Raw genomic sequence first — 115,343 nt, 5'->3', positions numbered from 1 at the left:
AAGAACAAGCAGTAGAAACTCTGCTGGCTAAAGCCAAAGTAACTGAAAAACCAACTACCTTCAGTGAACTGATGAATCAGACCACTGCTGCGTAATGTTTTTTAGCGCATCAAGCTGGATGTAATATATCGCCAAAAAATTGGCGTTGCAGGTAGGTTGCAATTGAACAAATACCGATGAGCTAAAGCAGTAAAGTGATTCGGGTGAGTGTCGGTAGCTGGCACTCTGCAACTCCTGATACGAAGGGTATATCCGGTTTTTTGATTGATTAAGCCCGTAGCCTTTGGCTACGGGCTTTTCTTTTTGTAACAATAATCACTCAATAGTATGATTAATCTGGCATGTTTCGCCCTAATCTGCGCTATATTTGAAAAGTGAAATGCAATACTTAACAGATGAACAATCAATAGAGCGTCAGGATTACAGCAAAGATAATGAGCGTCCGCTTGGTTAAAAAAAAGTGCTCAGGGGCTTGAAAAAGACGATTAATCCCCCAATTAACCTAACAGACGTTCATATAAGATGTTGATGAAACACTGGCTGATTACCACCGTCGAATGTGTCTGGGTAACCAGACGGCTTGCACGCGACCTTGATGCATGAACATAGTCATCATTACTTATCTCAAGTAGAATCGGTTATGAATGGCGCCAAAGTAAATTCTATTAGGAGACGGTAATGTCATACAGTGGCGAACGAGATCAATTTGCACCTAACATGGCTCTGGTGCCAATGGTAGTTGAGCAGACTTCACGTGGGGAGCGTTCTTACGATATCTTCTCCCGTCTGTTAAAAGAGCGCATTATTTTCCTGACCGGTCAGGTTGAAGACCATATGGCCAACCTGATTACGGCACAGATGCTGTTTCTGGAAGCAGAAAATCCAGAAAAAGACATCTTTTTGTATATCAACTCACCAGGCGGGGTGATCACTGCTGGGATGTCAATTTATGACACCATGCAATTCATTAAACCTGATGTCAGCACTATCTGTATGGGCCAGGCATGTTCAATGGGTGCGTTCCTGTTGACTGCGGGTGCTAAGGGTAAACGTTTCTGCTTGCCGAATTCACGGGTAATGATTCACCAACCGTTGGGCGGTTTCCAGGGGCAGGCGACAGATATTGAAATTCATGCCAGAGAGATTTTAAAAGTGAAATCGCGCATGAATGAACTGATGGCACTTCACACGGGAAAATCTCTTGAAGAAATAGAGAGAGACACTGAACGTGACCGTTTCTTGTCGGCTGAAGAGGCTGTAGGATACGGATTAGTTGATTCCGTGTTCACCCGTCGTGACTAACGACTTATTTCTGTGAGCCGATATACTATAGTGTATGTAAATAGAACAAATCGTGTAATCGAACAGTTGTATTGCACATTGTTCACTAACTACCCGATATATCGGCTGTCCGCTGAAGGTTAGCGTGGCGTCCAGCAATAGCGAGAATAGTCTCCCTGCCACCATAGTTTCGGGTGTGGCAGATACTGAAGAAGAGGTTTACTGATGACAGATAAGCGCAAAGACGGTTCTGGAAAGCTGCTGTATTGCTCTTTCTGCGGCAAAAGCCAGCATGAAGTGCGTAAGCTAATTGCCGGGCCGTCAGTGTATATCTGCGATGAATGTGTCGATTTGTGTAACGACATTATTCGCGAAGAGATCAAAGAAGTTGCCCCGCATCGGGAGCGCAGTTCGCTGCCTACGCCGCACGAAATCCGCCATCACCTGGATGATTATGTCATCGGTCAGGAACCGGCGAAAAAAGTGTTGGCAGTTGCGGTATACAACCACTATAAGCGTTTGCGCAATGGTGATACCAGTAATGGCATCGAACTGGGCAAAAGTAATATTCTACTGATTGGCCCAACCGGTAGTGGTAAAACACTGTTGGCAGAGACATTGGCTCGTTTCCTGGATGTGCCGTTTACCATGGCAGATGCGACCACGCTAACTGAAGCAGGTTACGTGGGCGAAGATGTTGAAAACATCATTCAGAAGTTATTGCAGAAATGTGATTACGACGTGCAGAAAGCGCAACGTGGTATCGTCTATATCGATGAAATTGATAAAATTTCACGTAAGTCTGATAACCCGTCTATCACGCGTGACGTCTCGGGTGAAGGTGTGCAGCAGGCCCTGTTGAAATTGATTGAAGGGACGATTGCTGCCGTACCACCACAAGGTGGCCGTAAGCATCCGCAGCAGGAGTTTTTGCAGGTTGATACCTCTAAAATTCTGTTTATCTGTGGTGGTGCTTTCGCCGGCCTGGACAAAGTTATCGGGCAGCGCATTAACACCGGAACGGGTATCGGTTTCGGGGCTACGGTAAAAGGCAAGTCAGAAAAAGCAACCGAAGGCGAGTTGTTGAGTCAGGCTGAGCCAGAAGATTTAATTAAATTCGGCTTGATCCCTGAATTTATTGGCCGTTTACCGGTAGTTGCAACACTGAGTGAATTGAGTGAAGACGCGCTGATTCAGATCCTGAAAGAACCGAAAAACGCACTGACCAAACAGTATCAGGCGTTGTTCAATCTCGAAGGTGTGGAGCTTGAGTTCCGCGATGAGGCGTTGACTGCAATCGCCAAGAAAGCGATGGCGCGTAAAACAGGTGCTCGTGGCCTGCGTTCTATCGTAGAGGGCGCATTGCTAGATACCATGTACGATTTACCGTCAATGGACAGTGTGGAGAAAGTGGTGGTAGATGAGTCAGTTATTGCTGGCCAATCTGCGCCGATGCTGATTTATGGCCAACCGGAAGCCCAAGCTTCTGGCGAATAATTAGCCAAATAATCCAGATGGTTAGTATGACAATGGGGGATTTTATCCCCCATTTCTTTTTCCTCGCATTGTAATCGTTGAATGTAAGACATTCGTCCCCATATACTCAATTACCTATTTAGTGAAACTCGTGATGACTCGTGTTTCACGAGATTCCCAGTAATCTGGCGGAAGCTAAACTAAGAGAGAGCTCTATGAACCCTGAGCGTTCCGAACGCATAGAAATCCCCGTATTGCCTCTGCGCGATGTGGTGGTTTATCCGCATATGGTGATCCCACTGTTTGTTGGCCGGGAAAAGTCGATTCGGTGCCTGGAAGCGGCAATGGACCATGATAAAAAAATCATGCTGGTTGCGCAGAAAGAAGCTTCGACTGATGAGCCTGGTATCAACGATCTGTTTTCAGTAGGCACTGTAGCCTCGATTTTACAAATGCTGAAGTTACCTGATGGCACGGTCAAAGTGCTGGTTGAAGGGCTACAGCGTGCGCGTATTACCACGCTTTCCGACAGCGGTGAGCATTTTGCTGCTCAGGCAGAATATCTTGAATCGCCAGTGATGGACGATCGTGAACAAGAAGTATTGGTTCGCACGGCGATTAATCAGTTTGAAGGCTATATCAAACTGAATAAAAAGATCCCACCAGAAGTGCTGGCTTCACTGCACAGCATTGATGATGCAGCACGTCTTGCGGATACTATCGCGGCACATATGCCGTTGAAGTTAAATGATAAACAGGCTGTTCTGGAGATGTTCGATGTCACCGAACGTCTGGAGTACCTGATGGCGATGATGGAATCAGAAATCGATCTGTTACAGGTTGAAAAACGGATTCGTAATCGCGTCAAAAAACAGATGGAAAAGAGCCAGCGCGAGTACTATCTGAACGAGCAAATGAAGGCCATTCAGAAAGAACTGGGCGAGATGGACGATACGCCTGATGAGCACGAAGCGCTGAAGCGTAAAATCGAAGCGGCCAAAATGCCGAAAGATGCACGTGAAAAAACCGAAGCTGAGCTGCAAAAACTGAAAATGATGTCACCGATGTCTGCGGAAGCAACCGTAGTACGTGGTTATATTGATTGGATGTTGCAGGTGCCTTGGAACAGCCGCAGTAAAGTTAAAAAAGACTTGGTAAAAGCGCAGGAAGTTCTGGATACCGATCACTACGGTTTGGAACGAGTTAAAGATCGTATTTTAGAATACCTCGCAGTACAGAGCCGTGTTAGCAAGATTAAAGGGCCAATCCTGTGCCTGGTAGGGCCTCCTGGGGTGGGGAAAACCTCTCTGGGGCAATCTATTGCTCGTGCTACTGGCCGCCAGTATGTCCGTATGGCGCTGGGAGGGGTGCGTGATGAAGCGGAAATCCGTGGTCATCGCCGCACCTATATCGGCTCTATGCCGGGTAAATTGATCCAGAAGATGGCGAAAGTTGGGGTGAAGAACCCACTCTTCCTGTTGGATGAGATTGATAAGATGGCGTCCGATATGCGCGGTGATCCTGCGTCAGCACTGCTGGAGGTTTTGGACCCAGAACAAAACGTTGCATTCAACGATCACTATCTGGAAGTGGATTATGATCTGTCGGATGTCATGTTCGTTGCCACCTCCAACTCCATGAATATTCCAGCGCCGTTGCTGGATCGTATGGAAGTTATTCGCCTGTCCGGTTATACCGAAGATGAGAAACTCAATATTGCCAAGCAGCATCTGTTGCCGAAACAGTTTGAGCGCAACGCCATTAAGAAAGGCGAACTGACCATCGATGACAGTGCCATTATGAGCATTATCCGTTATTACACCCGTGAAGCTGGGGTGCGTAGTCTGGAGCGTGAAATCTCCAAACTGTGCCGTAAAGCAGTAAAAAATCTGCTGATGGATAAAACGGTTAAGCACATTGAAATCAACGGTGACAACCTGAAAGACTTCTTAGGTGTGCAGAAGGTCGATTATGGCCGAGCTGATACTGAGAATCGCGTAGGCCAAGTGACTGGGCTGGCATGGACGGAAGTGGGTGGTGACTTACTGACTATTGAGACTGCATGCGTTCCGGGCAAAGGCAAGCTGACTTACACCGGCTCGCTGGGTGAAGTGATGCAAGAATCAATTCAGGCGGCACTGACAGTGGTACGTGCGCGCGCAGATAAATTAGGTATTAACCCTGATTTCTACGAAAAACGCGATATCCATGTGCATGTGCCTGAAGGTGCGACGCCGAAAGATGGCCCGAGTGCAGGTATTGCTATGTGTACCGCGCTGGTTTCTTGTCTGACCGGTAACCCAGTGCGCGCGGATGTGGCGATGACCGGTGAAATCACCTTGCGTGGTTTAGTATTGCCAATCGGCGGTTTGAAAGAGAAATTGCTGGCAGCTCACCGTGGCGGGATCAAAATTGTGCTGATTCCCGAGGATAACAAACGTGATTTGGAAGAGATCCCAGACAATGTTATCGCTGATCTGGAGATTCATCCGGTTAAACTAATTGATGATGTTTTAGCCATCGCGTTGCAAAATCCAGCCTTCGGGGCACAGCCGGTAGCGTCAAAATAGTGACGGATCGCAAGAAGTATTGATAAAACTGATGCTGGTAAGTGAAATGCTACTTGCCAGCTATTTTTTGTGCCGCTAAGTTAGTTCGTCTGTCCGACAAAAGTTTATGCCTTTGGGCTGCTTGCCAAGGTTGGATAGGATTGATATAACAGCTGCGCTGTCGTGTTGTCCGTAGGGATTTTCGGCGCGACGATAGAATTCTAAAGGGGATGAAAGAGTGAATAAGTCACAACTGATCGACAAAATTGCCGCAGGTGCAGATATTTCCAAAGCGGCCGCTGGGCGCGCGTTAGATGCAATTATTGCTTCTGTTACTGAATCTTTGAAAGAAGGGGATGATGTAGCTCTGGTTGGTTTTGGTACTTTTGCAGTACGTGAGCGTTCTGCACGTACTGGCCGCAACCCTCAGACAGGCAAAGAAATCAGTATTCCTGCTGCTAAAGTACCAGGCTTCCGTGCCGGTAAAGGCTTGAAAGACGCAGTAAACTGATTGCCGCGTCAATTCTCATCTGCGCGTATACCCAAAGGAAATGAAGTAGCAGCCAGGTTGTAAGCGAACGAATACCGATGAGTCTGCTCAGGTCAGCGATTCGGGTTAGTGAAAGTAGCGGGCACCTGTGCAACTTCAAGTACCAAGGGTATATATTGTTTGTGTTAAACAATAACCTGACGCAGTTGAGCTGGTAAGGTAAGATACAAGGCGCATCGTTAATGATGCGCTTTTTTTTCGCTTAGGCAGTTGAACTGGCTGAGCGTTAAACGGGTGTAAAATGTTAGTCTGACGAGAGAATATCAGCGACCCGTTTAGAGCAAAAATAGGCAGTAACAAATAGAGTAAGCAGTTTAACGCGCAGCAGCACGAAGGGCTGTCGCAAGGAATGCTGGGTTTATTTAGACCTGCGCAACAGTTTTAATCCATATTACAGCGGAGTATTGTCACATTATGATGGACAATTTACGCGCGGCTGCTAATAACGTCGTGCTCAAAATCATTCTGGCCTTGATCATGTTGTCCTTTATCCTGACCGGGGTTGGCAGCTATCTGATTGGCGGTTCCAACGACTTCGCAGCCAAAGTTAATGGCCAAGAGATTAGTCGTGCTCAGTTAGAACAAGCTGTACAGAGTGAGCGTGGCCGCTTGCAGCAGCAATTAGGTGAACAATTCTCCGCACTGGCCGCCAATGAAGGCTACATGCTGCAATTACGCCAGCAGGTATTGGGGCAGTTGGTCAACAACATGTTGCTTGACCAGTACGCCAAAAAACTGGGCCTGACTGCTAGCGACGAACAAGTTAAAGATGCCATCCGCCAGGCACCTTATTTCCAGACCGATAATAAGTTCGATAACAACAAATATCTCGAACTGGTTAATCGGATGGGCTACACCCCTGATCAATTCGCGCAATTACAGCGTCAGCAGCTCATTAATCAACAATTGCTGCAAGCGTTTGGTGATACTGGCTTTGTTCTGCCTATCGAAGCACAGGCGATGTCAGAGCTGATTTTGCAGCAACGTGAAGTTCGTCTGGCGACAGTTGATCTCAAAGCCCTTCAGGCACAGCAGAAAGTCACTGATGAAGAGCTGCAAGCCTACTACGACCAGAACAAGAATAGCTTCATTGCACCGGAACAGATGAAAGTCAGTTTCATTACGATGGATGCTGCCGCGATGCAGGACAAAATCACGCTCACCGAGGAAGATATCGCGGCGTATTATGAACTGCATAAAAGCAGCTATACCCAGCCGGAACAACGCAACTACAGTGTGATTCAGTTTAAAACTGAAGCTGAAGCCAAAGCGGCGTTAGAGGAGCTGAAAAAAGGTGCTGATTTTGCTGCGATGGCAAAAGAGAAATCTACCGATATCATTTCCCGCAAAAATGGGGGTGAACTGGGGTGGTTGGAACCAGAAACTACGGCTGATGAACTGAAACAAGCGAATTTGACCGAGAAGGGCCAACTGTCTGATGTGGTTAAATCTTCGGTGGGTTATCTGGTTGTTCGCTTAAATGACATCAAACCTGCCCTGGTTAAACCTTTGTCAGAAGTGCATGATGCACTGGCAAAACAAGTTAAGCAGGAAAAAGCTGTTGACGCTTACTACGCGTTACAGCAAAAGGTCAGTGAAGCCGCTACCAGTGATAACGAATCTCTAGCCTCAGCGGAAGAAGCAGCAGGTGCTAAAGCTAAGCAAACTGGCTGGTTTACTCGCGACGCAGTACCTGCTGAGGTTAACTTCAAACCGGTTGTACAGGCAATCTTTGACGGTGGCCTGGTCGGTGAAAATGGTGCGCCAGGTAGTAATTCAGATGTAATCACTGTTGACGGCGACCGTGCTTTTGTTATCCGCATTGATGCTCATAAACCTGAAGGTATTCAACCATTTGATCAAGTACGCGATCAGGTTGCTGAGTTGGTGAAACGTCAGAAAGCAGAACAATTGGCACGTGTTGATGGTGAGAAACTCCTGACTGCACTGAAACAAGGTAAAGGCGAAGAGGCGATGAAAGCTGCTGGTATCAGCTTTGGCGAGAAGAAAACCTTGTCACGTGCACCAGACGATGATCAATTAGTGCAGACTATTTTTGCCTTGCCTCATCCGCAAAAAGATCAGTCGGTTTATGGCTTATCCCAGGATCGTCAAGACAACATCGTACTGATCGAACTGCTATCAGTAACGCCGGGTAAATTGCCGGAAGGCGAGATGAAGACCTTTAGCGCTAAAATGCTAGAAGGGTCAAGCGGTGTGACTTTTGATGCATTGATGGCAAATCTGCACAAACAGGCAACCATTAAGATGGGGCCAGCGGAGCAACAGCAGCCGCAATAAAACCATAATTGCCATGAGTCTCGCATACATCTGCAACTCGATGTAATAAAGAAAGGTCGCTTTGGCGACCTTTCGCATATCTGAAATCTACCCTTTGTGATGAATCGGAGGTTGCGGCAAGGTAGTCATGCTGTCAAACACAAGGAGGATACAGCATGAAATTCATAGGAAAATTATTTGTTATAACCGCATTGTTCGCAGGTCTGAATATCCAGCAGGTAGTTTTTGCCGCTCCCGTCAGCCCTACGAGTACGACTCAGAATAAAGACCTCAATTCGCAAAGCCATACTCCAATAAATAGCCAGCTAAAAGCAGGCTCTTCGCCTGCCAAAGTGGCGGATAAGACCAATGCAACGGCAACAACCACAGCTGGCAGCTCAACGGATAGTGCATATAGCCAAATCAATATTAATAGTGCTAATGCGGAACAGTTGGCCCAGTTCCTGAGCGGAATTGGCAGGAAGAAGGCAGAGGCTATCGTTAATTATCGCGAGCAGTTCGGCCCTTTTACTGATATTGAGCAGTTACTCGAAGTTCCAGGTATCGGCCCCTCGTTTTTAGAGAGAAACAATACCAAGCTTAAAATGTAACTTTAGTTGGTGATGGGGATGTGCTGTGGTCAGACAGATATCAGTGACTATTTTCACCACAAATAATCCCCATCTTTTCATAATGTAAGTCGCAGTAGCAGAGGGAAACTGTGATTTCGCTCTAGATTATATCGTAAGCATGCGATGAAGTGATTTCCCTCTGCTAATCTTGCTGTGAGGTCGTACCAGTTGTGCGGGTGTTCTCTTGCCAACTCTATTTTACTGCCGAAGGTACGTAATTTTTATTCACTGTCTGGAGAAGCTCGCTGTCATGCATATTCATATTAAAGTCCGGGGTTTTCATATTGATGTTTTCCAACATGTTAATAATGCCCGCTACTTAGAGTTTCTCGAAGAAGCGCGTTGGGAATGGCTTGATGGGGAGCCAGCAGCGCAATGGATGGCTGAAAACCAAATCGCTTTTATCGTGGTTAATATCAATATCAACTACCGTCGGCCTGCAGTATTGGGGGATCTGCTACGAATCGATAGCCAGTTATTAAAGCTAAACGGTAAAAGTGGTGTGATGAAACAGACTGTCACGCTAGAGCCTGAATCTATTCCGGTGGCAGATGCAGAACTAACGTTTGTCTGTATCGATCTGCGTAGTCAGAGAGCATTGCCCATTGAGGGAGAACTAAGGGAAAAACTGGACGAGTTTGTCAATCGAGGTATTACAGGATAACTCGGCTTTGTTGCCGGGGAGGGATATTTTCCCTGAATATCTGGTTAAATGTGCAATGGCCGCGATATACCTCGCTCTGATGAGCGAGGTCACGATTAGAACAAGGCAATGGGTCGATTACAGTGGCTATCTGAGTGAACAATAATCAAGCTAGCCCGGTTTTTTGTTTCAAGCTCAATAATACTTTTGGCTTATTAGCAAGATAGAACGCCAGCCCTTTGGCTCGTAAATGGCAGGCAGCACATTGGCCGCAACCATCGCCTTGAATCCCATTGTAGCAAGTAAGTGTCTCGTGGCGGACCAGCTCGAGTTGCTGATAATAATCAGCTAGTGCCCAGGTTTCTGCTTTATCCAGCCACATTAAAGGGGTAATGAAAGCGATATCTCGGCCAATACCCAAATCGATTGCATGGTTGAGTGCCTTCACGAACTCATCCCGGCAATCAGGGTAGCCGGAGAAGTCAGTCTCACAAACCCCGGTGATAACCGTCGGAGCTTGCACTTGATAAGCATAAATTGCGGCTAAGGTCAGGAATAGAATATTGCGACCAGGGACAAACGTACTGGGAACCGTATCGGCATCCTCTTCATCAAAAGAGGGGATAGGGATACTGTCTCGGGTCAGACTGCTCACCGCTAACTCATTGAGCATGCCAACATCTAGCACTTTGTGTGCTTTAGCACCAAGCTGCGTGGCAAGCGCGCGAGCAACATCAATTTCTGCGCGGTGGCGCTGTCCGTAATCGAATGTAATGCAGTGGACTTCATCATATTGCTGTAATGCTTGAATTAAACAGGTAGTGGAATCTTGCCCACCACTAAATACAACGACAGCGCGTTTCATACTGTGACCTCGTACGGCTGTGAGCCTCGAAAGAGCCAACCCACAGCAAAATAAAGAATTGGCGGTATGTTACTCAGTTCACGGACGAAAGGGTAGCAACCTGCATTTGGCAATCAGGTAGTCGCCGGTGGGAGCCATGCCTGATTGAAATCAAACCAACCATATGCGGTTAGGGTAACACCGTTAATCCGTGGCGGAGCATTGACCTGATACTGATAATTGAATAGTGGGAGAATCAGCCCTGCCAGCATCAGACCATTATAATATTCACGCAATTGGCGGAAACGCTCAGCCGCAAGTTCAGTTTGCTGAATCTGTATCAGTGTTTGTTGCTGTAGTTCTAATTGAGCAGGGGAGAGTATACCGCGCCACAGCGGATCAAGTTGGAGCCAGCTTTCCATCGCCGCTTCAGGAGATTCACCAACTAAGTGGTCCGCTAATAATAAGTCTGCCTCTTCAATTTGATGAGTATCTTTCCACTGCTTATCACGACTGGCGCGGATTTCTAATGTGCAACCATGGGTTGCCAATACCGCTTTTAGTTGTTCGGCAACACTCTCAAGTTCCATTGGAGGTTGATAGGTCAGTATCAGATGGGCAGGCAATGGCGGGTTTTCATCGGCGCTAAACCGGGGGATAGGCCAGCCGGGTAGCATTTCATGACTAGGCGTTATCACACCACGCCGAATGGATAACTCTTCTAAGATGCCGGAAGTTTGCACTAGCATCAGCAATTTGGCTATTTGCTGGGGAGTAATATTATTGAGGTGCCGATTGATGGCCAGATAGCAAAATCCAAGGCTCATACTGCGCTGAACAGGGCGGGCTAAAGGGAAATCCTCCTCCTGTCCAATGGTTATACGTACCGGGTGTTGGCAACTCCCATCCGCTGACTGTACGACAAGGCTTGGAGTTATCCAGTATTCAATGAATTCCAGATAAGGATGTTGCAAATGGTAAAATTCGTGCTGCTCCAACCGGACCAGATGTGGGTTAAAGGTCGCTAACTTAAATGGGCCAGCCCCCAGAAGTGAGGCGTCGGGATGAAACAGTTTACACGGTAAATCTGCCAGCCGATGTGCCAGCCAGTAATCAGGATGCAGCAGCGTAAATTTCAGGCATAAAGCATGGGGCAGGGTAATCGTTGCAATATTGGCAAAACTCGGTTGGCTGCGTGGATTTGCCCGCAGCAGTGCCAGCGTTTGCAACAACTGCTCGCTGCGGATATGTTCCCCATTATGCCAACGTAATTGACTGCGTAAGAAGAATTGCCAGGTTAAACCATCATCGCTGACTTGCCAGTGATGGGCCAGATCCGGTTTTGGCAGTGGGTCTCCGGTGTTAAATCGGGTCAGGCCAGCATGTAAAGTATAAATCAGATGCTGCTCTGCCCGGCCACTGACGGTCATTGGATTTAACGGTTCAAGCTCCCGATAATAAGGGATTCGCAGTATTGGGCTATCGGCTTGCCATTGTCCCCCCATGTGAGGGTTTAGTAACGCTTGAAGGCGTTCAGGTTCCAGTTGGGCGAGTGCGAGAGCAGCTTGATGGTCACCTTGCTCAAGGAACAATTGCAGGTAGGTTGCGCGCAGCGCATCTGGTTTTTTCAGGCATTGTAGTTGCGCGCGTTTGCCGCGGCCAACTTGTGAATGCCAACTGAGCCAGTCATTCGCTTGTAGTTGTTGAATCAGAGTGCGGGCATGTCGCTCACTGCAAAATAGTAGGCCTGCCAGTTCACTGACGGTGGTAGCCGCCGGTTGATCGCCGAACTTTTGGTACAAGCGCTGATATTGGGTTAGTCGGTGAATAATGCGCATAATTAAGATGTTATCCCATTAAGGCTATTTTAGCTCTTGGACGAACTCATCAAATGCCTTTATTTTTAAATGACTTAGGGATCTGCACGGTTCATTCTCATGTGGCGATGAGTTACAACGTGATCTGGCACTCTCAGTGCTGTGCGTGTTCAAACTGATAGTATCCATTACGCCTATTCGGGCTGCTTATAAATCAGGAATAGTTTAATTTAATTGTTCACTATTAGTTCCGTAAATAGTACGTCATAATTTTATTCATACCACCAGTTTTGCTGTTATCGAGGTTTTAAATGTACCGTTTAGCCGCTTTTGATATGGATGGAACCTTACTGATGCGCGACCATAAAATTGGCGGCGCTACATTGAATGCGTTACACCAGTTGGTGGACAACGGGATGATCCTAACCTTTGCTACCGGTCGACATTATATTGATATGAAAGGGATTTTATCTCACTCAGGCATAAATGGTTATTTGATCACTGGCAATGGGACCCGAGTCTGTGATGTAGAGGGTGAAGCATTATACGGTATGGATTTGCCCGCAGAACTGGTGGAGTTTGTGTTACGAACTCCGTGGCAGACCCGTGCCAGCATCCATATTTTCCGTGATGATGGTTGGTTTACTGATTGTAATGACCCTGCGCTGCTGACTGCACATAAAACCAGTGGCTTCCAGTTTCAGCTCACGGCACTGAGCGCATTGCCTCTAACTGGTAATCATAAGATTTGCTTTATTGCCTCACATCAGGAATTGACCGAGCTTAAAACCCAGCTTGAGCAGCAGATGGGCGGCGAAGCCGATTTTTGTTTTTCAGCGGTTGATTGCCTTGAAGTGTTGCCTCGTGGATGCAACAAAGGGGCGGCTTTAGAGCGATTAAGCCATCATCTCAATTTAACACTGGCCGATTGTATGGCCTTTGGTGATGCGATGAATGATAAAGAGATGCTATCGCGGGTAGGTCTTGGCTTAGTGATGGGAAACGCATTACCGCAATTGAAGCAAGAGTTACCTCAGTTACAGGTTATTGGGCGCTGTGAACAACAAGGCGTCGCTAACTATTTGCAACATTGGCTAAGTTCACCACACCTCACCTATTCCCCCGAATTCTGAGGTTTATCTCCTTGGTACTTAGAGTTGTAGCAGTGTTAACGGGCTTACTCACCCGAATCACTGATGGTGTCAGCTCAGCGGATCACTCGCTTGCTGCCTAACTGCACCTTTTGATGACTTGAGGATAGCTATTAGCCAGCCGGATAATCATCCGGTTTTTTTCTGCCAAAATTCGGTTTTCCTCGGTCATCCAAGAGGGGAAAACCGAATTTTATCGGTTAATTACAGGTTATTTAATTCATTACTAAATGGGGTCAGATCACCAATGTTATTACTGACCCATTCGGTATTGTAATAGGTATCCAGATAGCGTTCGCCACTGTCGCAGAGCAACGTCACAATAGCGCCGGTTTTGCCTCGCTCACGCATCTGTTTGGCTAATTGTAATGCGCCCCAGACGTTAGTGCCGGTGGATGCCCCCACTTTGCGTCCCAAAATACCTTCCAACCAATGAATGGTTGCAACACTGGCAGCATCGGGTACGCGCAACATACTGTCGATCACTTCTGGAATAAACGAAGGCTCAGCCCGTGGGCGGCCGATCCCTTCAATACGGCTGCCGCAACTACCGGTAACCGTGCGGTCGCGGTTACAGAAACAGTCATAAAATACTGAATTCTCTGGGTCGACTACCATCAATTGGGTGTCATGCCCTTGGTAGCGGATATAGCGGCCTAGGGTCGCCGATGTGCCGCCAGTGCCAGCACTCATGACGATATAGTCAGGTACCGGGAAAGGTTCACGCGCCATTTGGCGGAAGATGCTATCGGCAATGTTGTTATTGCCACGCCAGTCGGTAGCGCGCTCTGCATAAGTGAACTGATCCATATAGTGACCATTCAGGTCACGAGCCAGTTGTTCAGATGCTGCATAAATTTGCCCAGCGCTTTCAACAAAATGACAGCGACCACCATAGAAGGTGATCTGCTCGACTTTGCGCCGCGCAGTGCAACTTGGCATAACTGCAATAAAGGGCAGGCCAATCAGCCGGGCAAAGTAGGCTTCAGACACTGCCGTGCTTCCTGAGGAAGCCTCGATTATCGTTGTTCCTTCTGTAATCCAGCCATTACATAAGCCATAAAGAAACAGTGAACGAGCTAAACGGTGCTTTAGGCTACCGGTTGGATGGGTGCTCTCATCTTTTAAATAGAGATAAATACCGGGAAAAGCCGGCAGGTTTAGGCGGATCAGGTGAGTATCAGCGGAGCGTTGGAAGTCAGCTTCTATTTCACTGATAGCATTTTTTACCCAAGTGTTGGTCATTTCATGGCCTGCGATGTAGGTAGTAAACTAATGATGACTAGATTAACGGTTATTAAAGAAAAAAACGTTGCCATTTTTCCTTCTTTATCGCCAAATGGTAGAAATTTATTCTATGGTTACTCGTTATGTTAGATAAAACTGACCGTAAACTCCTCTGTATGTTGCAAGAAGATTGCACTCAATCACTGCAAGTACTGGCCGAAGCCGTCAATCTTACCTCCACACCCTGCTGGAAACGGTTAAAACGCCTTGAGGATGAAGGATTTATCCGTGGGCGCGTGGCACTGCTGGACAGCGAAAAATTGGGGTTGGGGCTTACGGCATTTGTGCTGATTAAAACTCAGCAGCATAATAGTGGCTGGTATCAGGAATTTGTTGAATTTACTAAGCAAATGCCAGAGGTGTTGGCGTTCTATCGTATGGCCGGAGAATATGACTATCTGATGCAGGTCGAAGTTGCCGATATGAAAAGTTACGACAATTTTTACAAACGCATGGTTAATGGTGTTCCGGGGCTGATTGATGTGACATCAAGTTTTGCGATGGAAAAAATCAAATATACAACTATGTTGCCTGTTCCTGAGTGAATATTTGGATTAAAAGCCCTTTTACCGATGCTATGCTACCCCCTTCATCGCGCGTAGCGAGAAAATACCGATGTATTCGGTGTCAGACCAGGAATAAAACTGAGTGAGATTGTTTGCACAACTAGGCTGGTATTTTCGCCGTGAATGGCGCCGCTATGTAGGCGCGGTGTTGTTGTTAATTATTATCGCTATCCTACAACTGTTGCCGCCTAAACTGGTCGGAGTAATTGTGGATGGTATCAGCACAAAACAGATGTCTACCAATATGTTACTGGTATGGATTGGTGTGATGCTGATAACCGCTATTGTGGTCTACCTACTGCGTTATGTCTGGCGTGTTTTATTATTTGGTGCCTCTTATCAATTGGCTGTGGAGTTGCGGTCAAACTTTTATCGCCAACTTAGCCGCCAGGCCCCTGGTTTCTATTTACGTCACCGTACCGGCGATTTAATGGCTCGTGCGACGAATGATGTTGATCGCGTGGTCTTTGCTGCCGGTGAGGGGGTGCTGACGCTGGTGGATTCGTTGGTGATGGGATGCGCGGTGCTGATTGTAATGAGCACCCAAATTAGCTGGCAATTAACACTGTTATCATTGTTACCTATGCCGGTAATGGCGGTGGTGATCAAATATTACGGTGACCAACTGCATCAACGTTTCAAATCGGCCCAAGGGGCATTTTCTACGCTGAATAACCAGGCGCAAGAAAGCCTGACCAGTATTCGCATGATTAAAGCTTTTGGCCTGGAAGATCATCAATCACAGCAGTTTGCTCAGGTCGCGGCAGAAGCCGGTGCCAAGAATATGTATGTCGCACGTATCGATGCCCGTTTTGATCCAACTATCTATATCGCCATCGGGATCGCGAATTTATTGGCGATTGGCGGCGGCAGTTGGATGGTGGTTAATCACAGTATTACTTTGGGTCAACTTACCAGTTTCATCATGTATCTGGGGCTGATGATCTGGCCCATGCTTGCCTTGGCGTGGATGTTCAATATCGTTGAACGAGGCAGTGCCGCCTATAGCCGTATTCGCAGTTTGCTGGAAGAAGCGCCGGTGGTTAAAGATGGTGATATTGAGCTGAGCGATGGGCGTGGCACACTCGCGGTGAATATTCGCCATTTCTATTACCCAGGTAGTGAACAGCCTGCGTTACATGATGTGGCGCTGAAATTAGCACCGGGGCAGATGTTGGGGCTATGCGGGCCTACAGGGTCGGGTAAGAGTACCTTACTGGCATTGATTCAGCGGCAGTTTGATGTGGATGATGGTGCTATTTGTTATCAAGGGCATGCGCTGTCTGATATTAGGTTGCATGACTGGCGTGGCCGTTTATCTGTGGTCAGCCAAACGCCATTCCTCTTTTCTGATACGGTTGCTGGCAACATTGCATTGGGTAAACCTGATGCCACGCAGGCTCAAATTGAGCGGGCCGCTCGTTTAGCCAGTGTGCATGAAGATATTTTACGCCTTCCTCAGGGTTATGACACTGAAGTGGGTGAGCGCGGTGTGATGCTATCTGGCGGGCAGAAACAGCGGATTTCCATCGCCCGCGCACTGTTGCTGGATACTGAGATCCTGATTCTCGATGATGCGCTATCCGCAGTTGATGGTCAGACCGAATATGAAATCCTAAAAAATCTGCGTGAATGGGGTGAGCATCGTACCGTGATTATCAGTGCGCACCGTCTTTCAGCGTTGACCGAAGCCAGCGAAATTTTAGTGATGCAACATGGTGGCGTGATGCAGCGCGGGACACATAACGTATTAGTCAGTCAATCCGGCTGGTATCGGGAGATGTACCGTTATCAACAACTGGAGGCAGCATTAGATGATGGTGAGTCGGAGGCCAAAACCGATGAGTAAAGTTCAGCAACTTTGGCCGACACTTAAGCGCCTGCTCTCCTATGGCTCCCCTTATCGTAAACCGTTAGGGTTGGCGGTATTGATGTTATGGATTGCGGCTGCCGCCGAGGTCAGCGGCCCGCTTTTGATAAGTTATTTTATTGACCATGTGGTCGCAAAAGGCACTTTGCCCCTCGGTTTAGTCAGTGGGTTGGCATTGGCTTATCTGTTGCTGCAACTGTTGGCAGCAGCATTGCATTATTTTCAGGCATTGCTTTTTAACCGTGCTGCCGTAGGTGTGGTTCAGCGCCTACGTATTGAAGTGATGGATGCCGCTTTGCGTCAACCTCTCAGTGCGTTTGATACCCAGCCGGTCGGGCAATTGATTTCCCGTGTCACAAATGACACCGAAGTCATTAAAGATTTATATGTGATGGTGGTCTCCACCGTATTAAAAAGCGCGGCATTAATTGGCGCGATGCTGGTGGCGATGTTCAGTCTGGATTGGCGTATGGCGCTAATTTCTATCTGTATCTTTCCAGCAGTGCTGGTAGTGATGGCCATTTATCAACATTACAGCACACCCGTAGTGCGGCGAGTCCGGGCTTATTTGGCTGATATTAACGACGGTTTTAATGAAATTATTAACGGCATGGGCGTGATTCAGCAGTTTCGCCAGCAAGCTCGTTTTGGCGAACGTATGGAGTCTGCCAGCCGTGCGCACTATATGGCACGCATGCAAACTTTACGCTTGGAAGGGTTTTTATTGCGCCCGCTGCTGAGCCTGTTTTCTGCCTTGGTACTGTGTGGTTTGTTACTGTTGTTCGGTTTCAGTCCTGATGGCTCAGTGGGGGTGGGTGTGCTGTATGCTTTCATTAACTATCTGGGCCGCTTAAATGAACCCTTAATTGAACTCACATCACAGCAGTCAGTCATGCAGCAAGCTGTGGTGGCTGGGGAACGTATTTTTGATCTGATGGACCGCGCCCAGCAAGGATACGGTACTGATGATCGCCCACTGACCAGTGGCCGTATCCAGGTGGATAATGTCAGCTTTGCTTATCGTAGCGATAAAATGGTACTGCAAAATATCTCCCTTGATGTACCTTCGCACGGGTTTGTTGCTCTGGTCGGGCATACCGGCAGCGGAAAAAGTACGTTGGCTAACCTGTTGATGGGCTACTACCCGGTGCAACATGGTGAGATTCTGCTAGATGCTCGTCCTTTATCCGCGTTATCCCATCAGACCTTGCGCCAAGGGGTGGCCATGGTGCAACAGGATCCAGTGGTGTTGGCTGATTCCTTTTTTGCCAATGTGACTTTAGGCCGTGATATCTCTGAACAGCAAGTGTGGGAAGCTCTGGAAACGGTGCAACTGGCCCCTTTAGTCCATGCGCTACCCGATGGATTGCACAGTCTGCTTGGTGAGCAGGGGAATACCTTGTCAGTTGGGCAAAAACAGTTGCTGGCGATGGCGCGAGTATTGGTACAGGCTCCGCAAATCCTGATTTTAGATGAGGCGACTGCCAATATTGACTCTGGTACTGAGCAGGCCATTCAGCGGGCATTGCAGCTAATCCGAAAAAATACCACGCTGGTAGTGATTGCTCACCGCCTTTCAACCATTGTTGATGCTGATACCATCTTGGTGTTGCACCGTGGTGTGGCAGTGGAGCAGGGTAAGCATCAAGAGCTGCTGGCCGCCCATGGGCGTTATTATCAAATGTATCAATTGCAATTGGTTAGCGAAGATTTAGCCGCCATTGATCAGGTAGAAACGGCGGTAAGTTAATTAATAAGTTGTGGGGCTAAGCGGCCCCGCACTATTTTCTGTGTTTTCCTAAGTCAAATCGTTAATGCATATCCCCGTTAATGCCCATTTTGCAGCTTTCGTGCACCATAATCTTGCAATGCAATAGGTCGTCGATGCTGTCGTGCACTTCTGTGACGCGCTTCGCACTATTTTGGTGCGCGAAAATTATTCAACACGATGAATTCAGCCGCTACACGGCTGACTCATGTATCTCAACCGCCCTAGCTTCGCCATTTCCGCATTAAATTATATCTATCATTACTTATGGCATAGCCTTTGCTTTACTTCATTTGTGGCAGACATGAATTCGACTTAATTCGAGAAGGGGCAAATATGAAGCTGGTTACCGTGGTTATCAAACCATTTAAGCTGGAGGATGTGCGTGAAGCCTTATCCTCTGTGGGTATTCAGGGGCTGACCGTAACCGAAGTAAAAGGATTTGGTCGCCAGAAGGGACACGCAGAGCTCTATCGGGGAGCTGAATACAGTGTCAATTTCTTACCTAAAGTGAAAATTGATATCGCAATTGCTGATGATCAATTGGATGAAGTGATTGACGTGATCAGTAAGGCGGCCTATACCGGCAAAATTGGTGATGGCAAAATTTTCGTTGCTGAATTGCAACGTGTTATTCGCATCCGTACCGGCGAAACCGACGAAGCAGCACTGTAATTTGCAGGCTCAAATTTAGTGAATAGGGATGGGTTGATGATGAAAAAACTTTTATCCATGTTGGGCCTGAGTTCGGTAGCGATGCTGCCTTCTTTGGCAATGGCCGCAGCACCGGCTGTAGCTGACAAAGCTGATAATGCTTTTATGATGATTTGCACCGCGCTGGTGCTGTTTATGACTGTGCCCGGTATTGCCCTGTTCTACGGCGGTCTGCTGCGTTCCAAGAACGTATTATCGATGATGACTCAGGTCATGGTGAGCTTTGCTCTGATCTGTGTGCTGTGGGTGCTCTATGGCTATAGTCTGGCTTTCGGCACCGGCAATGCATTCTTTGGTAGTTTCGATATGGCGATGCTAAAAGGTATTGGTTTGACCAGCCTGAGTGGCACTTTCTATCAATATATCCATGTGGTGTTCCAGGCTTCATTTGCCTGTATCACGGTCGCACTGGTGGTGGGATCATTCGCCGAACGTATTCGTTTCTCTGCGGTATTAATTTTTGCAGCACTGTGGTTCACCTTCTCATATTTGCCGATGGCACATATGGTATGGGGTGGTGGTTTCCTGGCAATGGATGGCGCATTGGACTTTGCCGGTGGTACTGTTGTGCATATCAACGCCGCGATTGCTGGTTTGGTGGGCGCTTACTTACTGGGTAAACGTGCTGGTTTTGGTAAAGAAGCGTTCAAACCTCATAACTTACCTATGGTGTTTACTGGTACTGCGATTCTGTATATCGGCTGGTTTGGCTTCAATGCCGGTTCAGCCAGTGCCGCGAATGAAATTGCTGCACTTGCCTTCTTGAATACGGTAGTTGCAACAGCGGGTGCTATCTTGTCTTGGGTCTTTGCTGAGTGGATTTTACGCGGCAAACCGTCGCTGCTGGGGGCATGTTCCGGTTGTATCGCAGGTTTGGTTGCGATTACGCCAGCGGCAGGTACAGTCGGGGTTGGCGGTGCATTGATTATCGGTCTGGTCGGGGGTGTTGCCGGTCTGTGGGGTGTGGTTCTGCTGAAAAAATGGCTGCGGGTAGATGATACCTGCGACGTATTCGGTGTCCACGGCGTGTGTGGGATTGTCGGTTGTATCCTGACCGGTGTCTTCACCTCGGCTTCACTGGGCGGTACAGGTTACGCCGCTGGCGTCACTATGGGCCATCAGGTAGGTGTGCAACTGTTCAGCGTCGGTGTGTGTTTGGTCTGGTCTGGTGTTGTTGCCTTCGTTGCCTTTAAAATTGCTGACCTGTTGGTTGGCCTGCGGGTACCAGAAGAACAAGAACGCGAAGGTCTGGATGTTAACAGCCACGGCGAAAATGCATACAACCAATAAGCTAGAAGTAGCAGTAAAATAAATAATAATGATGATAGCAGCAGGGGCGATATGATATCGCCCCTGTTCTATTTTTGGCAAAGGCTATCGAGGTATCATCGATGCAAACGAATGACACCTTCCTGCACGGTAGAAGCCACTAATATCCCTTCCCGGCTGTAAATCTGGCCACGGACAAAGCCCCGCGCGCCGGAAGCAGAAGTGCTTTCTACTGCATACAGCAGCCAATCGTCCAGGCGAAATGGCCGATGGAACCACATAGAATGATCTATCGTGGCAATCTGCACTCCTGGCTCCAGGAAACCAATCCCATGTGGCTGCAAGGCCGTTGGCAGGAAATTAAAATCAGAGGCATAACCCAGTAAATACTGATGAACCCTCAGGTCATCTGGCATGGCACCGTTGGCGCGGAACCAGACATAGCGATTCGGTTCTTCTACCGAGCCTTGCAATGGGTTGTGGAATTTCACCGGGCGCATTTCAATTGGCTGATGGCCGATAAACTTTTCCCGTACTTTTTCGGGGATCATATGTGCGAACTGGCGGGCAATGTCTGTTTCTGACATCAACCCTTCCGGTGGGGGAACGTCCGGCATGGTATTTTGGTGTTCGAACCCCTCTTCTTGACTCTGGAACGATGCCGTCATATAGAAGATGGGTTTACCATTCTGAATCGCACTGACCCGGCGGGCGCTGAAGCTGTTGCCATCACGTAGTGTTTCGACGTCATAGATAATGGGCTTGCTGCTGTCCCCTGGGCGCAGAAAATAGCTGTGGAAAGAATGTACTGCCCGCTCTGCCGGTACGGTTTGTTTTGCTGCATAGATAGCCTGACCCACTACCTGACCACCAAATACCTGGCGCAAGCCCAGATCTTCACTTTGGCCACGAAAGATACCTTCTTCAATTTTCTCAAGGAAGAGCAGATCGAGTAGTTTTTCTAATGCTTGACTCATGTTGTGGCCCCTGATGGTTGAGTTTATACACAGTGTGCTGAATCCGTTGGGCGCTCGTCAATATATTGCTGTGAAAGGCCTGTTCAACTGAGGAATATCGGATAAGGAATAGTCTGATAAATGCCTCAATGGGGTAAGCGTCGGCGGGAAGTAGAATATTGTGCTATAATTGGCTTGCTAGGTGGTTGAAGCCACTTATTAAACGCCGGCTGTTGTGTAGATAGCTTGCATCTTAATAATAAGAAGGAGTGCGACCTATGAAACCTTGGCAATCAATGAAATTCTGGCAGATAGCGGGTGGGGCAGCATTAGTGGTAAGTTTGGCTGGGTGTGCTCATCGAGGGGCTGATGTTCCGGTTCCCGCGCCGGCAGGTGTAACCACTGCTGCCGCACCTATTGTACAGCCTGCTGTACAGGGGACAGTGAACATCCGCGAGCGCATTGCATTACCACCTGATGCCGTAGTTACGGTTACGCTGTCGGATGCCTCATTGGCTGATGCACCATCACGGGTTATCGCCCAGAAAGCAATTCGTACTGAGGGCAAACAGGCTCCGTTTAGTTTTGCTTTGCCGTTTAACCCAGCCGACATCCAGCCAAATGCACGTATTATTGTAAGTGCAGCGATCACTCGCAATGGTCAGTTATTGTTTATCACCGATACCATTCAAGAAGTGATCAACCGTGGCGCGGGTACCCAGGCTAATCTGTTATTGGTCCCTGCAACCTCTGTTGCTATAGAAACAACCCCAGGGGGACCGGCAACAATACAGGGCGCGCCTACCATAACAGGCAGTGCGACCATCCAGTAATGTTTAACCCGCCATGAACCGGTTTTTCAGAAGCGCCAATTAATTTGGCAATAGCGCCACAGGATAGCCACTATTCTGTGGCGTTTTTATTAGCGGTATTGCCAGCGATAGCGGCGTAAATCAATTCGACCCGAAGTATCGATATCAATGCCTTCAGCCAGTAATGCCTTTTTTTGTCTAAGATAATCATCACCAATTAATGATATTTCGCCATGACGATTAATCACCCGATACCAGGGTAAGGCAGAGCCTTCCGGCAAGCGTTTGAGAACTCCACCGACTTGGCGTGCAGCTCTGGGGGAGCCAATCAGCCGCGCGATATCGCCATAAGTAGTCACCTGTCCATAGGGGATAGCGGCCACCACTTGGAAGACCCGCTGGCGGAAACTGTCGACAAACGGTAGGTCACCCGATTCTGTGGGCAAATCTGATATTGCAGATTCCCACTGATTTTGGCTCTCTGTTTTTGATGATGTCACAGCATTCTCTTTTTTATCTGCATGGGCGGATAGTGCGACGTTATAGAAATAAATAGAGCGATATAAATAGAACGAGATAAATAAATAACATCATCAATGCTTTTGGTGCCAGCAGAAAAGAGATTTAACCCAAACCTGAGGGGAAGTGGGCAAGAAACCACCGGTTAGTGCGGGTTGTCTTGCTATTTGGTGGGTCATGGTCGATAATGCCCACCGCTCCAGAGTACAAGGAGCCGTTAACGTCAATGGAGGTCCTGTTGGTTCTCCCGCAACACTAACTTGTGAACTCGGTCAGATCCGGAAGGAAGCAGCCGTAGCAGGCGAGGTGTGTGCCGGGATGTAGCTGGCAGGGCCTCCACCATTTCTGATAAGTGCATGATATCCATCATATTAAACACTTGTTTCGTGCATTGAAACGGCAGTGATACAACTTTTGTGTATCACCTAGGGCGCTAATCAATGTCACATCTTATACTTTCCCGTCATGGAATCTGGTACTACCATAGAGTCTACCTGACACCTAGAAAACGTCGTGAAATTCGAATCAGCTTTATCACAATGATATTATGCCGGTGCATAGTGTTTTTGGTGCTTCCGTATCGATAATCTGAATCCTATTCAACCCTTTTTACTTTGAAACTAGCTTGTTTTTTATTATCTGTCCGTCTTTCATGATGATAGTCAGGTTTTTTTCAGGATCTGCCAGCAGTCCGATATCAGCGAGTGGATCGCCGTTAACCAGCAATAAATCAGCTAAGGCTCCGACTTCGACAACACCAAGTTTTCCTGGATATGGATTGCGTCGATCTGATAGTGCTAACAATTTTGCATTATCAGATGTTGCCATTCTGAGCACTTCGGCGGGCGTATACCACCGTGTCATTGTAGAAAGCTGTGAGCCTTGTCGGGCTGCCAAATTTCCATCAAATAAAACATCTGTTCCGAACGCAACTTTCACCCCGTATTTTTTAGCTAAGCGATAAGCGTTATCAGTCCCGGCAAAAATCTGCGCTGCTCTGGCTTGTCCCGCGGGATCGGGCAGTTGATTTGCATTCTCGTCCGCCAAAAAAGGCTGCAGACTCCACCATGTACCTGTATCTGCCATTAATTTTGCAGTTGCATCATCTGCCAATTGACCATGCTCAATTACTTTTGCTCCAGCTTTGATAGCATTGCTAATGGCTTCAGGGGTATAAGCATGGACTGTCACATAAGTACCCCAATTAGCCGCGGCCTCGACTGCGGCGTGAATTTCATCGACGCTAAGTTGAACTGTATCTAATGGGCCATAGGGAGAAGATACGCCACCGCCTCCTGTCAACTTGATTTGGCTAGCTCCTTGCAACAATTGCTCTCTGGTGCGCTTTCGAATTTCATCGGCTGAATCAGCTATCGCAGACATGCCAATTCGTTCTGGGTAACTTAATTGATCAGGGGTAGCCGGTATTTCTGAAAGCATCCGAAAATCACCATGACCACCCGTTTGTGAAATCATTGCTCCTGATGGCCAGATGCGTGGCCCTTTGATTACGCCATTATCAATTGCGAGTTTTAAGCCAAACGCGGGTCCACCCAAATCTCGAACGCTGGTAAAACCGCGTAGAAGTGTTGACTCTGCTTCAGCACCGGCCAGCAATGTGATAAAACTTAACGGAGCGGTTGAAGCTAATGCCATGGAAGGACGAGCCATAAAAGTATGCCAGTGGGCATCGATAAGGCCCGGCATCAATGTTTGACCATTGCCAGCGATATGCACGGCATCAGTTGCTGGATTAATCGGTTGAGCAGAAATTTGAGTGATTTTATTGCCTTCAACAACCACATTCATTTTGGACGTTAAGGTTGTGCCGTCAAAGACCCGGACATCTTCGAAGATAGTCATTGGTAATTTATTTGGCGATTGAGCATAAGATAGTGAGGGTAGGAGGCTGACCATACAGGCAGCCACAAATGTTGTTTTGATTGTCTTTGACATCAGTATTTTCCTCTCGTATCTGAGAACAAGATAGCGTTGAATATTATATATATCTTATCATCTCTTTTATTTTGGCACTGTTGCAAATAGCTGCTTAGGGCAAACTGTTGATGATAGGAGGTTGGATCCATTTTTTGCCCGACTGCTGCCGTGATTATATCTGGCATGATCTCGCGGCGGTGCTTTATTTCCTTAGCGATGGATACCTATTTCTTCGTCAGCCAGGGAGACGTTGTGCTCCAAAAAATAATATCTGCGCCAAGATAATCGTCGGCAAATTGTACAAACTCATCCTTGCTAAATGGCTTACCCGTGTTGGGGTTCTTGTAGGTCAAGGTAGGCTCCTGCACTGCCATGGCAATGAGTGCTAGCCTCCACCATTTCTGATGTTATCTTCCTAGTGTGCTTACCTAAAGTGTCAACCCTTCTTGTTGAACCTCTTCTTTACGTTTTCTTATGCTATTGGTCAGATATTTTCAGCTAGACGTATTAATGAAGGGGGAAATAAGATTTTTCTCATTTATTTATTGGTTTAGGTGTCTATTTACATTTAAGATTTAGCAAAGGATTAATAATATTTTGAAATTATTAGCGCTAAGAGTGAATTTTAATAAATGAAGCGGACAAAGCACTTTGACTTAAATGCCCTTCCACTCTGCTGATAACTCACTGGATTTACCTAAATCTGATATGCAATAACGCGGGATTCAAGTTAACCTTCAATACCGTGGGCCTATCAAGACATTTATCTCAAATTAAAACACGAACGAATTGCCTGGTTCATTGAAGCCGATAACGACTATCGGCTCAACGTTGTGTGTCTTAACCAGCGTTAAGCAGACTATTTCACATGTTGCCAAACCGTAGGTGGGATTTTATCATAAAGCTTATTCATTGTGAGTTCAGCCAGGCGATGGTCTGCCGCTGAGTAAAATAATTCCAACTCATCATCGGAAAGCTCATACTTATTCTTTTCAATTACACGTTCCAATGTATCAATAGTCGTACATTTTCTTAAACGCATCAGGTAGTCAGTTTTTGTCATGGTGGTTTTTCTTCTCGATATACAAATTAATATAGGGAAACTATCCCTTAAGTTTTCATCAGGGTACAGATGTATTCTCCTGAGAAAAGTCTGAATAAACGCTCTTTGGTTTTTTGCCAGCGCCGCAATTCAGGATCATTGATTCCGTAACTACTAAACAAAGTATATGTATCGTCTAAATATTCTTCCACTAACTCTGAAAGGTCGCCGTCATCCGGGTATTTTATTTTAAAACTCATCACAAATGAAGCTATATGCTCGATCAAATCATTGAGTTGCAGATTTACGGCAGATGTTGGGTCATTTACCCACCCATGATGGCTGTCGCCAAGGGTAGCAATGCCTTCATCATACAAGTTTTCACATAGAAACTTCAACTGGGCAATGTCATGCCGTTTAGGCGAGTACTCATCCATATCATCCCCTCCGTAAAGTCTTAATTCGGTGTTGATAACACAATGTGAGTAGATAGATAATCATATAAATGTAGAAGCTTATCGTTAACGTAAATAAACTTGTCTTGATATGAATATAAATCATTTCTTCGCTCACCGCGCAACTTTATTACTTAATCTTACAATTCGTCAGCGGTTGAGGGCCTGTCATTGTTAATTATATCAAAAGTGATTCTTTCTGGATGTACAATAAATGTTACAGCACCGGTTAAGGTTTCTTCAGTATTGATATCCAAACAGGGGTTAAAGATATGCCATTGATAACAGTAAGTCATTGAATAGCAGTTATCTTCTACGTGAGAAATATCAAGAATTTCTAATGAACCCGCCGTGTACCTGGCATTTTCCGAATAATACATTAAGCCGGAAACCAAACTTCCTTCAATTTCACGGATATTATTGCTGATAACACTCTTGAGTAATGAAATCGCGTAACACCCTGAGGTGAAGTCCCCGGCTATTTCATTGTTCATTAATTGTACGCTCATGGTGGCAAGATTAATTCATTCCTGTATCGCTATTGTAACAAAAAATGCTTTGGCATTTGTTTTTCAGCAACTACGAGCATGATTTGAATCAAAAAAATCAAATTTAATGAGATTTTTTCAACTAATACTATCAGCTACATGTTGTGATGTTATTTGATGCACTTGCTTTCAATAACACGCTCTTCCTATAAAATAACGCAGTCTAAATAGGGTTCTTCATATTTAGGGTTATTACTCACGATTAATTTAACTACTCTCTATTAACCTAGAATGCTCAGCGGGTTTGGTCAAGAGCAGGGGGGGATATTACCTGTTTTCTATTGTGTAATTTATCGTTTTGCGAGCATTACCGAACAATGTTGAGGTTAGAATACCAAAACCCTGCCTGACCTCACCAGTGGAGTAACAGTAAAAATTGTTTAATTTACTGTTACTAAGCATGTTTGCGCTGTCTAGTTTGCCATTAGCGGCAAGTTTGCTTCCGTTTACTGAGGGCGGTGGGGCTAGCGTGCTAAAACTTGTTACTTTTAAAACTCGTCAATCATGATGTTTTCTTGAATTTAATAATTTTATGTGATGTTATAATGTATCACATGAAAACACATGCTCTGTTCTACTATGAATAAACACGCTTTCCTTACCTGGTTAAACCAGCCTTCCTACTGGACATTGTTCTCACTTTCGTCATTACAGCGCATCTCTGGCGTCGCCTTACTTTGCTTGCTGCTGTGGGGAGCTATTTATTGGGCGAATATATTGCCATGATAAAGTTGAGAAATATTGAGATTGGATATGATCGGCATGCACTTACCCCGCCAATTAATGGTGGTTTTGCTGCCGGGTCTCTCACGGCCATTATTGGGGCAAATGGAGCGGGTAAATCAACCCTACTTAAAACATTGGCAGATTTACAACCCGCAGTGATGGGGGAAATAACTTTTACCGGAGAAGATCGCCCTCAAATAGCCTATCTCCCACAGCAAGCTGAGTTAGATAAACAGTTCCCCATTGTCGTTCAGGATGTCGTGGCGATGGGATGCTGGCCCCAAAGTGGGCTACTAGGGGGCATTAATCATCAATCACGGCAACGAATCAAAAAGGCATTAGACACGGTCGGTATGCCGGAAATGGCGCGCCAACCCGTCGCTGAGCTTTCCGGCGGGCAGTTACAGCGGGTGCTGTTTGCCCGTCTTTTAGTGCAACAAGCACAACTGATATTACTGGATGAGCCTTTTACCGGTATTGATAGCCAGACCGTGCGGCTGTTACTCGATGTTATTCATCGGTTACACGATGAGGGGCGGACGATTATTGCTGTCTTACACGATATGTCGATGGTCGCTGAACATTTCCCCCGCGCCTTGTGGTTGACACCTCTTGGTAACTGTTGGGACTCATCTGAGCAGGTTCTGGCGCAATGGCATCACTGCCACAGCTCATCTTGCGCACTCTCTTCTCTGGCTCCTCAACCCGAACAGCAAAGGGTTATCAACTGATGACATTGTTCCATTTATTTGCTGATCCTTTTGTAGATTTTGGCTTTATGCGGCGGGCATTAGTCGCCTGTCTGGCTTTGTCACTCAGTTCAGCTCCTTTAGGGGTTTTCTTGTTATTACGGCGAATGAGCCTGGTGGGGGATGCTCTATCTCACGCGGTATTGCCGGGAGCGGCTATCGGTTACCTCATTTCAGGAATGTCACTGGTGGCAATGGGCGTGGGTGGGTTTATTGCCGGATTAGCGGTTGCTATGTTGTCCGGTTGGGTCAGCCGACGAACACTATTAAGAGAAGATGCCAGCTTTGCCGGTTTCTATCTGGGCTCGCTGGCATTGGGGGTCACGCTGGTCTCTCTACGTGGCTCGAGCATGGATCTGCTCCATGTGTTATTTGGTTCTATTTTGGCTGTTGATGTCAGTGCCATGACCATGGTCGGCGTTATCACGACGGTCTCGATGTTGGCTTTAGCGGCGATTTATCGCGCACTGGTGATTGAGTCATTCGACCCTGTCTTTCTACGGGTCAGTATGGGGCGCTGGCTGATGGTGGTCCACGCTCTGTTTTTATCGCTGGTGGTTATCAATCTGGTCGCCGGGTTTCAGATTCTTGGCACCCTGATGTCGGTAGGATTAATGATGTTGCCTGCTGCCAGTGCCCGTTTTTGGGCCAAAAATCTTCCTCATACATTAGGTATTGCCATGGCCATCGGCATGGTTGCCAGTTTTGTCGGCTTGTTGTGGTCTTATTACGCCTCGTTACCTGCCGGGCCGGCAATAGTCCTTAGCGCCAGCCTGATTTTCTTTGTATCTATTTTATTTGGAACGCGTGGTGGTGTTTTAGCAACCGCGCGCCGTTAAGAAGTACCGGTCGTTAAAGGAGAGTTAAATGAAGCGTTTACCTATTAGTTTGGCGGTAGCTGCCCTACTGTCTAGCCCATTGGCGATGGCAAAAACTGTTGAAGCTGTAGCCAGTTTTTCTATTTTAGGCGATATCGTCCAGCAGGTGGGGGGCGAGCATGTCAATGTGGTGACATTGGTCGGCCCGGATGGGGATCCCCATAGTTTTGAACCGATGCCGAAAAATAGTAAACAGTTATCTAACGCTGATGTAGTGTTTATCAGCGGGCTAGGGCTTGAAGGGTGGTTGGAGCGTTTGATCAGTGCTTCTGGCTATAAAGGGCAGGTCGTTGTCGCCTCAACCGGGATCGATACGCGTAAAATGGATGAAGAGGGAAAGAGGGTGACGGACCCCCACGCATGGAACAGCATGGCGAATGGTATCAAGTATGCCAACAACGTAATGAATGCATTGATTGTCGCCGATCCTGAGGATGCTGATTATTTCCGTAAACGTGGTGGAGAATACATTCAGCAATTGGAAAAACTGGATGCTTATGCGAAAGCTCAGTTTGCCACGATCCCGATAGATAAGCGTAAGGTCCTGACCAGCCATGATGCTTTCGGCTATTTTAGCCAAGAGTATGGGGTTAACTTCTTATCGCCCGTCGGATTCTCCACTGAGGCTGAAGCCAGTGCCAGCGATGTAGCCGCGCTAATTAAACAGATCAAACAAGAGAAAATAAAAACGTATTTTATTGAAAATCAGACTGATCCACGTTTAGTAAAACAGATTGCCGCAGCCAGTGGTGCTAAAGCTGGTGGTGAGCTTTACCCTGAAGCCTTATCCGCAACCGGTGGCCCGGCAGCAACCTATGCTGAAGCTTTTAAACACAATGTAGATACCATTGTGAACAGTATGAAGTAACTATAAACCAATAAACAAAGTGGCTAGTGCTCAGTCTTTGATTTTGGTCAGAGGCTGAGTACTTGACCTTGGTTGATAACTCTCTTCTTTAACATGAAAAAGCCCCGTTGGGCAGTAACGGGGCTTATCAATACCATCAACTGATGGGCTAAAAACCAAATCAAAATCAACGCTTCTTATGAGTCCCTCCCTGAACTGCTTTAAAACGTGGATTACTTTTACAAATAACGTATACCCGACCACGGCGACGAACGATTTTACAATCGGGATGACGGTTTTTAGCTGAACGTAATGAACTCAATACTTGCATGATTAACTCTCAGGATTAGCTGGTTTTTTTAGTCAAGAAGCGACCAAAACGTTGATTGAAGCGCGCAGTACTGCCTTCTTTGGAGAACTCTTTTTGTTTACCGGTGTAGTACGGATGTGAGGCTGAGGAGATATCCAGCGTGACATAAGGATAGGTCTGCCCATCGCGCTCAATGGTGCGTGCTGTGGCAATGGTGGAACCCACGGTGAAATAGGTATCTGCGCTGGTGTCGTGAAAAACCACTGTCCGGTAGTTAGGGTGGATGCCGGGTTTCATAAAAACTCCAATTGTTATGTTATACTATAACAATAATTATGCGCTATTCACTTTTGAGTTTCAAGTACAGAAAATAAAAAACCCGCAAACCTAAGTCTGCGGGTTTTCTTAATGATGTATTTCATCAATTGTGGTGACGTAAGGTTTACTTGGCCTTATGGTCAACCGCATGCGAGTGTTCTACATCTTCGTTTTTTCGACTAAAGCGACGGCGAACCACCACGAAGAAGACCGGAACAAAGAAGATAGCCAGTACAGTTGCGGTTACCATCCCGCCCATAACACCTGTACCTACCGCATTCTGTGCACCAGAACCTGCGCCACTACTGATAACCAGTGGCAGAACCCCTAGGATAAAGGCTAATGACGTCATCAGAATTGGTCGCAGACGCATACGTACTGCTTCCAAGGTTGATTCCACCAAACCTTTCCCTTCTTTGTCCATTAAGTCTTTAGCAAACTCAACAATCAAGATGGCGTTCTTGGCCGATAGTCCGATAGTGGTCAATAAGCCTACCTGGAAGTAAACGTCGTTATTGAGCCCACGCAGAGAGGCCGCCAGTAACGCGCCCACAACACCCAGCGGTACCACCAACATAACTGAGAATGGAATCGACCAGCTTTCATACAGCGCAGCCAGACATAAGAACACCACAATCAGTGAGATGGCATACAACGCGGGAGCCTGGTTACCTGACAGACGTTCTTGATAAGACATGCCGGTCCAGTCATAACCGATGCCGCTTGGCAATTTAGACGCCAGATCCTGCATCAGGTCCATTGCCTCACCGGTACTTTTACCCGGAGCTGCCTGACCCAGAATTTCCATGGATGGCAGACCGTTATAACGTTCAAGTCGAGGTGAGCCGTATTCCCATTTCGCGGTGGAGAAAGTATTAAACGATACCATCTGACCGGTGTTGTTACGGACATACCACTTATCGATATCACCCGGTAACATACGGAAAGGCGCATCAGCTTGTACATAAACTTTCTTCACACGACCACGGTCGATAAAGTCGTTTACGTAACTGCCGCCCATCGCTGAACCGAGCGTGGTATTGATATCGGAAATCGAAACACCAAGAGCCTGTGCTTTTTCCTGATCAACTTCCACTTTGAACTGAGGTGTATCTTCCAGTCCGTTCGGCCGCATACCGACCAGCATATCTGAGTGTTGCGCCGCCATACCGAGCAGTTGGTTACGCGCTTCAGTTAATTTCTGATGGCCGACGTTACCCTGATCAATTAACTGGAAGTCAAAGCCGGTAGCAGTACCCAACTCCACAATCGCTGGCAAGTTAAAGGCGAAGACCAAACCGTCTTTGATTTGCGAGAAGGCAGCAGATGCGCGGCCGACAATTGCTGGAACTTTGTTCTGTTCTCCCGGACGCTCATCCCAGTTTTTCAGACTGACGAATGCCAGACCCGTGTTCTGACCCTGACCACTGAAACCGAAGCCGTTAACGGTAAATACAGAGTTAACCACGTCTTTTTCTTTGTCGAGATAATAGTCAGTAACCTGATTTAGCACTTTCTGAGTACGTTCTTGCGTCGCACCCGCAGGCATTTGCACCATGGTCAGGAATACACCCTGATCTTCTTCTGGTAAGAATGATGTCGGCAAGCGTAGGAACAACACGCCCATACCAATCACTATCAGCAGATAGATCAGCAGATAACGGCCAGTGCTGCGCAAAATGTTGGCAACGCTGTCAGTGTAGTGATGGGTGCTTTTCTCGAACATGCGGTTAAACCAACCGAAGAAGCCGGTACTCGGCCCATGTTCACCTTTGGTTATAGGTTTCAGCATTGTCGCGCACAGTGCGGGTGTCAGAATCAATGCCACCAGAACCGAGAGCACCATGGCTGAAACAATGGTGATAGAGAACTGACGATAAATCGCCCCGGTTGCGCCGCCAAAGAAGGCCATCGGGATAAATACTGCCGACAGTACCATCGCGATCCCCACCAATGCGCCCTGGATTTGCTCCATAGACTTTTTGGTGGCTTCTTTCGGCGGTAGCCCTTCTTCCTGCATCACACGTTCGACGTTCTCTACCACCACGATGGCGTCATCTACCAATAGACCTATCGCCAACACCATCCCGAACATCGTTAGGGTGTTTATCGAATAGCCAAAGGCGGAGAGAATAGCGAAAGTACCCAGCAATACGACCGGTACTGCAATCGTTGGAATCAATGTTGCCCGGAAGTTCTGCAAGAACAGATACATTACCAGGAACACCAAAATGATAGCTTCAACCAGTGTTTTAACCACTTCGTTAATAGAGATTTTAACGAATGGGGTGGTGTCGTACGGATAAACCACTTTCAACCCATTCGGGAAGAAGGGTTGTAATTTTGCCAGTTCAGCTTTTACTGCAGCAGAGGTGTCCAGGGCGTTAGCACCGGTTGCCAGTTTAATACCGATACCTGCCGCAGGTTTACCATTATAACGGGCGATGATGTTATAGCTTTCAGCACCCAGTTGAACGATAGCCACATCTTTCAGGCGAACCTGCGAACCGTCAGTATTCACTTTCAGCAAGATCTGGCTGAATTCTTCTGCGTTGGTTAAACGGGTCTGCGCAATGATTGATGAGTTCAGCTCTTGACCAGGTACGGGTGGAGTCCCCCCTAACTGGCCTGCTGCGACCTGATTGTTCTGTACTTTAATGGCATTAATAACATCAACCGGTGTCAGTTTGAAATTATTCAGTTTATGCGGATCCATCCAGATACGCATTGCGTATTGGGAACCAAATAACTGAACGTCACCCACACCGGCGGTACGGCTAATTGGATCTTTAACGTTAGAACCCACATAGTCCGCGATATCTTCTTGTTTCATGGTGCCGTCTTCAGAAATAAAGCCGGCAACCATGAGGAAGCTACTACTGGACTTTTCAACGCTCACGCCCTGCTGCTGCACTTCTTGCGGCAGTAATGGCATCGCTAATTGCAGTTTGTTCTGGACCTGAACCTGAGCGATATCTGGGTCAGTGCCTGAGTTAAAGGTCAACGTCAACTGAACGTTACCGGAGGAATCACTGCTGGAAGACATATACAGCAGGTTATCGATACCGTTCATGTTCTGTTCGATAACCTGCGTAACTGTATTCTGAACAGTAGTCGCATCGGCGCCAGGATAGTTGGCGGAGATTGTAATTGCCGGTGGCGCAATGGTTGGATATTGCGCAACGGGTAATTTCATTATCGCAAGTGCACCAGCCAACATCAGAATGATGGCGAGAACCCAAGCGAAAATAGGGCGATCTATAAAGAACTTAGCCATGAATTACCGGCTCCTTTTAAGACTTCTTCGCTGTATCAGCCGGAGCTGCTTTTTGCGCCGGGTCAGTAACTTCCTGCACTTTTACCTGCACGCCCGGTCTGATTTTCTGCAAGCCGGAAACAATAAGACGATCACCTGCTTTCAATCCTTCAGTAACCAACCATTTATTACCAATGGCCTGATTAGCAACCAGCGTGCGCATTTCAACTTTGTCATCTGCGCCGACAACCATAGCAGTAGCTTCGCCACGTGGGTTACGCGTCACACCTTGTTGAGGCACCAACAGTGCATCAGGTCTGACACCTTCATCCAAACGGGCACGAACAAACATGCCAGGCAGCAGCGCCTCGTTCGGGTTAGGGAAGATGGCACGGATAGTAATTGAACCGGTCGTTTCATCGACGGTGACACCAGAGAATTCCAGAGTACCGGTTTCTGCGTATTCAGAGCCGTTTTCCAGTAACAAGCGAACCTTGGCCTTACCGTTTTCTTGCTTGAGCGTGCCATCAGCCAGCTCTTTTTTCAGGCGCAAGAATTCATCGCTTGATTGAGTCACATCGACATACATCGGATCAAGTTGCTGAACTGTGGTCATTGCCGTTGCCTGACCACTGGTCACCAATGCACCTTCAGTAACTGAAGATTTACCGGTACGCCCACTGATTGGCGACGTAACCTGAGTATATGCCAGGTTAATACGCGCTGTTTCTACCGCCGCTTTTGCTGCCAGAACACTCGCATTAGCTTGCATTGAGTCAGACATAGCCTGGTCATACTCTTGCTTACTGATGTAATTGGTACCCAGTAATGGTTTGTAGCGATTCACTGTCAGGCGGGCAATTTCAGCGGCAGCTTGTGCTTTCGCTAAATCACCTTTGGCGCTGTCATAAGCGGCCTGATATGTGGCTGGATCAATTTGATAAAGTGATGTTCCTGCGGTGACATCACTGCCTTCAACATAGTTACGTTTAAGAATGATCCCGCTAACTTGTGGGCGAACTTCTGCAACACGGAATGCGGACGTGCGGCCCGGTAGTTCGGTTGTGATATTCAGTGGTGCTGCTTTCAATGTCACAATACCAACTTCAGGTGCCTGTTGAGCATGGGCTTGCGCCGCATCTTTATCATTACATCCTATAAGTACTAAGCTGCCTGAAAGTACCAGAATTGCAGCCAGAGGCATTACCCCTCTGTTTTTGCTCATAGATAAACCTCAAGTGTCCGATTTTTAATTTAATTCAATGGATCACAAGCTTTAAAACCCATTGCTGCGTAAATTATATGTGCGTGCTATGGTACATACATTCGTGAATGTATGTAAATCGCACCCCCTCGAAAAAACAACGCTATGGCACGAAAAACCAAACAGCAAGCCGAAGAGACCCGGCAACAAATTCTTGATGCCGCAGTGCGGGAGTTTTCTGCGCATGGCGTTTCCGGCACTTCACTTACTGATATTGCCGCCGCCGCAGGCGTAACCCGAGGCGCAATTTATTGGCACTTCAAGAATAAGGTAGACCTGTTTAACGAAGTTTGGGAGTTATCAGAGTCTAAAATTGATCAGCTCGAATTAGAGTATCAGGCAAAATATCCCGATAATCCACTCCGCATCCTGCGTGAAATACTCATCTATGTTCTTGTTTCTACGCGTGAGGATTGCCGACGCCGTGCACTAATGGAGATTGTATTCCATAAATGTGAGTTTATCGGTGAGATGACCTCAGTCCATGACGCGCGTAAAGTTCTTGATTTAGCTAGTTATGAGCGAATTGAATCGGTTTTGCAAGACTGTATTGATGCAAATCAATTGCCCGTCAACCTTGATACTCGTCGAGCTGCGATTATCATGAAAGCTTATATTACAGGTTTGATGGAAAACTGGCTCTTTATGCCAGAAAGTTTTGATATAAAACAAGAGGCACCGGTATTAATTGATGCCTATCTGGAGATGCTAGGCCATAGTCTTTCGTTGCGAAAAGGGCTAAATAGCAAAGCATCGGATTAACTGGAGGTTTATATGAGTAGTTCACTGGTTGTGATTGCGAATGGGGCTGCCTATGGCCATGAGTCATTATTTAATGCTCTGCGTTTATCTATTGCGTTAAAAGAACAACAAGCCGATCTCGATTTACGCCTTTTTTTAATGTCTGATGCCGTCATTGCTGGCCTTAACGGGCAACAACCACGTGAAGGTTACAATTTACAGCAGATGCTAGAGATTCTTACAGCACAGAATGTTCCGGTTAAATTATGCAAAACTTGCGCCGATGCCCGTGGTGTGACTGGGTTAACGCTGGTTGATGGTGCAGAAATCGGTACTTTGGTTGAGTTGGCTCAATGGACGTTAGCCGCTGATAAAGTTCTCACATTCTAAGTAATAATGGGATTACTGCTCTTCCCCGAATCAACCGATATTGCTGGTTGTTACATCCTATTCAACAACAACTGCGTAACAGCCCGCATTATTACAGCTATTCACGTTCTGAAAGATTTTTCTTATTATTACTCGAGACTGAACGTGATAGGATTTCAGCCTCTCTGTTGAAATGAAGTTCAAATATGAGCAGCAGATCCCATAATCAATATTCTTTACCCTTATCCATGCCAGTCATGACGTCAGTGGGGGCATTTTTATTACGCCTTCAGACAATGCTTACCCTGCTTATAATTGCCTTTATATCTTTGCCATCGACTTTTGCATCTGGAATCAATATTGATGTGCCGACCCGCACTGAGGTATTAAGCCAACTGGATACACTATCAAAACAAAAAATATTGTCGCCAGCGGAAAAGCTATCACAGCAGGATCTAACTAAAACGTTGGAATACCTTGATACCATTGAGCGTACCAAGCAAGAGGCCAGTCAACTTAAACAACAACTGGCACAAGCTCCCGCAAAATTACGGCAGGCGACAGAGGGGCTGGATGCGCTTAAGAATAGTACCGCTGACACGCTGACTCGGGAGTCATTGGCGAATTATTCGCTGCGCCAATTGGAATCACGTCTAAATGAAACGCTGGATGATTTACAATCAGCTCAGGAAGACCTCTCCGCTTATAATAGCCAGTTAATTGCCCTGCAAACTCAGCCCGAACGGGTGCAGAGTGCGATGTATAACGCATCAATGCGTTTAATGCAGATTCGCAATCAACTCAATGGATTAGCGCCAAATCAAGAGGTTCTGCGTCCAACCCAGCAGCAAGAGTTATTGACTGAGCAGGTGATGTTAAATGCGCAGCTGGATTTGCAACGTAAAAATCTGGAAGCTAACACCACCTTACAGGATTTACTGCAAAAACAACGGGATTACACTACTGCTCACATAAACCAACTGGAGCGCTACGTACAGCTACTGCAAGAGGTGGTCAGCGGCAAACGATTAATCCTATCAGAAAAAACAGCCAAAGAAGCGCAAGCACCTAATGATGCAACTGATATTCAAAATGATCCGTTAGTTAGCCGAGAACTGACGATTAACAAAGAATTAAGTCAGCGCCTGATTAATGCCACGAAAGAAGGCAACACCCTGGTACAACAGAATATTAGAGTTAAAAACTGGCTGGACCGCGCGCTGCAATCGGAACGTAACTTAAAAGAACAAATTACCGTATTACGCGGTAGCTTGTTGCTTTCGCGTATCTTGTATCAACAGCAGCTCAATTTACCGGCTGCTGGTTTGATAACCAATATGGGTCCACGTATTGCTGACTTGCGCTTGGAGCAATTTGAAATAAATCAGCAACGTGACCAGCTATTCCAGGGGGATGACTATATCCAAACCCTGATGAATGACAGTAAAGAGAAGATCAGTCCTGATGTAGAAGACGCGCTGGGGCAAATTGTTGATATCCGCCGTGAGCTACTGGATCAGTTGAATAAACAGTTGGGTAACCAACTGACATTGGCTATCAATCTGCAAATTAACCAACAGCAGTTGCTCAGCGTCAATGAATCACTGCAACATACTCTGACACAGCAGATTTTTTGGGTCAGTAGCAATAAACCGATGGACTGGTCTTGGCTAAAAGCCTTACCGGGCGCACTTAAATCTGAACTGAGCAATTTTCACTTTACCCTGTCACCGGGTGATGTGTTAGCGGGGTTGATCAAATCAGTGGTGTTCTTGCTACCCATGTTGATTGTGGTGGGGGTGATCCGATCACGCTATAACATCATTAATAAACATTTGGATAGACTGGCGGCTGACGTCGGGCAACTCAAGCACGACAGCCAAATGCATACGCCAAATGCCATTATGCTCACTTTACTGAAAGTCTTGCCTGGGGCCTTAATTATCCTAGGTTTTGGTTATTGGTGTCTGCGTTCAGACTTTAATCTTAGTGACTTCCTCTGGAGCTTATTCCAACGTTTGGCGCTGTTCTGGCTAATATTTGATCTGACCTATCGTATGCTCTCGCCAGGGGGAATTACCGAGCGACACTTTATGATTGCGGCTGACCGATGCGCGCATTATCGCCGCCAAATGGTGCGATTAGGGGGGGCATTGTTGCCGGTGATATTCTGGTCGGAATTGGGAGAGAAAAGTCCACTTCGATTGGTCGATGATGTCATCGGGCAAATTGTTATTGTTATTGCATTGGCACTGCTGGCCCTGTTTGTCTATCCATTCTGCCGCGATAGTTGGCGTGAAAAAGATTCCCATGCGGTGCGGTTGGTGATTGTGACTGCGGTTGCTGTAACCCCCATCATATTGATTGGCTTAATGATGGCAGGATATTTTTATACGACACTACAACTGGCTGGTCGCTGGATTGATAGCCTGTACTTATTGTTCCTGTGGAATATCGTTTACCTGACGGCAATTCGAGGTTTAGGGGTTGCCGCGCGGCGTTTGGCCTATCGTAGGGCAATTGCCCGGCGGCAAAGTTTGGTGAAAGAGGGGGCTGAAGGTGGTGAGCCGGTTGAAGAGCCGCCATTAGCCTTGGACCAAATTAACCAACAGTCATTACGCCTGACAACGATGGCGCTCTTCCTGATTTTTGCCACTTGTTTCTATTGGATTTGGGCGGACCTGATAACGGTTATTTCCTATCTGGATAGTATCTCTTTGTGGCATTACACCTCAACAGTCGCTGGTGCTAGCGTCGCGCAGGCTGTGACCTTGGGGAATATGCTGGTGGCTTTGATGGCATTGGTGGTGGCCTATGTTCTGACTCGTAACTTGCCGGGCTTACTTGAGGTTGTGGTATTGTCGCGCCTGCAACTGCGCCAAGGCACTTCTTATGCCATCACCACCATTCTGACTTATCTCATCACGGCGGTCGGTGGGATAACCGCGTTAAGTTCGCTCGGTGTTTCGTGGGATAAATTGCAATGGTTAGTGGCGGCACTGTCTGTTGGTTTGGGGTTTGGCTTGCAGGAAATCTTTGCCAACTTTGTATCCGGTTTGATTATTCTGTTTGAGCGGCCCGTTCGTATCGGCGATACCATTACCATTGGTACTTTTTCGGGGAATGTCAGCAAGATACGCATCCGTGCGACGACAATTACCGATTTTGACCGTAAAGAAGTCATTATTCCGAACAAAGCATTTGTTACCGAGCGCCTGATCAACTGGTCACTATCAGATACCATTACGCGCATCATCATTAAAGTGGGTGTCGCCTATGGTTCTGATCTGGCGAAAGTAAAAGATGTACTGTTACAAGCCGCCCATGAGAATCCACGAGTTATGGTTGATCCTGAACCACAAGTCTTCTTCCTAAACTTCGGTTCCAGCACTCTTGATCATGAGTTACGCCTGTATGTTCGTGAATTGAGAGATCGCAGCTATACGGTGGATGAATTGAACAGGGCTATTGATAAGTTATGTCGTGATAATGACATTAATATCGCCTTTAACCAGTTGGAAGTGTATCTGCACAAACCAGATGGTACCGAGGTTCAGGAAGTCAGTCGCCCGCTTGATAAACAAGGCTTACCGGCTGAGCAATCGGAATTGGGAGATACTAAGCCTGACTTACCGGATATCAATAAGCCGCTTGCTTAAGGCATTAGGCTGTATAGGCAGTAGCGCGCCATTACTGATGGAGTCTCTACAGGTCGGGTCATATACCTGCATCACTAAGGCGACACGTTAGTGTATCGCCTTGGCTAAATAGCAGAAGTGATATCTTCAATCTGAGTTTTGACGGCGGAGCTTACGCTGATAATCAAGTTGCACGATCGCTAACGCCGCCAGTGCTGTCTCGGGCGCTATCTCATTGCATTCCAGCAGATAGATAAGATCTACTGCCAGTTGCAGTTCTGGTGGAGCTTTTTCAACTGACATAATCTGACCAACATTTGATTTGCAGTTAATCGGGAAGTCGGGTGTGAATATCGTACCAGGGTTCCACCTGACCTGATTCAACCTATATACCCACTAGATTTCAACATGCTGGAAAGCGGTAAGCGAGGTAATCCCGATTAACTGACACCAGTCAGTAATTCGGGTGAACGCAAGCCGTCAACATCTGCATTTGAAAGAGGGCGGGCATAAACATTATAGAGAACTATTTGCTGTCGGAATCTCAATGATTCAAAAAATGTGACAAATATTCAAAAACCGTTCTCTTTTTTCTCAATACTGCGTTCTATTCTTATCAACGCCTGCCGGCAGCGCATTAGGCGCCCCTCGAGTGCCGCTAGCTCTTTCTGTATTTTCTGCTGCTCAGATAACAAACTTTGCTTACCAAGTTGGCTCTCTCTATCCTGAATCATGGCCAATATTCGCCGTTCATAATCTTGATGTTCAGCCAGCTTATGGTAAGGGTCCAATTTATTATCCCGAGGTTCAGGATTGGATTTTCTTAATTTTTGTGTAGCCAATTCTCTTTGCAATGCAGAAATCTGGGCAACCAGTTTTTCAGCGAGAAAAGCAACCTGTTGTGTGCGATTATCAGCAACCACCTGCTTTAGTTGGACCATATTTTTACGTATTTCCTGAAGATAATCGCGGAAACGGTTGCCATGATTACCAAACAGGTTTAGATCAAAACGGGCTTGCTGAGAGGGGGTGTTTGCCTGAGGGCCAACTTGCGCTGACAGCGCTTCAATTTGGCTTTCAAGCACCTGCAATAATTTTTCCGTACTCATGGCGCTTCTCCTTGGCATTTCCCGCCAGCTTGCCTTCGAATGGCGGCAGATACAAGCTTGGGGGAGGGTAAATAAAATAGATACCGATGTTTTGTGCAAATAATGGCAAGAATATCTATTGATGATGTTCAACGCATGGGTTAATGATAACGCTTCATTAAAGTGATGATAAAGGGAGCTTATGTCTCGTTGGTTTTTGATAACCTTGGGTTGGCTGGCGGTGATATTGGCAACGTTAGGTGTCGTGCTTCCTCTGTTACCCACCACACCGTTTTTGCTGTTGGCCGCTTGGTGTTTTGCACGATCCTCCCCGCGATTTCATCACTGGTTGCTCTACCGTTCATGGTTTGGTAGCTATATACGTACCTGGCAACAACATCGAGCATTGCCTGTGGGCACTAAATGGAAGGCAATACTGGTTACCATACTTACATTTGCTGTTTCACTTTGGTTGGTGAAAATCTGGTGGGTGAGAGGCATATTACTTATTATGTTAATCCTACTGTTGACCTTTATGTGGCGAATGCCAGTTATTGACCTATCGCAACAAAAACGGCGCTGAGCAATTCACACTAGTTGCATTTTAGTGCCAGTTTGCATAGATTTGAGCGTTTTCGTGCGCGGGGTAATCCCTCGTTGCATCCTTAATGTTAAGGATGCAGTGACTTTAACTATCGGAGTATTATCGATAGTGAGACTAAGTTACTCAGCCGATGCCATTTAACATCGACTGGCCGCGCTTAAGTATGTACAGCAGTTTTATCAGGCACAAATTATGACCGCTACTGCACCTAATACAGCACAACAGCTTCAATATATTAAAGACAGTATCAAAACCATCCCCGATTATCCAAAAGCGGGAATACTGTTTCGTGATGTGACCAGCTTGCTAGAAGATCCATTAGCCTATGCCGCTAGCATCGAATTGCTGGTAGAGCGCTATCTGGGTAAAGGCGTGACTAAAGTAGTGGGTACTGAAGCTCGCGGCTTTCTGTTTGGTGCTCCGGTCGCCCTGTCGCTGGGTGTCGGTTTTGTTCCGGTGCGTAAACCCGGTAAATTGCCGCGGGAAACTATCAGCGAAAGCTATGAGTTGGAGTATGGCACGGACAAACTTGAGATCCACACCGATAGCATTAAACCGGGCGATAATGTCTTAGTGATTGACGATTTGCTGGCTACCGGCGGCACAATCGAGGCAACGGTTAAGCTCATCCGTCGGCTGGGTGGCGTCGTGACTGACGCTGCATTTGTGATTGATTTGCCTGAATTGGGTGGCGAAGCGCGCCTGACTCAGCAAGGGATCACTTGCTATAGTTTGGTCTCGTTCAGCGGGCATTGATTTTATCCCCAAAGAATGTGGAGTTGCAGGTAGGCTGCAAGTGAATACATCCCGATAAACTTACCCAGGTAGCTTATTTGGGTGAATGAAAGCTGCCAACAGCACTCTGGACTGAAAGATGGTAGGCATAATAATCTGGTGGTCATCAACGGTGACCGTCAGATTATTCGATGAATGTCGGGAAAATATTATCAATGCAAACTGCCATTCACTTATTAGAGTGGCAGCGAATAAATACGTGAAGACCCGCCCCATGGGTGATAACCCAATCCAGTAAAAGTAAAACCATACTTTTCGTAGAACCCGATATGGTCAGTACATAAATGTAGTGTATCAAAACCTAATTGTTTGGTTTCTTTAGCAATATGCTTGATCAGTAATTCACCATAAGCATACCCTCGGTGTTGCTCTTCAATATAAAGCGCACATAACCAAGGGTACAGATCCATACGGCTAATAAAATCATTGGTGATTAATCCAGCGCAACCAATAATTTCATTATTCATTTCCATCAAATACCATTGAGGTAAAGGATTTTTAGCTGCAATACAAAGACTGATGCAATCCTGATAAAGCATTTTAGTCTCTTCCGTGGCCCACTTATTCTGAAAATAGCGGATAGATTGATCTTTATACTCAGGGTGACTTCTCACCGAGATGATTCTTATCATTATTATTTTCCTAACGCACTAATTATACTCACTATTTTTGGTAAAGATCCCAGCGATTACCGTAAATATCTTCGAATACAACCACCATGCCATATTTCTCTTTGCGAGGTTCTTCGCAGAATGTCACTCCTTTTGATTTCATCAACTCATAATCACGCCAGAAGTTATCTGTCTCAAGAAAAAGGAATACTCGACCACCACATTGATTACCAATAAACGCAGTTTGATGGTCATTGGATGCCCGAGCTAGCAATAAACGACACTCACTGTCTTCTGTCGGCGAAACCGACACCCAACGTTTCCCTGGTTGTGCCTCATCTTCTCGCAGAAAAAAACCTAACTTTTCGGTATAAAATTCAATCGCTTTATCGTAATCATCAACGACGATAGCAATATAGCCCATCCCTCTTTTTTTACTTGTCATAAATCCGTCCATTGTTAATTGACCCAAACTGGGTGCCGCTGATTATTAACTATAACTTCTTGATAGCCTAGGCATCGGCACCGATTGAATACCATGCAAAATCCAGCAGTCAGGGAAGCACCTTACACTCTGCTAATCTCCGTTACCTGTCAGAGCAAATTTCCGATCGTACTAAGGCCGGTATTTCGGAATAGATTGCCAGCATAACATCCAGATTGTGGAATAAAAATGAACAGGCCACCGTTGTAAAATTCATTGCTGGCAATATCGATTCTTTCAACATGGGGGAGAGTCCGAAAGGAAATAAGAACGGGTTTATTACGGCATCGCAGGGTACAAAGAATCGACAACTCTACTTCCACAAAGTAAATTTGTGGGAATGACGATGGGCGTACTGGTACACTAAGATTCAACCTGTAGCTATTCGGGTTAATGTGTTCAAAAACAAACCACTTAATATATGTAGGTTAAATAGTGGTTTTTTTACTGGTGATTAAATTATTCTTTATAAATCAATGATGAAGTATTAATGAGCTATCAGGTCCTTGCCCGTAAGTGGCGCCCCCAAACGTTCGCAGACGTCGTTGGTCAGGAGCATGTCCTGACGGCGCTGGCTAATGGCCTTTCATTAGGGCGAATTCATCACGCCTATCTATTCTCCGGCACCCGTGGCGTTGGCAAGACGTCGATTGCACGGCTATTAGCCAAAGGTCTTAACTGCGAAACCGGCATTACAGCGACGCCTTGCGGTACCTGTGCTAACTGCCTGGAGATCGAGCAAGGCCGTTTTGTTGACCTGATCGAGATAGATGCCGCCTCGCGCACGAAGGTAGAAGATACCCGAGAACTGCTGGATAACGTTCAATATGCTCCAGCCCGTGGCCGCTTCAAAGTGTACTTAATTGATGAAGTGCATATGCTGTCGCGCCACAGTTTCAATGCGCTACTAAAAACACTTGAAGAGCCGCCAGCCCATGTGAAATTCTTGCTGGCGACTACGGACCCTCAGAAACTGCCGGTGACCATCCTTTCCCGCTGTTTGCAATTCCATCTCAAAGTGATTGATGTTGAGGTTATCCGTGGGCAGCTTGAAAAAATATTATTGGCAGAGCAAATCAGTAGTGATGCGCGTGCATTGCAATTATTGGCACGGGCGGCCGATGGCAGTATGCGAGATGCGCTTAGTCTGACAGATCAGGCCGTTGCGATGGGCGATGGGCATGTGACGACAGCTACAGTCAGTCAAATGCTGGGAACGCTGGATGACGAGCAACCCTTGGCGATTATCGAGGCGCTGGTCAGTGCCGATGGTGCGCGGGTGATGGCTCAGGTAGAACAAGCGGCATCACGTGGTGTCGATTGGGAAAACTTATTGGTCGAAACCCTAAGTTTGCTGCACCGCATTGCGATGGTGCAACTGCTGCCATCAATGTTGGATAATCACTATGCGACGGTTGAGCCTCGGTTACGCGAACTGGCCCGCACATTGCCACCTGCTGATATTCAGTTATATTATCAAATTCTGTTAGTGGGCCGCAAAGAGCTGGCTTATGCGCCGGATCGCCGCATGGGGGTTGAAATGACCTTATTGCGAGCGTTAGCTTTTCATCCTAAAGCGATAATTGCCGAACCGCAGAGTGTATCTGTCAGTGCGCCAGCAGCGATTGGGGGTAACAATGCACCGCAGCACTCCCCAAATACGCAACAGCCCGCATCTACTCACTCAGGGCCACCGCAAGATGCACCACCGCTAGGGCTTGCCGCTGAAGTGAGTACTCAGCTCCCAGATTCTACTGCGCAGCTCCTTCAGGCACGGACCCAGTTGTTGCGACAATCCGGGACAACCACACCAAAAAAGAATGAGCCGGCAGCGCCAGGAAAAGCGCGGCCGGCAACCTCGGCACTGGAGCGTCTAGCTTCGGTGACTGAGCGCAGCCAGCAGCGTCTGGCCGCTAAATCAACCGAAGAAAAGAAACCGGCGAAGAAAGAAGCTTATCGCTGGACCGCGCAAAATCAGTCTGAGGTCGTAGCTGAGCCAGTTACCACGCCTAAGGCGTTGCGCTCTGCGTTAGAGCATGAAAAAACACCGGAGCTTTCTGCCAAATTGGCTGAAGACGCCATGGTGCGGGATCCTTGGGCGGCAGAGATAGATAAGCTACATGTTCCGAAATTGGTACAGCAGCTTGCGTTGAATGCATTTAAAGAAGAAATAGAACCGGGTAATATTTGTCTTCACCTGCGTTCTAGCCAGCGGCATTTAAATTCGCCCACGGCACAAAAGGCGCTGGCTGATGCATTGAGTGAATTACACGGTAATGCTGTCACACTTAGCGTTATCGAAGATGACAACCCGGCGGAGCGTACTCCGCTGGAATGGCGGCAGGCCATTTATGAAGAAAAGCTGGCACAAGCACGCCAGTCGATTATTGCGGATAATAATATTCAGACACTGCGTCGTTTCTTCGATGCAGAATTGGATGAAGAGAGTATCCGGCCGGTTTAACCGCTGCGGTAAGTGCATGGTGTACTGACGCGGCCCCTTGCTATGAGAGATGACTATGTTTGGTAAAGGCGGTATTGGCAATTTAATGAAACAAGCCCAGCAGATGCAGGAAAAAATGCAGCAGATGCAGGAAGAAGTCGCCAAATTGGAAGTTACCGGTGAATCTGGCGCGGGCTTGGTAAAAGTAACCATCAATGGGGCGCATAACTGCCGCCGGGTTGAAATTGACCCAAGCCTATTGGTTGAAGAAGATAAAGAAATGCTGGAAGATTTGATTGCTGCGGCATTGAACGATGCAGCGCGTCGTATCGATGAAACGCAAAAAGAGAAAATGGCTTCGGTCTCCAGTGGTATGCAATTACCACCAGGCTTTAAGATGCCGTTCTGATGCAAACCAGTCCACTCCTTGAGTCATTAATGGAGGCGTTGCGCTGCCTGCCGGGCGTTGGCCCGAAATCAGCGCAACGTATGGCATTCCAACTGCTACAGCGTGATCGTAGTGGTGGAATGCGGCTGGCGCAGTCATTGACCCGTGCGATGTCCGAAATCGGTCACTGTGCTGATTGCCGGACATTTACCGAGCAAGACCGTTGCACTATCTGCTCCAACCCACGCCGGCAGCAGAATGGCCAACTCTGTGTGGTCGAAAGCCCGGCAGATATCCATGCTATTGAACAAACCGGCCAGTTTGGTGGGCGTTACTTTGTGTTGATGGGGCATTTATCTCCCATGGATGGCATTGGCCCTGGCGATATTGGTTTGGATTTGCTGGAAAAACGGCTTGAAACTGAAACTATCACTGAAGTCATTTTGGCAACTAATCCGACCGTAGAAGGGGATGCCACTGCCAACTATATCGGCCAGATGTGTGGTCAGTATGGCGTATTAGCCAGCCGTATCGCTCATGGCGTACCAGTAGGCGGCGAACTGGAAATGGTTGATGGTACGACATTATCGCACTCACTGGCTGGGCGTAATCCTATTAAGTATTGATCCCATTATTTATTGTGGGCGACAGTCTTGTTATTGATTATCTTACGAATAAATTCGTTAGGGATAATAAGTCAATCGCCCTCGATTCTCTATTTTTTTCTATCCTCATACTTGAAACTTTCACCTATTGGCCCCATCTGATACTCATTGTTCGATTTTATGTACCTGTCGGTAATTTGGATTGAGGTAATTAATGAGTATGAAAGGTCAAGAAACCCGTGGATTCCAGTCTGAAATAAAACAACTCCTCCATTTGATGATTCACTCGCTTTATTCCAATAAAGAAATTTTCTTGCGCGAGTTGATCTCTAATGCCTCTGATGCGGCAGACAAACTGCGTTTCCGCGCGCTGTCTAATCCTGAATTATTTGAGGGCGACGGTGAGCTGAGAGTGCGTTTATCTTTTGATAAAGAAAAGCGTACTTTGACTCTAAGTGATAACGGCATCGGTATGAGCCGTGACGAAGTTATTGATAATCTTGGTACCATCGCGAAGTCAGGGACCAAAGCATTCCTTGAGTCTATTGGTTCAGATCAAGCCAAAGATAGCCAATTAATCGGCCAGTTTGGTGTCGGTTTCTACTCCGCATTTATTGTGGCAGATAAAGTCACCGTCCGTACCCGTGCAGCCGGTGCGCCTGCTGATGCTGGCGTATTCTGGGAATCGGCAGGCGAGGGTGACTACACCATCGCGGATATCACCAAAGAAGAGCGTGGTACAGAGATAACCCTGCATCTGCGTGAAGGTGAAGACGAGTATTTGGATGATTGGCGCTTGCGCTCAGTCATCAGTAAATATTCAGACCATATTGCTTTGCCAGTTGAAATTCAAAGCAAAAATGAAGAAGACGGCACGGTCACCTGGGAGAAAATCAATAAAGCTCAGGCATTATGGACGCGCGGCAAAGCAGAGATTACTGACGACGAATATAAAGCATTCTATAAACATATCGCGCATGATTTCACCGACCCGATGAGTTGGAGCCATAACCGCGTCGAAGGTAAGCAGGAGTATACCAGCTTGCTGTATATCCCAGCTCAGGCCCCGTGGGATATGTGGAATCGCGACCATAAGCATGGTTTGAAACTTTACGTGCAGCGCGTGTTCATTATGGATGATGCTGAGCAGTTCATGCCGAATTACCTGCGTTTTGTTCGTGGTTTAATAGATTCTAATGATCTACCGCTGAACGTCTCGCGTGAGATTCTGCAAGACAGCCGCATTACTCAGAATCTACGTAGTGCGCTGACTAAACGTGTGCTGCAAATGCTGGAAAAACTGGCTAAAGATGATGCTGAGAAATATCAGCAGTTCTGGCAGCAGTTCGGTATGGCGCTTAAGGAAGGCCCAGCGGAAGACGGTAGCAATAAAGAAACTATTGCCAAGTTACTACGCTTTGCTTCAACCCATACCGACAGCTCAGCGCAGACAGTGTCTTTGGAAGATTATGTCAGCCGTATGACTGAAGGGCAGGAGAAGATTTATTACATCACTGCTGACAGCTATGCTGCGGCGAAGAACAGCCCTCATCTGGAACTGTTCCGCAAAAAAGGCATTGAAGTATTGCTGTTATCTGATCGCATCGATGAATGGATGATGAGCTACCTGACCGAGTTTGACGGTAAAGTTTTCCAGTCAGTCAGCAAAGCAGATGACTCACTGAATAAGCTGGCAGATGAAGAGCGTCCAGATCAGCAAGAGGCCGATAAAGCGCTGGAGCCATTCGTTGAGCGGGTTAAAACCCTGCTGGGCGAACGCGTGAAAGATGTCCGCCTGACGCATCGTTTGACGGATACGCCAGCGATAGTGACGACTGATGCCGATGAAATGAGTACGCAGATGGCGAAATTGTTTGCTGCTGCGGGCCAACAGGCACCAGAAGTGAAGTATATCTTTGAATTAAATCCTGAACATAGCTTGGTTAAACGCGCTGCTGATGTGACTGACGATGCTCAGTTTGCTGAATGGGTAGAGTTATTACTGGATCAATCGCTGTTAGCTGAACGGGGAACATTAGATGATCCTAACCAGTTTATCCGCAGAATGAATCAGTTATTAACGGCTTAATTGAGTAATAGAACGCCTCAGATAGATGTGTTATCTGAGGCGTTTTTTTATTTATTTTCAATGGGTTGTTTTTTTATTTCTCCTGGATGTCATTGATTCTCTCCTGCTAACCGGCCTCGCGCGCCTTGAGCCAACCCCCCTGAAAATGGTATGGTTGCTTGTTTTCCGCAATTTCGATTTTTTTAAGAGCTTATCCCCGTTGGCGTCATTGTTGCAGCCAGTTTTAACATGGACAGCGCGGAAGAGCCGGAGCGTACACATCGTACGTGAGGATCCTGAGCACTGCCTTGGTTCAAAATGGCAAATAAAATAGCCCTAATGGGATAGGCTCTAAGTAAAAACACATAGAAAAACTACATAGCAAGGGGATTTACGCAATGCGTATCATTCTGCTGGGCGCTCCGGGCGCTGGTAAGGGTACTCAGGCTCAATTCATCATGGAGAAATACGGTATTCCGCAAATCTCTACTGGTGATATGTTGCGCGCCGCTGTAAAAGCAGGTTCTGAGTTAGGTCTGAAAGCGAAAGAAATAATGGATGCCGGCAAACTGGTTACTGATGAGCTGGTTATCGCATTGGTTAAAGAGCGTATCACCCAGGACGATTGCCGTGATGGTTTCCTGTTAGACGGGTTCCCACGTACTATTCCTCAGGCTGATGCCATGAAAGAAGCCGGTATCAAGGTTGATTATGTGCTGGAGTTTGCTGTACCAGACGAGTTGATTGTTGAACGCATCGTCGGGCGTCGAGTACATGCTGCTTCAGGCCGTGTTTACCACATTAAATTCAACCCACCTAAAGTTGAAGATAAAGATGATGTGACAGGTGATGAACTTACTATTCGTAAAGACGATCAGGAAGCCACTGTTCGCAAACGTCTGATCGAATATCATCAACAAACCGCACCACTCGTTTCTTACTATCGTAAAGAAGCTGATGCAGGCAATACGCAATATTTTAAGCTGGACGGAACCCGTAAAGTAGCAGAAGTCAGTGCAGAACTGGCGACTATTCTCGGTTAATTCTGGATGGTAAGATAGCTAAGGCGGCCTAAGGTCGCCTTTCTCGTTTTACGGATCTCGTTGAAGACTTATTCGTAAGCTCGAATAATAAGCGTAATATCCCCCACAAGGATTTTGCATCATGCAAAGTAAGCTCGGCGTATTAATGGTCAACTTGGGGACACCGGACGCCCCAACACCGCAAGCAGTAAAACGCTATCTGACTGAGTTCCTGAGTGACCGCCGGGTGGTTGATACTTCCCCGTGGCTGTGGTGGCCTCTGTTACGCGGTGTCATTTTGCCTATTCGATCTCCTCGCGTGGCTAAATTATACCAATCAGTCTGGATGGACGAAGGGTCACCGTTATTGGTCTATAGTCGGCGGCAACGGAAAGCATTGGCGGCACGTATGCCAGAGATCCCGGTTGAGTTAGGTATGAGTTATGGCTCACCAAATCTGCCAGATGCTATCGATAAGTTATTAGCCCAAGGTGTGACTAAGCTGGTGGTTTTGCCGCTTTATCCGCAATATTCCTGTTCGACCAGTGCCGCTGTGTGGGACGCTGTTGCCCGTATTCTGAAAGGATATCGTCGGTTACCATCGGTTTCTTTTATCCGTGATTATGCCGAACATCCCACCTATATTTCGGCATTACAGCAAAGTGTTGAACGTGCTTTTGCGCAGCATGGCAAACCTGACAGACTAATACTTTCCTTCCATGGTATTCCTAAGCGCTATGCTCAACTGGGGGATGATTATCCACAACGTTGTGAAGATACTAGCCGCGCGTTACGTGGCAAATTGGTGTTGCCAGCCGAAAATATCATGATGACATATCAGTCTCGCTTTGGTCGTGAACCTTGGTTGACGCCTTATACCGACGAGACATTAAAAAGTCTCCCCGCCCAAGGTATTAAGCATATTCAGCTGATCTGCCCTGGTTTCTCTGCTGATTGTCTTGAAACACTGGAGGAGATCAAGGAGCAGAACCGGGAGATTTTCATGCACGCCGGTGGCGAGAAATTTGAATATATTCCTGCGTTGAACGACGATGAGGGGCATATAGACCTTTTAGAACAGTTGATAAAACAAGAAATTGCTCAACTATCTCTTAATTCGTAATTTTTATGTATCGATTGGTATATTAATGATATGTGATTACATATTTACCTACTCCTTTCTCTTGTAATGCCTGTTTAGATGTATGAGAATTAGGCTTTTATAAACAACAGGTATGTAAGTATGTGACTTAACTGTTTGTTTTTATTTGATTTTTAAGTTGAGCAAAAGACTGAAGTTTTAGAGTAGTGCATTGGTAGCTGTTAAGCCAAGGGCGGTAGCGTGATTTTATTTTTCACGATTTGAATTTATATATTTTTGAGAGATATACTCTGTATTATGAGAGATAAAAATAATTGAGTATCTTTAGCAATCATGAACAATATAGTCTAATCCAATAACTGGAAATGAAAATGTCAGTTTTACGAAGAAATATATTTTCTTTACTTCTATTACAAGGCAGTAACTATATTATTCCACTCCTTACATTGCCATATTTAACTCGAGTTTTGGGCGTGGAAGGTTTCGGTATCTATAGCCTTACTCTTTCTTTAGCACAGTATTTTGTTATTTTAATAGATTTTGGATTTAATTTATCGGCCTCGAAGAAAATTGCTGAACATCAAGATAATCCAGAATATATATCTAAAGTTTTTTTTGAAACACTTTATTCCAAATCAATATTATGCGTCATTTCAATTCTTATAATTATTTTACTTACGATTACAAGTACGCATGCTGTTATCCAAAGTGAGTTGATTTATACTGTATTAATGTTAATTGGTACCACGTTAATGCCTGCGTGGTTTTTCCAAGGCATAGAAAAACTATCTGTTGTGACAAATTTAATGATAGTAGCAAAGCTATCAATGCTACCTTTATTTTTTATTTTTGTTCACAGTGATGCGGATATAAAATATGCAGTAATAATTCAATCGTCAATGAATTTATTGGCTGGTATCATAGCAATAATATATATATATCGGAAAAAACTTGTAAGAGTAGTTAACTTCTCTAGTCTAAAGATAGCGCATACATTAAAAGATTCTTTCCCGATATTTTTTGCAACATTATCTATTAGTCTTTATACCATGAGTACGACAATTATAATTGGTATATTCAGTAATGTTTATGAAGTCAGTATATTTACGGCAGCTGATAGAGTTAAAGGGGCTATTTTAGGTGTATTTTTAGTTCTAGGAAATGCATTTTACCCCAGAATAAATTCGTTATTGGTTAATAAAAAAGAAGAGGCCTACTCTTTAATCAGAAAGATTTTCTATTGGCAGGGTGGCTTGTGCATTGCTATAACAATTTGTGTCATAGTTTTCTCTAAATTGATTACTAAAATAATGTTTGGCTCTGAATATTCGGAGGTATCAACACTTTTAATTTTATTTTCTCCTGTTTATATTCTGGTTATACAATCGACTGTACTAGCTAACTACATTTTATTACCTCATGGGTATAAGAAATCTTATACGATTTTACCAATGATTTCGGCAGTAATTCATATCCCTCTTTGTGCATATCTTGCCTCTAAATATGGAGCTTGGGGCGGTATTATTTCAATTATTACTATTGAGGCTTTATCATTTATATGTTTGATTATTATTCTTAAGAGAAAAAATCTCTTATTTGAAATACTTTCGAGAAACAAACATGGATAATAAAAAAATACTTTCGTTGATTATACCTGTCTATAATGCTGGTAAGTATCTTGAGTCATGCCTAATTTCTGTATTTTCACAATGGGATAACATGCTTGAAGTTATCATTATCAATGATGGTTCAACTGATAACTCTGCTGATATAATCAGTAAATATAGTAAAATATATGACTTTAAATATTTGTCACAAGATAATTCAGGTGTATCCGTAGTGCGAAATAAAGGTGTAGAGATCGCCACAGGAGATTATATAGTCTTTGTCGATGCTGATGATATCTGGTGCGATAAAATATATTCTAGTATCAAAAAAATAATTATAAAAAATGCACCTGATTGTATATTATTTAACTACATTGAATTAACTGAAGGTAAAGAAAATAAATTCGATTTAATAAATAAGAATGAATTCACTAAAAGTAATCTAGAATCAGTTAAGATTGGTATAGCCAATAGTGAAATGTTTTATCTCTGGCGGTGTGTTTTTAATAAAAATATCTTTGACAATATAATTTTTGATGTTGGACGTAGATTTGAAGATCAATTGATTTTTCCTATTTTAATTAGTAAATGTGAATCCATCTATGAAAGTAAGGATTACATTGTTAAATATAGACAAAATCCAAATAGTATTACTAAAAACCTGAATGTTTCAGATCTTGATGATAGCGAGGTCGGGCTGTTAAGATTTAAAGATCAGTATATAAAATATCATAGTAGATATTGGACTGCGATTATCGCAAGTGTATTTGTATCTCATATATCTAAATGTGCCAGAATATACCATATTGATAAAAAAACAGCACTGAGGAGTTATAGGAAATCTTTCGAAATAATATCATTAAGGCCAATTATTTCTTCAGGTAACATAAAGTCTATTTTATATTATATATTTAGCGATATAATGTTTTATCGATTGGTTTCGGCTGTTAAAAATGAGGTGAAAAAATAGTATGGTTACTGTTACTATATTTACTCCTACTTTTAATAGAGCTAAAGTGCTAAAGCGCTGCTATCTTTCCATATTAGAGCAAAATAGAAATGATATTGAGTGGTTAATAATTGATGATGGTTCGATAGATAACACAATTGATGTTGTAAATAATTTTCAAAATGAAAATAGAATAAAAATAAGGTATATCTATCAAGATAATAGTGGGAAGCAAGCTGCTTGGAATAAGGCGGTAGAGAATGCGAGTGGTGAGTATTTTATCGGGTTGGATTCCGATGATGCTCTTATTAGTGGTTCAATAAGCAAATTACTTTCAATAACAAAAGTACTGGATGATAAAGACATTATTGGTATAAGAGCTTTGTCTGTTAGCTCAGAAACAATGAAACCTAATAATTATTACTTATCCAATGAAGATAAGAAAAGCTCATGGTTAGATGAGTTTCGTTCAGGTATCCGTGGTGAGAGAATTGATTTGTTTAAAACAGAGTACTTACAAAAATATTATTATCCAGTTAAGCCAGGAATTAATTTTATTCCTGAAATTTGGTTTTATAGTACGATATCTAAAGAGTATTCATTTTTTTATAGTTCAATTCCAGTTCGCATCTTTTTTGATGATGAGAAAACGAACCGGCTCAGTCAGTCCTCAATAAAAAAGCATGCAATAGGCCATTATATCTCGCGTAAGGCATTACTGGGTAATACTCCAAAGGTTGTATGGTTATATAGGCCATTGGATTTTATAAAAACTATCATACGTATTAATCAGGCTATCGCTATGATGGATGAGAAGTATGTAATTGAAGAAAAAAATTCACTCTTACTTAAAATTGTTACACTGCCTGGTGTAATAATTCGTAAAATTAAGTCACAACAAGGGATTTCATGAAAGTAATTGCTTTCTTTGGTGGCGATATTAGTCTCACCGGTGGTACTGAGAGAGTCAGTTTAGCTCTTGCTAACTATCTGGTTAAAGATGGCTATCGGGTTATTATTATCAGTTTAAGTGGTAATGCTTCGCCTTTTTTTCATGCAGATGAAAGAATAAAAATCGTATCACTTTTTGATAAAAAAAAACGCTTCTCACTTGCTTATTTGTCTGTCGTTTTTAGATTACGCCGTATCTTAATAGATGAATCAATCGATGTTTTGATTGATGTTGATACAATGTTAGCATTATTTAGTACTACAGCTTTATTAGGAACCAAAACAAAACATATCTCGTGGGAACATTTTAATTATAAAAATGATCTAAATATAAAGTCACGAAAACTAGCCAGGAAAGTAGCAGCCAAATATGCTGACGCAGTAGTCACGCTAACAGAAAAAGATCGCCAGTATTGGCTAGAAGAAAATAAATATCCAGAAAGAATAATATCGATACCTAATCCATTGCCCTTTGATGTAAAAGATAAACTAATTAAAAAAAAATCAAAAAATGTTTTGGCTCTAGGACGATTTACTTACCTGAAGGGTTTTGATCTCTTAATCGATATTTGGGCTAAAGTACAAGAGGAAAATCGTGACTGGAAACTTATAATCGCAGGTGATGGTGAGGATAAGCAATTTTTATTAGATAAAATAAAGAGATTAAATCTTAAGAATATAGAGTTACTACCCACTACTCCTTATGTGAGAGAGTTATATAATCAGTCTAATATCTATGTAATGACTTCTCGGTTCGAAGGATTCCCTATGGTTTTGCTTGAAGCTAAAGCAAGTGGACTACCGATAATAGCTTATGATTGCGATACTGGCCCTTCAGAACTCATCACTGACCATGAGGATGGATTTATTATACCCTTTGATGATAGTGATAAATTCGTAAAAAAACTTCTCATACTGATTAATAATGAAGAATTAAGAGAAACCATGTCAATTAAATCATTAGAGAATGCAGAACAGTATAGAATAGAGTCTACGATCGGAAATAAATGGAAAAACTTGATCGAAATGTTAATGAGTGAAAATAGAGTTTAGAATTTAACTCCAATTGGATAAGAAGATACCAGTGAATTTATTATACATTATTACAGGGTTAGGTATGGGGGGGGCTGAAAAACAGACGGTCTTGCTCGCGAATAAGATGCTTTCGGCTGGCCATAATGTCATGATCATATCGCTGACAGGTGAGACGGTGGTAAGGCCTGAACAGGGTATCCACCTGAGAGAGTTAAATTTAGATAAGAGCATTTTTAATCTATGTAATGGATTCTTCAAAGCTAGACAAATAATAAAGAAATTTAAACCTGATGTCATTCATAGTCATATGTTTCATGCCAACATATTCTCCCGGATACTTCGACTATTCACCAAAATTCCAGTTTTAATATGTACTGCGCATAATACTAATGAAGGTAGTATGCTGAGAATGTTAGCGTATAGATATACTGACCGTCTCGCTTCGCTATCCACTAATGTTAGCCAGGATGCTGTTGATTCTTTTGTTAGCAAACGGGCTTCTACTGCCAATAGAATGATTGTGGTAACAAATGGAATTGATACCTCTCAATTTGATTTTTCGGTAAGTGATAGACAGACGAAAAGAGCTGAGTTAGCTATATCAGATGAGACACCAATGCTATTGAGTGTTGGAAGGTTAATGGAAGCAAAAGATTATCCAAACTTACTGAATGCATACTCTTTACTTCTCAAAAATTATAGCTATAAAATTATTCCACGACTATTCATTGTGGGAACGGGTCATCTTGATAGTTATCTTAAAAACATGGCCAGTGAACTTGCTATTGAGCAGTACGTTACCTTTCTTGGACGCAGGGATGACATCCAGCAACTAATGTGTGCTACCGATATTTTCGTGTTGTCTTCCGAATGGGAAGGGTTTCCGCTGGTTATTACTGAAGCGATGGCATGTAAAAAGTTAATTGTTGCTACAGACTCTGGTGGTATTAAGGAGGCTTTAGGTGAATGTGGCGCTGTTGTCCCAGTTAAAGATCCTGACGCTTTGTCTAATGCTATATATAAAATGATAAATTTATCTGATGACGATAAAGTATCGTTAGGCGAAAAAGTTAGAGCGCGTATCGTAAAAACAAATTCTATTGATAAAATAGTTGACCACTGGATATCTATATATACTTCTTGCAGAAAATAAGAGTTTAATTTATTTTTTTGTAAGGAAACTAAAAAATATCAGTGTTTATTGTTTTAATTATCACGTCTATGCGGTTTTTCTGGGGGGGGTATATGCCAACTGTAATGTTATTACTACTTTTTTTTCTGATTGTGTCATTTGTACTAACGTATTTATTACGAATTTACGCCTTTAAAAATAATATTATTGATACTCCTAACTCACGTAGTTCACATGTAATTCCAACGCCAAGAGGTGGTGGTGTTGCTATTGTTATAATTTTTTTAATCGGCTTAGCGATTTTTTATTTTCAAGGTTATTTAACGACTCTTACGACAGTCGGGTTAATTGTCTCTGGTGGGGTAATTGCTATAGTCGGATTTTGGGATGACCACGGGCATATTGCTGCTCGTTGGCGTCTCATGGCACATTTTTCTTCAGCAGCATTTTTATTGTTTTGTCTAGGCGGTTTCCCGCCATTAACTATTTTTGGGACAATAATCTATTTGGGTATTGTCGGTAACATTTTGGGCCTGCTATTTTTGGTATGGATGCTTAATCTCTATAATTTCATGGATGGTATTGATGGTTTGGCGAGTGCTCAAGCCGTAATGGTCAGTCTCGGTGCGATCGTGATCTATATAATTAGTGGTGATAAAGTTGGCTTAGATAACTATCTGGTTCTTTGGTTGCTGGCGGTGACTGTCTTAGGGTTTTTATTATGGAATTTCCCTCCTGCAAAAATATTTATGGGAGACGCAGGTAGTGGTTTTCTGGGATTAATCATAGGCTCTCTAGCGATAAGTGCCGGTTGGATAGAATCAAAATTTTTCTTCTGTTGGTTGATCCTGTTGGGTCTATTTATTGTCGATGCAACATGGACTCTCATTCGTAGAATTTTGGGTGGTTTTAAAGTTTATGAAGCTCATCGAAGTCATGGTTACCAGATTGCATCCAGAAGATTTAAAAGACATTTACCAGTTACATTATCTGCTATCGTTATAAATATTGTTTGGTTATTCCCTATTGCATTGCTCGTCGGACTAAATACCATTAATCCAATGGTTGCTTTGATTATTGCCTATGCTCCAATTATATATTTGGATTATAAGCTTGATGCGGGTGTGAAAAACAATTAAGTCAGTTGCGTTTTATTTTAATTCTGACTAAATTTTCTTAAATAGTCATTAGTTTGAATTGCGTTTTCTGGCTTGGGATTAGGTATTATATGTTTCTCGTATTTCTATTATCTTTACCAAGAACTGTTAAAAGAATTATTATGTTGTTATTAGATGCTACTCTCATCGGGTTAGCATATTGGGGCGCTTTTTGGGTTCGCCTGGATGTTGATAGTCCATTTAGCAGCACTGAACAATGGGCTGCATTGGCCGTAATTATACCGCCAACGCTTTTAGTCTTTATCCGACTCGGGTTGTACCGTACTGTACTTCGCTATGTCAGTGCGAAAATTGTCACTACCGTGTTCGTCGGTGTAATACTTTCTACGGGTTTACTTGTTTTTGGTTCCTACTTCTTAGGTGTCTACTTGCCAAGAACAGTATCAGTCATGTTCTTTGTATTCTCGTTAGTCCTTATTTGTGGTTCTCGGTTGTTCTTCCGCATGTTACTGAACTATGGTGTTAGAGGACAAATTCCTGTTGTTATTTATGGCGCAGGTGCTTCTGGTCGGCAATTGTTGCCTGCTTTAATGCAAGCTAGCGAATATTTTCCTATTGCGTTTGTTGATGATAATCCTAAGTTACACAAAGCAGTTATTCATGGATTTACTGTTTATCCTTCAGAGAAACTTGAGTATTTGATAGGTCGTTACGGTATTAAAAAAGTCTTACTTGCAATGCCAAGTGTTAGCCAAAGCCAGCGTAAAGCTGTGGTTGGTAAGCTAGAAAATCTTTCTTGTGAAGTCTTATCTATCCCTGGTATGTCGGACTTAGTTGAAGGCCGAGCACAAATCAGCAGTTTAAAGAAAGTCTCAATTGAGGAATTATTGGGGCGTGATCCAGTTGTACCTGATGAAAAGTTATTAGCCAAAAATATCACTGGCAAGGTCGTTATGGTAACCGGTGCTGGCGGTTCAATTGGCTCTGAATTATGTCGCCAAATAATTATTGAAAAACCACAATTATTGGTTCTTTTTGATGTCTCTGAATTCTCTCTTTATTCTATTGAAAATGATATAGCGGCAATATGCAGGAGCCATAAAATTGATTCGGAATTTGTCGCATTACTCGGTTCAGTTCAAAATGAAAGTAGACTAGTGCAAGTAATGACTAACTTTCAAGTGAATACTGTCTACCATGCTGCCGCTTATAAGCATGTTCCACTGGTTGAGAATAATGTTATTGAAGGTGTGAGAAATAACATATTTGGCACTCTATTTTGTGCAAAGGCAGCCATTAAGTCGGGAGTCGAAAAGTTTGTTTTGATATCGACTGATAAAGCGGTGCGGCCAACCAATACCATGGGGGCCACCAAGAGAATGGCTGAACTTGTATTGCAGGCATTATCTAATGAGCAATGTCATACAAAATTCTGCATGGTACGTTTTGGCAATGTTCTAGGTTCCTCAGGTTCTGTTGTTCCGCTATTTAAGAAACAAATCGCTGAAGGGGGGCCAATCACGCTCACCCATAAAGATATTATCCGCTACTTTATGACTATCCCCGAAGCGGCACAACTGGTTATTCAAGCTGGGGCAATGGGGCAAGGAGGCGATGTGTTTGTATTAGATATGGGAGATCCTGTTAAGATTATCGACTTGGCTAAGCGCATGGTCAACCTTTCTGGGCTTTCAGTTAAGAGTGATGAAAACCCTGATGGTGATATTGCGATAGAAATTTCAGGTTTGCGCCCAGGTGAAAAATTATACGAAGAGCTATTGATTGGAGAGTCGGTACAAAATACCTATCATCCCCGAATTATGACTGCTATTGAGGTGATGCTTGAATGGGATAAACTAAATGTATTGCTCAGTACAATTGAAAGTGCTTGTAATGACTTTGATTATGAATATATTCGCTCTTTATTATTAGAGGCTCCTGTTGGTTTTCAACCAACAGATGGTATTTGTGATTTGGCTTGGCAAAATAGCTATCACAAAAAAAACATGTCTATTAATGTTAATTAATGGGGTTAGGGGCATTTATAAATAGGTTGGTGTTTTTATCGCTTATGGAAAAAATATGAAAAACATTGCATTCGTAATCACTAAATCAATAATTGGTGGTGCGCAAGGTTGGGTTTTAGAACAAGTTAAATTACTTAAGGATGATTGTAATATAATATTGATAACCTCTGAACCAGGCTGGTTAACAGAAGCTATAGTTTGCGATAAAATTATTATCATCCCTGAGATTAGAAAAATGGCCAGTATTAAAGCTATTTATTGTTTATATAAGGTGCTCAAGGATAATAAAATTGATGTAGTGGTTTCAAGTTCAGCTAATGCAGGTCTTTACAGTCGTCTGGCTCGTTTATTTTTACGTTTTCGCGGCGTGTATGTTTCACATGGCTGGTCATGTATATACAATGGCAATGTGTTAAAGTTTATATTTTGTTATATTGAAAAACTGCTTTCAAATATTACTGATGTGATTTGGTGTGTGTCTCAAAGTGATGCTGATAAGGCGGTTAATATTATTGGTATTAAACCTGAAAAGATTGCGGTCCAGCTTAATGCTATAACACCATTGATTGAACGTTCTGATCGGCCGTGTAAAAATAAAATAATTTATGTATGTCGACTTGCTTATCCTAAACGACCTGATTTGATGTTGAAAGTTGCTGCCGTTAATCCTCATTTTAATCTCGATATGGTTGGAGATGGTGAGTATTATAAAGAACTTGAGAAAGAATATAGCAGTTATAAAAACATTCATTTCTATGGGGAAATTAAAGGATTTAACAGGTTTAATGACTATGATGTGTTTGTGCTAACATCTGAAAGTGAAGGTTTGCCAATGGCTGCGATTGAGGCGGTCAGTGCTAGTCTACCTATCATCATAAGTAATGTGGGGGGTTGTGCTGAAATAGTCGACCAAAATGGTATTCTGATAAATAACACGACAGAAAACCTAGAAAGTGCTCTCAATACCATATTTTCAAATTATGACTTCTTTTACAAATCTGCACAGATGCAAAAGAGTAAATTCGATATAAAGAATGTTAAAGATAAGTGCAGAGAGATAATATTTGGGCCGTAATATGAAACTCTAAATCATTACATTTTAAAGGTAGATTATGACTGTTTTAGTTACTGGTGGTGCAGGTTATATTGGCTCGCATACGGTATTAGTATTATTGGAGCAAGGGGAAGATATTGTTGTATTAGACAATTTATCTAACGCTTCTGCTGAGTCATTATTACGTGTTTCCGAAATTGCTGGCTGCTCGGCTACATTTTACCAAGGTGATGTATTAGACAAAAGTTGCCTAAGAAAAATATTCTTAGAGCACAGTATTGATTCTGTTATTCACTTTGCTGGCCTAAAGTCGGTAGGTGAGTCAGTGATTAAACCTATAGAATATTATCAAAATAACGTTACAGGTTCTATCACCCTACTTGAAGAAATGTTAATTGCAGGTGTAACGAAGCTGATATTCAGCTCATCAGCCACAGTATACGGTGATCCTGAGTTTATCCCACTGACCGAGGATGCGCGTATTGGAGGCACGACCAATCCATATGGTTCATCGAAAGTCATGGTTGAACAGATATTGAAGGATTTCTCTTTTGCTCACCCCGAGTTTGCGATAAGAGCATTGCGTTATTTTAATCCTGTTGGCGCCCATCCTTCAGGTTTGATTGGCGAGGATCCAAATGGAAAGCCAAACAATCTGTTGCCGTTTATTACTCAAGTTGCGGTTGGTAAACTGCCAAAATTAGCCGTATATGGTAATGACTATCCGACTAACGATGGGTCAGGCGTACGTGATTATATTCATGTTATGGATCTTGCTGATGGGCATGTTTGTGCACTTAATCGGCTGACTGCTGGGTACAAAGTTTATAATCTGGGGTCAGGTGTAGGATATTCAGTACTTCAGATGGTGAGTGAATTTGAACGCATTTCGGGCAAAAAAATCCCCTATGAAATAACGGCGCGTCGGGCTGGTGATATCGCGGAGTGCTGGGCAAGTACTGAACTCGCGCTCAAAGAATTAGATTGGAAAGCTAAGAGGAACCTAACGGAAATGATAAAGGATGCATGGAACTGGCAACAATCAAATCCTAATGGTTATGCCCGCTAAATTCATGCTTACATATGCTAAAATCCCTTATCTTCCCATTTCAATTTGTAACTCAAAACAATGAAATTTCCTGGTAAACGCAAATCTAAGCACTACTTTCCGGTGAATGCCCGTGACCCTTTATTGCAACCGGCGCAGACTGAAAATGAAGTGAGTACCTCTTATATCGTTGGCATTGACCAGACGTTGGTTGATATTGAAGCCAAGGTTGATGAGAGCTTTATTGCCCGTTATGGTCTGAGCCAAGGGCACTCTTTAGTGATTGAAGATGATATCGCTGAAAACCTTTATCAGGAACTAACTGCTAATGGGTTGATTACTCATGAGTTTGCTGGCGGTACCATTGGTAATACCTTACACAACTATTCTGTCCTTGCTGATGATCGTTCCATCCTGTTGGGCACCATGTGTAGCAATATTAAGATCGGAAGTTATGCCTATCGCTATCTGTGTAATACCTCAAGTCGCACTGACCTGAATTATTTGCAGGCAGTTGATGGTGCTATTGGCCGCTGCTTTACTTTGATTAGTGATAATGGTGAGCGGACTTTTGCTATCAGTCCCGGGCAAATGAATCAGCTACGTCCTGAAAGTATTCCTGAAGATGTGATTGCAGGAGCTTCTGCTCTGGTGCTGACTGCTTATCTGGTGCGTTGTAAGCCGGATGAGCCGATGCCTGCTGCCACAATGCAAGCCATCAGCTATGCGAAGAAGCATGATGTTCCGGTCGTGATGACCCTGGGGACGAAATATGTTATTGCAGATAATCCGCAGTGGTGGCGTGATTTTCTCAACGAGCATGTTTCTATATTAGCGATGAATGAAGATGAGGCTTATGAACTGACGGGCCTGAATGATCCGTTGATGGCTTCTAACATGGCATTGAATTGGGTGGATTTAGTGCTTTGTACTGCCGGCCCGAATGGGCTTTATATGGCAGGATATACCGAAGAGGCGAATAAGCGCCAAACACAGCATCCATTATTACCTGGCGCTATCGCAGAATTTAACTTGTATGAATTTAGCCGGGCAATGCGCCAAGCGCATTGTGATCATCCATTACGTATCTATTCTCACATTGCCCCTTATATGGGCGGGCCTGAGAAAATAATGAATACCAACGGGGCAGGGGATGGTGCATTATCCGCTGTGCTGCATGATATTGCGGCGAATGGCTATCATCGTAATAATGTTCCGAACTCCAGCAAACATGTGCGTAGTTACCTTAGCTACTCCTCCCTGGCACAAGTGTGTAAATACGCCAATCGGGTCAGTTATCAGGTATTAAACCAGCATTCGCCGCGTTTAACACGTGGCTTGCCTGAACGGGAAGATAGTTTAGAAGAGTCTTACTGGGAGCGGTAAGATACCCGTCATACTTTAAGTTGCAGGTGTGTTGGCTGCTCTCATTACTCAGCCCATCCTTGGGCCTCGCAAGGCGAGGCCGCTGCAAGCAGCGTTCAAATCTGCTCCCGGCAGATTTGTCACCCCAGTCACTTACTCGTGTAAGCTTCTGGGGATTTGCTTAGTTGCTGCCTTCCCGCAACTCGAATTATTTAGGGTATAGAACTTCAATTATAAACACAGATATAATTTTAAATTGGGCAAACTGGCATTTTATCTTCTTCAGTCAGCGTTTCTATTTTCAGCATATTAAGCATGCTGTTGGCGATTTCGCGCTCCCCCATAACAACCTGGTTAGCGCCACGGTCTGAGATATAAACCACTTCATCGTCATAATGGGCGCGGGCGATTATCTCAAGGTCTGGCCGCTTAATTCTGGCTGATGCGACTATTTCACCGGCTTCGTAGCCATTTGGTATGGTCAGCAATAACCAACGGGCGCAATCCAGACGCGCCAGTGACATAATATCTGCGCTTGCAGCATTACCTAATACCGCATTAATACCTTGTTCACGGAGTGCTTCCACTCGCGGGCGCGAATTTTCTACGACGACCAGCGGGATGCCTTCCGCATGAAGTTTTGCCCCTAATAAGCTGCCAACCCGGCCATATCCCACCAATAATGCATGATTGCATAAATCTACAGGTATCTGTTTTTCCTCTTCTACCGCCTCTTCCAGAATAAGATCTTCCATCGTCTCATTTTTGGCTAAATAGCGATCTAGCAAGGTGAAAAGTAACGGGTTGAGCATAATAGACAGAATCGCTCCCGCCAGTACCAGATTACGGCCATGTTCAGACATTAAACCAAGAGAAATACCCAGCCCCGCCAGAATAAAGGCGAACTCCCCAATTTGGGCCAGGCTAACGGAAATAGTGAGTGCTGTGCGTTTTGAGTGGCCAAACAGCCGCACCAGAATGAAAGCTGCCACCGATTTACCGAAGATAATGATGGTCAATGACGCTAACACTGCTAAGGGTTCTCGTAGCAAAATCATCGGATCGAATAACATGCCGACTGAAACAAAGAACAGCACGGCAAAGGCATCACGCAGCGGCAAGGTATCTTGTGCGGCACGGTGGCTCAGCTCAGATTCGTTTAATACCATTCCTGCGAAGAATGCGCCGAGAGCAAATGATACGTCAAACAACCCTACAGCGCCGTAGGCTATCCCAAGCGCCAAGACTAAGACTGCTAGAGTAAAGAGTTCTCGCGAGCCAGTACTGGCTGTTTTAGCCAGTATCCAGGGCACCAGCCGACGACCGACGACAATCATTAAGGTTATGAAAGCGATCACTTTACCAATAGTAATCGCTAGCTCTGTAAACAGTTGGCTCAGGCTCGTGGTTTCGTTGCCCATGACTCCGGCAAATGCGGGTAATAACACTAATGTCAGTACCATTGCCAAATCTTCAACAATCAACCAGCCGATAGCAATCTGCCCTCGCTGACTATCAATCAGTTGCCGTTCTTCCAGTGCGCGCAGTAATACCACGGTACTGGCGGTTGACAGACATAACCCAAAGACCAAGCCGGTGACTAAATCCCAGCCTAATAAATGAGACAAGCCCATACCTAGCAGAGTAGCAACGGCTATTTGTGTCACGGCTCCGGGGATGGCGATTGCTTTTACTGCGAGGAGGTCTTTAAGCGAGAAGTGAAGTCCGACACCAAACATCAACAAAATAACACCGATTTCAGCCAGTTCGGGAGCTAATGAAGTATCAGCAACAAAACCCGGCGTGAATGGCCCGGCAAGCACCCCTGCGGCAAGGTATCCCACCAGTGGTGAGATGCGTAGGCGGTGGGCCAGGGAACCCAAGAGGAAGGCGAGAACAAGGCCTCCGACGATCGTGGTGATTAAGGGTGTTGAGTGGTGCATCCAGACTCCTTCTCGTTATACCCGCCATCTTTCAAATTGCAGGTGTGTTGGCTACGTTTATTACTTGGCCCATCTCTGCGAGGCCGCTGCAAGGAGCGTTTAAATCCACTCCCAACAGATTTATCACGCGCTTGCCGCCTTTTGGATGAGTATTGGGATATGTGGAGCAGCAAGCATTTCACAGCAATAACATCAGTTTATTGTATTTATGCGATCAATGCGCGATAAAAATTCATTTTTTATCGATAAAAGTCTGGTTTGGCATGGAAATTGTTTGAAGTGGTTATTTGTGGGGGACTTGCTGTTTTTGTCACGATTACACAGGGGACTCTCCCGACTGAAGTGCTAGTCTCAGTCGGGATTATAAGGTTATTACTATTACTTATCTTCTATATTGGGCAATAAGGCAGTAAATATCCCCAGTAATGGCAGGAATGCACATATTTGGTAAACCAGCTCAATACTGGTTAAATCAGCAACATACCCTAGTACAGCCGCACCTAACCCACCCATACCGAAAGCAAAACCGAAGAATAGACCGGATACCATCCCCACTTTCCCTGGGATCAACTCTTGGGCATACACCAGTATTGCAGAGAAGGCTGATGCGAGGATGACGCCAATGATTACGGTTAAAACCCCCATCCAATACAACGAAGCATACGGTAAAATAAGGGTAAATGGCGCTACACCCAGTATTGACCCCCAAATAACATATTTTCGCCCTATCCGATCACCAAGAGGACCGCCAATTATGGTGCCAGCGGCGACTGCGAATAAGAACACAAATAAATGTATTTGGGCGTTTTGTACTGAAACACCGAACTTATGCATCAAATAAAAGGTGTAATAGCTGCTAATGCTGGTCAAGTAGAAGTATTTAGAGAATATCAGCACCATTAAAATAACTAACGTCTTAATAACCGTCTTTTTAGGCAGTAATTTTGCCGATGAGGTTTTTATCACTTTGCCATGTGTTGCTCTTTGCTGTTGCTGATACCACTTACTGACTTGCAATAGCACCACAATGGCCAGTAAGGCTGCGAGAGAGAACCAGCCGACATTGCCTTTACCATAAGGAGCGATAAGAATTGCAGCTAATAGTGGGCCGAGAGCGCTACCGAAGTTGCCCCCGACTTGAAAAACTGACTGAGCCAGGCCATGGCGACCACCGGATGCCATGCGCGCGACCCGTGATGACTCAGGATGGAATACCGATGAGCCGGTGCCAACCAGCGCTGCTGCCAATAAAACCACAGGGAAAGTGGTTGCCACCGCCAGCAGCAATATGCCTGATAAGGTAAAACCCATACCAATAGGCAAAGAGTAAGGTTGGGGGTGCTTATCGGTATACAGCCCTATCAGGGGTTGCAGTAGTGATGCAGTAAGCTGGTAAGTGAGCGTGATTAGCCCTATCTGAGTAAAACTCAGTGAAAACTCGGCTTGTAATAAAGGATAAATCGCTAGAATCAACGATTGGATCATATCGTTGAGTAGATGAGATACGCTGATAGCCCCCAGAATAGAGAAGGATGTGCGTTTTACAGCGGCATTAACGGAGGGCTGGAATCCAGTCTCAGAACGATCGGTCATAGTGAGTATTCGCCTAATAATTTCACTGTTAATAATATGTTGGTAACGAATACATATTATGCAGATCGAATGATTTTTACTACATCTGACATAATTTGATATATATTCCAAAGTTATGAAATTCATGCATACATCATCACATTACAATGCCTACGGCGTCACGGTATGGTGTTGATTTATCGTGCTATTGATATGCATTACACTCTTTTCACTCATTAAACCGGGATTTATCAGGCCGGTTTTTAACGACTACATGGAGATTTGCCATGCGTTTTTCATTACCGACCACAGCATGTGCCTTGGCTGTGTCGCTGGCGTTTGCACCGGGATGGGCTGCTGCCTGGGAAAAAGATAAAACTTACGATATCACTATATTGCACACTAATGATCACCATGGGCATTTCTGGCAAAACGATCACGGCGAATATGGTTTAGCGGCACAGAAAACTGTCGTTGATAGTATTCGCAAACAAGTTGCAGCCGAGGGCGGAAGTCTACTACTGCTGTCAGGTGGGGACATCAACACCGGCGTGCCTGAGTCTGATTTGCAAGATGCGGAGCCTGATTTTCGTGGTATGAACCTAGTCGGTTACGACGCGATGGCCATCGGCAATCACGAATTTGATAATCCATTGAGTGTGCTGCGACAACAAGAGAAGTGGGCAACTTTCCCGTTGTTATCGGCCAATATCTACCAGAAAAGTACGCAACAACGCTTATTTAAGCCTTATGCCTTGTTTGATAAGCAAGGGGTGAAAATTGCGGTAATTGGTTTAACGACTGATGATACTGCCAAGATCGGGAATCCCGAGTATTTCACCGATATTGAATTCCATGTCCCGGCCGTTGAAGCAAAACAAGTCGTCGATCAACTGCGAAAGACCGATAAGCCTGACATTATCATCGCCGCTACCCATATGGGGCATTACGATGATGGCAAGCATGGTTCGAATGCTCCAGGTGATGTAGAGATGGCTCGCAGCCTCCCCGCAGGCTATTTAGATATGATAGTGGGTGGTCACTCGCAAGATCCGGTTTGTATGGCCAGTGAGAACCATAAGCAGGCTGATTATGTTCCCGGTACACCTTGTGCGCCTGATCGTCAGAACGGAACCTGGATTGTTCAAGCTCATGAGTGGGGTAAATATGTTGGTCGTGCTGATTTTAAATTCCGCAATGGTGAGTTGAAACTGGTGAGTTATCAGTTAATTCCAATCAATTTAAAGAAAAAAGTTGAGAAGGCTGATGGTACCAGTGAGCGGGTCTTTTATACCCAGGAGATTGCGCAAGATCCATCGATGCTGAAGCTACTTACGCCTTTTGAAGAGCAAGGTAAGGCGCAGTTGGATATTAAAGTTGGCAGTGTCAATGGCAAGCTAGAAGGTGATCGTAGCAAGGTTCGTTTCGAACAAACCAACCTGGCGCGGATGTTATTGGCTGCGCAAATGGAACGAGCGGGTGCAGACTTCGCGGTGATGAGTGGTGGTGGGGTGCGTGATTCTATCGATGCCGGTGATATCACGTATAAAGATGTGCTTAAGGTCCAGCCATTTGGTAATACATTGGTTTACGCCGATATGAAAGGCAGCGAGGTCGAGAAGTATCTGGCTGTGGTGGCGAATAAAAAAGTCGATTCAGGTGCTTATGCACAATTTGCCAATGTCAGCTTGGTCGCTGATGGTAATGGCGTCAGTAACGTAAAAATACAGGGTAAGCCATTAGACCCGAATAAAATGTATCGTCTGGCTACCCTGAATTTTAATGCATTAGGCGGCGATGGCTACCCGAAAATCGATACCTTACCGGGCTATGTGAACACCGGTTTTATCGATGCTGAAGTGTTAAAACAGTATATTGAAAAGCACTCTCCGCTGGATGCCAGTCAGTATCAGCCGAAAGGCGAGATTGTTTATAAGTAAGGCGTGAAGCCAGAAGCCTCCATTTGGCAGTGGAGGCTTCTGGTGAATTGCATGAGATATAGGCAGCGCGGTGCGGGTTTGTAATGCAATAAATTAATTAATCGCGCTTAGCAATATCGGCAAAGCTGCCTTGTAGCAACTGGCATAAATCTGTTGCAGCCAATTCAATATCTAACCCCCGCTTTCCGCCAGAAACGAATATAGTGGCATACGCCTGTGCCAAGCTATCGATAACCGTCGGTAAGCGCTTTTTCTGCCCTAATGGACTGATACCACCGACTAAATAACCGGTGGTGCGCTGCGCCAATTGTGGGTCAGCCATCTCCGCCTTTTTGGCACCCAAAGCACGCGCAACTTTTTTCAGATCAAGCTGGGTGGCGACAGGGGTAACGGCAACCGCCAAATTTTTGGCATCACCATTCAAGGCGACCAGCAAGGTTTTATAAACCTGATCAGCATTAAGCCCCAACTTTTTAACGGCTTCATCGCCAAAGTTGGTTTCTGCTGCGTCATGGTGATAAGGATGTAATGTGAACGGAACTTTTTGTTTTTCCAGCAAAACGACTGCAGGTGTCATAATAAACGTCCAATTAAAAATGAAAATTTATTCCAGTGGATTATCCTACACCCAATCATTGCGATAGAGTTAAAAATTAACCTAATAAAATCAATGGCATCATGATGGATTGCCGGAGTTATGATGAATGTAAGTTGCTAATCTAATCGTCAGGTTGCTACCCTGTACCTGCAGCTCATATTATCCGCAAGGAGTGTGGGCGCTTAATAACTAAAATAATGAAAATTCCTCTTTGACTGGCCGATAGCGATATCGGCCATTTTTTTACTTTTATTGGTGATTACTGCTCGCTGAGTTGCAACAAATCAGGAAGATTACCCTCGCCATACAGATGCAGTGCACCGACCGCGACCACATAACGCCCGGCTGGCAGATGTTCTAGTTGCTGCTGCCAGCATTTATTCCGTTGAATCATCAGCACATCGTATAGATTTTGGCTAAAAGTTGGCGCCAGTGTGGTTAGGTCATTGGTGGGGGGATGTTCCAGCCACCAGCCAATCATGGTTTGCAGCAGGTGTGCGTTGGTGTGCCAATGGGTCAGAGTATCAAGCAGTAAAGACATGCCGTTATCAGGTAATGTCTCCAGTAAATCGAGTTGCATTTGTGTTCCTTCCAACTCTATAACACTTTTTTCTTGTGCTGCTGCCGCTTTCAATAATTGATAATCGATGCCGTATTCCCCACGCAATCCCAGACGTTGAGCCTGGCGAGCCTGAAGCATTAAGGCGACCTGCCATGCCGGTAGAAAGGCCATCGAGTGCGGATCAGTGCTCAGCTCTTCGCAGCGCTGTAACAGTTGCTGATATTGCTCCTCAGGTAATCTATCGATTAATGCTTCGCTGAGGGTATCGGTACCAAAAGGTGAGGAGGTGTCGGTGATATCAGCTTCGACAATAAGTGCATCAGCCTGATTCAATTTATTCAGTAATTCGTGGGGGAGGGGGAACATGTTCTCGGTTCCCATATGAATACTGCCAACCATATGGAAGTGGCGTTCACCGGGTAAGGTGATATCCAACGCCGGATAGGGGTAGGTCGCCGGTGTTAGGATACCGAGAAATCGTGCGATGTGGCGTAATAATTGGCCCATATCCATGTGGTTCCCTTTTTAGCATTTCTTAACATGCTAAACGCTAAATGGCGCACATGAAAGTGTTGTGCGCCATTAGGCTATACCCTTTGTACTTGAAGCCGCAGGGGGTTAGCTGCTCTTGTTACTCGGCCCATCGCTGAGCCTACCTGCAACGCCAATGACTTTGGGGATATCAGGAGCGCTTACTGCTTAGGTTTAAAACGCAGTAAACGGTTAGCGTTGCTGACTACGGTAATGGATGACAGCGCCATGGCCGCCCCTGCCACCACCGGGCTAAGTAATGTTCCGGTGAACGGGAACAGAATTCCCGCAGCAATCGGAATACCCAGTGCGTTGTAGAAAAACGCACCCAATAGGTTTTGCTTCATATTGCGCAATGTTGCTTTGGCAAGCTCCACGGCATCCGCAACCCCATGCAGACTGTGGCGCATTAGCGTGATAGCCGCAGTTTCAATCGCGATATCACTACCACCACCCATGGCAATCCCAACATCCGCTTGTGCCAGTGCAGGGGCATCATTGATACCATCACCAATCATCGCCACTTTATGTCCGGCGGCTTGCAGTTGCTTGATAGCCTCAGCTTTACCCTCCGGCAATACACCCGCGATCACCTGATCAATACCGGCTTCTTTGGCAATGGCATTGGCGGTAATTGGGTTATCACCGGTTAACATCACCAGACTGTATCCCAGTTGATGCAACCGTTGCAGAGCGCTGACACTGTCGCTGCGCAGTGGGTCGCGGATCGACAGCAGTGCCGCGGGTTTACCCATCGCGCTGAGGATAACCGGGGTAGCACCACTTTCAGCTTGCTGCTGCATGAGTGATTGCAACTCACGGGTATCAATGCTCTGTTCCTCCAGCAGGCGGTTGTTCCCTAGCAACAAAGGAATGCCGTCAACTTCACCACTGACACCCAAGCCACGTAAGGTGCGGAACTGACTGACGGTAGCCAGCGTCAGCCCTTCGGCACGTTGCAAAATAGCGCGAGCCAATGGGTGATTAGAGCCGGTTTCTAGTGCTGCGGCCCATCCCAGCGCTTGTTGTTCGCTGACACCGTTAAAGGTATGAATTGCCACCACTTGCGGGTGACCTTCCGTTAGTGTGCCGGTTTTGTCGAACACCAACGTATCGAGATTACTGGCTTGCTGCAATGCATCGGCATCACGTACCAAAACACCAAACTCGGCCGCCCGCCCGACGCCAGAGATGATAGACATCGGCGTCGCCAGTCCAAGCGCGCAGGGACAAGCGATAATGAGCACTGTGGTAGCAACCACCAGGGTGTACACCAACTGAGGCTGTGGACCGAGGAAATACCAAATCAGCCCGGCGATAACAGCAATTGCCACCACGGTTGGCACAAATACCGCCGAGATTCGGTCCGCCAATTTGCCGATTTCTGGTTTACTGCTTTGCGCCTGACGAACCAGTTTGATGATGCGAGCCAGTGTAGTTTGGCTACCAATGGCATTGGCGCGGAACAGTACCGACCCATCCTCTACTTGGGTACCTGCATGTACCACATCACCTGCTGATTTTTGTTGTGGGATAGGTTCGCCGGTCAGCATGGCTTCGTCCATCCACACTTCGCCCTGCACAATTTCACCATCAACCGGTACTCGGTCACCGGTAGTCAGACGCAAGGTCATGCCCAATTGGACCTCAGCCAGAGGGATCACTTGCTCGCCGTCGTCAGATACCCGCCGTGCTGTCGGTGGTGCCAGGTCCAGCAGTCGCTCCAACGCATTAGATGAGCGCTGTCTGGCGCGTTGTTCCATCGCATGACCAAGGTTAATCAAACCGATTATCATGGCGCTGGCTTCATAATAGAGGTGGCGCGCCTCCATCGGGAAAACATCCGGCCAGATATTCACCGTAATGGAATAGAGCCACGCCGCTCCGGTACCTAGTGCCACTAAGGTATCCATGGTGGCACTGCCATTTTTCAGGCTGATCCAGGCGTTGCGATAGAAATGGCCACCCGCAAATATCATCACCAGCAGAGTAATCACCCCGACAATAAGCCACGGCGTCTGGGTTTCTGGCGTTAGCGTCATACTGCCGCCGAATAACCCCCATCCCATCAGTGGGATACCCAACAGCAGGCCCAGCGCTGCTTGCCATTGGAAGCGCTTCATACTGGCTTGGGACATCTGTTGCTGACGTGCGCGGCGCTCGCCTTCGTCTTCAATAATTTCTGCACCATAACCGGCATTTTTGACGGCTGCGATTAAGGCTTCATTGCTTGGGTTACCGGTGACTAACGCGCTACGTTCCGCCAAATTGACGCGCGCAACCTCAACCCCATCAACCCCTTCCAGAGCATGTTGTACTTTGGATACGCAACTGGCACAGCTCATTCCGGTTAGTAATAACTGGACGCTATCGATATCTACCGCTGTGGTTGGGTTAGCGGTCTCTGTTTTATTAATCTCAGGTGTTACTGCCGGAATAGTTGAAGAGGCCGCTGCCTGATATTCCGGCTGAGATGGGGCTGAGTGAGTCAGCGGCTCAGTTTTTGGGGATAGGGCACCTGGCAGTGCGGCGTGATAACCCGCCTGTTCCACGGCATTAATCAGCACCTGCGGATCAGCTTTGCCATACACTTTCGCGCTATCCACACTTACCACGGCCGCAATCACACCGGGAACGGCTTCCAGCGCTTTGCGTGTAGCTTCAGTACAATGACCGCAACTTAAGCCTGAGAGCTGTAATTGTGTATCGGGTGTTTGGGCTGCTTCTGCCTGATAACCGGCTTGTTTGACAGTATCAATCAGCGTGTTGATATCGGCTTCACCGGTCACTTTGGCATAGTTAACGTCGACTTCAGCATGATGAATATCTTCACGACTTTCTAAGGCGGTCTTCACTCGCTTGGCACAATTCATACAGGAAAGACCATGCAAGGCCAGCACTGTGGTTTGCAACATAATTAACTCCTTATCGAGTAACCACTTATCCGTTCATTTCGTCGGGATAAGTTTAGTCGGTAATCCCAGTCACATCGCTTATTGTCGCTGATAATGGATTTATCCATAACCTTAAGCTGTACAGGTTTTATTCCGCTTGACTGACATCGTTATTTTCACTAATTATGGAGGTTAAACCTTCCAGCAAGGGGAAGGTCAAGGGGGAAGTATGAACATAAGCGATGTGGCAAAAAAAACCGGTTTAACTAGCAAAGCCATACGTTTCTACGAAGAAAAAAAACTGCTGACACCGCCTATCCGCACTGATAACGGCTATCGCAGCTACAGTGCCAAACACATTGAAGAGTTAACACTGCTACGTCAGGCACGGCAGGTTGGCTTTACACTGGATGAATGTCGCGAGTTACTGGCATTATTTCATAACCCGGCCCGCCACAGCGCGGATGTGAAAGCGGCGACGCTACTAAAGGTTGCGGAAATCGAGCAACATATTGATGATCTTAACCAGATGCGCTTGCGCTTGTTAGCGTTGGCAGATGAGTGCCCAGGGGATGATGGCGCAGATTGCCCGATTATCAATAATTTGTCGGGATGTTGTCATTCGGCAGCTAAGCAGGCTGGCGATGATAAGGAGAAAGTTGTTAACAAACAGATGGTTGTGGGGGGTGAAACAGTTGTTAGTTAACTGACAGGCCGCTCAACTGACGGCCTGCCGGTCAATATGCTACTGACGATAATATAGGTATTACTGAGGGATGGCGCGGACATGCAAGGTATTGCCTTCCACGAATATCACTTCAACTTCGGTACCAACACCCAGTTCGGTCGCGCAATAAATACGCCAGCTACTGTCACCAACCCGCATGCGACCAAAACCATCAATAGTCGGTTCGGTCAATGTGGCTCGCGTACCCAATAGCTGATGGGTACGTTGATTCAGCATGGCAGGTTGTGGTTTGATGCGTTTACTCAGCCAATACCACCACAGGAATGCAGCAACCACCGTCAGGACGGAAAATAGCACGCCTTGCATCTCCCAGCTAAAGGGAAATAGCCAGACTAACGCGCCCACGACTACGGCGGCAACGCCGCTCCACAGCATATAACCACTGGCACCTAGCATCTCGGCGGCCAGAAGCAGCCCGCCGAGGGATAGCCAAAACCAACTTGGATTCGCGGCAATTTCCTCCAGCATGGTTATTTACCTCGGCTGTTTTTACTCTCGCCAATCAGTTCTGCAATTCCACCGATAGCACCCATCAGGCTGCTGGCTTCTAGCGGCATCATAATGACTTTGCTGTTATTGGCGGAGCCGATGTGTTGCAGTGCGTCGGTATATTTCTGTGCCACAAAGTAGTTAATGGCTTGAATGTCACCGGCAGCAATAGCCTCAGAAACCATTCTGGTAGCTTGAGCTTCAGCTTCAGCACCACGCTCACGGGCTTCTGCTTGCAAGAATGCGGATTGACGTTCACCTTCAGCTTTCAGAATCTGTGATTGCTTCTCACCTTCAGCACGCAAAATTGCGGCCTGACGAACCCCTTCGGCTTCCAGAATATCAGCACGTTTAGTACGTTCCGCTTTCATCTGAGCATTCATCGCAGAAATCAATTCAGCCGGTGGGCGCACATCACGGACTTCAATACGAGTCACTTTAATGCCCCACGGGTTGGTGGCTTCATCAACAATATGCAACAGGCGGCCGTTGATGTTGTCACGTTGGGACAACATTTCATCCAGCTCCATAGAACCTAAAACAGTACGGAAGTTGGTCATGGTCAAATTGATGATGGCCGATTCCAAATTGCTGACTTCATAAGCTGCTTTTACTGGGTCAATAACCTGGATAAAGCAGACTGCATCAATTGCTACGTTGGCGTTATCGCGGGAAATGATCTCCTGGGATGGGATATCCAAGACTTGTTCCATCATATTGATTTTGCGACCAACACGATCCATAAATGGCACAACGATGTTCAAGCCTGGCATCAGGGTTTTGGTATAACGACCAAAACGCTCGACAGTCCACTGAAAACCTTGTGGAACAATTTTGATTGAGGAAAACACCACAATCAGGGCTACAACGATAAGAACAGGGATGACCGTAAACATATTTAACTTCCTGTCAGCAATGATATTTGTTTCTTAATATTACGTGACCGGTGGTTAAATGCCTAACTAAAGGCAGGTAAAAGCGTGTAAATGAGAAAAAACTTGGCTGGGGCAGAATAAAACCGCGCGGGATGCCCCCGCGCAGTAGCAAATAAGGGATCGCCAAAAAGGTTATGGCGATTAACTTTCGCTGTCAGTACAGTAATGAGTAAAGTTGACGACGATATTTGGCGGCCAGTGCATCGCCGGTGCCTAGTGCAGCTAAAATATCCATTAATGTCTTACGTGCAGTACCGTTCGCGGCAGCCAGATCTTTCTTCAAATGGCTCAGCAACAGCTCTAAAGCCTCTTCATTGCGGCCAACCTGATGCAGTTGTAGCGCCAATTGCACCGCGAGTTCGACGTTATCAGGCTGCTCAGTCAATTGCTGTTGTAACTGTTGGATCTCTGGCGTGTCGGCAGCTTGTTTGAGCAACTCAATCTGAGCAATCAGCCCTTGATAACGGGTATCACGGTCTTGCAGTGGAATGGTTGCCAGCACCGTTTCAGCATCTTCACTGCGGTTCAACTGAATTTGCACTTCAGCCAGTTGCAGGCCAATTTCACTGTTTTGCCCACTCAGCGCCCAGGCATCTTTCAGCAGTGGCAGTGCTTCTTGCACTTTGCCTTCGCTTAACAATTGTGCGGCTTCGGCAACTTTCAATTCTTCAGGTTTCGGCAATACCCGTTGTAATAGCTCGCGGATAACCTCTTCCGGCTGTGGTCCTTGGAAGCCATCCACCGGTTGACCGTCTTTAAACAGATAAACCGCCGGAATTGAGCGTAAACCAAACTGTGACGCCACCATCTGCTCTGCATCGCAGTCGACACGAGCCAGAATGAATTGACCGGCATACTCTGCGGCCAGTTTATCCAGCACTGGCGTCAGTTGCAGACAATGCTGGCTGCGTTCGGACCAAAAGTAGAACAGTACCGGCACGGCCATGGATTGTTCTAAGGCCTGGTGTAGGTTTGCTTCAGTAATATCAATCGTAGTAGGTGCTAGCATGAATTATTTCTCTCATCCGTTTTAACACTAGATGGGGGCAGATTATGTTGCTTCAACCCCAACTATTTTTGGATAGTCAGTTAGGCATTGCCGCGCAGGACTTTATCTAACATTCGCCCCGGTAGGATGCGGCGCAGAATGGTCAAAGCATGGGCCACTAATGTGACAGGATAGCGCAATTGTGGGCGCGGGCTTTCCAGCGCATGGCGTAATTTCGGTAATATAGCCTGCGGGGGCAGGGTAAAGCGCTTTGCGATACCGGGATTATTGACTGGTTTATCGGCCTCGGCCTGATTGACGTTTTGTGTAAAATGGGTACTGATCGGGCCGGGTTCAATCAGACAAACATGTACACCACTGTCGTGCAGTTCCATACGTAGTGCATCAGACCACGCTTCCAACGCATATTTGCTGGCCGCATAAGCGCCGCGACCCGCGGTAGAAACCAACCCCATCACCGAACTGGTTTGAATTATACGCCCTTCGCCGTGAGGCAACATTGCTGGCAACAGCAATTGCGTGAGCTGGTGGGTGCCGAATAGATTGGTGGAAAACTGCTTTTCCAACTGCTGGCGTGAAATGGTGTGCAATGGGCCATACAGGCCGAAACCACCATTGTTAAACAGGCCGTATAGGCGCCCGCCAGTCAGTTCGATAACCTGCGCAGCAGCACGTTCCACACTGGCACTGTCATCCAAATCCAGTTCAATACCTTCCAGACCCAATTGCGTCATCTTTGCCACATCATCAGGTTTACGGCAGGCGGCCAGTACGCGATAGCCCCTGTTTTTCAAATCCTGTGCCGCAACCAGCCCGATACCGCTGGAACAACCGGTAATTAATACAGTTTTTTGCATAACTTTACCTGGTGAGTGATTCTATTTGTTTGAACAAGTGTTATTACTGCTTATTGGTCACTAATGGTTTAAGTTGTTGCGCCATCCAATCCGCGATGAAGGGTTGGGCCGCGGCGTTAGGGTGTAAGCCATCATCCTGCATCCACTGCGGTTTCACAGCAACAGCTTCCATAAAGAAAGGGACCAATGGAATGTTAAATTGCTGTGCCAGTTGTGGATACATCGCGGTGAAAGCATCAGTATAACGGCGACCATAGTTAGGCGGAATGCGGATTTGCATCAATAAAGGTTGTGCTTTTGCTTCCAATATCTGATTGATAATTTGTGTCAGATCCCGTTGAGTATCTTGTGTTGGAAAACCACGCAGACCGTCATTTGCTCCCAGTTCTATCAGCACCCAGCGCGGCTGGTGTTGTTTGAGTAGGGACGGTAGGCGGGCCAAACCTTGAGCGGCGGTGTCACCACTGATACTGGCATTGACTACCTTCGGCAGTGACGGTGTTCCCTGCCATGTTTTATCCAGCCGTGAAGGCCATGCTTCGGCAATCGGCAGGCGGTAACCGGCGCTTAAGCTATCGCCAAGAATTAACAGTGTATCGGTTGCGGCGGCACGCAAACTGAATAATCCCAACAGTAAAAGGAAGGGAAGATGCCAGCGGAAAACGTTCTTGAAGTTCATCATCTTAATAAATACGTCGGCCAGGGTGAGCAACAGCTCTCCATCCTTACCGGAGTTGAGCTGGTTGTCAAACCCGCCCAGACAATTGCGCTGATTGGTGAGTCGGGTTCCGGTAAGTCAACTTTGCTGGGGATACTGGCAGGGCTTGATGATGGCAGCAGTGGTGAGGTGAGTTTACTCGGCCAGTCTTTGACCGCCATGGATGAAGAAGGGCGCGCGCAATTACGTGCAAAAAACGTCGGCTTCGTGTTTCAGTCATTTATGTTGGTACCCACACTCAATACGTTAGAGAACGTTCAGCTTCCTGCATTGTTGCGTGGAGAGAGCGAACGCAATAGTAAGGCCCATGCGGTGGAGTTATTAGATCAACTCGGATTGGGCAAACGGCTACATCATCTGCCCGCTCAGCTTTCTGGCGGTGAGCAGCAGCGGGTAGCACTGGCCCGAGCCTTCAGTGGGCGGCCTAAAGTGTTATTTGCCGATGAACCGACCGGTAATCTTGACCGCCATACCGGTGACAGAATTGCTGATCTGCTGTTTTCATTGAATCGGGATTATGACACCACACTGATTCTGGTTACCCATGATGTACAACTGGCGGGGCGTTGTCAGCGCCGCTTGCGGCTGCGGGACGGCAAATTGTGGGAGGAAGCATGATTTGGCGCTGGTTTTGGCGTGAGTGGCGCTCACCCTCACTGTTAATTGTCTGGCTGGCATTAACACTGGCGGTGGCTTGTGTGCTGGCGCTGGGTACCATCAGTGACCGGATGGAAAAAGGGCTGAGTCAGCAAAGCCGCGATTTTTTAGCCGGCGATCGGGTGCTGAGCGCGGCGCATCCGGTTCCTGAAGCGTGGTTGCTGGAAGCTAAACGGCAAGGGTTGACCGTCAGTCGCCAGTTATCGTTTATGACCATGACTTTCGCGGGCGATCGCCCACAACTGGCTGATGTAAAAGCCACAGATTTAGCCTATCCGTTGTATGGCAAATTAGATACGTTGCCTGTTGGCGCGGTGCTGGAACCGGGTACGGTGTTGGTGGCACCAAGGCTGTTGTCGCTGCTTGGGGTTAAGGTCGGCGATATGCTGGATGTCGGTGATACTTCACTGAAAATTGTCGGTGAAGTGATTCAGGAGCCTGATTCTGGCTTTAATCCATTCCAAACCGCGCCGCGTATTTTGATCAATCTGGCTGACGTGGAAAAGACCGGCGCGATTCAGCCGGGTAGCCGTCTGACCTATCGTTATATGTTCGCCGGCCAGCCTGATGGCGTCACCCAATTTAGTGACTGGCTTACGCCACAATTGAAACCAGAGCAGCGGTTGTATGGTTTACAAGAATCAGGTGGCGCGCTGGGGAAATCGCTGCAACGGGCGCAGCAGTTCTTGCTGTTATCGGCGCTATTGACGTTACTACTTTCGATTGCTGCCGTTGCGGTGGCGATGGGCCACTATTGCCGTAGCCGCTATGATTTAGTTGCGGTACTGAAAACATTAGGTGCAGGACACCGTGCACTGCGGCGGTTGATTATCGGTCAGTGGCTGTCGGTGCTGGTGTTGGCAGGCCTGTGTGGCAGCGTGATTGGCCTCTTATTCGAGAAGGTTTTAGTTCGTTTATTGTCACCGGTATTACCGGCCGCATTGCCAGCAGCCGGTTTATGGCCATGGGTATGGTCAATGGGTTCGCTGGTATTGATTTCGCTGCTGGTGGGTGTTCGCCCCTATCGGCAACTGCTCGCGACCCAGCCGCTACGGGTTTTGCGCCGTGATGTTTCCGCGAATGTTTGGCCGCTGCGTTACTTTATTCCTGCAATGCTGGTTATCGTGATTGGCCTATTGGCATTGCTGATGGGGGGGAACGCGTTATTGTGGGCCATTATGGCTGGCATGGTGGTATTGGCGTTATTACTGGGCGTGATTGGCTGGGGCAGTCTGGTACTGTTGCGCCGCCTGACTGTTACCCGTCTATCATTGCGTCTGGCAATCAACCGTTTGCTACGTCAACCGTGGATGACGTTAACGCAACTGGCGGCATTCTCCTTATCCTTTATGCTGTTAGCATTGTTATTGGTACTGCGTGGGGACCTATTGGATCGTTGGCAGCAACAATTGCCGCCGGACAGCCCGAATTACTTCTTGCTGAATATGACACCGCAACAGGTGCCACAGGTAACTGAGTTTCTGACGCAACATCAGATAACGCCATCAACGTTCTATCCTATCGTGCGGGTACGGCTGTCTGAAATTAACCAGCAACTGGCCACCGAGCGGGTGCGCGAAGATGAACCCGGTGGCGAGGCGGTTAACCGTGAATTGAATCTGACCTGGCAGCAAGATTTACCGGCGCACAATATTTTGACCGCCGGTCAATGGCCACCTAAAGCCGATGAAGTGTCGATGGAACAAGGAATTGCTGACAGACTGGGGATTAAAATTGGCGATAAACTGACATTTAGCGGCGATACGCAGTCATTCGAAGCCAAAGTTAGCAGTATTCGTCAGGTGGATTGGGAAAGCCTGCGGCCAAACTTCTACTTTATCTTCCCGCCGGGTGCATTGGACAAACAGCCACAAACCTGGCTGACCAGTTTCCGCTATCAAGGAGACGGGGAGGTGCTGACACAACTGAATCGGCAATTCCCAACACTCAGTTTGCTGGATATTGGCGCGATGCTTAAACAGGTCGGGCAGGTGTTGCAGCAGGTGAGCCGTGCACTGGAAGTGATGGTGATACTGGTTATCATCTGCGGCACTTTATTGCTGCTGGCGCAGGTTCAAGTCGGGATGCGTCAGCGCCGTCAGGAGCTGGTGGTTTACCGGACACTTGGCGCAAGTAAACGCTTACTGCGAGGTACCTTGTGGTGGGAGTTTGCCTTACTGGGGTTGGTTGCCGGGCTGGCTGCTGCCATCGGAGCTGAGGCGGCACTGTGGGCATTACAGCGCTTAGTGTTTGATTTCCCGTGGCAGCCTAATTGGGTGATGTGGTGGCTGTTGCCGTTGGCTGGCGCGCTATTGTTGTCATTGTGTGGCGGTTGGTTAGGTGCGCGTTTGTTACAGGGAAGGGCGCTGTTCCGCAATTATGACAGTTAGCCTATTTGGGTAACCTGGCGTTGCAGTGTGGCTGCAACGCCAATGATTTGTGGGGCAGGCCAGATGAGTTACAGCTTATCCTGCGCCCAGATCAGCGCGTTCTGGTATTCCGCTGGTAACAACGGCGCGAGTGCGGCCAGAGCTGCACGTAATTGTGCGCCATCGGGATGGTTCAAATTCATATGACCTACTTTACGGCCTGCGCGCACTTCTTTTTCATACCAGTGCAGATGCACCAACGGCAGAGATAGCCATTCGATGTTCACTGGCGTGCCAATCAGGTTGACCATCGCTGACGGGGTGTTAACCACCGGCGTCGGTAAGGGCAGGTCCAAAATGGCGCGCAGGTGCAGTTCAAACTGGCTTATTGACGCACCATTTTGCGTCCAGTGACCGCTATTATGCACCCGTGGTGCCAGCTCATTGATCAACAGATTGTCGCCAACGATAAAGCACTCCATGGCCATTACGCCAACATAATTCAGCTTATCCATAATGGCTGACAGCATTTTTTCAGCTTGTTGCTGTAATCTGCTATCGGGCTGTGGCAAAGCCACGCTCATACGCAGGATGCCATCTTCATGCAGATTGTGGGTTAACGGGTAAAACACCGATTTGCCTTGGCTGCTGCGTGCGCCGACCAGCGAAACTTCACCGCTGAATTTAATCCCTTGCTCAACGATGCATTCACCGTAAGCATCAGTTGGCAAGGTATCTTGATCACCTGCCCGTAACCGCCACTGACCACGTCCGTCATAGCCTCCGACCCGACGTTTGACAATGGCTAGCTCACCTAATGTTGCAAAGACCTGCGGCCATTCGCTGCTACTTGCTAATAGCTGCCAGGGTGCGGTTGGCAGATTCAGGCTATCGAGCAATTGCTTTTGTGTCAGGCGATCTGCCAGACGCGGGAAGATATCGCGGTTAACAAAAGCCGTTTGTGTGGCGAGTTCGCGGGTTAACGCTGTTTCTGGCCAGCGCTCAATCTCGGCGGTAATCACACTGTGCTGATAAGGCACGGCTTCAGGTTCTGCATCCAAGCCCACCGGATAAACTGCAATACCCAGGGGTTCGCCAGCCTGACGCAGCATGCGTCCTAGCTGACCATTACCTAATACGCAAACTGGTTTCATGCCTTCACCTGTAAGTCTGGCACCCGAGGATCTGGATTATCCAGCACTTCGTCAGTTTGGCTTTTGCGCCAATCAGCCAGACGAGCGGCTAATTCAGCATCGTGCAATGCCAATATTTGTGCGGCCAGCAAGGCGGCATTGGCAGCACCGGCTTTACCGATAGCCAAGGTTCCCACCGGGATACCGCGCGGCATTTGTACAATCGAATACAGGCTGTCGACGCCACTCAGCGCAGCACTTTGTACCGGAACACCTAAAACAGGTACCAGCGTTTTTGCCGCAATCATACCCGGCAGATGTGCAGCACCACCGGCACCGGCAACTATCACCTGTAGGCCATTGGCTTGGGCTGACTCGGCAAAACTGAACAGCTTATCGGGGGTGCGGTGTGCGGAGACAACTTCCACATGAAATGGAACATTGAGCGTGGTGAGCACGTCAGCGGCGAACTGCATGGTGGCCCAGTCACTCTTGGACCCCATTACGATAGCGATTTTAACCCCGGCTGCATAAGCCGAATCGAGGTTAGCTCCCATGAGTGTAAAGCTCCTGTGATTGCGCAAGCGTCGGCCAGAATGATTTTACTTAAATCGTGACTGGCGAAGAGGGCGTAGAGCATATCATGAGCCAAAGGCGAGGAAAACGGTTGCGTCGCGGCTTTTAGTGGGATTTATCGGTTTTTTATACCCACTCGCCAGATAAACCTGAAGGTCAAAATGGGAATTTAATCAACTCAACACTGTCTGCCGTGACTTTGACCATCGAACCCTCAACATGCCAGGCACCGAGAACCACACGATGGGCGGTTGTGGCGGGGAGTGCTACGGGGTGAACCGCTGGGCGATGCGTATGCCCGTGGATCATCCAACTGACGCCATTACGTTGGAAGCTATCAATCACTGCTTGTTGATTTACATCCATGATAAGTTCAGATTTGCCGCTATTGTTCTGCTGACTTTGGTTACGCATATAAGCCGCAATGCGTAAACGAAAACGCAGAGGTAGCCACAGGAACAGTTTTTGAATCAGTGGATTATGTACTCTACGACGAAAATGCTGATATTCGGTGTCATCGGTGCACAGTGTATCACCATGTAAAATAACAATTTTACGGTCATACAGTTCGACGACTATCTCTTCCGGCAGCAGGGTCATACCACTTTCTTGAGCAAAGCGTTTACCGAGCAAAAAGTCACGATTACCGTGGATAAAGTAGCAAGGTATACCCCGTTGTTGGAGTGATTTCAGCGCAGCGGCAACTTGCCGGTACAGTGGTTCGGGGTCATCATCGCCAATCCAGGACTCGAACAGATCACCCAGGATATATAACGCATCAGCATGAATGGCTTCACGCTGTATAAAATGCAGGAAACCGGCAGTGATTGCCGGTTCCTGAACGCTAAGATGCAAATCTGCAATAAAAAGCGTGCTCATTAAGCTGTCATTATTCGCTGATAGTGACGCTTTTGATGATCACATCTTCTTTTGGTACATCCTGATGCATACCGCTACGGCCAGTAGCAACGTTTTTGATTTTATCAACAACGTCCAAACCTTCAGTAACTTCAGCAAATACGCAGTAACCCCAACCATCTGGGCGCTCTGAACGGAAGTTCAGGAAGTCGTTGTCGGCAACGTTAATGAAGAACTGTGCAGTGGCAGAGTGCGGATCGTTGGTACGCGCCATTGCCAGGGTGCCACGGGTGTTTTTCAGGCCGTTGTTAGCTTCGTTTTTGATAGTTGCATCCGTGGTTTTCTGGTTCATGCCCGGCTCAAAACCACCGCCTTGAATCATGAAACCGTCGATAACACGGTGGAAGATAGTGTTATCATAGAAGCCTTTACGGCAGTAGTTCAGGAAGTTTTCAACGGTAACCGGCGCTTTATCCGCGAAGGTATTGACGACGATATCGCCGTGATTAGTATGAAACGTGACCATAATAATGTTCCTGCTAGTGTAATAGTGTATTCACAAATGAGTCGTAACTCTTTAGACGGCTCTTATATCATAACTCTGAGATTGAGTCAGCACTCGAAACGCCAGCAAGAAGTGTGAAAAAGTGCTGAATCAGTGGCTGATTTACCGCATAATCTGGTGATATCCTTTTATCTCCCTCGCCCTTGACGTTGTTTGCGCTCTACCGGCAACGCCAATGAGTTTGGGTATAAACCATGCTTACCGCAAAACAAAAACCACGGAATGTCCCGATGCTAAAGATTTTTAATACACTGAGTCGCCAAAAAGAGGAATTCAAGCCTATTCATGCCGGTAAAATTGGTATGTACGTATGCGGGATCACCATTTATGACCTGTGTCACATTGGGCATGGGCGTACTTTTGTCGCTTTCGACGTCGTGGCGCGTTATTTGCGTTATTTAGGTTACTCTCTGACGTATGTGCGTAATGTTACCGATGTTGACGATAAAATTATCAAGCGCGCATTGGAAAACAATGAAAGCTGTGAGCAACTGACGACACGTATGCTGGCAGAAATGCATAAAGATTTCGATGCACTGAATCTTGAACGCCCTGATTTAGAGCCGCGTGCGACTCACCATATTCCTGAAATTATTGCGCTGACTGAGCGTTTGATTGCCCGTGATCACGCTTATGTCGCGTCAAATGGCGATGTGATGTTTGCCGTGGACAGTGACCCTGATTACGGTTTGCTGTCCCGTCAGGATTTGGATCAATTACAGGCCGGTGCCCGGGTTGAAGTGGCTGATGTTAAACGCAATCCGATGGATTTTGTCTTGTGGAAAATGTCTAAACCGGGTGAACCAAGTTGGGCATCACCTTGGGGCCCGGGCCGCCCTGGCTGGCATATCGAGTGCTCGGCGATGAATGGCAAACAGTTGGGTGCACATTTTGATATTCACGGCGGCGGTTCTGATTTGATGTTCCCGCACCACGAAAATGAAATTGCGCAATCTACCTGTGCCCATGATGGTCCCTATGTGAACTACTGGATGCACTCCGGTATGGTGATGATTGACAAAGAAAAAATGTCTAAATCACTGAATAACTTCTTTACTATTCGTGATGTGCTGGCCTATTACGATGCTGAAACCGTACGTTACTTCCTGATGTCCGGCCACTATCGCAGTCAGCTTAACTACAGCGAAGAGAACCTGAAACAGGCACGTGCCTCACTAGAACGCCTGTATACCGCTCTGCGTGGTACTGATGCGAGTGCGATGCCTGCGGGTGGTGCAGAGTTTGAAGCGCGTTTCCGTGCCGCAATGGATGATGATTTCAATACTCCAGAAGCCTATTCGGTACTGTTTGATATTGCCCGTGAAGTAAACCGCCTAAAAACTGAAGATATTATGGCGGCGAATGGCTTAGCGGCAGAATTGCGTAAACTGGCCCATGTGCTGGGATTATTAGAGCAGGATCCAGAGCTGTTTTTACAAAGTGGCGCGCAGACTAATGACGACGAAGTAGCAAAAATAGAAGCGTTAATTAAGCAACGTAACGATGCCCGTAGCAGTAAAGATTGGGCGCTGGCCGATTCGGCCCGTGATCAGTTGAATGAGCTGGGTATTGTGCTGGAAGATGGCCCACAAGGGACGATATGGCGCCGTAAATAGCATGGTATTGGGTGGATAGGTGCAATTTAGCTATCTGCATCTAAAAAAATTGCGGTTCTGGTGCTGACCAGTAACCGCATTTTTTTGCCCTTATCTCGCCATGGCAGTCTTTCGCAATAACCAGCTAGAACTCGCCTTTGCTGAGGTGATTAGGCTTTAACCTGCACTTTCATGCCTTGAAACTCAACAATCTGGTCAGCCAGGATTTTGCAGCGCTTACGTGTTTCTACATTCCCGTCGACTTTCACCTGTCCATCTGCGATGGCGGCTTTCGCTGAGGCACCGCTGTCGTTCCAGCCCTGTAACTTTAATAAGTCACACAGCTCAACGTGTGGGTGTTTTTCCAAATGAAAAATGTCCATTCCTGTCCTTACAATCAATTTTCGTTGATGTCGTGATATTCCTCGCAGGCTTGCAAGGTATTTTGTATCAGTGTTGCAACGGTCATCGGCCCGACGCCACCGGGAACCGGTGTAATCCAACCCGCACGCTCAACGGCGACATCAAATTCTACATCGCCGACTACTTTACCACTTTCCAGACGGTTAATGCCTACATCAATCACGATAGCACCAGGTTTAATCCATTCACCGGGAATAAAACCGGGTTTACCCACGGCAACCACCAGCAAGTCAGCATTTTCCACATGTTGGCGCAGATTTTTGGTAAAACGATGCGTGACGGTGGTAGTGCAACCTGCTAGCAGCAGTTCAAGGCTCATCGGGCGGCCTACAATATTGGATGCACCGACCACAACTGCATTGAGGCCGTATGTCGAGATATTATAACGCTCCAGCAAAGTAACGATGCCGCGTGGGGTGCAAGGGCGCAATTTCGGTGCGCGTTGACACAGGCGGCCCACGTTATACGGGTGGAAGCCATCTACGTCTTTATCTGGGTGGATACGTTCCAGCACTTTGACATTATCAATGCCTGCAGGCAGTGGCAGTTGCACCAGAATCCCATCAATTTCACCATCGTCATTCAGTGAATCAATCAATGCCAGCAACTCTGCTTCAGTGGTGGTCACTGGCAGATCATAAGAACGCGAAACAAAACCGACCTCTTCGCACGCCTTACGCTTACTGGCGACATAAATTTGTGAGGCTGGGTTGACACCAACTAATACTACAGCAAGGCCGGGAGCACGCTTACCGGCAGCCAAACGTTTCTGTACCAACGCAGCAACTTCATTTCTTACCTGCTGCGCAATCGTTTTACCATCAATAATTTTTGCTGACATCAGTGGAGGGATCCATCAATTAAAAAAAGCGGGAATGTGCCTATTTTGTCAGAAGCGGGGCGTGCTGTCAGGCGTATAATAACGATTAATTAACGATTAAATAGCCAGATGATAAACCGTAAGGCGAAAACCCATTGACTCGAAAGAGACTGCCCGTATAATCCAACCCGCAACTGACTACCGGCAGTGTTCTGTGCTGCGGTAAATATCAAATGCGCCCTTAGCTCAGTTGGATAGAGCAACGGCCTTCTAAGCCGTAGGTCACAGGTTCGAATCCTGTAGGGCGTACCATCTATACCTCTTCTAACGTCTATCTAAGTCTACTAATCCCTTATATAATCAGCCTCTCTGACAATTCCTAGCATCCCAACGTCTACCTACATCCACTGCAATCAACAACAAAGTGGGGGTACTATTGGGGGTATGTCTAGGTTCAATGAAGTGAGATACCCCCACATGAAACTGAACGCCCGACAGGTCGATACTGCAAAGCCAAAAGAGAAGCCCTATAAGCTATCTGATGGAGGTGGATTATTTTTGTTAGTAAAAACTACTGGTTCACGTTGTTGGCGGCTGAAGTATCGGATCGCCGGTAAAGAAAAATTGCTAGCATTTGGGGTCTATCCTGATATCACTCTTGCTGAAGCCAGAGCAAAAAGAGATGAGGCAAAGCGTATACTTGCAGTGGGCGGCGACCCAGGTGAAGAAAAAAAAGTAGAAAAACAAACCAGAAAAGTCAGCATTGATAACACGTTCGAAGCTCTAGCCAGAGAATGGCATGCCTACAAAAGGCCCAATTGGTCCAAGGGTTATGCTGATGATTTAATGGAGTCGTTCGAAAAAGACATATTCCCTTACGTTGGAAAACGTCCAATTGCCGAAATCAAACCTCTAGAAATTCTCGAAACCCTACGCAAGTTAGAAAAGCGCGGCGTCCTCGATAAAATGCGTAAAATTCGCCAGGCATGCAGCCAAACTTTCCGTTATGCGATCGTAACTGGCAGAGCAGAGAACAATCCAGCAAGTGAACTAGCTGGCGCTCTGGCTGTTCAGAAGCATACGCATTACCCCCACCTCTTAGCGAACGAGCTTCCCGCATACCTTAATGCTCTCAACGCCTATAGCGGCAGCACAGTCACTCGAATAGCAACACGGCTCCTTATGCTTACTGGTGTTCGTACAACCGAACTACGGGCTGCTGAGTGGCTAGAATTTGACTTGGACAAAGCCGTCTGGGAAGTTCCCACCGCCAGAATGAAAATGCGTCGTCCTCACTTGGTCCCCTTATCAGAGCAAGTTTTGGCATTACTGCGTCAATTACATGAGATTACTGGGCGATTTAAACTGGTATTCCCTGGTCGAAATGACAGCTTAAAGCCAATGAGTGAAGCCAGTATTAATCAGGTCATAAAGCGTATTGGTTATCATGGCAAAGCCACTGGTCATGGTTTCCGTCACACTATGAGCACCATTTTGCATGAGCAGGGGTTTAATACTGCGTGGATAGAAACACAGCTGGCACACGTGGATAAAAACAGCATTCGTGGCACCTACAATCATGCCCAGTATCTTGATGGTCGCAGGGAAATGCTTCAGTGGTATGCCGACTATATGGATAGCCTGGAACGTCAGTCAAAAGCTTAGTGATTAGGTAAAATTCTTCCGTGAGGAATAAAAAAGGGTCGGTTCAGTAGGTTCAGTCGGTTCAATATTTTAGTTTGTTGATTTATAGGTTAATTAATTCATTTTTTGAACCGACCCTGAACCGACTTTAGGCCATTTGAACCGACCCTAATCGTGTTCTCTTCCGAAAACCTGGCCTTTACTCAGCTAAATCACCCTAAATATGCCATTGATCAGCTGAAATTGTTCACCACAGTTTGATGTGAAAATGTGAAGTGATGCTGTGCATCGATAGGGTGGGTGCTGGACGAGTATACAGTGGTGATTTATAGTAGACCTCAAGAGAATAAGGCTATGCCTAGGCTGATCCCCGAAAACCAGTGCACCTCTACTGGCTGGCATAGTTCCCAGATTAATGAGGGCATGAGGTGGCGTATGGGTTTGATTGCCAAAACTGAAAAAGAATTTAAAGAGCAAATGAAGGCTATTGAAATTCAGTTGGAAAATTCAGAATCGTTATTTACAACACTTAGCGAGATTAAATTAACACCTCGTGGTATTGCCGAAATTATTGATGTAAAAAAATATGATGAGATAACCAAAGATTTTGAACCAATACAGTATTTGGTAGCATTCGAGAAGCGTCGTGAGGTTTTTTATTCACTAAATTATATCGAAGAGTTGAAAAAAGAGAGCTACGAGCAATATCTGGATGGAGGTAACGACTTTCTAAGCAAGGAGGAATACGAAGTTGATAAAAAGGAAAGAATATATGCCGAGTTTTTCGATATATCAGACACAGTAACCAAAATTTTAGCTGGGGATAATGCGAGTATTTATAAAGAGGATCTTAAGTACACAACTGGATGGCAAAGACAAGTTCCAGTTAAACTCATTGATATGAAAATTATAGCATTTGAAAATCAACTCAATGGTTTTTTTGGAGGAATGAATGATAAAGATAACAATCAAATAATCTCCGAAATTATATCTGGTAGTCCAAATGGTGATCACATTAAGGCGTTGAAAGAAATCCCTGACGGCTATGGATGGCCTCAATATGGGCTAAATCAAAGGGTTTGGGCTGAAGTAGACTTGAATACGCCAGATGATATTCTTTTTGACAGCTTCAAGAAATTTGTAAACGAAGCAAGGCAATTTCCCACTTTTCAGGACACCTCAGTACCTTACAAAATGTTTTCCGACGGAGTTGTTAAATCTTCTCATATCAATAAATGGAATTCGTTAAAGCTTTTGGCCTATTTTGATTTAAAAATACTGTCAACTATCACTAATTCAAAACTCACAATGAAAAACTATGGTGATATCTTATTTTATGACGATTACGATGTCGATACGACAGAGAAAGTAAGGAAGACATTAGTTCCTATGGCGAATGAAGTTATGAGTAGTGGTTATCTAAACAATTTACTAAAGAAAATCCTTTCGGAAAGTTAAATTAAAAACTTTTTCCGGAAGAAATCATAATAATTTCTTTCCGGTATATTATCTTTTTTTTTATTCCCTTCACTCATCATATCTAGTGGTACAAAATCACTTCTGAAGGCTAACGAAGTCTATAAACGTGACTCGTAATCTAAAGGGGTGAATAAATGTCTAATACACTCATTCGCATGAATGAAGCAATGCGCCGAACTGGGTACGGGAAAGCGTGGATCTATCGCCTAATATCAGAGGGGCTCTTTCCCAAACCAGTAAAAATCGGTACCCGCTCTATTGCCTTCGTTGAAAGCGAAATTGACGAATGGATCAACCAACGTATTGCTGAATCCCGCAAGGAGGTCGCCTAATTATGTATATAGGGTGTGCATTACTTGCGTGTACTTGCATTCGGTTTAATCCAACATTTGATTTCCGTCGCTACAGCTACCAAATGATTTAACGAAGGATAATTCAACATGAAAAAATTAAATGCCTTAATTGGCAGCGGCCAAACTCACTCTGAATTTAGCACTACCTCTAATTCCATTGTGCTGAAGTTTAAAGATCAAACTGTAATTCCTTTTGATCATGGTGATGGGAAGATTTGGGTAACAGCTAAAGAGTCGGCTAAGTTGCTAGGCTATGCCAATGCGAAATCAGTTACCAACTTATACAACAGCAACTCAGATGAGTTTACCGCCAGTATGACCGAGGTCATTACAACAGTGACCTCGGGAAAAACAATGGGTTGCAATAATCTTAAGACGAAAATACGTATTTTCTCTCTTCGGGGTTTGCACTTACTTGGATTGCTGGCTGAAACTCCTGTTGCCAAGGATTTGAGGCGTTGGGCTTTGGATTTAATGGACAAAGAGTCAGGGGGATTGGTCGCTGATACTCGCCTGACGCTCCAGCAGATGCAGAACATTGTTGCTACGGCTTGGAAATCATCCAATGAAGACTCTTCTGATGCTGGTAGGCGCTTACGCAAGCGCCAAGATGATTTACCTGTACTTCAGAAAGCCCAGAAATTGGTTGATGAGATAGGGCAAATCCCTTTTGAGTTTATTGGCGGTGGCAAGCTGGGGATACAGTAATTATGTCTCAGATTATAGCTATCTCGGTGATTTCGGGTCAGTTGAAAGTAAGTAATACTGACGCTCAAAATTTAAACTACGAAACTTCCGTAGTACCTGGTGCAAGCAATCTATACCAATCTCCAGAATATAGTGGAGATCACCACTCAGCCAAATATTTAGCTCAGCAGTCATTACCCAAATACTCTGATTTATCGAGTTTAACGGAACTGCAATTCGGTTCAGGCAAAGAAAAGGGTAGCACTGTGAATGCTACCCTTTGGGATTACTCAGATGGTTCTGCTTTGGACTTCTTGCGCTGTTCAATTTTGAGTTTACGTCCGCATGCCTCAAGTACCCAAGAAGAGAAGCTAGCACTTGGGTTTTCTTCTTTATCGCGTTCTACTCTTGCATCAATTTCTTCGATTAAATCGTTGGGAAATCGAATCCCTTTGTATGTTGATTTATTGTTCTTGTGGCCTGTCGCCATGGTGCCCGCCATTTGGAGTTTCTTCAATAGGATCGACAATACAACAAGATTTAAATTTAGTGAAGTGTTTAAACAAAATATGGTTGACGTGTTTAAACAAACAGAGTTAACCTGTTTAAACACCTTATCCACAGGTAAGGCACAGGTAATAAACAAAATAGCGACGCCTCAGAGTGCGGGAACACTGTTGAGGCGTCTCACCACCAACGTTAACGTAAGTAACGAGGTAGCTATGTTAAATCATACCCAAACTCGCCCTAAATTTCAGTATCTCTTTCTCGCAGTGTGTCGTTCTGACTTGAACGCTAAGCCACACCGTGAATCAGTCACTGCCCATTCTGAACAAGATGCCCGTCGCTCCCTGGCTGGTCAGTTCGTACTTTCCTTTGCTGGTCGTATTCCTGCACAGGGGGTATGCAATGCTTAAAAAATACCGTGTTGAATTTAGCGCATTAGACGCTGCTGGTGGTGCTCTCAAACTGTCATGGCGTGGTGAAGCTGAAAGCCTTGATAAAGCATCTGCCACTGTTCTCTTGGGGGCTACAGAGCGCCGGTTAAGCAACGTTCAGATCACCAGCATCATGCAGCTCCTTGATGAGGATGATATCTACCCACCTTCATACAAAGAAACTCAAGCCCTGATTGCTGAACTGATGGGCAGCCATGGTAAGCCAATCCCTGACACCAGCGAGAATGTATCCCGCACTCGGTTACTTCGCGTTAAAGAAGGTCTGCTTCATTTGTTGACGGTTGTTATTCCTCTGATTGAGAACGAGCAGCAACGGTTGCAGGTGTATTGGTGGGCAGAGGCGGTACATAACATCGTACGGTTTGAAGAGCATGATGCGAAAAATGAGCAGGGGGTGTGCAATGTCTAAAAAAACTGAACTGGCTCCGCTAGCGGCCAAAGATTTGCAGGTTATTGAGTATCGCGGTCAGCGTGTGGCAACCACCGAGCAGCTTGCGGCTGGGTATGGCACAACGGTGATTCGTATTCAGCAAAACCACCATGAAAATAAATCCCGTTTTGTTGAGGGTAAGCACTTCTTCAAAGTGGTTGGTACTGAACTCAACAATTTGCGACTAGTTTTAAGCGAACTGCAAATCTCGCCAAAAACTCGCTCACTTATGCTCTGGACTGAGCGCGGTGCGGCCAATCACGCGAAGATGTTAGAAACGGATCAGGCGTGGGACTACTTCAATGACCTCACTGAGTTTTACTTCTCCCGACGTGATGCATTGCCAGCACCTGCAACCATTCCCGACCTCAGTCGTCTGGAAATCCTTCAACTGGCTATCGACTCCGAGCAAGGCCGCTTAGCTGAAAAGCAACGCGCCGATAAAGCTGTTCGCACCAAAGGTCAGATTAGCCGGAAACGTGAAGCCAGCGCCCTCGGCAAACTAAGTGCCGCGACTCGCAAATGTCGTGTACTGGAAGAACGGCTGGGGGAAAGTACAAAGCATGCCACGGTGAAAGCGGTGGAGAACGTGACTCACTTGAAGTTCGCATGGCATCCATTGCGCAAATGGTGTCTTGAGAATGGTTTTAAACCAGAGATTGTGCCTGACCCACAGTATGGCTCTGTAAAATCATGGCCTCGCGAAGCATGGCTGGCAGTACATAGCATCAATCTGTCCGATGTTATGGGGGTGACTCATGGATAAATTAGCGCCCTGCGAAGTTTCCGATCTTCTCAGTGAAATTGCTTCAATTTTAAAAGTCAGTTCAATGCTAATTGCTAGTGAGGATGGTAACGACACGGGTTATGAACTTCTTTGGATCGCTCAGGAACGCGCTGAAAAAGCGGCGAAAAATATTAAGGGGGTGAATTATGGGCCAGCCACAGCCAAATGATCGTTACAAAGACAGTCATGGCTCATTGGTCACTGTCGATTCCGTTGCCTTTAATCGCGTTACCTTTAGCCGTGACGGATATTCATCGCCCTGCATTATGCCGCTGGCACGGTTCGTTACTGAATTTACCTTTATCTGGAGAGCATAACCATGAAAGCCAGTGAATCAGTACCTCTGGATATTGCCACGCATAAGGCTGGTCAATTAAATGCTCTCTTGCTGTTGATGTTTGAATCCAATGTTGAATTAGATACTACTGACGAAAAGGAATTACTAGGTCTAGCACTGGATCTCGCCGGGCCAGTTGCGGTTCATTTGCTTGAGCGGGAGGCCGGACAAAATGGAGCGCCTTGATAAAGCCAATAGCTAAATGCCCTGTATTTAATTAGTTAGCATTCCAACATCTCAAAAATGACAGCCATCAGGCTGGGGACTCGCTCGGCCTGATGAAAGGAAAGGATATATTTATGACGAACCTGAATCATTCAATCGAATTAAATCGTAAACATATTGCAGTGGCATTTATCGCTTATTGTCAGAAACGAAATAGAGGCGAATCCATTGCCAATGTCATTATTAATTCTAGAAAGGTTGTTGTTCTGGAAAATTTAACTGAGGCAGCAATTTGTAATTGCCTTATTCATTCTTTGGAAGTGCTTTGTTTTCAGGAGTTCGGGCGTGATGACGGCTCGCGGATTCTTGTGGAAACCTACACTCAGATGCTGAGTAAAGATAACAGTAAATTGACACCGCACGGCGTCGAGACAATGACGGAAGTCATGAAGGCTACAGTCGTAGAGACTTTGGCTAATCCTCAAGATAACCGGCATGGGCTGGTATTCAGTGGGGGAAACGCAGCATGACTAAATATATGGTAGGACAAACAATTCCTCTTTATGGAATTCCTAGTATCACGATTCATGTGTTGCGAAGCGATGTGTGGTTACCTTTGATTGAGGTCCCTGTAACTGAAGTTTATCAACGGATTGATGCCGGTGAATTTGATAATTCAGCAATAACAGGTTGCTTACATGCTGCTCTGGCAAGATACATCGATAGCTTAAAGGTCGCCGCTTACGAGGAGGGAGTCGATGAAACAGCCCATTGATTTGATCCGTGAAGTTACGGCTCAGGCCACCAACCGTTGGCGCGATATTCTTGGTTATCTCGGTATTGATGTACCGGAAAGACCTCGCGACCATTCTGCTTGTCCTGCATGTGGTGGCAAAGACAGATTCCGATTTGATGATCAGGATGGACGTGGGACTCATTTCTGTAATCAGTGTGGTGCCGGTGATGGGCTTGAGCTGGTACAGAAAGTTAAGCAATGCACCTCCACTGAGGCGGCGGTCATGGTAGCAGACGCACTGGGAATGGATCCCGACTCGCGAGTGTCTGCGACGGTGCCTGCTAAATATGTAAAACAGCCGGTACAACCCGGTATCCCGATAGCGGATAAGGTTGCGGAGTTGGTGGCGAAAACGGTACCTGGCGAATCTCAGTACCTACTTAATAAGGGGCTTCCAAGCCCCCCTCAAGCCCTATTGAGTGACGGTTCTTTGCTGCTGGTACTGCAAACAATGGAGGGTGTAGTCACGGGTGCGCAAGTGATTAAGCCTGATGGTACCAAACGACTGATATCCGGCACCATCAAGAAAGGTTCATTCATTCCAGTGAGACTTCCAACTGCACTGAATGATGAGCTGGTTGTAACGGTGTTAATTGCTGAGGGTAACGCAACCGGCGTTACAGTTTCGTTACTGAGTGATGGGGTTGTGCTGGCTGCTATTGATGAAGGGAACCTGATCCATATAGCGAAAGCCTGCCGGGAACGTTGGCCTGATGCGAAAATTATCATTGCTGCTGATAACGACCTTAAACCCGGTGAAAAGAATGTCGGGAGGGAGTCTGCTGAAAAAGCGGCTACCGCTGTGAATGGCTGGGTTGCCTTACCACCGACAGACCATAAAGCCGACTGGGATGATTACCGTCAGCAGTATGGACTGGATACGAGTATTACCGCGTTTGCTGATTCTCTATATCAACCACATATTTTGGCAGAAGAGGTGCCTCCGGTAGCGGAGCCTCAGGATGTCAGGCGTCCCTATGTTGATGAGCGTAAAGGGGGCATGTATTGGGTTGAACCCAAACTGGATAAAAGTAACGGCAATATTACGGAAAGAGAAAGTTGGCTGAGTGACCCGATATCCGTTGCGGGGATAGGTGAAGACGATAACGAGCGGTATCTGATCCTCTCCTGGACGCCGGAGGGTAACAGTACCGAACGTTCAGAAGCTTTACCCATGCGTGACATTGGCGAGCGGGAAGGCTGGTCGCGGCTGCGAGCTGGTGGTTTATCTATCACAGCCAAAAGTGGATTACGGGCAATACTGGCTGACTACCTGCAACGCAGTGGAGAGCGGCAGCTTTGGACAGTTGCCAATGCTACTGGCTGGCAGTGCGGTGCATACATCATGCCGGATGGTTCGGTGATTGGCGCACCTGCAACCCCGGTACTCTTTAATGGTCGCTCATCGGCGGCAAAAGGCTACACCACTAAAGGGACCCCAGAGAGCTGGCGCAACAATGTGGCCAAACTTGCTCGAGGTAATCCCTCCATGATGTTGGGTATTGCCTGTGCCTTTTCTGCTCCGCTGATTGGTTTGGCTGGTGCGGATGGTTTTGGTGTTCATTTATTCGGTGGCTCCTCCGCGGGTAAAACCACGACGGGTAACGCGGCTACCACTGTTTATGGTGAACCCGAAGCGCTGAAACTGACGTGGTACTCAACAGCATTGGGCTTGGTAAATGAGGCTGCGGCGCACAATGACGGTTTTATGCCGCTGGATGAGATAGGGCAAGGCAGCAATAAACGCGCAGTTGCTGATGCTGCTTACGCCTTATTTAACGGGGTTGGCAAAATTCAGGGGGCCAAGGAGGGCGGTAATCGGGATGTGAAACGTTGGCGAGCAATGGCATTCAGTACAGGTGAAATCGACCTTGAGAGTTATATCCGAGCTGATGGAGGCAAAGTGAATGCCGGTCAACTGGTGCGGTTATTAAATGTCCCTATTACCAAAGCAACTGAATACCACGGCTATAAGGACGGTAAAGCGCATGCAGATGCTATGCGAGATGCCTGTAAAGACCACTACGGTGCGGTAGGGCGGGCATGGATAAAATGTCTAGCCAGCCAGAAAGAAGTAGCAGCGAAAGCTGTCAGGGATGCGGAACGTCGGTGGATAGCATTATTACCCGATGAAGCCAGTGAGCAGGTACGCCGTGTTGCATCGAGGTTCGCCATACTGGAAGCCGCTTTGCTGCTTTCCAAACACCTTACCAGTTGGAGTGAGCAAGAGTGCCGTGACGCTTTACAACATAGCTTTAATGCATGGGTTAATGATTTTGGTATGGGTAATCGTGAATCAAAAGCATGGGCGGAACAGGCTGAATCTTTCTTGCAACGCTTCGGTTATAGCCGTTATTTACCACATCCTGAAACGGATCCGCGAGATTTACCAATAAAGGATTTGGCGGGATATCGAGAGAAAAAGCCGGGACTCGATACATTGGTATTTCATACTTTTCCCTCAGTCTTTCGAAACGAGATTGCCGTAGGTGCCAATGCGGTGGCTTTTGCTCAGGCTCTCGTGGATGCCGGTATGTTGGATAAACCGAGCAAGGGGATCACTAAGAAAACGCTCAGAATTGACGGTAAGCAGCCTCACTTCGTGGTGCTCATGATGCCTGATGATTTGGAGGAGTAAGCAGATTGCCTCCATTTGAACTGACCTGAATCGGATAAATCATTCTCTCTGGCGGGGTATTACACCAATGCCCTGACAGAGAGTAAAAGAATACAGGGTATGCATATCATGAGAATGACAATGACAAAAGAATTACGTGCTGAGGTATTTCGGCTTAAACAGTCAGGCATCGGTTATAAACGGATAGCTGACATGACTAACTTGAATCTGAGCACAGTCAAAAGCGCCTGTAAGCGGTCTGGATTATTTGCTGATAATCCCGAGCATGTCGCGATGTTTGAGATACCAGAGAAGCAATACAGCACTGCACTTATAGTGCCAAAGCCGTTACCTGTACAGCGGCGTATTACGGGAGACAGGCAGACCGACGCCTATTTATGGGTGTTGGAAGTTATCAATACCGGCGAACCGGGACATATTGCCGCCGCAGAGGAAGCCTTGCACAAACTGACTATCTCCCCCAAAGATGCTCGTGATAATTACACTCGTTATTTGGAAGCGAATGGTGCGGGATGGACTGCCAGCTTTTCCACAATGATGATGGGCGACCCGCAGCATTATATAGACAGGGCCAGAACCCAATTTACTCGTGCAGCAGAAGTCAGGGGGACATTTGGCAGCTATGAGGCTGCATTGGAACCTACCAAAGCTGAACAACTCATGGAGATGGTCTGTGGTGATATTTATGATAATGATTTTGGCTGGACACCTAAGGAAAAAAAGGAGGGATGTATTGAGGGTAAGCGAGTTACTGAGGTATGGGACCTGCGAGCGCAAGCGTCAAAGGGTTTCGCTGGGGTTTTACCAGAGCCTCATACACTGTCTGATGTTGTAAGAGAATTTCAGTATTGGCAATGGTTATATACGGTGCGTAATGCTGCTTGCAAAGAAATGGACCCTGGTGGATATGGTTATGATTGCGACGGCCCTATATCAGACCGTGAAACCTATCTTGATAAGAAGCTTGAAATCATCCGCCCTCGCCATCAACGAGAGGCACTGGATGTATTGAAATGGTATTTGCAAAGTGAGCGACATCAGGATTTTATTGGCTCAAATAGTGATGCGGTATATCTGAATTTGATAGGAGTGCATGAGTGCGTATAGGGGATGCAAAAGCAGAAGCATTGGAATAGACGGGGGATCTGGTGATGAATGCACCTGTAATAAACGACTTTGTTAAATAAATCAATTAACGTCGCCTAACGTGCTGCTATCGTGGCAGATATTACCGTTATTTCCTCATTTATCGTTACGATTTATGATAATATATCTACATAGCTAATCAATATAAATAGTGAGTCGTATATTAAATACGGCTCGCTTTTTTATTGGGTAACGTCCAGGAATTCAGAGGGGTATCCATAATATGCGTGATATTCAATTGGTATTAGAACGCTGGGGAGGTTGGGCTGCTAGTGATAACAGCCAGGTAGATTGGCAACCAGTCGCCGCAGGGTTTAAAAGTTTATTGCCGAACACTAATAAATCAAGACCTCAGTGCTGCGATGATGATGGCATTATGATTGATGGCTGTGTGGCACGACTGAAAAAGTACAAACCAGAAGAATATGAGCTGGTGATTTTGCATTATGTATTTGGTGTTTCACTGCGCATGATAGCCAAAAGACGGAAATGCTCAGATGGGACAATCAGAAAAGAGATGCAGACGGCGCAGGGGTTTATTGGTGGGTGTTTAGCAATGTTAGATATTCGTTTAGATATATAATAATGAGGAAGAGGAATAAATAAGAACTGTTAGTAAGTTGATCTCATTATAATAAAAGAGACTCTTAGTCTCTTTTATTATCTGAATCATTCTTGTCTGTATGAAAATCTTGACTTTCGTTAAATTCCACATGATTAAGTTTTACCTTTTGCTTATCATCATGCATTTTATCTATCATAAAGTGCATACCAAGCACTGTTGTGCAAAGTATATTCATTACTATGAATAAGTATATAGTGACGAAAGTCTGCTTTACCAGTGTAATATTAATCCATGCTATCTTAGCGATAGTTGGAGCAAGAAGTTGTAACCCGCCACCAATAAAATAGAGCAGAATGCTGGAAAAAGCTAAATAACCAAAAAGATATGTAAGAAATTTCCTTCTGGTTAAGCTAACCCCTTTTAATGTGGGAGGGGTACCATCCATTAAATCATCCATTCCATCTTTTTGAAAAGTAGCAACTGCTGCCATCGAAGCAATGTAAAATCCTGATAAAATTTGTAAAATCCCATTAACAACAGAGATTAAGCCATCCTTGCTAAGGATCGCGATGGGCTTGTCTAAAGATAATAGGAAAAGTCCAATACTTATAGAAGCAAGTGCTGGAATCCAAAAATCGAAGACCCTTTTTTCAGGGTGGCAAATCCTTATGTAATTGATAGGAGTTGCAATTTTACTTAAAGCACTCATAACCCCTCCCAATAAAATCCATCGTTTGCCATGTCTTCTATTTTAACAGTAAAACGTTCATTTTTGTAGCAAGTTGTGCATGAATCTGCTTTTGGCACATTTCTATTATATCTGTTAATATTATTTTCTCTTTCTCCGAAAATATAGTATCAGCAATATCCTCTATGGATTTCTCATAAGAAACATCAATTTCATCACTTATAACCCGCTTATTCTGATCCTTTCTTGTTAGTTTTAAATTGGAATATTCCATGCCTCTAACTAGATCACTTGCCTTTTTCACAAGATCGATTGCTTTTTGGCCGCGCGTTTTTTTAAATGCCAAGATCATTGTTTCTTGAATCACATGAATATCGCCATCTTCGTCCAACTTTTTATTGTTTTTATACCTTACTGCCGTCATGCCCGTAAGAACACCAGTTTTCAATGATTCTTGAAGTGTTTTTGAAGCGTAAGGAGTAATATTAATAATTGGTCTGCATTTTATTTCGCGTGACTTATTACCTTCTTTACGTTCAAAAGTGTAGTTGGTTGATTCAGATATCATCCAAGTTAATGCACTAGAGATTAACGACTTCGTCAGTCCGGGAACCTCTTCTACTATCGCTTTATACAGATCAGGGAATAATTCAGCGTTGTGAGGAGTGTGCTTTATGCAAATATGACAAGTAATCGCTGGGGCTTCATCATCAGCTCTGTCAGCTTTACGCGACTCCCCTGTTTTCTTGTTTGCAAAATGCGGATCTGACGCTTCTGAATTCGCATATTGAAACAATATAGTTGTATGTCCTTTGGCATCATCTCTTTTCATATCCACTATTCGCACGGTAGATTTTCCAGCACCGATGCTGTAAATGGCTTTGTTTGCTTTGAACATAGCCTGAACAGCTAATAATGCATCTGATGCGGGCATAGTGGGGGCATCTTTAGGTGTTCTTCCTAGTTCGACCTCACATTGAACAACATATCTATCATAATTACCTAAAAGCATATCCAATCCTTAGAGCGGAAAAAATAAAATACAAGATACATGAAAATAATTAACGCGTACGCAAAAATGTCTGTACTGTGATAAGGATAGTTACTTTGTTACGCAGCTTACATAATTTAAAAGACCTCGCTTCGGCAGGGTTTTGTCATTTTGTGACGCATAGAAACTATAAACATGGTTATGTTTACTCTTTGTTTATAATTACAATGTAAATTATACAGTGCTGTGATAGTTACTTTGTAACGATTGTTGGCTCAGTCATCCTACCCGTGAAGCTAGCTATCACAGCACCAAATTCAAAGCCTCGGTTAATTGCCGGGGTTTTGTAATTTCTGGAGCCAGATAATGTCGAAGAAGATCATCGAGGGTTTGTCATTCCACCCAGCAAACGAGAAGCTAACGTCTGACATGGACGGCAAAACAGTATTATTGCTCAATCCTTGCGATGGTTATCATATTGGCTACGTGCGTGACTCAGATGGCTATACCGGTATTTATACCTGGCTAATGAGTGAACTGACACCGCATGATTTCTATGTCGCATGGGCGTTATTGCCAGACAGCATTGAGTTGAGTAATAAATTTGAAGACCAGAAAGAGTCTCGCTTATACTGATTGCGAGGTATGCTCAGGTTGATACGCACTATCGACTTTCCAAAAGAAGCTGAGTATGCCTCACTGATGTGAAGTGACGGCCGGGAAAGACCGGAAACTATTTAAGTCAATTGAGCCATGCAGTCCTAAATTTAGAAATTTATTTATCATTTTTATTAACTTCTTAAAATAACAACTGACCCCGGATTTGTGCATAATTAACTCAAACAGTTCCATGCCCACTGCATGTGCAGCAAAGGCAACTAAAACTATAGAGCCAATGAGGATAATTAAGATGATTAATAGTTTTTTCATTCGTAGTCCCTTTTTTTACTCAAGAGTATTCATATAACTACAGATACGTATATAGGTAACAAAGTTCAATCACTATCCCTTTTTGTTGGTTGACGATTGTCTAACATATGGGCTGATGTATTCGCATGGGTACTGGATTGGTTAATCCAATCGTTGTGAAACAGTATCCAGCCGAATGTTGATTCTTGGGTGCAAAAAAAACTTACCACCGCTTATCTTGGTAAGGGGGGCTAATAGGCGAATACCAGGGAAGTTTTTACTGCCAGATATCATATGATTGTTTTATTTAATTAATGTGACTTAAGTTAAGTTTAATAGGTAAGTTAATAAAATTCATAAAGATATGCTTAATAATACGCATTAGTAATAGTGATTTTTATTAACTATCCAATCGCGTTAATGGTTTTATAAGCTAGAGTTAATGTATAACCAACTGGCCAGTACCACGGGCAGGCCCCCGTAACGATACCCCTTCGCTTCAGCCCCGCCTAACCGCTAGGGCTTTTTTTTCATTTCTACATTCGCCTGTGCTTCATTGAATAACCGGTTCATATCCCAATCTATTCGGAGCATTGCCTCACTAATGGTTGGTGCTCAGTCGAATGTAGTGAAGTTAGATGCTGGCATTTTTTTGCAAATTATTAATTATGGTATCGATTTAGAGAGTTTCTACCAGAAATAGCTATACTCTCGAATCCAAGAGGATTCCTGAGAGGTAAAGCATGTCAGACGTCACGTCACATTTAACGCTTGAATTATTAGCACTGAAAAAGATAGTTGCAGCGTTATATTGCACTCTGAGCCCTACAGAACGTGAGAAGCTCGATGCCATGCTAATGAACAAAAGCTCTCCAGATGGAAGTATTGAGTCGCCGTCATTGCAGCTAGATATTCAAAATAAAGTTCATAAAATCCTGCGTTAATGTGACTTCGTAGTGATGTAACAGCCGAGATAGCTCGGTTAATTATTAAGCCCTGGCATTCGCTGGGGCTTTTTCGTTTTAGCCCATCAGTCACCCAATCAACTCCACACACACATTACTGATAATGAGTGGCTGAACTGGTGGGCTAAATTTTAATGAGATAACTAACAGAGGCCAGACATGAAAATTAATTGCATAGAAGGTGGACAGATTATCTGGATGCGTAATCCAGCAACGCTGGAAGGCATGGCGAGCAACAATTATTTAAAGGACGGGACGCAAGAGAAGATCATCTCCGCCCTTGAGGATGCATTACTTCAGGCTAAAGGCGAACAATCAAGCAGGAATAATACTGATTGAGTGCCTGATATTTGCCTGACGACCAGGAGGAAGTGCGATAACAATATTCCATGAGCCAGTATTTGGAACGGTTACATGTGCTGGGAACTGGCTAAAGAATCCGCCGTGATAGTTGAATCCACGGTTATTCTTATAGTTGTTAAAGTCATTATCGGTCATAACGAGCACATTCACTTGATGTGAACATTCAACCGCAACAGTATCGCCTCTGTCGAGGTGTTCTTTTGTATGTAAAAAACTCATTAAATCTCCATTTTAACTAATTAATAAAGATAATAATTTAGAGGTGTGTGTGCCTCTACTTTCCATAATAACGCCTTAATTACTGTTTTAATGTGCCTTATGTCATATTAGAAACACTAATGATATGTCAAAATTAACCAGAATCAAGGCTGCGCTATTGCGTGGCTTTTTTTATTTCTTACGCCCGGATAAGGGGTGTCTATGAACGATCAAACCCCACCGGGATTCGTGGTGACTTCAATGAGCTGGATTGCTGACAACGCCCCGATTATTTACACCGCAGCCAGCGCATTTTCGATAGCAGTGATGATGTCAGTAAGAGACGGTAAACGATGGATTTATTCAATTATGGGCGGCTGCGTTTGCGCCCTGATTGCATTAAGTCTCGGAGGGTTACTTGAACACTGGGGGCTTCCTTCTGCTGCCGCTCCAGCTATTGGCCCGGTAATAGGTTTTATTGGTGCAGATAAAATCCGCGAAATTATTTTGAACATTATTGAGCGTCGAACTGGCGCTAATACAGAGAAATAAGCCATGAAAAATTTCAGATTTAGCCAGCGAAGCGAGAATAACCTGAAAGGCGTTAACGCTAATCTGGTGAAAGTGGTTCGCCGCGCCCTTGAGCTTTCGGCTGTTGATTTCGGTGTTATCGAAGGTGTCCGTACGGTAGAGCGGCAAAAAGAGCTGGTGGCAACTGGCAAGAGCCAGACCATGAATAGCCATCATATTACTGGACACGCTATCGACGTATTTGCTTACCCAACCGCAAGCGGCTCATGGGAATGGAAATACTACGAACAGATAGCGGCTGTGTTCAAACAGGCCGCTAAAGAAGTTGGCGTTCCTATTGAGTGGGGCGGCGACTGGAAGACGCTGAAAGACGGCCCTCACTTCCAGCTTCCATTTAAAGACTATCCGGCATGAACCGCGTAACAGCAATACTCGCGGCTGTCCTGATAGCCATCTTCACTGGATTGGTCTGGTTAGCTTTTCACTACTACGGGCAATCAGTTGAGAAGGATAAAGCCATTGCTACAGTAACCGGTGAAAGGGATGTAGCCCAATTCACGCTAGGAAACTACACCACGTCAGTTCGTCTATTCAACGATATCGCCAAGGCCAACGAAGATGCAAAAAAACAGATCATATTGGACTCACAGAGAACCAAGGCTGGTATCAAGAGCGATATTGCGAATGATGGCTGCGCTAATCTTTTTGTGCCTGCTGGCGCAATTGACCGGCTGCGCGCGCACTCAAATAAAATACGTAACTGTCCCGTCAGTACCAATCCCGATCAGCTTACTTTCTGACTGCATGCCACCTGACATCCCTAACACAATGACATGGGGACAGAGCGTGGAGCTGAATGAAGACATGTTGGCGGTGATAGAGCAGTGCAACGCAGATAAGGCGAGCATTCGGCAAATTGAAGAAAAGCGGGGACAGCAGCCCCGCTGAATTAATCACCCAACTTTGCGGTAAGGGTAGCCAGCTTTTTTGATGTTTACATCAAAATACTGTCCCTTAGACGGTGCGTTCATTAATGACGTGTGAACGGAGGCAGGGACTTTCGAATATTGATAGACACCACCTCCTAGAAAAGCAATTTCCAAAGTGGAACTTGCGCTATCGTAACCAACTGAATGAAGGTTTGAAGATGAAACAGGTTGACGAATCAATTGATAAATCTCATTTAAGTGGCAAAAGCGCCAAAGAGATAATTGAACACTTCAAGAGCTATAACTTTGTCGATGATCATGGTCACCGATTGGATATGTGCTTGGACTTCACAGATTTGGTTGAAATGGTGGCTAACGTCAGCGAATAGAATTGTTTAACCCCACTGGAGGTTGATCATTATCTTGGCGGTTCGGAAAGCCGAGAGGAGTAGCAAAGCCGCGCTTGTCGCAATTTGAGTACAACACACATATCACCTGACGTTTTATAGCGGCAGGTCGAATAAGAAGGCTCGACTTAGGTCGGGCTTTTTTTATGCAGTAAATCTAACGCCACGCCCGGCGTAACCAACCATAGATCCTGTTTGGAAATGAGCCTCAGAGGAATGCCGGTATAGCTGGTGAGCTTCTATGGGCTGTCATTTCTGGGCACTGAGGGTCATTTCCAAAAGGAATACACAATGGAATATCCAGTCATTACAGAAATTGAATTTAATGGAGACAAACTGACGACTGTCCGTGAAGGCGGTGTTGAGTATGTGGCAATGAAGCCTGTTATTGAGGCTATCGGGCTGGACTGGAAATCACAGCATAGAAAATTAATAGCTCAAAAGGGAAAGTATGGGTGTGGTCATATGACCATGCCTTCGCGTGGCGGAGTTCAGGAAATGCTCTGCATCCCCATTCGTAAACTTAACGGCTGGTTATTCAGCATTAACCCCGCAAAAGTACGTGCCGACATTCGCGACAAGCTGATCCAGTATCAAGAGGAATGTTTTGCTGTTCTGCATGACTACTGGACTAAAGGCGTAGCAATCAATCCCCGCAAACAAAGCATCATGGAAGAACTTAACCAGGCTTGTGCGGATATGAAGCATGATAAGCGCATTGCTAGCATGTTTGGCACCGGACTTAATGAGTGGAAGAGTGTGAAAGCGGGGCATGTATCAAAGATCAAATCACTGGTTCAGGAAGCCAATGAGCTGATTTGTTACGTGCTGACTGAAACAGGGAAAGGGAAGGTAACCCGAACATGACCAACGGCGAGAAACAGCAACTGGAAACTATCTGCCGTTACTTGAAGGAAGGTTTCCAGTATTTGAACTGTGGCAGAATATCTATTGGCGTTTCGAATATTGAGAAGGCGGAGGTCCTTCTTGATGTTTTACTGGCGATGGAAGACAAAAAACGGTCAAGGCGATAAATAGGAAGCTCTGAAATCGGAGCTACCTCAATTGAGAGCCACTTTTACAACGGCTCTAAAACATTATCTTACTAATTTATGATCTTATTGATGAGCGTTTATAAATTATCCTTCCCTAGGATAAACCCTAGCGGTAATGTGTGAACTCACTATATCAAAGGAGTTCAGCATGATTTTTCAAGGAGTTACCACTTATTATATTAACAGTAATACCGACAGTCGTTTGATTAGGTACGATGTCATAGAAATTGATAGCAATACCTATAGGGTGAAAGTAATCGATGACCAACAGCGCGGGATATCACCCCCGAGCCAGCTAGTGCAACTAGATCAATTCGATATTACTAGAGAGCAGTACAACGAGAAATATGATGTAGGCAATAGAGCCATAGTAAGGAAAGAAGCGCTCCCAGGATTTGAAAATACAATATCTGCTTCATTGCAAGAGCATAGAAATAACATTTCATAATTTCAGCCGCCTACGGGCGGTTATTTATATCTAAGCCACTGGCCTTATAAGCTGGTGGTTTTTCTATTTAGGGATAGATCATGGCAACTCTTAAGGATTTATCTAATCAGCTCCAGCAGATTAAAAAGCAGCTCCCTTTTGCTGCTGCTCAGGCGCTAACAAGTGTTGCTCGCCAGATTGCAACCGCTCAGAAGGTGGGTATGCAGCGCAATCTGGATAATCCGACCCCTTTCACTGTTAATTCTGTTGGCTCGTTTGGTGCCCGCAAAGACCGATTACAGGCCAAAGTGTTTGTACGTGATATTGCTGCGAGCTATCTCGAACCGTTTGAGTTCGGAGGTCAGCACAAGCTCAATGGTCAGGCGTTGCTTAACCCTAAAAACATAAAGCTTAATAAGTTCGGAAACTTAGCCCGTAATAAAACGCAGCAGCTCAAAGCTAAAGAAAATGTGTTTGTAGGTGAGGTGAATGGCGTTAGTGGTTTCTTCCAGCGTAAGAAAGGGAAGAAAAGCAAAAAGGTTAAGAAGCGTCAGAAGCGCTCTCCTAACGGGGTGCATCGCGCCAGAGAGAAACAAAGAGCACCTAAGCTGCTGATTCAGTTTGGTGACGCATTGGCAGTTAAACCAACGCTTGGATACTTCGACCGAGCGAATGCAATGGCACAGGCTTTAATGCCTGGTGCGTTAAGCCTGGCAATCGAGCAGGCATTGAAGACGGCTAAATAGATGAGGTATCACAGTGAATAACGGCACAATTAAGAATGCACAAATAACATGCGAAACAGGTGGCACGGTGCTTCAGGCTACATACTTAAACGCTGCTCAGGAAACGCTACAGCAGCTATTGGCCAGTGAGTTAACAGGAAAACAACCCTATCCCATTCTGTATAAGCAAGGCGATGTAGAACAGCGCGCCATTGAATTAGCTCAAGCTGTAGGGAGTGCTTTTACTGCGCTTGATTGCTTACCTGGCCGATTGTCTGATTTACATTCTCGGGCAATTCGCACTGAAGAATTATCATTGAAGCTAGCTCAGACTGTTGCCACATTGCTTGATCGTATTACTGGCACTTCATTAGGTGGGGATTTTGCTGACACCCGTCCTGTCTCGTCAAATCAAATTGGCCGCACTCACACCGCAGTCAGGCGAACAGAGGATTATCTCAATGAAGCGCTGCATGTGTTAGGTGAGATAGATAAGGCGCTTAATTAACACGTTATTAGCCGAGGCGCTGATAACCAGGTAACAACTGACTATCCTTTCAGCTCAAAACCGGAATCATTATGAACCTGTATGACAATCATTATCATCTAGAAAAAAATGGGTCCCTCCTGGCAACATTTATTACACGGGACATTGCGCACCCCGTTCTGCGTCTAGCTTTCAACTTTTGAAATTTGGGTAACAGGTAACAACTAAGGTAACACATGAACCAGTCAGATTTTGCCAAACTTCACAATGTCAGTCGAAAGACGGTTACGGCGTGGAAGGCGCGTGGGTGGCTGGTTTTAGCGGGTGATGACATTGATGTCGAGGCATCAAATGACAACATTGAGCGCTTTCGGAAAACTGTTACCCGACCAGAGAAAAAAGTTGCAGGTAACACGCAGGGTAACAAAGCAGGTAACAAGACGGGTAACAGAGCCAAAGGTAACAGATCAGGTAACAGACCTGATAAAGATCCGGTGGATTCTCCCGCAGACGTTGTGAAGAAAATGATTGCTGAAAGCGGCGTCGAGATGACAATCGATGAAGCCAGAGAAATGAAAGAAAACTTTCTGGCGCTGCTCACTCGGTTGGAATATGACATTAAATCAGGTCAGGTACTTCCTTACAAAGAGATGATTGAGGCGGTAGGTAGCGAATATTCACGTATGCGTACCCGCCTGATTGCCATCGCTCCCGAACATGGTCCCCGCTTGCGGGTGCTGGCCTCAACCACTAACGATGCGGAGTTTGTTGAAGCACTGCAAGAAGTGGTTTACGAGGCAATGGAGGAGCTAAGCCTTGATAACAATAACAACGGAGAGAGCAGTTGACCCGGCCGCTTGGCAAAACTTCTCCACGGAACTGCATCAACGACGCAAGAACGTAAAGCCCCCCGAACCTCTATCATTGAGTGAGTGGGCCAATAAGCATGCGGTATTGTCAAAAGAGACCAGTGCACAGACTGGACGATTTCGCTCTTTTGCTTATCAGGATGGCATTATGGATGCAGTAACCGATCCACTGGTTACTCAGGTGTCCGTCATGAAATCTGCCCGAGTGGGTTACACCAAGATTTTGGATCATGTTATTGGCTATTATCTGGTACATGACCCCTCACCCATTTTAGTTGTGCAACCCCGCGTTGAAGATGCGGAGGATTATAGTAAGACTGAAATTTCTCCCATGCTCAGGGATACCCCTGTTCTCGCTGAGATATCCGGTGATCCGAAAGCCAAGAGCAGTAACCAGACCATCCTTAAAAAGCAGTTTCTCAACGGTTCTAATTTAACGCTGGTAGGGGCAAACAGTCCTGGTGGCTTCCGTCGTATAACTTGTCGAATCATTGCTTTTGATGAAGTTGATGGGTATCCGATAGCGGGGGCCGGTGTTGATGGTGATCAGATAGCCTTGGGTACCAAGCGTTCAGAGACATTCTGGAATAGAAAAATAATATTAGGATCAACCCCGACGGTTAAAGGAATTAGCCGCATTGAGAAGGCTTATGCTGAAAGTGATCAGCGTAAATATTATGTTCCATGCCCTCACTGTGGTGAGTTTCAAACGCTGGAATGGGGTGGGCCAACAACGCCATACGGAATTAAGTGGGATAAAGACTCTGACGGTAATGGATTACCCGATACCGCCTATTATGTTTGCCGCCATAACGGTTGTGTGATCCATCACAACGATAAAGCCGGAATGGTGAAAGCGGGAAGGTGGCAGGCAACTATGCCCTTTAAAGGGCATGCGGGTTTTCATATTTGGGCGGGATACAGTCTCTTCCCTAACGCGGCATGGAAGTATCTGGTTGCCGAGTGGTTGCGGGTAAAAGACGACCCTTTGATGCGCCAGACATTTATTAACCTTGTCTTGGGTGAACCCTATGAAGATCGCGGTGAAAAGGCGCTCAGTGAAAAAAGCCTGGCAGAACGTTGTGAGGTTTATTCCGCTGAAGTCCCTGATGGTGTTGCCGTCGTCACCGCCGGTATCGATACACAAGACGGACGACTTGAGATTGAGGTGGTGGGTTGGGGCCGGAATGAAGAAAGCTGGTCTATCGCTTATGACGTTATTGAGGGAGATTTAGAAACTGACGAACCCTGGCGTCGGCTTGATGCTTACCTGAAGCAGACATGGCGGAGAGCGGACGGGCGAGGTTTTACGATTATGGCTGCCTGTCACGACTCCGGCGGGCATCATACCCAGAAAGTGTATGAGTTTTCCAAAGAGCGTATTGGACGGCGGATATGGGCGATAAAAGGCGAGTCGGCAAGAGGCGGTAAGCGTTCACCCATCTGGCCAACAAAGCGACCATCTTCTCGGTCAAAGTCTCAATTCAAGCCCATTATACTGGGTGTTAATGCTGCAAAAGACGCCATTCGTTCCCGTCTTCACATGGAGCAACCGGCGGCGGGTATCCCTTCTGCTGGGTATATGCACTACCCAGTTGAGCGTGATTTACACTATTTTAGCCAATTACTTGCAGAGCGCTCCGTTGTTAAAACGGCGGGCGGGCAACGTTATCGCGTTTGGGAATTATTGCCCGGGCGGGCAAATGAGGCATTAGATTGCCGGGTATACAGCTATGCAGCATTGAAAGGGTTGCTGCATTTTGGATTAAGTCTTAACCAATATGCTGACAGCCTTTTAAGTCATCCTGAAAAATTACTGCCTCCTTCGGACGTTACAGAAGACAAGCCCAACTTGCGTTTTCCGGGCGTCATTATTCCAGAGTCACAACCCACTACACCCAAAAGTAGAGCCAGAAGGCTGGCGTAAGGATATCCATGTTCAATGCAAACACTAGCCTACTGGCCGGTGCGATGAGTCGCGCCCAATTAGAAGAGGCATTAAACCGAGCGCAGCAAGCCTATATCGAATTATCGTCCGGCGCGAAGGGCGTTTCGTTCTCCTATGCGCAAGGGGATGGCACCCGATCGGTTACCTATCAGCAAACAGATATTGGGATACTCATGGGGTTAATTCAGCTTCTTCAGGCTCAGCTAGGCATCGTTAAGCGTCCACGCAGGGCGATAAGGTTTCGTTACTGATGAAAAACCCAGTAAGGATTTTAGGTCCTGACGGTAGCCCCTTGCCGCCATCCAAATCAAGGGCATCGATGTTGAGTGGTTCCCGAGGGGTTCCGTATGACGCTGCTGATTCATTCAGTGATTCTATGGCCAATTGGCAGCCGTCCTTGTGGTCACCGGATAACGAAATCAATACCTCCCGCGATCAGGTTGTTGCCCGCGTTCGCGACATGGTACGTAACGATGGTTGGGCCTCGGGCAGCGTTACCCGCATTTTGGATAATGCCGTTGGTGCGTCTTTCCGGCCGCTTGCCAAGGTTGATTACCGGACTTTGGCACTGATGACCGGGAACCCTAAATTTGACGCGAAATGGGCTGATGAATATGGACGGGCCATTGAATCAGGCTGGCGAACGTGGGCGAATGATCCGAACCGTTATTGTGATGTGGAAAGGAAGAAAACAGTCGCTCAACTGCTCCGGCTTGGTTTTCGCCACAAACTAACTGACGGTGATGCGCTCTGCGTTATGCAATATCGACCTGACCGTCTGGGCTATGGGCGCGCGCAGTATGCCACGACCATGCAGATCATCGACCCGGATAGATTAAGCAATCCTCAGCAAAATTTCGACATGCCGAATATTCGCGGTGGGGTAGAGATTGATGAGGATGGGGTACCTATTGCTTATCACATCCGAAAAGCTCACATGGGCGACTGGTGGAGCGGTAAAGAAACCATGACTTGGGAGCGTATCCCGCGTGAAACTGACTGGGGCCGCCCAATCGTCATCCATGATTTTGATAGTGACCGGGCCTCCCAGCATCGGGGTATCAGTATTTTCACTCCCATCGTTCAGCGTCTTAAAATGCTGATTAAGTACGATGAGGTTGAGTTGCAGTCGTCAATCCTGAACTCCATTTTTGCCGCCTTTATCACATCACCTTATGACCCAAGTTTGGTAGCGGACGCCCTTGATACGGGTGAGGAAGTTAACCGATATCAAGACATGCGCCGCGAGTATCACGACGAAAAACGCCTGTCACTACAGGGTGGCGCACGTATTCCGATACTGGCACCCGGTGAGGAAATGACCACCCTAAACGCGGTTCGACCAACCAGTAACTTTGTTGCTTTTGAAAGCGCGGCGTTACGGAACATAGCCGCATCATTGGGAATTTCTACCCAGCAACTGACACAAGACTGGTCAGATGTTAACTACAGCTCAGCCCGTTCAGCAATGCTGGAAGCTTGGAAAACCCTGACCCGCCGGCGCGATGATTTTGCTACAGGTTTCGCCCAGCCAATATTGTCGTGTTTTATCGAAGAATTGCATGATTTAGGTGAGGTTCCCTTGCCTGATGGCGCACCTGATTTTCTCACAGCGAAAGCGGCATATTGCCGTGCGCAGTGGATGGGGCCAGGTCGTGGTTGGGTTGATCCCGTGGCTGAGAAGAAAGGGGCCATTCTCGGGATGGAGGCGGGATTGTCTACTCTCGAAATGGAAGCCGCTGAGAACGTGGGCGAAGACTGGGAAGAACTGCTGGATCAGCGCCAGCGAGAACGTGAGGCATACATTGAGCGTGGATTGGCTATCCCTACATGGCTGCAAGCTGACACCTTTGCGCCTGATCAACAACAAAAACCGGAGGCACAGTGAATCTTCCACATTTAGCCCAGCGGCTCTTTAACACCCCGCTGGCACTTCATCCGCACAAGGCTGAAGTCGTTATGGCGGCATTGACTGACCGGTTCGGCCTGACGCGCATTCAGTCCAATGCCGATTGGGCCGACGAAGAGGATGATTTCTTTTCACGCAAAGGGCGTGATTGTGGTTATGACGTTATCGAGGGCGTGGCGGTCATTCCGATTCAGGGCACGTTGGTGCAAAAGTTAGGCACCCTGCGACCTTATAGCGGCATGACAGGCTATGACGGCATTCGAGCCAGCTTTCTGACCGCAATGAATGATGACGCTGTTAAGGGCATTTGTTTTGATATCGATTCACCGGGCGGCGAAGTCGCCGGCTGTTTTGATTTGGTCGATGAAATTTATGCTGCCCGAGGCGCTAAACCCATTTGGTCAATCCTGTCCGAAAATGCTTATTCGGCTGCTTATGCACTGGCCAGTGCAGCGGATCGTATTATCGTTCCTCGCACCGGCGGGGTCGGTTCGATCGGCGTCATCGTGATGCATGTTGACTGGTCACAGCGCATAAAAAGCGATGGCGTACAGGTCACGATAATCACCTTTGGCAGCAGAAAAGCGGAATCAAATCCCTACGAAGCATTAAGCGAAGAAGCAAAGAAGGCCATTCAGTCCGATGTTGACGAGATGGGCCGCTTGTTCGTGAGTACGGTTTCCCGCAATCGCGGGGTAGCAGAGAGAACGATCAGAGACACCGAGGCGGCATGTTTCTTGGCTGCTGATGGTGTGCAGTTGGGGCTGGCTGATCAAGTTGCCCCGCCTGATGTCGCATTCCGCGATTTATTAACATTGGTTGGAGAAAAGTAATGGCGAAAATTAAAGGTTTTTCACACCTGTTTGGCCGTGGGGCCAAGGCGTCAGAAGAGACTGAGGACGATAAAGACAAGGTCAAAAAGGCCAAAGGTCGTCAGGCTGAAGATGATGAAAAAGATCCTGAAGCTGAAGAGAACGATGACGACTCAAACGATAATCCTGATGATCAGGATAATAAGGACCCTGATGCTGAGGATGACAGCGATGATGCTGACGCGGATGAAGGGAGTGACGATGACGGTGATGATGATACCGAAGACCGTAACGTCAAAAAAGGCCGCAGTGCTGAACGCCAGCGCTGTGCTCGTATCTTTGGCAGTAAGCATGCTACCGGGCGCGGAGATTTAGCGGTTTCTCTGGCGCTTAATTCCGGCATGAGTTCTGCTGCTGTGATCCGTGTTCTTGCCTCCACTACTGCTACAGCACCGGTATCTGCCACAGTGCCCCGTAAACGCTCTTTGGATGAACGGATGCAGGCCCTCGGCAATACACAGCCCGGACAGGATGCCGCAGTCGCATCAAAAGGCGCGTCACTGGTCAATAAGATGACCAGCCTCTATGACTCAGTAAAGGGTAAAAAATAATGGATAACTTTGGACAAAATGCGTTCCAGCCGGGTATGCGCTCATCTTTGTATGTGCCCGACCAGTTAATTGCCGGGACACTGCAACTGGTCACGGATACCGCTGTTATTGCTCAGGCAGCTGCAATCCATTTGCGTGGCACCGTGATGGGTAAAATTACAGCGTCAGGCGAATACATCAAGTCAGTAAAAGATGCGGATGACGGCAGCGAAGTACCGGTTGCTATCCTCGTTGATAATGTGGATACAACCACTACCGCCCAGCGAGGGGGCGTTTATCTGATGGGGCAGTTTAATCAGAACGTGATCATTCACGATGCTTCATGGACATTGGCTGAACTAAAAACGGCACTGCGGTCGTATTCAATCTTCCTCGAAGACAGTATCCAAGCACCCGTTTAAAACCTAACTTTCTGATTTGCACCCAATACCACTCACTTGGTAGGGGCTTACTCGTCTTCAATCTTGATCTGGTGGCTCTGGCTGCCAGCAAATTAAAAGAGATACTCCATGAATAATATTTACGATACCAATGTGCTGGTGGGTCTGGTTCCCAACCTGAAAACCAGCCAAAACTGGTTACTTGATCGCTTCTTTCCCAACGTCGTTACTTACGAAACTGAAGAGGTTTCCATCGATGTTGATATTGGTAAGCGTCGTATGTCTCCTTTCGTTTCCCCGTTAGTTGAAGGGAAGCTGGTGGAGAGTCGCAAGTATCAAACCAATACGTTCAAACCGGCTTATATCAAAGACAAGCGCGCGCCTGATTTGCGTAAACCTATCCGCCGCCAGATGGGGGAGCGCATTGGTGGGGAATACACCGCCGCAGAGCGCGAAATGTTAAACATCCAGTTTGAAATGGAAGACCAGATCGACATGCTTAACCGTCGTATGGAATGGATGGCCGCTGGTGCGCTGACTAAATCTCAAATTACGGTGGTGGGTGAAGGGTTCCCGACCACGGTCATTGATTTTGGTCGTTCCAGTAACCTGACCATTACATTGAGTGGGTCAGATAAATGGCCTTTATCTGTGGCTGCCGGTGCAACAAATACTCAGCCCTCCGATGATATTGAAGACTGGCAAACGCTGATGTTGAAAGAGTCAGGATCGGTGGCCACTGACCTGGTATTTACTACCTCCTCATGGAAAGCGTTCCGCCTGGATACCACTATTAAAGACA

118 protein-coding genes, 1 tRNA gene and 1 other RNA gene (2 of these 120 only partly in view) are annotated in these 115,343 nt (G+C 46.0%); 80 read left to right on the top strand and 40 right to left on the bottom strand.

Going from position 1 to position 115,343, the window contains the following annotated elements; genetic code table 11:
• From A6J66_011295 to A6J66_011275, 5 genes are all read left to right on the top strand, one after another.
• Window positions 1–95, top strand: the 3' portion of a protein-coding gene (locus A6J66_011295) for a trigger factor (GenBank protein PNM24717.1). The gene continues 1,210 nt to the left of window position 1, outside the view; only the last 95 of its 1,305 coding nucleotides appear in the window; its start codon lies off the left edge, out of view; it ends in the stop codon at window positions 93–95.
• 583 nt (window positions 96–678) lie between these two features.
• Complete coding sequence (gene clpP, locus A6J66_011290) at window positions 679–1,302, top strand: ATP-dependent Clp endopeptidase, proteolytic subunit ClpP (GenBank protein PNM24716.1); 624 nt, start codon at window positions 679–681, stop codon at window positions 1,300–1,302.
• Between the two features lie 204 nt (window positions 1,303–1,506).
• Window positions 1,507–2,778, top strand: coding sequence for an ATP-dependent protease ATP-binding subunit ClpX (gene clpX, locus A6J66_011285; GenBank protein ID PNM24715.1), 1,272 nt, complete (start codon window positions 1,507–1,509; stop codon window positions 2,776–2,778).
• Between the two features lie 194 nt (window positions 2,779–2,972).
• Entirely contained in the window at window positions 2,973–5,327 is a 2,355-nt protein-coding gene (locus A6J66_011280) for an endopeptidase La (GenBank protein PNM24714.1), read from the top strand.
• Window positions 5,328–5,544: 217 nt separating this feature from the next.
• Window positions 5,545–5,817 (top strand): DNA-binding protein HU-beta, encoded by a 273-nt coding sequence (locus A6J66_011275; protein PNM24713.1) that lies wholly within the window; start codon window positions 5,545–5,547, stop codon window positions 5,815–5,817.
• On the opposite strand, the gene A6J66_011270 is transcribed toward A6J66_011275, so the two are convergent.
• Window positions 5,765–5,989, bottom strand: coding sequence for a hypothetical protein (locus A6J66_011270; protein PNM24712.1), 225 nt, complete (start codon window positions 5,987–5,989; stop codon window positions 5,765–5,767). The genes A6J66_011275 and A6J66_011270 overlap by 53 nt on opposite strands.
• Before the next feature lie 281 nt (window positions 5,990–6,270).
• On the opposite strand from A6J66_011270, the gene A6J66_011265 reads away from it, so the two are divergent.
• The 3 genes from A6J66_011265 (at window position 6,271) to A6J66_011255 (ending at window position 9,432) form a co-directional block, all read left to right on the top strand.
• Complete coding sequence (locus A6J66_011265) at window positions 6,271–8,157, top strand: peptidylprolyl isomerase (protein ID PNM24711.1); 1,887 nt, start codon at window positions 6,271–6,273, stop codon at window positions 8,155–8,157.
• Between the two features lie 155 nt (window positions 8,158–8,312).
• On the top strand, window positions 8,313–8,747 hold the full coding sequence (locus tag A6J66_011260) for a transporter (protein ID PNM24710.1): 435 nt from the start codon (window positions 8,313–8,315) through the stop codon (window positions 8,745–8,747).
• 271 nt (window positions 8,748–9,018) lie between these two features.
• The gene (locus A6J66_011255; protein PNM24709.1) at window positions 9,019–9,432 is read left to right on the top strand and encodes an acyl-CoA thioesterase; all 414 of its coding nucleotides are present in this window, start codon (window positions 9,019–9,021) and stop codon (window positions 9,430–9,432) included.
• A gap of 145 nt (window positions 9,433–9,577) precedes the next feature.
• Here the strand turns inward: A6J66_011255 and A6J66_011250 are convergent, their stop codons facing one another.
• On the bottom strand, window positions 9,578–10,276 hold the full coding sequence (locus A6J66_011250; protein ID PNM24708.1) for a 7-cyano-7-deazaguanine synthase QueC: 699 nt from the start codon (window positions 10,274–10,276) through the stop codon (window positions 9,578–9,580).
• Window positions 10,277–10,389: 113 nt separating this feature from the next.
• A complete protein-coding gene (locus A6J66_011245) occupies window positions 10,390–12,093 on the bottom strand; it encodes a peptide ABC transporter substrate-binding protein (protein ID PNM24707.1) in 1,704 nt (567 codons plus the stop codon).
• A gap of 290 nt (window positions 12,094–12,383) precedes the next feature.
• Here A6J66_011245 and A6J66_011240 point away from each other — a divergent pair, with 290 nt between their 5' ends.
• Window positions 12,384–13,205, top strand: coding sequence for an HMP-PP phosphatase (locus A6J66_011240; GenBank protein PNM24706.1), 822 nt, complete (start codon window positions 12,384–12,386; stop codon window positions 13,203–13,205).
• Window positions 13,206–13,427: 222 nt separating this feature from the next.
• Here the strand turns inward: A6J66_011240 and A6J66_011235 are convergent, their stop codons facing one another.
• Window positions 13,428–14,468 (bottom strand): PLP-dependent cysteine synthase family protein, encoded by a 1,041-nt coding sequence (locus A6J66_011235; GenBank protein ID PNM24705.1) that lies wholly within the window; start codon window positions 14,466–14,468, stop codon window positions 13,428–13,430.
• 125 nt (window positions 14,469–14,593) lie between these two features.
• Here A6J66_011235 and A6J66_011230 point away from each other — a divergent pair, with 125 nt between their 5' ends.
• The 5 genes from A6J66_011230 to A6J66_011210 all read left to right on the top strand — a co-directional run bounded on the left by A6J66_011230 (window position 14,594) and on the right by A6J66_011210 (window position 20,718).
• Complete coding sequence (locus A6J66_011230) at window positions 14,594–15,055, top strand: Lrp/AsnC family transcriptional regulator (protein ID PNM24704.1); 462 nt, start codon at window positions 14,594–14,596, stop codon at window positions 15,053–15,055.
• 103 nt (window positions 15,056–15,158) lie between these two features.
• Entirely contained in the window at window positions 15,159–16,925 is a 1,767-nt protein-coding gene (locus tag A6J66_011225) for a multidrug ABC transporter permease/ATP-binding protein (protein ID PNM24703.1), read from the top strand.
• Window positions 16,918–18,696 (top strand): multidrug ABC transporter permease/ATP-binding protein, encoded by a 1,779-nt coding sequence (locus A6J66_011220; GenBank protein PNM24702.1) that lies wholly within the window; start codon window positions 16,918–16,920, stop codon window positions 18,694–18,696. The genes A6J66_011225 and A6J66_011220 overlap by 8 nt, the downstream gene beginning before the upstream one ends.
• 354 nt (window positions 18,697–19,050) lie before the next feature.
• A complete protein-coding gene (locus tag A6J66_011215; GenBank protein ID PNM24701.1) occupies window positions 19,051–19,389 on the top strand; it encodes a transcriptional regulator in 339 nt (112 codons plus the stop codon).
• 33 nt (window positions 19,390–19,422) lie between these two features.
• On the top strand, window positions 19,423–20,718 hold the full coding sequence (locus A6J66_011210) for an ammonium transporter (GenBank protein PNM26983.1): 1,296 nt from the start codon (window positions 19,423–19,425) through the stop codon (window positions 20,716–20,718).
• A 95-nt stretch (window positions 20,719–20,813) separates the two neighbouring features.
• On the opposite strand, the gene A6J66_011205 is transcribed toward A6J66_011210, so the two are convergent.
• Window positions 20,814–21,674 carry an acyl-CoA thioesterase II gene (locus tag A6J66_011205; GenBank protein ID PNM24700.1) on the bottom strand — a complete coding sequence of 287 codons (861 nt, stop codon included), beginning with the start codon at window positions 21,672–21,674 and terminating at the stop codon, window positions 20,814–20,816.
• A 257-nt stretch (window positions 21,675–21,931) separates the two neighbouring features.
• Between A6J66_011205 and A6J66_011200 the strand changes: the two genes are divergently transcribed.
• Entirely contained in the window at window positions 21,932–22,486 is a 555-nt protein-coding gene (locus A6J66_011200; protein ID PNM24699.1) for a hypothetical protein, read from the top strand.
• Window positions 22,487–22,575: 89 nt separating this feature from the next.
• Here the strand turns inward: A6J66_011200 and A6J66_011195 are convergent, their stop codons facing one another.
• Window positions 22,576–23,019: a 6-O-methylguanine DNA methyltransferase gene (locus tag A6J66_011195; GenBank protein PNM24698.1), complete on the bottom strand. Its 444-nt coding sequence runs from the start codon at window positions 23,017–23,019 to the stop codon at window positions 22,576–22,578.
• Window positions 23,020–23,220: 201 nt separating this feature from the next.
• Here A6J66_011195 and ffs point away from each other — a divergent pair.
• An RNA gene (ffs, locus tag A6J66_011190) (signal recognition particle sRNA small type) lies at window positions 23,221–23,317 on the top strand.
• 276 nt (window positions 23,318–23,593) lie between these two features.
• Here the strand turns inward: ffs and A6J66_011185 are convergent.
• The 4 genes from A6J66_011185 to A6J66_011170 form a co-directional block, all read right to left on the bottom strand.
• On the bottom strand, window positions 23,594–24,940 hold the full coding sequence (locus tag A6J66_011185; GenBank protein ID PNM24697.1) for an amidohydrolase family protein: 1,347 nt from the start codon (window positions 24,938–24,940) through the stop codon (window positions 23,594–23,596).
• A gap of 841 nt (window positions 24,941–25,781) precedes the next feature.
• Window positions 25,782–25,985, bottom strand: a complete 204-nt coding sequence (locus A6J66_011180; protein PNM24696.1) for a modulating protein YmoA — start codon at window positions 25,983–25,985, stop codon at window positions 25,782–25,784.
• A gap of 47 nt (window positions 25,986–26,032) precedes the next feature.
• The gene (locus A6J66_011175; protein ID PNM24695.1) at window positions 26,033–26,401 is read right to left on the bottom strand and encodes a Biofilm formation regulator YbaJ; all 369 of its coding nucleotides are present in this window, start codon (window positions 26,399–26,401) and stop codon (window positions 26,033–26,035) included.
• A gap of 158 nt (window positions 26,402–26,559) precedes the next feature.
• On the bottom strand, window positions 26,560–26,913 hold the full coding sequence (locus A6J66_011170) for a hypothetical protein (GenBank protein PNM24694.1): 354 nt from the start codon (window positions 26,911–26,913) through the stop codon (window positions 26,560–26,562).
• A 776-nt stretch (window positions 26,914–27,689) separates the two neighbouring features.
• Here A6J66_011170 and A6J66_011165 point away from each other — a divergent pair.
• The 3 genes from A6J66_011165 to A6J66_011155 are packed head-to-tail and all read left to right on the top strand — an operon-like array spanning window position 27,690 to window position 30,188.
• Entirely contained in the window at window positions 27,690–28,424 is a 735-nt protein-coding gene (locus A6J66_011165) for an ABC transporter ATP-binding protein (protein PNM24693.1), read from the top strand.
• The gene (locus A6J66_011160) at window positions 28,424–29,281 is read left to right on the top strand and encodes a metal ABC transporter permease (GenBank protein ID PNM24692.1); all 858 of its coding nucleotides are present in this window, start codon (window positions 28,424–28,426) and stop codon (window positions 29,279–29,281) included. The genes A6J66_011165 and A6J66_011160 overlap by 1 nt, the downstream gene beginning before the upstream one ends.
• Window positions 29,282–29,309: 28 nt before the next feature.
• A complete protein-coding gene (locus A6J66_011155; GenBank protein PNM24691.1) occupies window positions 29,310–30,188 on the top strand; it encodes a metal ABC transporter substrate-binding protein in 879 nt (292 codons plus the stop codon).
• A gap of 166 nt (window positions 30,189–30,354) precedes the next feature.
• Here the strand turns inward: A6J66_011155 and A6J66_011150 are convergent, their stop codons facing one another.
• From A6J66_011150 to A6J66_011135, 4 genes are all read right to left on the bottom strand, one after another.
• Window positions 30,355–30,498 (bottom strand): 50S ribosomal protein L36, encoded by a 144-nt coding sequence (locus A6J66_011150; protein PNM24690.1) that lies wholly within the window; start codon window positions 30,496–30,498, stop codon window positions 30,355–30,357.
• 15 nt (window positions 30,499–30,513) lie between these two features.
• Window positions 30,514–30,774 (bottom strand): type B 50S ribosomal protein L31, encoded by a 261-nt coding sequence (locus A6J66_011145; protein PNM24689.1) that lies wholly within the window; start codon window positions 30,772–30,774, stop codon window positions 30,514–30,516.
• 145 nt (window positions 30,775–30,919) lie between these two features.
• Entirely contained in the window at window positions 30,920–34,072 is a 3,153-nt protein-coding gene (locus A6J66_011140; GenBank protein PNM24688.1) for a hydrophobe/amphiphile efflux-1 family RND transporter, read from the bottom strand.
• Window positions 34,073–34,088: 16 nt separating this feature from the next.
• A complete protein-coding gene (locus tag A6J66_011135) occupies window positions 34,089–35,276 on the bottom strand; it encodes an efflux RND transporter periplasmic adaptor subunit (GenBank protein ID PNM24687.1) in 1,188 nt (395 codons plus the stop codon).
• Window positions 35,277–35,420: 144 nt separating this feature from the next.
• On the opposite strand from A6J66_011135, the gene A6J66_011130 reads away from it, so the two are divergent.
• From A6J66_011130 to A6J66_011120, 3 genes are all read left to right on the top strand, one after another.
• Window positions 35,421–36,077 carry a DNA-binding transcriptional repressor AcrR gene (locus A6J66_011130; protein ID PNM24686.1) on the top strand — a complete coding sequence of 219 codons (657 nt, stop codon included), beginning with the start codon at window positions 35,421–35,423 and terminating at the stop codon, window positions 36,075–36,077.
• A 12-nt stretch (window positions 36,078–36,089) separates the two neighbouring features.
• Window positions 36,090–36,446: a hypothetical protein gene (locus A6J66_011125; GenBank protein ID PNM24685.1), complete on the top strand. Its 357-nt coding sequence runs from the start codon at window positions 36,090–36,092 to the stop codon at window positions 36,444–36,446.
• Window positions 36,447–36,721: 275 nt separating this feature from the next.
• The gene (locus tag A6J66_011120; protein PNM26982.1) at window positions 36,722–40,084 is read left to right on the top strand and encodes a mechanosensitive channel MscK; all 3,363 of its coding nucleotides are present in this window, start codon (window positions 36,722–36,724) and stop codon (window positions 40,082–40,084) included.
• A 126-nt stretch (window positions 40,085–40,210) separates the two neighbouring features.
• Here A6J66_011120 and A6J66_011115 read toward each other — a convergent pair whose 3' ends face one another.
• Together A6J66_011115 and A6J66_011110 are read right to left on the bottom strand one after the other, a co-directional pair.
• Window positions 40,211–40,366 (bottom strand): DUF2496 domain-containing protein, encoded by a 156-nt coding sequence (locus A6J66_011115; protein ID PNM24684.1) that lies wholly within the window; start codon window positions 40,364–40,366, stop codon window positions 40,211–40,213.
• A gap of 269 nt (window positions 40,367–40,635) precedes the next feature.
• The gene (locus A6J66_011110) at window positions 40,636–41,172 is read right to left on the bottom strand and encodes a prephenate dehydrogenase (protein PNM24683.1); all 537 of its coding nucleotides are present in this window, start codon (window positions 41,170–41,172) and stop codon (window positions 40,636–40,638) included.
• A 181-nt stretch (window positions 41,173–41,353) separates the two neighbouring features.
• On the opposite strand from A6J66_011110, the gene A6J66_011105 reads away from it, so the two are divergent.
• Together A6J66_011105 and A6J66_011100 are read left to right on the top strand one after the other, a co-directional pair.
• Complete coding sequence (locus A6J66_011105) at window positions 41,354–41,734, top strand: DUF454 domain-containing protein (protein PNM24682.1); 381 nt, start codon at window positions 41,354–41,356, stop codon at window positions 41,732–41,734.
• A 213-nt stretch (window positions 41,735–41,947) separates the two neighbouring features.
• Entirely contained in the window at window positions 41,948–42,511 is a 564-nt protein-coding gene (locus tag A6J66_011100; GenBank protein ID PNM24681.1) for an adenine phosphoribosyltransferase, read from the top strand.
• Between the two features lie 215 nt (window positions 42,512–42,726).
• Here the strand turns inward: A6J66_011100 and A6J66_011095 are convergent, their stop codons facing one another.
• Both A6J66_011095 and A6J66_011090 read right to left on the bottom strand, forming a co-directional pair.
• Window positions 42,727–43,182: an N-acetyltransferase gene (locus A6J66_011095; GenBank protein ID PNM24680.1), complete on the bottom strand. Its 456-nt coding sequence runs from the start codon at window positions 43,180–43,182 to the stop codon at window positions 42,727–42,729.
• A 31-nt stretch (window positions 43,183–43,213) separates the two neighbouring features.
• On the bottom strand, window positions 43,214–43,585 hold the full coding sequence (locus tag A6J66_011090; GenBank protein ID PNM24679.1) for a VOC family protein: 372 nt from the start codon (window positions 43,583–43,585) through the stop codon (window positions 43,214–43,216).
• A gap of 550 nt (window positions 43,586–44,135) precedes the next feature.
• Here A6J66_011090 and A6J66_011085 point away from each other — a divergent pair.
• From A6J66_011085 to A6J66_011010, 16 genes are all read left to right on the top strand, one after another.
• On the top strand, window positions 44,136–46,109 hold the full coding sequence (locus A6J66_011085; protein PNM24678.1) for a DNA polymerase III subunit gamma/tau: 1,974 nt from the start codon (window positions 44,136–44,138) through the stop codon (window positions 46,107–46,109).
• 55 nt (window positions 46,110–46,164) lie between these two features.
• Complete coding sequence (locus A6J66_011080) at window positions 46,165–46,497, top strand: nucleoid-associated protein, YbaB/EbfC family (GenBank protein PNM24677.1); 333 nt, start codon at window positions 46,165–46,167, stop codon at window positions 46,495–46,497.
• Window positions 46,497–47,102: a recombination protein RecR gene (locus A6J66_011075; protein ID PNM24676.1), complete on the top strand. Its 606-nt coding sequence runs from the start codon at window positions 46,497–46,499 to the stop codon at window positions 47,100–47,102. Before A6J66_011080 ends, A6J66_011075 begins: the two co-directional genes overlap by 1 nt.
• 193 nt (window positions 47,103–47,295) lie before the next feature.
• Window positions 47,296–49,170, top strand: a complete 1,875-nt coding sequence (locus A6J66_011070) for a molecular chaperone HtpG (protein PNM24675.1) — start codon at window positions 47,296–47,298, stop codon at window positions 49,168–49,170.
• 377 nt (window positions 49,171–49,547) lie between these two features.
• Window positions 49,548–50,192, top strand: coding sequence for an adenylate kinase (locus A6J66_011065; GenBank protein PNM24674.1), 645 nt, complete (start codon window positions 49,548–49,550; stop codon window positions 50,190–50,192).
• Between the two features lie 118 nt (window positions 50,193–50,310).
• Window positions 50,311–51,294: a ferrochelatase gene (locus A6J66_011060; GenBank protein ID PNM24673.1), complete on the top strand. Its 984-nt coding sequence runs from the start codon at window positions 50,311–50,313 to the stop codon at window positions 51,292–51,294.
• Window positions 51,295–51,644: 350 nt separating this feature from the next.
• Complete coding sequence (locus A6J66_011055) at window positions 51,645–52,901, top strand: flippase (GenBank protein ID PNM24672.1); 1,257 nt, start codon at window positions 51,645–51,647, stop codon at window positions 52,899–52,901.
• Window positions 52,894–53,850, top strand: coding sequence for a hypothetical protein (locus tag A6J66_011050; GenBank protein ID PNM24671.1), 957 nt, complete (start codon window positions 52,894–52,896; stop codon window positions 53,848–53,850). Before A6J66_011055 ends, A6J66_011050 begins: the two co-directional genes overlap by 8 nt.
• Window position 53,851: 1 nt before the next feature.
• Complete coding sequence (locus tag A6J66_011045; protein PNM24670.1) at window positions 53,852–54,742, top strand: glycosyltransferase family 2 protein; 891 nt, start codon at window positions 53,852–53,854, stop codon at window positions 54,740–54,742.
• Window positions 54,739–55,833, top strand: a complete 1,095-nt coding sequence (locus A6J66_011040) for a glycosyltransferase family 4 protein (protein ID PNM24669.1) — start codon at window positions 54,739–54,741, stop codon at window positions 55,831–55,833. The genes A6J66_011045 and A6J66_011040 overlap by 4 nt, the downstream gene beginning before the upstream one ends.
• A gap of 31 nt (window positions 55,834–55,864) precedes the next feature.
• The gene (locus A6J66_011035) at window positions 55,865–56,968 is read left to right on the top strand and encodes a glycosyltransferase (protein ID PNM24668.1); all 1,104 of its coding nucleotides are present in this window, start codon (window positions 55,865–55,867) and stop codon (window positions 56,966–56,968) included.
• A 92-nt stretch (window positions 56,969–57,060) separates the two neighbouring features.
• Window positions 57,061–58,086, top strand: coding sequence for a glycosyl transferase (locus A6J66_011030; protein PNM24667.1), 1,026 nt, complete (start codon window positions 57,061–57,063; stop codon window positions 58,084–58,086).
• A gap of 140 nt (window positions 58,087–58,226) precedes the next feature.
• Window positions 58,227–60,092, top strand: coding sequence for a polysaccharide biosynthesis protein (locus A6J66_011025; GenBank protein PNM24666.1), 1,866 nt, complete (start codon window positions 58,227–58,229; stop codon window positions 60,090–60,092).
• Window positions 60,093–60,147: 55 nt separating this feature from the next.
• The gene (locus A6J66_011020; GenBank protein PNM24665.1) at window positions 60,148–61,167 is read left to right on the top strand and encodes a glycosyl transferase; all 1,020 of its coding nucleotides are present in this window, start codon (window positions 60,148–60,150) and stop codon (window positions 61,165–61,167) included.
• 37 nt (window positions 61,168–61,204) lie between these two features.
• Window positions 61,205–62,215, top strand: a complete 1,011-nt coding sequence (galE, locus tag A6J66_011015; GenBank protein ID PNM24664.1) for a UDP-glucose 4-epimerase GalE — start codon at window positions 61,205–61,207, stop codon at window positions 62,213–62,215.
• A gap of 60 nt (window positions 62,216–62,275) precedes the next feature.
• Window positions 62,276–63,580 (top strand): inosine/guanosine kinase, encoded by a 1,305-nt coding sequence (locus tag A6J66_011010; protein PNM24663.1) that lies wholly within the window; start codon window positions 62,276–62,278, stop codon window positions 63,578–63,580.
• A gap of 230 nt (window positions 63,581–63,810) precedes the next feature.
• On the opposite strand, the gene A6J66_011005 is transcribed toward A6J66_011010, so the two are convergent.
• Window positions 63,811–65,502, bottom strand: coding sequence for a Kef family K(+) transporter (locus tag A6J66_011005; GenBank protein PNM24662.1), 1,692 nt, complete (start codon window positions 65,500–65,502; stop codon window positions 63,811–63,813).
• Here A6J66_011005 and A6J66_011000 point away from each other — a divergent pair.
• Entirely contained in the window at window positions 65,497–65,730 is a 234-nt protein-coding gene (locus A6J66_011000; GenBank protein ID PNM24661.1) for a hypothetical protein, read from the top strand. The two genes, A6J66_011005 and A6J66_011000, sit on opposite strands and share 6 nt — an antisense overlap.
• A gap of 150 nt (window positions 65,731–65,880) precedes the next feature.
• Here the strand turns inward: A6J66_011000 and A6J66_010995 are convergent, their stop codons facing one another.
• Window positions 65,881–67,095: an MFS transporter gene (locus A6J66_010995; GenBank protein ID PNM24660.1), complete on the bottom strand. Its 1,215-nt coding sequence runs from the start codon at window positions 67,093–67,095 to the stop codon at window positions 65,881–65,883.
• A gap of 266 nt (window positions 67,096–67,361) precedes the next feature.
• Between A6J66_010995 and ushA the strand changes: the two genes are divergently transcribed.
• Entirely contained in the window at window positions 67,362–69,014 is a 1,653-nt protein-coding gene (gene ushA / locus A6J66_010990) for a bifunctional UDP-sugar hydrolase/5'-nucleotidase (GenBank protein ID PNM24659.1), read from the top strand.
• Between the two features lie 97 nt (window positions 69,015–69,111).
• Here ushA and A6J66_010985 read toward each other — a convergent pair whose 3' ends face one another.
• The 3 genes from A6J66_010985 to copA all read right to left on the bottom strand — a co-directional run bounded on the left by A6J66_010985 (window position 69,112) and on the right by copA (window position 73,620).
• Window positions 69,112–69,591 carry a Cys-tRNA(Pro) deacylase gene (locus A6J66_010985; protein ID PNM24658.1) on the bottom strand — a complete coding sequence of 160 codons (480 nt, stop codon included), beginning with the start codon at window positions 69,589–69,591 and terminating at the stop codon, window positions 69,112–69,114.
• 280 nt (window positions 69,592–69,871) lie between these two features.
• Window positions 69,872–70,681 carry a conjugal transfer protein TraB gene (locus A6J66_010980; GenBank protein PNM26981.1) on the bottom strand — a complete coding sequence of 270 codons (810 nt, stop codon included), beginning with the start codon at window positions 70,679–70,681 and terminating at the stop codon, window positions 69,872–69,874.
• Window positions 70,682–70,866: 185 nt separating this feature from the next.
• Window positions 70,867–73,620 carry a copper-exporting P-type ATPase CopA gene (gene copA / locus A6J66_010975; protein ID PNM24657.1) on the bottom strand — a complete coding sequence of 918 codons (2,754 nt, stop codon included), beginning with the start codon at window positions 73,618–73,620 and terminating at the stop codon, window positions 70,867–70,869.
• 208 nt (window positions 73,621–73,828) lie between these two features.
• On the opposite strand from copA, the gene cueR reads away from it, so the two are divergent.
• Window positions 73,829–74,305, top strand: coding sequence for a Cu(I)-responsive transcriptional regulator (gene cueR, locus A6J66_010970; GenBank protein PNM24656.1), 477 nt, complete (start codon window positions 73,829–73,831; stop codon window positions 74,303–74,305).
• Window positions 74,306–74,365: 60 nt separating this feature from the next.
• On the opposite strand, the gene A6J66_010965 is transcribed toward cueR, so the two are convergent.
• The 5 genes from A6J66_010965 to A6J66_010945 form a co-directional block, all read right to left on the bottom strand.
• Window positions 74,366–74,815 carry an NfeD family protein gene (locus A6J66_010965; GenBank protein PNM24655.1) on the bottom strand — a complete coding sequence of 150 codons (450 nt, stop codon included), beginning with the start codon at window positions 74,813–74,815 and terminating at the stop codon, window positions 74,366–74,368.
• 2 nt (window positions 74,816–74,817) lie between these two features.
• The gene (locus A6J66_010960) at window positions 74,818–75,732 is read right to left on the bottom strand and encodes an SPFH/Band 7/PHB domain protein (protein ID PNM24654.1); all 915 of its coding nucleotides are present in this window, start codon (window positions 75,730–75,732) and stop codon (window positions 74,818–74,820) included.
• Between the two features lie 193 nt (window positions 75,733–75,925).
• Window positions 75,926–76,780 (bottom strand): co-chaperone YbbN, encoded by an 855-nt coding sequence (locus tag A6J66_010955; GenBank protein PNM24653.1) that lies wholly within the window; start codon window positions 76,778–76,780, stop codon window positions 75,926–75,928.
• Window positions 76,781–76,860: 80 nt separating this feature from the next.
• On the bottom strand, window positions 76,861–77,637 hold the full coding sequence (locus A6J66_010950; protein PNM24652.1) for an oxidoreductase: 777 nt from the start codon (window positions 77,635–77,637) through the stop codon (window positions 76,861–76,863).
• A gap of 43 nt (window positions 77,638–77,680) precedes the next feature.
• Entirely contained in the window at window positions 77,681–78,319 is a 639-nt protein-coding gene (locus A6J66_010945) for a multifunctional acyl-CoA thioesterase I/protease I/lysophospholipase L1 (protein ID PNM26980.1), read from the bottom strand.
• On the opposite strand from A6J66_010945, the gene A6J66_010940 reads away from it, so the two are divergent.
• Window positions 78,287–78,973 (top strand): ABC transporter ATP-binding protein, encoded by a 687-nt coding sequence (locus A6J66_010940; GenBank protein PNM24651.1) that lies wholly within the window; start codon window positions 78,287–78,289, stop codon window positions 78,971–78,973. The genes A6J66_010945 and A6J66_010940 overlap by 33 nt on opposite strands.
• The gene (locus A6J66_010935) at window positions 78,970–81,402 is read left to right on the top strand and encodes an ABC transporter permease (GenBank protein PNM24650.1); all 2,433 of its coding nucleotides are present in this window, start codon (window positions 78,970–78,972) and stop codon (window positions 81,400–81,402) included. Before A6J66_010940 ends, A6J66_010935 begins: the two co-directional genes overlap by 4 nt.
• A gap of 68 nt (window positions 81,403–81,470) precedes the next feature.
• Here A6J66_010935 and A6J66_010930 read toward each other — a convergent pair whose 3' ends face one another.
• The 4 genes from A6J66_010930 to A6J66_010915 all read right to left on the bottom strand — a co-directional run bounded on the left by A6J66_010930 (window position 81,471) and on the right by A6J66_010915 (window position 84,474).
• The gene (locus A6J66_010930; GenBank protein ID PNM24649.1) at window positions 81,471–82,535 is read right to left on the bottom strand and encodes a 5-(carboxyamino)imidazole ribonucleotide synthase; all 1,065 of its coding nucleotides are present in this window, start codon (window positions 82,533–82,535) and stop codon (window positions 81,471–81,473) included.
• Window positions 82,532–83,071 (bottom strand): 5-(carboxyamino)imidazole ribonucleotide mutase, encoded by a 540-nt coding sequence (gene purE / locus A6J66_010925; protein ID PNM24648.1) that lies wholly within the window; start codon window positions 83,069–83,071, stop codon window positions 82,532–82,534. Before purE ends, A6J66_010930 begins: the two co-directional genes overlap by 4 nt.
• A 175-nt stretch (window positions 83,072–83,246) precedes the next feature.
• Window positions 83,247–83,969: a UDP-2,3-diacylglucosamine diphosphatase gene (locus tag A6J66_010920; protein ID PNM24647.1), complete on the bottom strand. Its 723-nt coding sequence runs from the start codon at window positions 83,967–83,969 to the stop codon at window positions 83,247–83,249.
• Between the two features lie 10 nt (window positions 83,970–83,979).
• Entirely contained in the window at window positions 83,980–84,474 is a 495-nt protein-coding gene (locus A6J66_010915; protein PNM24646.1) for a peptidylprolyl isomerase, read from the bottom strand.
• Window positions 84,475–84,743: 269 nt separating this feature from the next.
• On the opposite strand from A6J66_010915, the gene cysS reads away from it, so the two are divergent.
• Window positions 84,744–86,129, top strand: a complete 1,386-nt coding sequence (cysS, locus tag A6J66_010910) for a cysteine--tRNA ligase (protein ID PNM24645.1) — start codon at window positions 84,744–84,746, stop codon at window positions 86,127–86,129.
• Window positions 86,130–86,278: 149 nt separating this feature from the next.
• On the opposite strand, the gene A6J66_010905 is transcribed toward cysS, so the two are convergent.
• Both A6J66_010905 and A6J66_010900 read right to left on the bottom strand, forming a co-directional pair.
• Window positions 86,279–86,491: a ribosome-associated protein gene (locus A6J66_010905; GenBank protein PNM24644.1), complete on the bottom strand. Its 213-nt coding sequence runs from the start codon at window positions 86,489–86,491 to the stop codon at window positions 86,279–86,281.
• A 14-nt stretch (window positions 86,492–86,505) separates the two neighbouring features.
• Window positions 86,506–87,372 (bottom strand): bifunctional methylenetetrahydrofolate dehydrogenase/methenyltetrahydrofolate cyclohydrolase FolD, encoded by an 867-nt coding sequence (locus tag A6J66_010900; GenBank protein PNM24643.1) that lies wholly within the window; start codon window positions 87,370–87,372, stop codon window positions 86,506–86,508.
• A gap of 214 nt (window positions 87,373–87,586) precedes the next feature.
• On the opposite strand from A6J66_010900, the gene A6J66_010895 reads away from it, so the two are divergent.
• The 5 genes from A6J66_010895 to A6J66_010875 all read left to right on the top strand — a co-directional run bounded on the left by A6J66_010895 (window position 87,587) and on the right by A6J66_010875 (window position 91,535).
• Window positions 87,587–87,663: transfer RNA gene (locus A6J66_010895), tRNA-Arg, on the top strand.
• A gap of 165 nt (window positions 87,664–87,828) precedes the next feature.
• Window positions 87,829–89,016: a DUF4102 domain-containing protein gene (locus A6J66_010890; GenBank protein PNM24642.1), complete on the top strand. Its 1,188-nt coding sequence runs from the start codon at window positions 87,829–87,831 to the stop codon at window positions 89,014–89,016.
• A 333-nt stretch (window positions 89,017–89,349) separates the two neighbouring features.
• Window positions 89,350–90,453: a hypothetical protein gene (locus A6J66_010885; GenBank protein PNM24641.1), complete on the top strand. Its 1,104-nt coding sequence runs from the start codon at window positions 89,350–89,352 to the stop codon at window positions 90,451–90,453.
• Window positions 90,454–90,608: 155 nt separating this feature from the next.
• The gene (locus A6J66_010880; protein ID PNM24640.1) at window positions 90,609–90,806 is read left to right on the top strand and encodes an AlpA family transcriptional regulator; all 198 of its coding nucleotides are present in this window, start codon (window positions 90,609–90,611) and stop codon (window positions 90,804–90,806) included.
• A gap of 177 nt (window positions 90,807–90,983) precedes the next feature.
• On the top strand, window positions 90,984–91,535 hold the full coding sequence (locus A6J66_010875) for a hypothetical protein (GenBank protein PNM26979.1): 552 nt from the start codon (window positions 90,984–90,986) through the stop codon (window positions 91,533–91,535).
• 265 nt (window positions 91,536–91,800) lie between these two features.
• On the opposite strand, the gene A6J66_010870 is transcribed toward A6J66_010875, so the two are convergent.
• On the bottom strand, window positions 91,801–92,004 hold the full coding sequence (locus A6J66_010870; GenBank protein ID PNM24639.1) for a hypothetical protein: 204 nt from the start codon (window positions 92,002–92,004) through the stop codon (window positions 91,801–91,803).
• A 232-nt stretch (window positions 92,005–92,236) separates the two neighbouring features.
• Here A6J66_010870 and A6J66_010865 point away from each other — a divergent pair, with 232 nt between their 5' ends.
• The 11 genes from A6J66_010865 (at window position 92,237) to A6J66_010815 (ending at window position 99,355) form a co-directional block, all read left to right on the top strand.
• A complete protein-coding gene (locus A6J66_010865; GenBank protein ID PNM26978.1) occupies window positions 92,237–92,431 on the top strand; it encodes a host cell division inhibitor Icd-like protein in 195 nt (64 codons plus the stop codon).
• A 154-nt stretch (window positions 92,432–92,585) separates the two neighbouring features.
• Entirely contained in the window at window positions 92,586–92,882 is a 297-nt protein-coding gene (locus A6J66_010860; GenBank protein PNM26977.1) for a transcriptional regulator, read from the top strand.
• Window positions 92,875–93,669, top strand: a complete 795-nt coding sequence (locus A6J66_010855) for a phage antirepressor Ant (protein ID PNM24638.1) — start codon at window positions 92,875–92,877, stop codon at window positions 93,667–93,669. The genes A6J66_010860 and A6J66_010855 overlap by 8 nt, the downstream gene beginning before the upstream one ends.
• Window positions 93,662–93,859: a hypothetical protein gene (locus A6J66_010850; protein ID PNM24637.1), complete on the top strand. Its 198-nt coding sequence runs from the start codon at window positions 93,662–93,664 to the stop codon at window positions 93,857–93,859. Before A6J66_010855 ends, A6J66_010850 begins: the two co-directional genes overlap by 8 nt.
• Window positions 93,837–94,007 carry a DUF4222 domain-containing protein gene (locus A6J66_010845; protein ID PNM24636.1) on the top strand — a complete coding sequence of 57 codons (171 nt, stop codon included), beginning with the start codon at window positions 93,837–93,839 and terminating at the stop codon, window positions 94,005–94,007. Before A6J66_010850 ends, A6J66_010845 begins: the two co-directional genes overlap by 23 nt.
• 2 nt (window positions 94,008–94,009) lie before the next feature.
• Window positions 94,010–94,213: a hypothetical protein gene (locus A6J66_010840; protein PNM24635.1), complete on the top strand. Its 204-nt coding sequence runs from the start codon at window positions 94,010–94,012 to the stop codon at window positions 94,211–94,213.
• Window positions 94,214–94,326: 113 nt separating this feature from the next.
• Window positions 94,327–94,722 carry a hypothetical protein gene (locus A6J66_010835; protein ID PNM24634.1) on the top strand — a complete coding sequence of 132 codons (396 nt, stop codon included), beginning with the start codon at window positions 94,327–94,329 and terminating at the stop codon, window positions 94,720–94,722.
• On the top strand, window positions 94,719–94,967 hold the full coding sequence (locus A6J66_010830; GenBank protein ID PNM24633.1) for a hypothetical protein: 249 nt from the start codon (window positions 94,719–94,721) through the stop codon (window positions 94,965–94,967). Before A6J66_010835 ends, A6J66_010830 begins: the two co-directional genes overlap by 4 nt.
• Window positions 94,951–97,626: a DUF927 domain-containing protein gene (locus A6J66_010825; GenBank protein ID PNM24632.1), complete on the top strand. Its 2,676-nt coding sequence runs from the start codon at window positions 94,951–94,953 to the stop codon at window positions 97,624–97,626. Before A6J66_010830 ends, A6J66_010825 begins: the two co-directional genes overlap by 17 nt.
• 99 nt (window positions 97,627–97,725) lie before the next feature.
• Complete coding sequence (locus tag A6J66_010820) at window positions 97,726–98,733, top strand: hypothetical protein (GenBank protein ID PNM24631.1); 1,008 nt, start codon at window positions 97,726–97,728, stop codon at window positions 98,731–98,733.
• 262 nt (window positions 98,734–98,995) lie between these two features.
• Entirely contained in the window at window positions 98,996–99,355 is a 360-nt protein-coding gene (locus A6J66_010815; protein PNM24630.1) for an antitermination protein, read from the top strand.
• Between the two features lie 64 nt (window positions 99,356–99,419).
• On the opposite strand, the gene A6J66_010810 is transcribed toward A6J66_010815, so the two are convergent.
• Together A6J66_010810 and A6J66_010805 are read right to left on the bottom strand one after the other, a co-directional pair.
• The gene (locus tag A6J66_010810) at window positions 99,420–100,046 is read right to left on the bottom strand and encodes a hypothetical protein (GenBank protein PNM24629.1); all 627 of its coding nucleotides are present in this window, start codon (window positions 100,044–100,046) and stop codon (window positions 99,420–99,422) included.
• Between the two features lie 37 nt (window positions 100,047–100,083).
• Window positions 100,084–101,037, bottom strand: a complete 954-nt coding sequence (locus tag A6J66_010805) for a hypothetical protein (GenBank protein PNM24628.1) — start codon at window positions 101,035–101,037, stop codon at window positions 100,084–100,086.
• Between the two features lie 345 nt (window positions 101,038–101,382).
• On the opposite strand from A6J66_010805, the gene A6J66_010800 reads away from it, so the two are divergent.
• Window positions 101,383–101,652: a hypothetical protein gene (locus tag A6J66_010800; GenBank protein PNM24627.1), complete on the top strand. Its 270-nt coding sequence runs from the start codon at window positions 101,383–101,385 to the stop codon at window positions 101,650–101,652.
• 60 nt (window positions 101,653–101,712) lie between these two features.
• Here A6J66_010800 and A6J66_010795 read toward each other — a convergent pair whose 3' ends face one another.
• Window positions 101,713–101,946 (bottom strand): hypothetical protein, encoded by a 234-nt coding sequence (locus A6J66_010795; GenBank protein PNM24626.1) that lies wholly within the window; start codon window positions 101,944–101,946, stop codon window positions 101,713–101,715.
• A gap of 722 nt (window positions 101,947–102,668) precedes the next feature.
• Between A6J66_010795 and A6J66_010790 the strand changes: the two genes are divergently transcribed.
• Together A6J66_010790 and A6J66_010785 are read left to right on the top strand one after the other, a co-directional pair.
• Window positions 102,669–102,869 carry a hypothetical protein gene (locus tag A6J66_010790; protein ID PNM24625.1) on the top strand — a complete coding sequence of 67 codons (201 nt, stop codon included), beginning with the start codon at window positions 102,669–102,671 and terminating at the stop codon, window positions 102,867–102,869.
• Between the two features lie 180 nt (window positions 102,870–103,049).
• The gene (locus A6J66_010785) at window positions 103,050–103,229 is read left to right on the top strand and encodes an Rrf2 family transcriptional regulator (protein PNM24624.1); all 180 of its coding nucleotides are present in this window, start codon (window positions 103,050–103,052) and stop codon (window positions 103,227–103,229) included.
• Here the strand turns inward: A6J66_010785 and A6J66_010780 are convergent.
• Window positions 103,206–103,472 carry a DUF1883 domain-containing protein gene (locus A6J66_010780; GenBank protein ID PNM24623.1) on the bottom strand — a complete coding sequence of 89 codons (267 nt, stop codon included), beginning with the start codon at window positions 103,470–103,472 and terminating at the stop codon, window positions 103,206–103,208. The two genes, A6J66_010785 and A6J66_010780, sit on opposite strands and share 24 nt — an antisense overlap.
• A 201-nt stretch (window positions 103,473–103,673) precedes the next feature.
• On the opposite strand from A6J66_010780, the gene A6J66_010775 reads away from it, so the two are divergent.
• The 3 genes from A6J66_010775 to A6J66_010765 all read left to right on the top strand — a co-directional run bounded on the left by A6J66_010775 (window position 103,674) and on the right by A6J66_010765 (window position 104,930).
• A complete protein-coding gene (locus A6J66_010775) occupies window positions 103,674–104,003 on the top strand; it encodes a phage holin, lambda family (protein PNM24622.1) in 330 nt (109 codons plus the stop codon).
• 3 nt (window positions 104,004–104,006) lie between these two features.
• Window positions 104,007–104,396 carry a peptidase M15 gene (locus A6J66_010770; protein ID PNM24621.1) on the top strand — a complete coding sequence of 130 codons (390 nt, stop codon included), beginning with the start codon at window positions 104,007–104,009 and terminating at the stop codon, window positions 104,394–104,396.
• A 204-nt stretch (window positions 104,397–104,600) separates the two neighbouring features.
• Window positions 104,601–104,930, top strand: a complete 330-nt coding sequence (locus A6J66_010765) for an Rz1 lytic protein (GenBank protein ID PNM24620.1) — start codon at window positions 104,601–104,603, stop codon at window positions 104,928–104,930.
• 5 nt (window positions 104,931–104,935) lie between these two features.
• Here A6J66_010765 and A6J66_010760 read toward each other — a convergent pair whose 3' ends face one another.
• A complete protein-coding gene (locus tag A6J66_010760; protein ID PNM24619.1) occupies window positions 104,936–105,151 on the bottom strand; it encodes a KTSC domain-containing protein in 216 nt (71 codons plus the stop codon).
• A 458-nt stretch (window positions 105,152–105,609) separates the two neighbouring features.
• On the opposite strand from A6J66_010760, the gene A6J66_010755 reads away from it, so the two are divergent.
• The 12 genes from A6J66_010755 to A6J66_010700 form a co-directional block, all read left to right on the top strand.
• Window positions 105,610–106,185: a hypothetical protein gene (locus A6J66_010755; GenBank protein PNM24618.1), complete on the top strand. Its 576-nt coding sequence runs from the start codon at window positions 105,610–105,612 to the stop codon at window positions 106,183–106,185.
• 336 nt (window positions 106,186–106,521) lie between these two features.
• On the top strand, window positions 106,522–106,821 hold the full coding sequence (locus tag A6J66_010750) for a hypothetical protein (GenBank protein PNM24617.1): 300 nt from the start codon (window positions 106,522–106,524) through the stop codon (window positions 106,819–106,821).
• An 80-nt stretch (window positions 106,822–106,901) separates the two neighbouring features.
• Window positions 106,902–107,546, top strand: coding sequence for a hypothetical protein (locus A6J66_010745; GenBank protein PNM24616.1), 645 nt, complete (start codon window positions 106,902–106,904; stop codon window positions 107,544–107,546).
• Between the two features lie 67 nt (window positions 107,547–107,613).
• Window positions 107,614–108,033, top strand: a complete 420-nt coding sequence (locus A6J66_010740) for a hypothetical protein (GenBank protein ID PNM24615.1) — start codon at window positions 107,614–107,616, stop codon at window positions 108,031–108,033.
• A 215-nt stretch (window positions 108,034–108,248) separates the two neighbouring features.
• Window positions 108,249–108,860, top strand: coding sequence for an RNA polymerase subunit sigma-70 (locus A6J66_010735; GenBank protein ID PNM24614.1), 612 nt, complete (start codon window positions 108,249–108,251; stop codon window positions 108,858–108,860).
• Complete coding sequence (locus A6J66_010730; GenBank protein ID PNM24613.1) at window positions 108,829–110,808, top strand: terminase; 1,980 nt, start codon at window positions 108,829–108,831, stop codon at window positions 110,806–110,808. Before A6J66_010735 ends, A6J66_010730 begins: the two co-directional genes overlap by 32 nt.
• Before the next feature lie 8 nt (window positions 110,809–110,816).
• Window positions 110,817–111,080: a phage head-tail adapter protein gene (locus A6J66_010725; protein ID PNM24612.1), complete on the top strand. Its 264-nt coding sequence runs from the start codon at window positions 110,817–110,819 to the stop codon at window positions 111,078–111,080.
• 68 nt (window positions 111,081–111,148) lie between these two features.
• Window positions 111,149–112,717: a phage portal protein gene (locus A6J66_010720; protein PNM24611.1), complete on the top strand. Its 1,569-nt coding sequence runs from the start codon at window positions 111,149–111,151 to the stop codon at window positions 112,715–112,717.
• Window positions 112,714–113,571: a S49 family peptidase gene (locus A6J66_010715; GenBank protein ID PNM24610.1), complete on the top strand. Its 858-nt coding sequence runs from the start codon at window positions 112,714–112,716 to the stop codon at window positions 113,569–113,571. The genes A6J66_010720 and A6J66_010715 overlap by 4 nt, the downstream gene beginning before the upstream one ends.
• Window positions 113,571–114,161 (top strand): DNA primase, encoded by a 591-nt coding sequence (locus A6J66_010710; GenBank protein PNM24609.1) that lies wholly within the window; start codon window positions 113,571–113,573, stop codon window positions 114,159–114,161. The genes A6J66_010715 and A6J66_010710 overlap by 1 nt, the downstream gene beginning before the upstream one ends.
• The gene (locus A6J66_010705) at window positions 114,161–114,562 is read left to right on the top strand and encodes a head decoration protein (GenBank protein PNM24608.1); all 402 of its coding nucleotides are present in this window, start codon (window positions 114,161–114,163) and stop codon (window positions 114,560–114,562) included. The genes A6J66_010710 and A6J66_010705 overlap by 1 nt, the downstream gene beginning before the upstream one ends.
• A gap of 108 nt (window positions 114,563–114,670) precedes the next feature.
• Window positions 114,671–115,343, top strand: the 5' portion of a protein-coding gene (locus A6J66_010700) for a major capsid protein (GenBank protein PNM24607.1). 377 nt of this gene lie beyond the right edge of the window; 673 of the gene's 1,050 nt are visible here — the first part of the coding sequence; the start codon lies at window positions 114,671–114,673; the stop codon falls past the right edge of the window.

The organism is Yersinia enterocolitica, assembly GCA_002082245.2.
In the GTDB taxonomy this organism is placed as follows: domain Bacteria; phylum Pseudomonadota; class Gammaproteobacteria; order Enterobacterales; family Enterobacteriaceae; genus Yersinia; species Yersinia enterocolitica_E.
The sequence above is the reverse complement of the archived record's forward strand: the minus strand, read 5'-3'. Positions and strand labels throughout refer to the sequence as shown.

Bases quoted from the DNA above. Each gene is read 5' to 3' on its own strand.
- A6J66_011085 (PNM24678.1), top strand. From the start codon at position 44,136: ATGAGCTATCAGGTCCTTGCCCGTAAGTGGCGCCCCCAAACGTTCGCA.
- A6J66_010965 (PNM24655.1), bottom strand. From the start codon at position 74,815: ATGCTGGAGGAAATTGCCGCGAATCCAAGTTGGTTTTGGCTATCCCTC.
- copA (PNM24657.1), bottom strand. From the start codon at position 73,620: ATGTTGCAAACCACAGTGCTGGCCTTGCATGGTCTTTCCTGTATGAAT.
- A6J66_010865 (PNM26978.1), top strand. From the start codon at position 92,237: ATGTTAAATCATACCCAAACTCGCCCTAAATTTCAGTATCTCTTTCTC.
- A6J66_010980 (PNM26981.1), bottom strand. From the start codon at position 70,681: ATGGGCCAATTATTACGCCACATCGCACGATTTCTCGGTATCCTAACA.
- A6J66_010755 (PNM24618.1), top strand. From the start codon at position 105,610: ATGGAATATCCAGTCATTACAGAAATTGAATTTAATGGAGACAAACTG.
- A6J66_010880 (PNM24640.1), top strand. From the start codon at position 90,609: ATGTCTAATACACTCATTCGCATGAATGAAGCAATGCGCCGAACTGGG.
- A6J66_010960 (PNM24654.1), bottom strand. From the start codon at position 75,732: ATGTTTACGGTCATCCCTGTTCTTATCGTTGTAGCCCTGATTGTGGTG.
- A6J66_011255 (PNM24709.1), top strand. From the start codon at position 9,019: ATGCATATTCATATTAAAGTCCGGGGTTTTCATATTGATGTTTTCCAA.
- A6J66_011065 (PNM24674.1), top strand. From the start codon at position 49,548: ATGCGTATCATTCTGCTGGGCGCTCCGGGCGCTGGTAAGGGTACTCAG.
- A6J66_011120 (PNM26982.1), top strand. From the start codon at position 36,722: ATGCTTACCCTGCTTATAATTGCCTTTATATCTTTGCCATCGACTTTT.
- A6J66_011240 (PNM24706.1), top strand. From the start codon at position 12,384: ATGTACCGTTTAGCCGCTTTTGATATGGATGGAACCTTACTGATGCGC.
- A6J66_010855 (PNM24638.1), top strand. From the start codon at position 92,875: ATGTCTAAAAAAACTGAACTGGCTCCGCTAGCGGCCAAAGATTTGCAG.
- cysS (PNM24645.1), top strand. From the start codon at position 84,744: ATGCTAAAGATTTTTAATACACTGAGTCGCCAAAAAGAGGAATTCAAG.
- A6J66_011175 (PNM24695.1), bottom strand. From the start codon at position 26,401: ATGGATGAGTACTCGCCTAAACGGCATGACATTGCCCAGTTGAAGTTT.
- A6J66_011080 (PNM24677.1), top strand. From the start codon at position 46,165: ATGTTTGGTAAAGGCGGTATTGGCAATTTAATGAAACAAGCCCAGCAG.
- A6J66_010920 (PNM24647.1), bottom strand. From the start codon at position 83,969: ATGAGCACGCTTTTTATTGCAGATTTGCATCTTAGCGTTCAGGAACCG.
- A6J66_010720 (PNM24611.1), top strand. From the start codon at position 111,149: ATGTTGAGTGGTTCCCGAGGGGTTCCGTATGACGCTGCTGATTCATTC.
- A6J66_010785 (PNM24624.1), top strand. From the start codon at position 103,050: ATGAAAATTAATTGCATAGAAGGTGGACAGATTATCTGGATGCGTAAT.
- A6J66_011055 (PNM24672.1), top strand. From the start codon at position 51,645: ATGTCAGTTTTACGAAGAAATATATTTTCTTTACTTCTATTACAAGGC.
- A6J66_010890 (PNM24642.1), top strand. From the start codon at position 87,829: ATGAAACTGAACGCCCGACAGGTCGATACTGCAAAGCCAAAAGAGAAG.
- A6J66_010930 (PNM24649.1), bottom strand. From the start codon at position 82,535: ATGAAACCAGTTTGCGTATTAGGTAATGGTCAGCTAGGACGCATGCTG.
- A6J66_010845 (PNM24636.1), top strand. From the start codon at position 93,837: ATGGGCCAGCCACAGCCAAATGATCGTTACAAAGACAGTCATGGCTCA.
- A6J66_011050 (PNM24671.1), top strand. From the start codon at position 52,894: ATGGATAATAAAAAAATACTTTCGTTGATTATACCTGTCTATAATGCT.
- A6J66_011110 (PNM24683.1), bottom strand. From the start codon at position 41,172: ATGAGTACGGAAAAATTATTGCAGGTGCTTGAAAGCCAAATTGAAGCG.
- A6J66_010915 (PNM24646.1), bottom strand. From the start codon at position 84,474: ATGGTCACGTTTCATACTAATCACGGCGATATCGTCGTCAATACCTTC.
- A6J66_011250 (PNM24708.1), bottom strand. From the start codon at position 10,276: ATGAAACGCGCTGTCGTTGTATTTAGTGGTGGGCAAGATTCCACTACC.
- A6J66_010765 (PNM24620.1), top strand. From the start codon at position 104,601: ATGCAAAAAAACAGATCATATTGGACTCACAGAGAACCAAGGCTGGTA.
- A6J66_010900 (PNM24643.1), bottom strand. From the start codon at position 87,372: ATGTCAGCAAAAATTATTGATGGTAAAACGATTGCGCAGCAGGTAAGA.
- A6J66_011260 (PNM24710.1), top strand. From the start codon at position 8,313: ATGAAATTCATAGGAAAATTATTTGTTATAACCGCATTGTTCGCAGGT.
- A6J66_010780 (PNM24623.1), bottom strand. From the start codon at position 103,472: ATGAGTTTTTTACATACAAAAGAACACCTCGACAGAGGCGATACTGTT.
- A6J66_010705 (PNM24608.1), top strand. From the start codon at position 114,161: ATGGATAACTTTGGACAAAATGCGTTCCAGCCGGGTATGCGCTCATCT.
- A6J66_011030 (PNM24667.1), top strand. From the start codon at position 57,061: ATGCCAACTGTAATGTTATTACTACTTTTTTTTCTGATTGTGTCATTT.
- A6J66_011155 (PNM24691.1), top strand. From the start codon at position 29,310: ATGAAGCGTTTACCTATTAGTTTGGCGGTAGCTGCCCTACTGTCTAGC.
- A6J66_011200 (PNM24699.1), top strand. From the start codon at position 21,932: ATGAAACCTTGGCAATCAATGAAATTCTGGCAGATAGCGGGTGGGGCA.
- A6J66_011020 (PNM24665.1), top strand. From the start codon at position 60,148: ATGAAAAACATTGCATTCGTAATCACTAAATCAATAATTGGTGGTGCG.
- A6J66_010905 (PNM24644.1), bottom strand. From the start codon at position 86,491: ATGGACATTTTTCATTTGGAAAAACACCCACACGTTGAGCTGTGTGAC.
- A6J66_011075 (PNM24676.1), top strand. From the start codon at position 46,497: ATGCAAACCAGTCCACTCCTTGAGTCATTAATGGAGGCGTTGCGCTGC.
- A6J66_011070 (PNM24675.1), top strand. From the start codon at position 47,296: ATGAGTATGAAAGGTCAAGAAACCCGTGGATTCCAGTCTGAAATAAAA.
- A6J66_011235 (PNM24705.1), bottom strand. From the start codon at position 14,468: ATGACCAACACTTGGGTAAAAAATGCTATCAGTGAAATAGAAGCTGAC.
- A6J66_011215 (PNM24701.1), top strand. From the start codon at position 19,051: ATGAAGCTGGTTACCGTGGTTATCAAACCATTTAAGCTGGAGGATGTG.
- A6J66_011185 (PNM24697.1), bottom strand. From the start codon at position 24,940: ATGTCAAAGACAATCAAAACAACATTTGTGGCTGCCTGTATGGTCAGC.
- A6J66_011040 (PNM24669.1), top strand. From the start codon at position 54,739: ATGAAAGTAATTGCTTTCTTTGGTGGCGATATTAGTCTCACCGGTGGT.
- A6J66_011125 (PNM24685.1), top strand. From the start codon at position 36,090: ATGAGTAGTTCACTGGTTGTGATTGCGAATGGGGCTGCCTATGGCCAT.
- A6J66_010775 (PNM24622.1), top strand. From the start codon at position 103,674: ATGAACGATCAAACCCCACCGGGATTCGTGGTGACTTCAATGAGCTGG.
- A6J66_011005 (PNM24662.1), bottom strand. From the start codon at position 65,502: ATGCACCACTCAACACCCTTAATCACCACGATCGTCGGAGGCCTTGTT.
- clpX (PNM24715.1), top strand. From the start codon at position 1,507: ATGACAGATAAGCGCAAAGACGGTTCTGGAAAGCTGCTGTATTGCTCT.
- A6J66_010770 (PNM24621.1), top strand. From the start codon at position 104,007: ATGAAAAATTTCAGATTTAGCCAGCGAAGCGAGAATAACCTGAAAGGC.
- A6J66_010945 (PNM26980.1), bottom strand. From the start codon at position 78,319: ATGATGAACTTCAAGAACGTTTTCCGCTGGCATCTTCCCTTCCTTTTA.
- A6J66_011245 (PNM24707.1), bottom strand. From the start codon at position 12,093: ATGCGCATTATTCACCGACTAACCCAATATCAGCGCTTGTACCAAAAG.
- A6J66_011145 (PNM24689.1), bottom strand. From the start codon at position 30,774: ATGAAACCCGGCATCCACCCTAACTACCGGACAGTGGTTTTTCACGAC.
- A6J66_010710 (PNM24609.1), top strand. From the start codon at position 113,571: ATGGCGAAAATTAAAGGTTTTTCACACCTGTTTGGCCGTGGGGCCAAG.
- A6J66_010995 (PNM24660.1), bottom strand. From the start codon at position 67,095: ATGACCGATCGTTCTGAGACTGGATTCCAGCCCTCCGTTAATGCCGCT.
- A6J66_010750 (PNM24617.1), top strand. From the start codon at position 106,522: ATGATTTTTCAAGGAGTTACCACTTATTATATTAACAGTAATACCGAC.
- A6J66_010790 (PNM24625.1), top strand. From the start codon at position 102,669: ATGTCAGACGTCACGTCACATTTAACGCTTGAATTATTAGCACTGAAA.
- A6J66_010935 (PNM24650.1), top strand. From the start codon at position 78,970: ATGATTTGGCGCTGGTTTTGGCGTGAGTGGCGCTCACCCTCACTGTTA.
- A6J66_011045 (PNM24670.1), top strand. From the start codon at position 53,852: ATGGTTACTGTTACTATATTTACTCCTACTTTTAATAGAGCTAAAGTG.
- A6J66_010835 (PNM24634.1), top strand. From the start codon at position 94,327: ATGACGAACCTGAATCATTCAATCGAATTAAATCGTAAACATATTGCA.
- clpP (PNM24716.1), top strand. From the start codon at position 679: ATGTCATACAGTGGCGAACGAGATCAATTTGCACCTAACATGGCTCTG.
- A6J66_010795 (PNM24626.1), bottom strand. From the start codon at position 101,946: ATGAAAAAACTATTAATCATCTTAATTATCCTCATTGGCTCTATAGTT.
- A6J66_010950 (PNM24652.1), bottom strand. From the start codon at position 77,637: ATGCAAAAAACTGTATTAATTACCGGTTGTTCCAGCGGTATCGGGCTG.
- A6J66_011230 (PNM24704.1), top strand. From the start codon at position 14,594: ATGTTAGATAAAACTGACCGTAAACTCCTCTGTATGTTGCAAGAAGAT.
- A6J66_011025 (PNM24666.1), top strand. From the start codon at position 58,227: ATGTTGTTATTAGATGCTACTCTCATCGGGTTAGCATATTGGGGCGCT.
- A6J66_011135 (PNM24687.1), bottom strand. From the start codon at position 35,276: ATGAGCAAAAACAGAGGGGTAATGCCTCTGGCTGCAATTCTGGTACTT.
- A6J66_011010 (PNM24663.1), top strand. From the start codon at position 62,276: ATGAAATTTCCTGGTAAACGCAAATCTAAGCACTACTTTCCGGTGAAT.
- A6J66_010860 (PNM26977.1), top strand. From the start codon at position 92,586: ATGCAGCTCCTTGATGAGGATGATATCTACCCACCTTCATACAAAGAA.
- A6J66_010825 (PNM24632.1), top strand. From the start codon at position 94,951: ATGAAACAGCCCATTGATTTGATCCGTGAAGTTACGGCTCAGGCCACC.
- A6J66_011170 (PNM24694.1), bottom strand. From the start codon at position 26,913: ATGAACAATGAAATAGCCGGGGACTTCACCTCAGGGTGTTACGCGATT.
- A6J66_011220 (PNM24702.1), top strand. From the start codon at position 16,918: ATGAGTAAAGTTCAGCAACTTTGGCCGACACTTAAGCGCCTGCTCTCC.
- A6J66_011100 (PNM24681.1), top strand. From the start codon at position 41,948: ATGACCGCTACTGCACCTAATACAGCACAACAGCTTCAATATATTAAA.
- A6J66_010870 (PNM24639.1), bottom strand. From the start codon at position 92,004: ATGGCGACAGGCCACAAGAACAATAAATCAACATACAAAGGGATTCGA.
- A6J66_010725 (PNM24612.1), top strand. From the start codon at position 110,817: ATGTTCAATGCAAACACTAGCCTACTGGCCGGTGCGATGAGTCGCGCC.
- cueR (PNM24656.1), top strand. From the start codon at position 73,829: ATGAACATAAGCGATGTGGCAAAAAAAACCGGTTTAACTAGCAAAGCC.
- A6J66_011150 (PNM24690.1), bottom strand. From the start codon at position 30,498: ATGCAAGTATTGAGTTCATTACGTTCAGCTAAAAACCGTCATCCCGAT.
- A6J66_010815 (PNM24630.1), top strand. From the start codon at position 98,996: ATGCGTGATATTCAATTGGTATTAGAACGCTGGGGAGGTTGGGCTGCT.
- A6J66_011160 (PNM24692.1), top strand. From the start codon at position 28,424: ATGACATTGTTCCATTTATTTGCTGATCCTTTTGTAGATTTTGGCTTT.
- A6J66_011165 (PNM24693.1), top strand. From the start codon at position 27,690: ATGATAAAGTTGAGAAATATTGAGATTGGATATGATCGGCATGCACTT.
- A6J66_010810 (PNM24629.1), bottom strand. From the start codon at position 100,046: ATGAGTGCTTTAAGTAAAATTGCAACTCCTATCAATTACATAAGGATT.
- A6J66_011205 (PNM24700.1), bottom strand. From the start codon at position 21,674: ATGAGTCAAGCATTAGAAAAACTACTCGATCTGCTCTTCCTTGAGAAA.
- A6J66_011140 (PNM24688.1), bottom strand. From the start codon at position 34,072: ATGGCTAAGTTCTTTATAGATCGCCCTATTTTCGCTTGGGTTCTCGCC.
- A6J66_010735 (PNM24614.1), top strand. From the start codon at position 108,249: ATGAACCAGTCAGATTTTGCCAAACTTCACAATGTCAGTCGAAAGACG.
- purE (PNM24648.1), bottom strand. From the start codon at position 83,071: ATGGGAGCTAACCTCGATTCGGCTTATGCAGCCGGGGTTAAAATCGCT.
- A6J66_010800 (PNM24627.1), top strand. From the start codon at position 101,383: ATGTCGAAGAAGATCATCGAGGGTTTGTCATTCCACCCAGCAAACGAG.
- A6J66_010830 (PNM24633.1), top strand. From the start codon at position 94,719: ATGACTAAATATATGGTAGGACAAACAATTCCTCTTTATGGAATTCCT.
- A6J66_010840 (PNM24635.1), top strand. From the start codon at position 94,010: ATGAAAGCCAGTGAATCAGTACCTCTGGATATTGCCACGCATAAGGCT.
- A6J66_011130 (PNM24686.1), top strand. From the start codon at position 35,421: ATGGCACGAAAAACCAAACAGCAAGCCGAAGAGACCCGGCAACAAATT.
- A6J66_010940 (PNM24651.1), top strand. From the start codon at position 78,287: ATGCCAGCGGAAAACGTTCTTGAAGTTCATCATCTTAATAAATACGTC.
- A6J66_010955 (PNM24653.1), bottom strand. From the start codon at position 76,780: ATGCTAGCACCTACTACGATTGATATTACTGAAGCAAACCTACACCAG.
- A6J66_011265 (PNM24711.1), top strand. From the start codon at position 6,271: ATGATGGACAATTTACGCGCGGCTGCTAATAACGTCGTGCTCAAAATC.
- A6J66_011105 (PNM24682.1), top strand. From the start codon at position 41,354: ATGTCTCGTTGGTTTTTGATAACCTTGGGTTGGCTGGCGGTGATATTG.
- A6J66_010745 (PNM24616.1), top strand. From the start codon at position 106,902: ATGGCAACTCTTAAGGATTTATCTAATCAGCTCCAGCAGATTAAAAAG.
- ushA (PNM24659.1), top strand. From the start codon at position 67,362: ATGCGTTTTTCATTACCGACCACAGCATGTGCCTTGGCTGTGTCGCTG.
- A6J66_011115 (PNM24684.1), bottom strand. From the start codon at position 40,366: ATGTCAGTTGAAAAAGCTCCACCAGAACTGCAACTGGCAGTAGATCTT.
- A6J66_011180 (PNM24696.1), bottom strand. From the start codon at position 25,985: ATGACAAAAACTGACTACCTGATGCGTTTAAGAAAATGTACGACTATT.
- A6J66_011280 (PNM24714.1), top strand. From the start codon at position 2,973: ATGAACCCTGAGCGTTCCGAACGCATAGAAATCCCCGTATTGCCTCTG.
- galE (PNM24664.1), top strand. From the start codon at position 61,205: ATGACTGTTTTAGTTACTGGTGGTGCAGGTTATATTGGCTCGCATACG.
- A6J66_011095 (PNM24680.1), bottom strand. From the start codon at position 43,182: ATGATAAGAATCATCTCGGTGAGAAGTCACCCTGAGTATAAAGATCAA.
- A6J66_010820 (PNM24631.1), top strand. From the start codon at position 97,726: ATGCATATCATGAGAATGACAATGACAAAAGAATTACGTGCTGAGGTA.
- A6J66_010805 (PNM24628.1), bottom strand. From the start codon at position 101,037: ATGCTTTTAGGTAATTATGATAGATATGTTGTTCAATGTGAGGTCGAA.
- A6J66_010850 (PNM24637.1), top strand. From the start codon at position 93,662: ATGGATAAATTAGCGCCCTGCGAAGTTTCCGATCTTCTCAGTGAAATT.
- A6J66_011090 (PNM24679.1), bottom strand. From the start codon at position 43,585: ATGGGCTATATTGCTATCGTCGTTGATGATTACGATAAAGCGATTGAA.
- A6J66_010985 (PNM24658.1), bottom strand. From the start codon at position 69,591: ATGACACCTGCAGTCGTTTTGCTGGAAAAACAAAAAGTTCCGTTCACA.
- A6J66_010885 (PNM24641.1), top strand. From the start codon at position 89,350: ATGCCTAGGCTGATCCCCGAAAACCAGTGCACCTCTACTGGCTGGCAT.